Genomic DNA, 87,643 nt, shown 5'->3' on the forward strand with positions numbered 1-87,643 from the left:
CTCGTGGCCGGGGGCCGGCAGCCTCGTGGCTGAGCGCGCAGTTCCCCGCGACCCCTCAAGGGCGACAACCTGACGCCGTCGGATCCGCCCCAGGCGGGCCGGCGCCGTAGTGCCGCAGGCTCGTGGCCGGGGGCCGGCAGCCTCGTGGCTGAGCGCGCAGTTCCCCGCGACCCCTCAAGGGCGACAACCTGACGCCGTCGAATCCGCCCCAGGCCGGCGGGCGCCGTAGTGCCGCAGGCTCGTGGCCGGGGGCCGGCAGCGTCGTGGCTGAGCGCGCAGGTCCCCGCGACCCCTCAAGGGCGACGAAGGTGACCCCCGTCTTGCTGGGCACGGCAGTGGACGCCGGGGGCCGCTCCGGGGCCGCTCGTGGGGGGAAGGTCGTACGATGCCCAGCGTGACGCACGACGACGCTCCGCTGCTCGCGGACCTCATGCCGTGGTCCGTCGCACCGCCGCGGCTCGGCCGGGGGTGGCCGGCGGCCCCCGACGCGGCCTCCCTGAAGGCCCGTTGGGACGCTCTCGTGAAGGCCAAGGGCCCGGTCCGTGAGGCCCTGTTCGAGCCGACGCGCTCGCGCACCCTGTACTCGGCCGTCGGCCAGCTGCCCGGCCAGCCCAGCGGCACGGAGCGGCTGGCCCGGGTGGCCGGCCCGTGTCCGGAGCCGGTCCGGGTGCTGGCCGCGCCCTTCGACGAGCAGTGGCTGATCCCCGACCACCGGCTGATCGACGCGGCCCGTCCGGAGCTGTGGCGGGTGGCGGACGCGCACCAGGTGTTCGCCGTGGAGACGGCCGCGGAGGGGCTGGGCCCGGTGCTCCTGGCCACCTCACTGCTGCCGGCCCTGCGCCCCGGCCGGATCCGCCCGCTGTACCGGCGGCCGGGCGGCCGGGAGCCGAATCTGGCGCCCGGCCTGCTGGAGCACCTGGGCGCCCGGCTGGGACTGACCCCCACCCCCCTGGACGTGCTGGCCTGGATCCTGGCGGCGGCCCGGCCCGGCCCGGCGGTGCCGCTCACGCGGGATGCGGAACTGTGGTCGTGGGGCGTGCGGTTGGGCCACCGGCTGCTGTGGCTGATGCGCCGCGACGGTGAGCGCCCCAAGCTCCCCGGCGGCCGCCGCCCCTACGTCCGCGCCCCGCTTTCGCCGCGTCCCCTCGCCGTCCACTACGACCGCGACGAGGAGTGTCTGCACCTCGACGAGGGCCGCATCGCGCCGGTGCCGCCCGCGGCCTGGGACTTCGAGGTGGCCGGAGTCCGGGTGCTGGAGCAGTGGTTCACCGCACGGACGGCGCAGGCGGAGCCCGGCACCCTGGCGGCCGTCCGCCCCGCGGTCTGGCCGCAGTCCTGGACATCGGAGCTGCTCGAACTGATCACCGTCCTGGCCCTGCTCGCCGAACTGGGGCCCGAACAGGCCGAGCTGACCGTGGGCTCGCCGGTCACGGCCGAGGAACTGCGTGCGGCGGCCGTCCTTCCGCCCCCGGCGTCCTCCCGCCGTCCGGCCTCGGTCCTGGACCATCACGAGGAGGGCCCGGAGGGTCAGTTCGCGCTGCTCTGACGGCCCGTCCGCGCCGCTCTAGCGCGTCGTGGGCGGGGCGAAGGCGTCGAGGATGCGGTCCAGGGTCCGTTCGAAGAAGGCCTCCAGATCGGCCGGCCCGGGATCCTCCGTGAACGCCGCCGCCAGATGCGGATAGACGCCCGAGGCGAGCCGGCCGCCGAGATAGGCGATGCGGGCCGCGTTCTCCTGTTCCTCCGTCCAGGGCAGGGCGCGGGTGCGCTCGGCGGTCTCCAGCTCGTTCCTGACATACGTCGTCACGACACCGTTGAGCATCGCGAAGAGTTCCAGTTTCGTGCCGTAGGGCGCCTCCAGCGGCTCCAGGCAGGCGAGGCAGTGCTCGATGTAGCGCAGGGCGTTCGGGCTGAAGCCGTACACCGGTGACATCAGCCGCGGCAGCCACGGATGCCGGTGCATCAGGGCACGCGTCTGCCGCGCCACCCGGCCCATGTCCGCGCGCCAGTCCCCGCTCGGCTCCCACAGTTCGTGTTCGCCGCCGACCGCGTCCACCATCAGCTCGTACAGGTCCTCCTTGCGGGGGACGTAGTTGTACAGCGACATGGTGCCGCAGCCCAGTTCGGCCGCCACGCGCCGCATCGAGACCGCGTCGAGACCGTCGGCGTCGGCGATCCGCACGGCCGCCGCCGCGATGTCGGCGCGGGTGTACGCCGGCTTCGGACCGCGGCCCGTGCGCTCGGGACGGGCCCAGATCACTTCGGGGACGGCCGCTCGGCCTGCCATGGATCATCACCTCGCCCGCCATCCTAGTTCCGTACACCGTACGTAGTGCGCTATGGTCGACCCATGACTACTACGTACGCCGTACTTAGTGAAGGTCTGGAGAGGCGCTTCGGCGCCGTGCATGCCCTGCGCGGAGTGGATCTGGCCGTCGCGCAGGGCACGGTCTGCGGGCTGCTCGGCCCGAACGGGGCGGGGAAGACGACGGCGGTGCGGCTGCTCACCACGCTGCTGCGGCCCGACGCGGGCTCGGCCCGGGTCGCGGGATACGACCTGGTGCGGCAGGCCGCGGCCGTGCGGAGCCGGATCGCCGTCACCGGCCAGTACGCGTCGATCGACGGCGACCTCACCGGACGGCAGAACCTACGGCTTTTCGCCCGCCTGCACCGGGTCAGCGGCCCGGCCGAGCGGGCCGCTGACCTGCTGGAACGCTTCGGTCTCACGGAGGCCGCCGACCGGCGGGCGGCCACCTACTCGGGCGGTATGCGGCGCCGGCTGGACCTCGCGGCGAGCCTGGTGCGCCGCCCCGACGTGCTCTTCCTGGACGAGCCCAGCACCGGACTCGACCCGGTCGGCCGCAGCCGGATCCGGGACGCGGTGCGCGAACTGACGGCCGAGGGCACGACCGTGCTGCTGACCACCCAGTATCTGGAGGAGGCCGACCAACTCGCCGACGACATCGCCCTGCTGGACCGGGGCCGCGTCGCGCACACCGGATCGCCGGCCGGACTCAAGTCCCTCATCGGCTCCTACGCCGAGGCCGTCGTCGCCGACGCCGACGCACTGCCGCGGGCGGCCGGCGTCCTGGACCGGCTCACCGGCCGGGAACCGTCGTTCGACCACGACCGGCGGTCCGTCGGCGCGGTCACCACCGACCCCACCCTGACCCTGCCCCGCCTGGTGCGCGAACTCGACGCGGCGGGCGTGCCGTTGCTGGACGCGAGCCTGCGCCCGCCGACCCTCGACGACGTCTTCCTCCGGCTGACCGGCGTGGGCGCCGGTACCGGGACCGCCGGGGCCCCGGAGGGCGGCACCACCGACCCCAAGGAGGCTGCGGCATGAGTGTATGGGCGTACGACGGTGTGGCGATGGTGGGCCGGCAGCTGCGCAGGGTCCGCAACAGTCCGGGTATCACCGTCCTGAGCCAGATCATGCCGGTGAACATGCTGCTGTTCTTCGGATACGTGTTCGGCAGCGCCCTCGCGATGCCCGGCCAGGAGTACCGGTCCTTCCTGGTCCCCGGGCTGCTGGCGGCGACCGCGGCGGGCGGGATCATGACCGGGATGTTTCAGGCCGCCCAGGACGCGCACCGCGGCGTGATGGACCGGTTCCGCACGATGCCGGTGAGCCGGTCCGCCGTGCCGCTCGGCCAGGCCGCAGCGGACCTGGTCGTCTCCGCGCTCGGCACGGTGCCGTTGCTGCTGGTCGGCCTCGCCGTGGGCTGGCGCATCGAGGGGTCGGCGGCCGGGGCGCTCGGCGCGGTGGGCCTGTTGCTGCTGTTCCGCTTCGCCTGCACGAGCGTCGGGATCCTCCTCGGACTGCTCACCCGGAGCGAGGAGGCCGCGGGGCAGCTCGGCGCCTCGACCTTCGTACTGCCCCTGCTGTCGAACGCCTACATCCCGACCGACAACCTGCCCGGCTGGCTGCGCGTGCTCGCGGAATGGAACCCGATCAGCGCGGTCACCGCCGCGCTGCGCGACCTGTTCGGCAACGCCCCCGTACCGGAGGGCGCCGCCTGGCCGGTGGCGCACCCGGTGGCCGGGTCGCTGGCGTGGAGCGCCGCCCTGATCGCGGTGTCGCTGCCCCTCGCCGTGCGCCGGTACGCACACGGCGAGCGGTGAACAGTCAGGCCTGCGGGGCCGGTTCGGGGCCGAGGGAGCGCCACGTATGACAAACCTGTTACACAAAGCCACGCATCAAGGCGTGCGGTCGGCTCCGTGCTCTGTGGAGACATCGCCCTGGATCACCCGCCCGGCGCACCTCGGCGTCCACGGCGGGGTCGCGCAGCCCGTGCCAGGTTGACGAAGCCGTCGGACGCGAAGCCGCTGTGGAGATCGGCGGCCGGGTCGCCGGCGGCGGTCACCGGACGGTGGTCGCGGGACGGGTGCGGCCGGGCGCGACGCTCGGCCGGCTGAAGGCAGCGGCAGCCGGCGTCGGTCGGGGTGCGGGGTGAGCGGCGGGGGTGGGGAGTGAGGTGGCCGTCGGGACGGGGACGGCGTCGTCCCCCATCGGTGCCGGGCGGGGACGGGCGCGGATGGGGGACGGCGGGCGCTCGGGCGGCACACCGCGGCGCCGCTGCGTGCCGTGGGGATGACGGACGACCGGATCGCAGCATGCCGCCGGGACGGCAGGACCGCCCGAGCACGGGCCCTTCGGTCAGTGCCTGTTGCCGCCGAACAGCGAACGGCGCAGCCGACGCAGTGGCGCGAAGAGCGACACACGGCGCACCCGTGTGTCCCGGTCGCTGCGCTCGTGCCTGGTGTCACGCGCGGTCAGCTCGCGCATCAGCGATGTCGCCTCGACCGTCTTCTGCTGCGGTATGGCGGGACCCGCCAGCACCGAAAGATGGCGGTCGAGGCGCGAACTGGTCGCGCTGCTCCCGCAGGTGATCGCAGGGACCCTCGCCCTGCTGCGCACTGTTATCTGCTCCATGTCACTCCCCACCCGTAACGAGTCCACCCGGCGCGGGCAGAGTAACCCTATCGCCCCATCCGGGCACTCGGGTATCAGGCCCACAGGATTCACCTTCGCCGCAAGGAGGTTGACGATTACTCTCCGAATCCGACCGATTTCAGGGCGAGTTGCGCAATCGGCTGACTGGTGGGCTGGGCGGAGCCGCCCGCGGGCTCGACGGTGACGGCGAGTGACGTCGCGGACGTGCCGATCCCCGTCGCGATCAGAGGCGTGTCGCCGTCGAGGAGCCCGAGGGAGCGCGGTCGCACATCCGGGCGCATGAGCCACAGCTGGTGCACGCGCCCACCGGGCGCGGTGCCGTACCCGCTGAGGGTGACGACGGCCCGTCCCTCGGCCGCGGAGGCGATCACCGCGATACCGCGGCCACGGGCATCCTTGCTGCTGGTGGCCCGGGCGTCCGGGGCGGCGAGCACGTGCGCGATCTCACGCGCCTGGGCCCGCTCGGCGTCCAGCCGGTCCTGGGTCCGGCCCGCCTCGACCGCGAAGAGCCCGGCGACGACGAGCGCCGCCGCGGCGGTCGCCGTGGCGAGCGGAACGAACAGGGGGCGCATCCGGGGCGTACGGGTGCGTGCCGGCGGGGGCCGGGTGCCCCAGACGTGCGGCGGCAACTGCGGCGTGCGCTCGTGCCCGCGGGCCGGCTCCTGCGGGGTGGTGCGCACGGCGGCCAGCACCCGCGCGCGGAGCGCGACCGGCGCCGGTGCGGCCGTGGACCAGGCGAGCCGCACCGCGTCCTCGGACAGCGCCCGGACCTCGGTGGCGCAGCGCTCGCAGCCGCCGAGGTGCTTCTCGAAGCGGCGCCGCTCGCCCGGTTCCAGGGCGTCGAGCGCATAGGGGGCGGCCAGCGAGTGCAGGTCCTCGCGGCGCAGTACACGGCCGAGGGCGTTCATGCGGCACCTCCCAGGCACTCGCGCAGCCGGGTCAGTCCGTCGCGCATCCGCGTCTTCACCGTGCCCAGCGGCAACGAGAGCCGCTCGGCCACCTCACGGTAGGTGTAGCCGTCGTAGTAGGCGAGGGTGACGGACTGCCGCTGAAGGGCGGTGAGCCGGTCAAGGCAGCGCCGCACCCACTCGCGTTCCAGGCCCGCCTCCACCTCCTCGGACACGTGGTCGAAGGCCGGGTGGTGGGCGCGGCGGGCCTCGCGCTCCTCGCGTTCGCCGGCCGCGCGGGCGCTGCGCACCCGGTCCACGGCGCGCCGGTGGGCGAGGGTGAGGATCCAGGACAGGGCACTGCCCCGGGCGGGGTCGAAGCGCGCCGCGGAGCGCCACAGTTCGAGCAGCACCTCCTGGGCCACCTCCTCCGACTGGGCCGGGTCGCGCACCACGCGCCGCACCAGGCCGTACACGGGTCCGGACACCAGTCCGTACAGGGTCTCGAACGCCCGCTGGTCGCCGCCCGCCACGAGCACCAGAAGCTCGTCCGCCTCCACCGTGTCCTCCTCTCGCCGTCCGCAGCCGGACCGTCCCGTCACACCGGGTATTCGCACTGAACGCACCTCCGGACGGTGTTACGGATCAGCCGCCCGAAAACGCGGGTCGCGCAGGGGAGGAAAAAATTCACGGCCGACCAATCCGGCCCGGTGCCGTCTCCGAATCCCCGGACATCAGGCAAGTCGGCACGGAGGAACGGACGGCATGACTCCTCTCATCTCCAGGAGGGCCGCGGGACGTTCGGGTCTCGCCACCCTCATCTGTGGTGCGCTGGCCGCCGGGGGGCTCACAGCCGCCGGTGTGGCCATGCTGGAACCGGGGGCGGCCGCCGCCTCCTCCCACCGGGAGGCCCCGCTGATCTCGGGGGCCCCGCAGTACGACAACACGGACGTGTACGCGTTCGTCAGCCCGGACGCACCGGACTCGACCACGATCATCGCCAACTGGATCCCGTTCGAGGAGCCGGCCGGCGGACCGAACTTCTACACGTTCGCGGACGACGCCCAGTACGACCTCCACATCGACAACAACGGTGACGCGCAGGGCGAGCTGCTGTTCCGCTACACGTTCACCACGCACCGCAAGAACGGGGACACGTTCCTCTACAACACGGGCCCGGTCACCGGCCTCGACGACCCGGACCTGAACATCACGCAGACCTACGACATCGATCTGGTCCGGCTGAAGGACCAGCACGTGGTGTCGCGGACGAAGCTCGCGGACGACGTGCCGGTCGCGCCGTCCAACGTGGGCAAGGCCTCGATGCCGGACTACGGCACGCTGCGCGCGCAGGCGATCCACCGGACGGCGGGCGGCACCCGGACCTTCGCCGGGCAGGCGGACGACCCGTTCTTCCTGGACCTGCGCGTCTTCGACCTGCTGTACGGCGGGAACCTGTCCGAGGTCGGCCGGGACACCCTCAAGGGCTACAACGTCAACACGATCGCCCTCCAGGTGCCGAACGATCTGATCCGCGAGTCGGCGAAGCAGCCGGTCGTCGGGATCTGGTCGACGACACAGCGCAGGAACGCGCAGGGGTACTACACACAGGTGTCGCGGCTCGGCAACCCGCTCGTCAACGAGGTCGTCAACCCGCAGAAGGACAAGGACCGGTTCAACGCCTCCGCGCCCTGGGACGACGCGCAGTTCCTGAAGAACGTCACCAACCCGGAGCTGCCGAAGCTCATCGAGGCGATCTACAAGATCCCGGCGCCCGCCGAGCCACGCAACGATCTGGTCGACGTCTTCCTGAAGGGGGTCGAGGGGCTGAACCGGCCGCCGAACGTGCGCCCGGCGGAGGAACTGCGCCTGAACACCTCCGTCAAGCCGAGCGCACACCCCAAACGGCTGGGCGTGCTCGACGGCGACAACGCGGGGTTCCCGAACGGCCGTCGGCTGACCGACGACGTGATCGACGCCGCCCTCCAGGTGGTCGAGGGCGAACTGGTCGGCGCCAAGAACGACCTCGGCGACGCGGTGGACGCGAACGACAAGAAGTTCGAGGAGCACTTCCCGTACGTGGCCCAGCCGACGGCCGGTTCGCGCGGTGCGCTCGCCAAGGGCACCACCGAAGGCGCCGACGTCCGCAGCGGGCTCGGTGACGCGCTGCGCCCGGCCGGCTCGTCCGCCGGCTCCGGCGACAGGGTGCTGATCGCCGCCTCCGCGGCTTCGGGCGCGGCCGGGGTCCTGCTGATCGGCACCGCCCTGGCGTGGTGGCGCCGCCGGATGCAGCGCCCGTACTGACCCCGCCGGCGCACCCCACCGACCGGCGCGGCCCGCATCCCCGCATCCCCCACGGCGCGGGCCGCGCCACCCCACCGCAGGACCCCCCGCACAGGCGACACAGGAGAGGGCATGCCCCCGCAAACGCACGACGCCGAACCGGCCGGACAACCGCCGAACACCCCCGAGCAGAAGCCGGTACACACCCACCCCGCGAACGGAACCGAGCCGTGGGACAACCTCCCCGAGGACGGGCCGGGATCGGGGAACGAACTCGCCGAGGGCGGGTCGGAGGGGCCGGGAGTTGGCGGTGCCGCCCCGGCGGACGTCGCAGGCGACCGGGCGGGTTTGCGGCTGGAGCCGACCACGCCCCGTACAGCGCGGGAGGCGGGATCGACCCGCACCGCGGGCATGCCGAGCACGGCGGCAGGCGGCGCGCTCGCGCCGGGGGAGGAACCGTGCCCGCCCCGCGCCGGCACGCCGAGGTGCCGGGCAACCCCGTCCGGGGACGGGCCGGGCCCGGGGAGGCCGGCGCCGGTCGACGTCGTCGGTGAGGCCGCTGACGTTCCGCCGGATGTCGCCGGCGGCGAGCGGGGCGCCGCTGTGCGGCGGGGGGCGGGCGCCGGGCGGCGGTGGCGGCGGGCCCGGGCCGCCGGTTGCGCGGTGCTGCTGGCCGTCGCGCTCACCGGTGGTGCCGTCGCCGCGGGCGCCGCGCGGGACGGGGCATCCGCCCCGGCCGTGGTCTCCGCCGCCGCCGTCTCCCCCGGCCTGCTGAGCGGCGGCGACCTCGACGCGGGTGTCGCCGCCGTGCAGGCGCATCTGCGGGCGCAGCCGCGGGACTTCGCCGGCTGGGCCGTCCTCGGACTCGCGTATGTCGAACAGGCCCGCGTGCAGGGCGACCCGTCCCGGTACCCGCAGGCCGACCGGGCGCTGCGGCGCTCCCTGCGGCTGGCCCCCGACAACGACCAGGCGCTCGCGGGACGCGCCGCGCTCGCCGCCGCCCGGCACGACTTCACGGCCGCCCTCCGCCACGCGGACCGTGCGCTGGCGCGCAACCCGTACAGCGAGCGCGCCCTGTGCTCCCGTATCGACGCGCTGGTCGAACTCGGCCGGTACGAGGAGGCGTCCCGGGCGGCCGACACCGCCGACGAGCGGCGCCCCGGGGTGCCGGTCTTCACCCGGTACGCCTATGTGCGCGAGCTGCGCGGCGAGGTCGGCACGGCCCGGCGGGTGCTGGAGCGGGCGCTGGTCGGCGCCGTCGCGCCCGGGGACGTGGCGTACGTGGCCACCCAGCTCGGCCACCTCGCCTGGAACCAGGGCGACCACAAGACCGCCCTGGCCCACTACGCCCGCGCGCTCGCCGCCGACGAGACCTATCTGCCCGCCCTGGAGGGGCGGGCCCGCGCGCAGGCGGCGAGCGGGGACCGGGCCGCCGCCGTCCGGGGCCTGGAGGCCGTCGTCGCCCGCTCCCCGCTGCCCGGCCCGCTGGTCGAACTCGGCGAGCTGTACGAGGCGCGCGGCGCGCCGGGCGACGCGGCCAGGGCGCGTGACCAGTACGCCCTCGTCGGCGCGTGGACGGCCCTCGCCCGCGCGGGCGGTGTCGACGCCGACCTGGACACCGCGCTCGCCGCCGCCGACCACGGCGACCGCGCCGCCGCCCTGCGCGCGGCGCGCGCCGAGTGGACCCGTCGGCGCAGCGTGCACACCGCGGACGCCCTCGCCTGGGCCCTGCACGTCAACGGCCGGGACCGGGAGGCGCTGCCGTACGCCCGGCGGGCCACGGCCACCGGGTACCGCAACGCCTCCTTCCTCCATCACCGCGGGATGATCGAACTGGCCGTGGGAGACCGGCGGGCGGGCCGCGCCTCGCTCACCGCGGCCCTGCGGCTGAACCCCGGCTTCTCGCCGCTCGGCGCGGCCGGGGCCCGAGCGGCGCTGCGCGGTGCGGAGGCGGCCGAGTGAGGCTCCGTCATCCCTTCGCCGCCTTCGCGGCCGTGTTCACGGCGGCCTGTGCGGTCGTGCTGGTCCCGGCCACGAGTGCCGCGGCGCACCCGCTGGGCAACTTCACCGTCAACCGCTACGACGGTCTCGTCGCGGCTCCCGGGCTGCTCCGCGTCGACCACGTCGAGGACCTCGCCGAGATACCCGCCGCCCAGTCCCGGCGGGACATCGGGCGGCTGGGCATGGCCGGTTGGGCCCGCAGCCGGTGTGCCGACGCCGCCGAGGGCGGTGCGCTCACCGTGGCGGGCCGGCGGACCGCCCTGTCCGTCGAGCGCAGTCACGCGGTCAGGCGGCCGGGGCAGGCCGGGCTCGACACCCTGCGGGTGGAGTGCCGGTTCACCGCTCCGCTGCCCGAGGGCCGCTCCGTCGCGATCGGCTTCCGGGCCGCGGGCGCGGACGCCGGACCCGGCTGGCGGGAGATCACGGCGCGCGGCGACCGTACGACGCTCACGGCGACCGATGTGCCCGAGCGCTCGGTCTCGCACGAACTCACGAGTTATCCACAGGAGTTGCTGTCCTCCCCCGCCGACACCGGCGACGCCGCCGTACGGGTGCGGCCCGGCGGTCCCGCGCTCGCCGGGCCGCACCGGGACGCGCCCGCCGCGACCGTCCTGCCCCGCGGCGCCGACCGCTGGACCCGTGCCCTGGACGACCTCGTCGCCCGGCACCGGCCGACCGCCGGCTTCGTCCTCCTGGCGATGGTGGTCGCAGCCGGGCTCGGCGCGCTGCACGCCCTCGCCCCGGGCCACGGCAAGACGCTGATGGCCGCGGCGGCGGCCGCCCGCGGCGGCCGGGCCCGGCTGCGGGACGTGCTGCCGCTGGCGGCCTCGGTGACGGTCACTCACACCCTCGGCGTGGTCGCTCTCGGCCTGCTCGTCACGGCGGGCTCGGCGGCGGCGCCCTCGGTGATCGCCTGGCTGGGCATGGCGAGCGGCATCCTGGTGATGCTGGCGGGCACGAGCCTCGTACGCCGGACCTGGCGCGGCCGCCGGCACCCGGCCACGGACCCCCACCCCCACCCGCACCCGCCCGGTCGTCTCCGCCACCACGACCGCCACCACGACCACCGTCACACCGTCGAGAACGCCGTCGAGAACGCCGTCAGGCACACGCACGGCGGTTCCTCCCACACGCATCCCACCGCCCCCACGCTCCGCGGCACGATCCTGCTCGGCTTCGCGGGCGGACTCGTGCCGAGCCCGTCCGCGGTGGTGGTGCTCGTCGGCGCCGCCGCGCTCGGGCACGCATGGTTCGGGCTGCTCCTCGTCCTCGGGTATGGGACCGGACTGGCCCTGACGCTGACCGCGGCCGGCTTCGCCGTCGTCAGGCTGGGTACGGGAATGACCCGGGTGCTCGACGGACGGCCCCGCTGGACCACCCATCCGGTGGCCGCCCTGGTGCGCCGGACCGTGCCCCTGGCGTCCGCGCTCGGCGTCGTGGTCCTGGGCATCGGACTGGTGTTCAGGGGGACGGCATCCGCGTTCGGATGAGCTACTTTGTGCAGACATCACGCGAGAGGGCGTGAGGGGGCACCCGTGTCGGAAGAGCCGGGCAACGTATGTGTGATCGCGGGCCGTTACCGTCTGCTGTCCCCGCTCGGCGAGGGCGGCATGGGGACCGTGTGGCGGGCGCGCGACGAGGTGCTGCACCGCGAGGTGGCGGTCAAGGAGGTGCGGGCCCCGGCCGGGCTGCCGGACCCGGACGTGCAGCGGATGTACGCCCGCCTGGAGCGCGAGGCGTGGGCGGCGGCCCGGGTCGCGCACCGCAATGTGGTGACGGTGTACGACGTGGCGGTGGAGGGCGGCCGGCCGTGGATCGTCATGGAGTTGGTCCGGGGTCTGTCGCTCGCCGACCGGTTGGCGGCGAACGGCCCGCTGCCGCCGCAGCGCGGCGCGCACATCGGCGCCGAGGTGCTGGCCGCGCTGCGCGCCGCTCACCGGGCCGGGGTGCTGCACCGGGACGTGAAGCCGGGCAATGTGCTGCTGGGGAGCGAGGGCCGGGTGGTGCTCACCGACTTCGGCATCGCCACCGTGGAGGGCAGCTCCGCGCTGACCATGACCGGCGAGATGGTCGGCTCACCCGAATTCCTCGCCCCGGAGCGGGCGTTGGGGTGCACCCCGGGACCGGAGTCGGACCTGTGGTCCCTGGGTGTGCTGTTGTACGCGGCGGTCGAAGGCGTCTCGCCGTTCCGGCACGACACTCCGCTGAGCACCCTGCGCGCGGTGGTCGACGAGGAGGTTCCGGCGATGCGTCGCGCGGGTCCGCTGGCCCCGGTCGTCGAGGGGCTGCTGCGCAAGGATCCCGCCGAACGGCTGCCGGCCGACCTGGCCGAGCATGAGCTGCGGCTCGTCGCGGCGGGCGGCCCGCCGCGCCCCGGCACGGCGTACGCGCCGACGGCCACGACCCGGCAGGTCCGGCCGGACCCGAACGGGCCGGTGCCGGTCCGGTCCGAGGGTGCGCCGGGCCCGGCGGCGACGGCGGCGACCGCGGCGACCGCCCCGGAGCGCGGCCGGCGTGCCGTCGTCGTCCTGGTGGCGGGCCTGCTCGCCGTGGCGCTCGCGCTGGCCGGGCTGACGTACGCCCTGCTGAACGGCGACGACGGCAGGGGCGGCGGCGCCGCGAGCGGCAGCGGGCCAGAAAGCGGTCCGGGCTCCCCCGCGCCGGGCGGCGGCACCGGTTCCGGCACGCGGGAGACGCCGCCCGAGACCGGCGCCGGCCCGTCCGGCACCCGGCCGGCCCAGTCGGTGCGGGTCACCCTCGCCGGCGCCCATACGCGCTATTCCGGGGCCTGTCCGCCGCCGGCCGCGCACGCGCCCGCGTTCACGGCTGCGTTCACCGTGGGGCGGCTGCCCGCGCAGGTGGAGTACCGGTGGGTCGCGAGGAGCGGGTCCGTCTCCGACCCGGGGTGGCAGACCCTCACGTTCCCGGCGGACGGCGGGCGGACGCGGCGGGACACGGTGGTGGTGACCGCCTCTGCCGGGAGCGGGACGACCGAGAACGCGATCAGCGTTCAGGTACGGGCTCCGGTGCGCACGACGTCCGACGCCGTGCCGTTCTCGGTGACGTGCGCGGCGACGGAGACCCCGACGGACGGGGCCTCCGCTTCGCCTTCGGACTCGCCGTCCGACGCGCCCTGAGGGGTCAGGCGTTGTTGCTGAGCACGGGCAGGTAGCCGAGGGACTGGCCGCCCGCGGTGGGGTGGTACGACTCGCCGATGTCCAGCCAGTTCACACTGTGCAGCCAGGAGCTGCCGGAGCAGATCTCGTGGCCGGTGAACGTGGTGCGGACGTCGCCGAAGACGAAGCCGTAGGCGGCGACGCGCTGGGCGATGACGCTGTTCATGTAGTCGGACGCGTCGTTGATGGCGGACCGCTTGGTCTCGGAGAGGCCGACGCACGATGTGCCCAGCTTGTAGAAGCGGGGGTAGCCGATGACGACGACCCGGGCGGACGGGGCCTTGGACCTGATCGCCGAGTAGACGGTGTCGAGCTTGCCGGGCAGCGTCGAGGCGATGTAGGACCGGGCGGTGTTGATCCGGGACAGGCAGCCGCTGTCGTCGCTGAGCACACAGGTCGTCATGACGTCGGCGAAACCGGCGTCGTTGCCGCCGACGGTGATGGACACCAGGCCGGTGGCGGAGTTGAGGGAGCCGAGCTGGGTCGCGAGGACATCGTCCGTCGTGGCGCCGGAGCAGGCGTTGAAGGCGAACGACGAGGGGGAGTTGTAGGTGTTCCACAGGTAGGGGTAGGCCTTGGTGCTGCGGTCGCAGCTGCCGCTGGAGCTGATGTAACTGCCCGCGCCGACGCCGGAGGAGTAGGAGTCGCCGAGGGCCACATAGCCGCCGGCCGCCGCGGAAGAGGACGCCTGCGCCGTGGCGGCCCCGGTGAGGGCGAGGCCGACCGCGAGAAGTATCGAGGTCAGATACGCGGTAAGTCGGGAACGTCTCATGGAACCTCCCTTTAGCAGGATCTCTGCCTCAACTTTGGTACCAGCTACGCGTGTTGACTGGAAGTGTTCATGCCAATACATTTCAGGTCCGAACGAGATCGACTTCGCTCGTTACTGCCCGGTTGATTGCGTGTTCATGACATGCATGTTGACAGCCGGTCAACTCCCTTGATCTGCACCGGTAGCAGACCCACCCTTTACTCAGCCCCGGGATGGAACGCAACGTTCCAGGGCCGTGCGGGCGATCCCGCCCGCAGCCCCCACAGCAGCGCGCCGCACCCGGACGCGCTCCGCCAAGAGGAGGACCCCCTCGTAATGGCACAGCTGCGTAGCAAGAAGTTCCGCCTCGCCGCCCTCACCGGCGTGGCCGCCGCCGCCCTCGTGGGCGGGCTCACCGCGTTCCCGGCGCACGCCGCCCCCGTCACCGGCGCGGTGCTCGCCGTGGACTCCCCCACCGCGGTGAAGGGCAGTTACATCGTCACCCTGAAGAACTCCGCCGGTTTCAAGGCCTCGTCGAGCACCGGCAAGGGGCTGATCAAGGAGTACGGCGGCACGGTGAAGAAGACGTTCGGCGCGGCGCTGAACGGCTACACCGCGAACCTCTCGGCGGCCGAGGCCGCGAGACTCGCCGCCGACCCGGCGGTGGCCTCCGTGGAGCAGAACCAGACCGTCCGGCTGACCGACACCACGCAGTCCAACGCCCCTTGGGGCCTGGACCGCGTCGACCAGACCTCGCTCCCGCTGTCCGGCACCTACACCTACCCGGACACCGCGGGCAGCGGCGTGACCGCGTACGTCATCGACACCGGCGTACGCATCACGCACAGCCAGATCAGCGACCGCGCCTCCTACGGCTACGACGCGGTGGACGGCGACAGCACGGCCCAGGACGGCAACGGCCACGGCACCCATGTGGCCACCACCATCGCGGGCTCCACGTACGGCGTGGCCAAGAAGGCGAAGATCGTCGCCGTCCGCGTGCTCGACAACAGCGGCTCGGGCACCACCGCCGGCGTCATCGCGGGCATCGACTGGGTGACCGCCAACCACAGCGGGCCCTCGGTCGCCAACCTGTCGCTCGGCGGCGGCGCCTCGTCCACGCTGGACGCGGCCGTGCGCAACTCCATATCCAGCGGCGTCACCTACGCGGTCGCCGCGGGCAACAACGGGCTCAACGCCTCCTCGTACTCCCCCGCCCGGGTGAGCGAGGCGATCACGGTCGGCGCCACCACCAGCTCCGACGCCAAGGCCAGTTACTCCAACTACGGTTCGATACTGGACCTGTTCGCGCCCGGCTCCTCCATCACGGCGGGCTGGAACACCAGCGACACCGCCACCAACACCATCTCCGGCACGTCGATGGCCACCCCGCATGTCGCGGGTGCCGCGGCCGTCTACCTGGCGGGCCACACCTCGGCCACCCCGGCCCAGGTCGCCACCGCCCTGGTGAACGGCGCCACCTCCAACGTGCTCTCCAGCGTGGGCAGCGGCTCGCCGAACAAGCTCCTGAAGATCGTGCCGTAACACCGGTACGCACCCATCGGACCACCCGTTCCCCGGAGGCAGCCGGCGCCTCCGGGGAACCTGCGTAACCTGCGTTCCGGGGCCGGCCGGACGAGAGACCCGGCTTGGACAGCCGCATCCGGGTCGGCCCCATCGGGCCGTCCCCGCCCTCGGCCACCTCCGCCCTGGCAGGCCGGCCGAGTCGCACCCCGTAGGAGGCACAGGGAAAAACCGGAGGATCCTTCGCATGCCCGACACTCCGCGCCCACTTCGGAAACCGGGTGCGCACCGGGCCCGCGTGCCGGATCATGGCGGCATGTCTGCGAACCCACACGACGCGCTGCCGATCCGGCTCAACGTCGACGACTCCGACTCGCCGTCCGACGTCGTCGACGCGCTGTTCCTCGGCCGCTTCGCGACGGGCGAGCAGCCGTATTCGCACGCCGTCAACATCGACCGGGTCCGCTCCGGCGCGACCCTGCTGCCGCGGGACGCCCGGGTGCTGCGCGTCGCCCGGGACGAGGACCGCAGCGCGACCCTCGCCGAGGGCGACGGCTGGACCCTGCTGGTCTCGCGCTGGAACCGGGGCGCCGACGTCACGGTGACCGCGACCACCGCGGAGCTGGCGAAGGAGACCCTGGAGCGGGCCACGGACGGCGCGGCGGACGAGCCCGAGCCGCAGCCGGAGAACGTGACGATGGGCTTTTGGTACGTGTCCCCGAGGCGCGGCCCGCACCGCACCACCCGCCAGATCTCGGCGGGCACCTGGGAGGAGGTGCGGCCCAACTACACGGCGCCGGTGGCGGAGGCCATGGACCGGCTGATGAAGACGACCCCCGAGGACATCGCGGGCCGGCTGCTGCTGCTCCACGGCCCGCCGGGCACCGGCAAGACCTCCGCGCTGCGCACGCTGGCCCGCTCCTGGCGGGACTGGTGCCAGGTCGACTGCGTGCTGGACCCGGAGCGGCTGTTCGGCGACGTCGGCTATCTGATGGACATCGCCATCGGCGAGGAGGACGCGGCGGGCAAGGGCCGCTGGCGGCTGCTCCTGCTGGAAGACTGCGACGAGCTGATCCGCGGCGAGGCCAAGCACACGGCGGGGCAGGCGCTGTCGCGGCTGCTGAACCTGACCGACGGCCTGCTGGGCCAGGGCCGCAACGTGCTCGTCGGCGTCACCACCAATGAGGACCTGGAGCGGCTGCACCCCGCCGTGGTCCGTCCCGGCCGCTGTCTGGCCCGGATCGAAGTGGGCCCGCTGACCCGCGGGGAGGCGGTGGCCTGGCTGGGCGCGGAGCAGGGGGTCGGCCGCGACGGCGCGACACTGGCCGAACTGTACGCACTGCGCCGCGGCACGACCCCGACATCGGTACCGGGCGCCCGCGAGTCAACGGAAGCGGGCCTGTACCTGTAAGCCCCCCGGCTGAGTCCCCCCGGCCGTTCAGACCAGAGCCCAGCCACCGCCCAAGCCCCGCAGGCAGCCGCCGGCGCGGGTCTGCGGGCGGGTGGGGCAGGAAGGCTTGGGCGGGAGGGTGTTTTGATGGGGGTATGACCTTGTTCGTCGGTACGTCGGGGTGGCAGTACCGGGACTGGCGGGGCGTTCTGTACCCGGCCGACCGGCCGATGCGGCTGTGGCTGGAGGAGTACGCCGCGCGCTTCGCCACGGTGGAGATCAACAACGCGTTCTACCGGCTGCCGACGCGGGAGAACTTCGAGCGCTGGCGGGACCGCGTGCCCTCGGACTTCGTGGTCGCGGTGAAGGCCAGCCGCTATCTCACCCACATCAAACGGCTGCGCGACCCGCAGGAGCCGGTGGGGCGGCTGATGGGCAGCGCGGCGGGCCTCGGCGACCGCCTCGGCCCGGTCCTGCTCCAGCTCCCGCCGACCCTGCGCGCCGACCCGTACCTCCTGGACGCGTGCCTGGCATGCTTCCCCTCCGGCACCCGGGTCACGGTCGAGCCCCGCCACGACTCCTGGTGGACGCCGCAGACCCGTACGATCCTGGAGCGCCGCGGCGCCGCGCTGTGCTGGGCCGACGTCCTCGCCCACCCGGTCACCCCGTTGTGGCGCACCGCGGACTGGGGCTACGTCCGCTTCCACCAGGGCCGCGCCCGACCCTGGCCGCGCTACGGCCGACGCTCCCTGGAGACCTGGACCGACCGCGTCGCCACCACCTGGTCCGTCACGGAGGACGTCTACGCGTACTTCAACAACGACCCCGGCGGAGCCGCGGTGCAGGACGCGACGGCATTCGCGGCGACAGCAGCCAGGGCCGGCCTGCCGACCACCCGCACCCCGGCCCTGACGGCACACGGCTGAGCCCCGGCACACCCCCGCGCGTCCCGTCGGCGCGCCCCCAGGCCGCCCACTGGGCTCCGCCTCACTCCGCCCCGTAGGCCGCACGCAGTGCGTCTCGTACCGCGGTCAGGGCCGCCGCCTCGTCCAGGCCGAGGCGGCGGGCCCGTTCCGCGTAGGTCTGCGCGGCGGTCGCGGCCTCACGTGCCGCGGCCGAGCCGGCGGCCGCCACGAACGTCCCGTTGCGGCCCCGCGTCTCGATCACCCCGTCCGTCTCCAGCGCCCGGTACGCCTTGGCCACGGTGTTCGCCGCAAGCCCCAGCGACTCGGCCAGCCCGCGCACGGTCGGCAGCCGGTAGCCCACCGGCAGCACCCCGGATCGCGCCTGCTCCGAGATCTGGGCCCGCACCTGCTCGTACGGAGGTGCGCTGTCGTCGATGCGGATCTTCAAGGTCACGCCGCGATTCTCCCGCACCCGCCGGAAAATGAGGGGCACCCGGGTCCCGGTCCCCCGTAGCGTGCGGCCCCATGACTGTGCTCGTGCGCGATCTGCGCCCCGACGCGCGTGCGGACCTGGACGGCTTCATCCGGGTCCGGCACCGTGCCCTCCCGTTCATGCTGTTCACCCCGGAATCCGTCGCCCACGAGATCGCCCACACCCACCCGGACGCCCATCTGCGCAGGCTCGTCGCGGAGGAGGACGGCGAGATCATCGGCACCGCCCAGGTGGGCATCGCCTACGACAGCCCGGAGCCGGGCCAGGGCTATGTCAACGTGTACGTCGACCCGGAGCGGACCCGGCGCGGCGCCGGCGGGCTGCTGGTGCGCACCGCCGAGGAGCACCTGGCGGCCCGGGGCGCGCGCCGTCTGCTGACCTGGGTGCCTGACGAGCCGGGCAACCTCGCCTTCGCCGAACGGCACGGCTACCGGGCGGGCCGCTCCGCGCACTTCCTGCGGCTGGATCTGGCGCATGCGACGCTGCCCCCGTCGCAGGACCCGCCGCCGGGCGTCGAACTGCGCACGGGCTCGGACTTCGCCGACGACCCGCGCCCGCTGTTCCGGCTGGACGCGGAGACGATGGCGGACGAGCCCAGCGACTTGGACACCGAGTTCACGGACTACGGGGCCTGGCTCGACGAGACCTGGCGGCACCCCCTGTTCAGCCCCGAGCTGACCTCGGTGGCGCTGGTCGACGGGCGCCCCGCCGCGTTCAGCGCGGCCCGCACGGACGGCGGGCACCGCTACGGCACCGTGATGACGGGCACCGCGCGCGCCTTCCGGGGCCGCGGTCTGGCAAAGCTCGCCAAGAACGACTCCCTGCACCGTGCCCGCGCCGCCGGGTTGACGGAGGCGTTCACCGGCAACGACACCGGGAACGGCCCGATGCTCGCGATCAACACATGGTTCGGTTACCAGGTCTGTGCCACGGAGGTGCGCCATATCCGCGAACTCGGCTGACCCCGGCCGCCCGTTGGAGGTCGTCCTGGTCAAGGGCGGTCGTACGAAGATCCGTTACCCGGCCGAGCTGCTGCGGGACGACGGCACCCGGATCGTGGTGCGCGCCCCCTTCGCGGGCGGCACGGTCCGCGACTTCGGCTTCGTGCGCTTCGCACCGGGCGACATCTTCACCGAGTACTACTGGCGGGACCGCTGGTACGCGGTGATGGAGGTCCGCGACCCGGCGGGCGTGCTCAAGGGCTGGTACTGCGACATCGCCCGGCCGGCCGTGCTGTCCGGCACACAGCTGGTCGTGGAGGACCTCGACCTGGACCTGTGGCGCTCCGCGGACGGCACGGACGTACGACGGCTGGACGAGGACGAGTTCGCGCTGAGCGGGCTGGCCCGCACGGACCCCGCGGCCGCGGCCGCCGCCCTGGCCGCGCTCGACGAGTTGGAGGCGCTGGCCCGTACGGAACGCTTCGAGGCGCTGCTGGCCTGACCCGCGGCCGGCCGGGATCACACCGTCGCCACCACCGCGTACCGCTCGTCCGTCACGGGGCCGCCCCACAGCGCGGGCTCGTGGGACAGCGGATCCACGCGCACGTGGGAGGCGATCGGTTCCAGGAGTGCGGTCAGCCGGGCGGCGGGTATGCCGACCGGGGAGAGCGTCCCCCACACGCCCTCGACCAGTACGAGCCGCCCGCCCGGCCGCAGCAGCCCGCTCCAGTGCCGCAGCACGCGGGCGGGTCCGGGCAGCGTCCACAGCACGTGCCGGACGAGGACGGCGTCGAAGCGCCGCTCCCCCACCGGGGGCGTGGCCGCATCGCCGACCAGGAACACCGCGTGACGCCCGGCCGTCTTGGCGCGGGCCAGGTCCACCATCGCCGGGGACAGGTCGACGCCGGTGACGCGGTGTCCCCGCTCGGCGGCGAGGAGCGCCAGGCTGCCGGTGCCGCAGCCGAGGTCGAGCACATCGGCGGGACGCCCGGGCAGCCATGTGCCGAGTCTGGCGGCCCAGGCCGCGCGCACCTCGGGGTCGCGCAGCCCATGGTCCGGCTCGTCGTCGAAGGTCGCGGCGGCGGCGTCCCAGTCGACGCCCGCCGCCGTCCCGCGATTGCTCTCGTCCGTCATGCCCCCAGGGTGACACCCGCCACTGACAGTCCGGGGGTGACAGCCGCCACTGACAGACCACCGCCGATGAGTCACCCTCGCCGCAAGGGCCCGCCACCGCGGAAGCGCGGATTCCGGCAGGCGCCGAAGGAGGCAGCCATGCGCCGCGCAACCGTGCAGAAGCCCCTGAAGAGGACGGACACCCGCCGGGTCCGCGAGGAAGCCGAGGAGCGCCCCGCGGGGCGCCAGGAGGTCCGCAAGGACATCGCCTGCACCTGGTGGCCGGACGGCTGACCGTCCGCGATCACGGGATCGCCGGTGACGAACAGCTTCCCTGGGGGACGTTCGCCGCGTGGTCCGGGCTGCGGCACCACTTCGATGCGCTCGTTGTAAGGGCGGTAGGCGGCGTCGGTCATGGCGCGCACGGCACCTACCTGAGTGCAGTCTGAGCACCCCCTTAAGCGGACCATAAGGATCTCCCCCGACCGCCTCCAGCAGGCGATTTCCCGGTTCCTTCGGGCTAGTTTCTGATCGCCCCCCGCGGGATCGACCCCACCCCGAAGACCGTAGGAGTTCCCCCATGCCCGTACGCCGCCAGCCGCCCGCACGCCGTACGGCCGCGGCCGTCGCCGTCCTCGGCGCGGCACCGCTCGCCCTGACCGTGCTCGCCGCCGCGCCGGCCGCCGCGCACGGCTCGATGGGCGACCCCGTCAGCCGGGTATCGCAGTGCTACGCGGAAGGACCGGAGAGCCCCGACTCGGCGGCCTGCCGGGCGGCGGTCGCGGCCGGCGGCACCCAGGCGCTCTACGACTGGAACGGCATCCGGATCGGCGACGCGGCCGGCCGGCACCAGGAGCTGATCCCGGACGGCAAGCTGTGCAGCGCGAACAACGACGAGTTCAAGGGGCTCGACCTGGCCCGCGCCGACTGGCCCGCGACGAGCGTGAGCGGCGGCTCGTACACCTTCAAGTACCGGGTGACCGCCCCGCACAAGGGCACGTTCGCCGTCTACCTCACCAAGCCCGGCTACGATCCGGCCAAGCCGCTCGCCTGGGCCGACCTGGACCTGGCGCACCCGGTTGCGACGGTCACCGACCCGGTGGCCTCGGGCGGCTTCTACACCTTCTCCGGCACGCTCCCCGAGCGCTCCGGCCGGCAACTGCTGTACGCGATCTGGCAGCGTTCGGACAGCCCGGAGGCGTTCTACTCCTGCTCCGACGTCACCTTCGGCGGCAGCGGCGGGGGCGCGAACGACGGCGGCAGCGGCGGGAGTACGGGTGACGGCGGCGGCGAGGGTACGGGCGATGGTGGCAGCGGCTCGGGTACGGCCGCCCGTGGCAGCGGCGGTGCCGGCACTCCCGCGCCGAGCGCGTCCGCACCGTCCGAGGAGCAGATCGCGGCCGGTGCCGACAAGTCGACGGTCGAGCACCACGGCCACGGCGACGACGACGCGAGCACATCGGCGGAGCCGGTGACGGCCGCGGCCGGCACCTCGGCCAACGAGCCGAAGGCCGCCGGTGCCTCGGCGAACCTGGCCGAGACCGGGGCGAACGGCGGCACGCCGTATCTGGCGGCCGGGGGCGCGGCGGTGCTGTCGCTGGGCTCCGCGGCGCTGTTCCTGTCGGTGCGGCGGCGCGCGGCGGGCGGCCGGCACGGCCGCTGAACGGATCTCCGGGGCCCGACCGGCGGCTCAGGCCGGTCGGACCCCGGGCCCCGCCGTGCCCTCTCGGGCGGGGCAGCGAAGCTACCTGCCGTGGGGCGTCATGCCGTCGGCCGGGTGCGGCAGCGTCGTGGTTGAACGCGTGTGCCCTCCCGGGCGGGTCGGCCACACGCCGTGGGACGTCATGCCGTCAGCCGGGTGCGGCAGCGTCGTGGTTGAGCGCGTGTGCCCTCCCGGCCGGGTCGGCCGCACGCCGTGGGACGTCATGCCGTCACCGGGGGCGCGGCAGCGTCGTCGCTGAGCGCGCAGTTCCTCGCGCCCCTTCGGGGGCCGGCCATGCGCCGTGGGACGTCATGCCGTCAGCCGGGTGCGGCAGCGTTGTGGTTGAGCGCGCAGTTCCCCGCGCCCCCTCGGGGGCCGGCCTGCGGCAGCGTTGTGGTTGAGCGCGCAGTTTCCCGCGGCCCCTTGGGGCGCAAGTCGGTTGCTTTGTCAGGAGGCCAGTGTGGCGGGGAGTACTGCTTGTGGGCCGAACTTTGCTCGTGCCCGGTCTGCCACCTCCTCGATTCGGCGGACCTTCTCGTCCACGGCGTCGAAGGTGAGCTGCCAGGAGGCCTGTTCGGCCGGGGTGAGGCCCTCCGCGCGCAGGACGAGCGCGCGGACCCGGGCGCGTTGCAGACCCAGCGCCTCGTACATGCCGTACGCGGTCCGCGTCAGGGCCGGCGAGTGCGCGGTCGGCTCCTTGAGGGTGCGGCTGCGGGTGGTCGCGATGGGGGTCCCCCCGTTCGAGCCGGTTCGAGAGCGGGGGAGGTCGGCGTAGCGCACGGTGAGGGTCAGGGTGCGGCAGACCTTCTCCAGGCCGCGCAGCCGTGCGCCCAGTTCACCGGCGGCCGAGAGCAGCGCACGGCGGTGCCGGTCGGGGTCCAGTTCGTCGAGGGGGAAGGGGCGTTCGGCCACGAGGGAGCGGGAGACCGCGTTCGGGACGACCCGGCCGCGGTCGATGCCGTTCGCCTTCTCGTGCAGTTCGCGGCCCGCCTTCGCGCCGACCAGCCGCTGGAGCGTGGACAGCGGTGCGGCGGCGACCCGGCCCAGGGTGTCGAGTCCGTACCCGCACAGGGCGCGTGCGGTGGCCGCGCCGACCCCGGGGAGCGCGCCGACGGGCCGGTCGGCAAGGAACTCCGTGGCGCTGTCCGGGCCTTCGGGGACCGCCCGGGTCACTCCGGGCCGGGCGTCCCGCAGTGCCATGCGGGCCAGCAGCGGGCCCGGCCCGGCGCCGATCGCGCAGTCGATGCCGTACCGCGCGAGGGCCCGGACCCGGATCACGGCCGCCAGGTCGACGGCGCTTCGGCCGAAGTACCGCTCGGCGCCCCGCAGATCGGCCAGCGCCCCGTCCGGCGGCAGTGCCTCGACGACCGGGGTGAACTCCTCCAACAGCCCGAGCAGCCCCGGCAGGGCCGCCTCGTACATTGGAGGCAGCTGGAAACGTACGCAGAGAATGGTCATCCCGCACTCCCCGGACTCTGGTGCCACAACTTCTTTCCCCCCGCCGGGTCCTCGCCCGCGGGACGCAGATCGGCCCAGGGGTGCATCTCGTACCCCGTGGCCATGCGGATGGTCCGGCCCGGCACCGAAGGGGCCGCCTCCTCCCGCGGCGCGGGCTCCGCCAGCCGCGCCGCCACCTGGTCGAGCCCGCCCTCGGCGCGCAGTTCGACGAGTTCGGCGAGGTTCCAGGCGGCGGCGCCCACCACGCTGAGGCTGCGCGGGCCGCGCCGCTGCACCACCCCGCGCACCAGCAGCAGCCAGGAGTGGAAGACGGTGTGCGCGCAGGCGTCGTGGGAGTCGTCGAAGAAGGCGAGGTCGACCAGGCCCGTGCCGTCGTCCAGGGTGGTGAAGATGACGCGTTTGCCGGAGCGGATCGGCGGGGTCTGGGTGGCCGCCTTGGCGCCCGCGACCAGCACGGTCTCGCCGTGCGGTGTCTCCCGCAGCCGGCGCGCCGAGACCACGCCCAGCTCCCTGAGGAACTCCCGGTGGTCGTCCATCAGATTGCGCGAGGCGTCCATGGACAGCACGCCCAGTTCGGCGCTGAGCCGCTCCGCCGGGGTGAGGTCGGGCAGCCCGACGGAGGCGGTCTTCCGGCCGCCGGCCAGGGGGAGTTGGCCACCTCCGCCGCTGCGGGCACCCCGGTGCAGCTCGGCCAGATGGAGTTGCAGGTCCCGGCGGTTGGCGCCGAACGCGTCCAGCGCGCCCACCTGGGCGAGCCGCCCGGCCAGCGGCCGGCTGGGCCGGGCCCGCTCCCAGAAGTCCAGCAGGGAGGCGTAGGGCTGTCCGTCCGCGATCCGCGCCGCCTCGGCCTCGCTGATGCCGTGCACGTCGCGGAGGGCGAGCCGCAGCCCCCAACGCCCGGGGGAACCGGGGGACTCGGCCGGTTCGGGCGCGGCCGGCCCTGATTCAGACACCAGTTCGATGTGATGGGTGACCGCGGACCGGTTCACGTCCAACGGCAGGATCGGCACCCCGCGCCGCCGCGCGTCCGCCAGCAGCAGCCGCTTCGGGTACATCCCGGGGTCGTGGGTGAGCAGCCCGGCGTAGAAGGCGGCCGGGTGATGCGCCTTCAGCCACGCCGACTGGTACGTCGGTACGGCGAACGCCACCGCGTGCGCCTTGCAGAAGCCGTACGAGCCGAACGCCTCGACGATCTCCCAGGTCCGCCGGATCGTTTCCGCGTCGTATCCGCGCTCCGCCGCGTGCTGGGCGAACCACACCCGGATACGGCCCTGCATCTCCGGCTCGGACAGCCCGCGCCGCACCTGGTCCGCCACGCCCCGCCCGCAGCCGGTCATGATGGCGACGATGTCGATGATCTGCTCGTGGAAGACGACGACCCCGTAGGTGTCGCGCAGCGGCTTCTCCAGGTCCGGATGCGGGTAGCGGACCGGCGCCCGCCCGTGCCGCGCCTCGATGAACGGCCGTACCATGTCGGCGGCGACCGGGCCGGGCCGGAACAGCGATATGTCGACGACCAGGTCATGGAAGGTGGCCGGCTGGAGCCGCCCCACCAGGTCCCGCTGGCCCGGCGACTCGATCTGGAAGCAGCCCAGCGTCTCGGTGGAGCGGATGAGTCGATAAGTCGCCGGATCGCCTTCCGCGACCGCGTCCAGATCGATCCGCTTCCCCGTCGCCCGCTCCACCTCGGCGACCGCGTGCGCCATCGCCGACTGCATCCGCACGCCCAGCACATCCAGCTTGAGCAGCCCGAGGTCCTCCACGTCGTCCTTGTCGAACTGCGCCATCGGGAACCCCTCGCCACTGGTCGGCACGACCGGCGTACGGGAGAGCAGGGAGGCGTCGGACAGCAGCACCCCGCACGGGTGCATGGCGACCCCGCGGGGCAGGGCGTCGAGCGACTCGACCAGGTCCCACAGCCGGTCGTACCGCTCGGCGTCCTGCCGGGACTCCCCGGCCAGCCGCCTCAGTTCGGGCAGTTCCGCCAGGGCCGCGCGGGCGTCGCGGGCACGGATGTGCGGAAAGGACTTGGCGATGCGGTCGATGTCGGCCGGGTCCATGGACAGGGCCGCGCCCACGTCCCGGATCGCATGGCGGACGCGGTACGTCTCCGGCATGGCGACGGTCGCCACCCGCTCGGTGCCGAACCGGTCGATGATCGCGCGGTAGACCTCCAGGCGGCGTGCGGACTCCACGTCGATGTCGATGTCGGGCAGCGCGACCCGCTCCTTCGACAGGAAGCGCTCCATCAGCAGCCCGTGCTCGATCGGGTCGGCGTGTGCGATGCCGAGCAGATGGTTGACGAGGGAGCCCGCACCGGAGCCGCGCGCGGCGACCCGGACGCCCATCTTCCGTATGTCGTCGACGACCTGGGCGACCGTCAGGAAATAGGAGGCGAAGCCGTGGTGGGCGATGATGTCCAACTCGTGGTGCATCCGCTCCCAGTAGGCGCGCCTGCCGGTGTAGCCGCGCAGCACCATCCCCGCCGCCGCCCGGGAGGCCAGGGCCCGCTGGGCGGTGCGGCGGCCGGCGCCGACGAGGTGCGGCTCGGGGAAGTGGACGCTGCCGATACCGAGGTCGTCCTCGGGGTCGACCCGGCAGTCGGCGGCCGTGGCCCGTGTCTGCTCCAGCAGGCGGTGGGCGGTGTCACGGCGGTAGCCCGCGGCCGCCACGATCCGCTCGGCGACGGCCAGCATGGCGTCCGCGTCCTTCAGCCAGGCCTCGCCGGAGTCCAGTTCCTTCGTCGGGTCGATCGGGACCAGCCGGCGGGCCGCGTCCAGGACGTCGGCGACCGGGCCCTGCCCGGGGTCGGCGTACCGGACGGCGTTGCTGAGCACCGGCGATCCGCTGTTCGGCGGCGAAGCCGACGGTGCGGGCGGCCAGCCGCAGGGAACCGGGTCCGGTGCCCGTGCGGCCGTGCCAGACGACCTCCAGGCGCAGGGCGTCGCCGTAGATCTCGCGCCAGGGGCCGAGCAGCCGGGCGGCGCGGTCCGGGCGGCCCGCGGCAAGGGCGCGGCCGACGTCGGAGGCGGGGCCGAGCAGGACGGTCAGGCCGTCGCCGTGGTTGCCCGACCAGGGCAGCAGCGGGGCGCCCGCGGTCCGGTGCCCGTTCTGCCCGGACGGGGCCGGGTGCGTCGGGGAGTGGGCGGCGGTGACCAGTCGGCACAGATCGGCCCAGCCGCGGGCGCCGTCCCGGGCGAGGAAGGTCGCCCGGGGTGTCGACTCGTCGATGAAGGCACCGCCGCGCACCGGGGTGCGGCGGTGCGCCCGCCGTACCACCTCCGGCTCGCCCACCGCCAGCTCGACGCCGAACAGCGGCCGGACGCCCGCCCCGGCGCAGGCCTTGGCGAAGCGGACCGCGCCGGCGAGGGTGTCGCGGTCGGTGAGGGCGAGGGCGTCCATGCCCCGCTCGGCGGCGCGCTCGGCCAGCCGCTCCGGGTGCGAGGCGCCGTAACGCAGGGAGAACCCGGAGACGGTGTGCAGATGCGGGAAACCCGGCACACGCACCTCCCGCACTCGTGAGCCCCGACCGGCTCTCGAACATCAGTTCCCTACTCTCTCACCCCACCATACCCTCATTCCCGAACATCTGTACGACACCCACTCGGACGCCCCTCACCTGCGCAAACGCCGCGATCGGCTCCGCCGGTTTCGCCGGTGTGGGTGCCGAGCGTCTTTCTGTGTGCCCCCGGGGCACCGCCTCCCCGGACGGCCGGGGGCGTACGCGAAAGTCCCGCCCCTCGCGCGCGGGGCGGGACTTCGTGGCGGATGTGGCGCGGCTCAGCCGATCGCGGCGCCGGTCGCCGAAAGCGCCTCCGTGACCGGCTGGAAGAAGGTCACCCCGCCGGAGGTGCAGTCGCCGCTGCCGCCGGAGGTGAGCCCGATGGCGCTGCTCCCGGAGAACAGCGAGCCGCCGCTGTCACCGGGCTCGGCGCACACATCGGTCTCGATGAGACCGCTGACCGTGCCCTCCTGGTAGTTCACGGTGGCGTTCAGGCCGGTCACGGTGCCGGAGTGCACCTGGGTGGTCGAGCCGCTGCGGGTCACACTCATGCCCACGGTGGCCTCGGCCGCGCCGGTGATCTGCTGGGCGGATCCGTCGTAGAGGTCGACCTCGCTCGGGTGATCGACGTCCGCGGTGTACTTCACCAGACCGTAGTCGTTGCCCGGGAAGCTGGACTGCTCGTTCTGGCCGATCACGGTGCCGGACGAGTCCGACCAGGTGGAGATGGCCTCGGTGCAGTGCCCGGCGGTCAGGAAGTACGGCTGCCCGTCCTTGACCACGTTGAAGCCGAGCGAGCAGCGCCCGCCCGAGCCGGTGATGGCGTCGCCGCCCGCGATGAAGGGCTTGAACTCCTCCTTGGACCGCTGGAGTTCGGCCGTGCCGCCGAGCCCGTCGACCACCTTGGCGAGCTTGGCCCAGGCGGCCTTCGAGACGGTACGGTCGGCGGTGACGACAACCTTGTTGCCGACCGGGTCGACCGCCCACGAGGTACCGGGCACGGTCGCGTCCCGCTTCAGCGTCGCGCGGGCGCCGTCGAGTTCGGCGAGCGAGTTGGCGACGAGTCTGGCCTTGGCGCCGGCCGCCTCGACGACCCGGACCGCGCTCTCATCGAGCACGTTGACCACGAGGTGCTTGGCCTGCGCGTCGTAGTAGCTGCCCGCGCTGTCGCCGCCGAGGTCGCGTACGAGCGTGGAGGCGATCTTTCCGGCCGCCGAGGCCGACAGGGTCTGGGGCGCGGCGGTCTTCACCAGCTCGCTGGCGTTCGCAGTCTGGAAGGTGACACCCGCTGCGACCAGTGCGGCGATTCCCGCGCCCGTCACGGCGGCCCGCCGCCTGGGTATGCGTCGGTGCTTCAACTCACGTCCTCCTGTGGGGGGACGGCCCGATGAGGTTGTGGGGACCTCACGGGCCGGAAGGCTGGTTGACGGGCGCCTACTATTCCGAGCCCAACAGGGAGTACACAAGGTCGACTTCAGGACGCGCATACGACGGCCGCACACGCCCCCGTAAATCTTGACCGTGTACCGTCATCGCAGGAGATTCGCACTGCAAACACCACGTGCGAGTAGCTGTTCGGCGGACAGTGACCGTCAGCCCTGGCCGGAACTCGATCCTCCGGGCGCCTGGGGCAGTTGCTGCTGCGCCTTCTCCAGGAACCGCAGCAGCTCCACCGGGAAGGGCAGCACCAGCGTGGAGTTCTTCTCGGCTGCCACCGCCACCACCGTCTGCAGCAGCCGCAGTTGCAGCGCGGCAGGGGTGTCGGCCATCTGCTGCGCCGCCTCCGCCAGCTTCTTCGACGCCTGCAGTTCGGCGTCCGCGTTGATGACCCGGGCCCGCCGCTCGCGGTCCGCCTCGGCCTGCCGGGCCATGGACCGCTTCATGGTCTCGGGCAGCGACACGTCCTTGATCTCCACCCGGTCGATGCTGACACCCCACTCCACGGCCGGGCTGTCGATCATCAACTCCAGGCCCTGGTTGAGCTTTTCCCGGTTGGAGAGCAGATCGTCCAGCTCACTCTTGCCGATGATGGACCGCAGGGAGGTCTGCGCCATCTGCGAGACCGCGAACCGGTAGTCCTCGACCCGGACGACCGCGTCGGCCGGCGAGGTCACCTGGAAATAGACGACGGCGTCCACCCGTACGGTCACATTGTCGCGGGTGATGCCCTCCTGGCCGGGCACGGGCATCGTGACGATCTGCATGTTCACCTTGCGCAGCCTGTCCACGAACGGGACGACCAGGGTGAGTCCCGGTCCGCGGACCTCCGGGCGGAGCCGGCCGAGCCGGAAGACCACACCGCGCTCGTACTGTTTGACGACCCGCGCCGCCCCCATCAGGTACACCGCTCCGGCGGCCACGAGGGCCGCCCCCGCCGCCGCCAACTCCTCGACCATGCCGGCCCCCAGGGGTCCGAAGTGGGGTGCCGGGAGAGCACCCCGCCCTTCGAAGGTAACCCCGGCAAACGGCCAAGGGGGAGCCCCCGCACGCCGGTTGCGTGCGGGGGCCGATGCCGCGAAGGCCGTCGCGCGGGCCGACGTCAGAAGACGTGGACCCCGTAGGCGCTCAGGGCCTCGGTGACCGGCTGGAAGAAGGTCGTGCCGCCGGAGGAGCAGTTGCCGCTGCCGCCGGAGGTCAGACCGTAGGCGATGCCGCTGTTGGAGTACAGCGGACCGCCGGAGTCGCCGGGCTCGGCGCAGACCGTGGTCTGGATGAGACCGCTGACGATGTCTCCGCCGCCGTAGTTGACCGTCGCGTTGAGCCCGGTGACCTGGCCGCTGTGGGTGCCGGTGGTGGAGCCGCGACGGTAGACGGTGGTGCCGACGGACGGCGTGGCCGCGCTGGTGATGTCCACGCTGCCGACGGTGCCCGACTTGGTGACCGAGCTGTTGGTGTAGCGCACGATGCCGTAGTCGTTGCCGGGGAACGACGAGCCGGACGTGGTGCCCAGCGTGGTGGTGTGCCCGGAGTTCGACCACCAGGTACCCGCACCGTCGGTGCAGTGACCGGCGGTCAGGAAGTAGTAGTTGCCGCTGTTGTCCTGGACGTTGAAGCCCAGCGAGCAGCGCCAGCTACTCGCGTAGATGGCATCGCCGCCGGAGATCAGCTTGTTGAACTCGCCCGGGGTGCGCTTGACGGTCAGGGCACCGGCGTTGGCTCCCGCCTGCTCCTTGATCTCGGCGATCTCGGCCTGGGAGACGGTGCTGTCGACGGTGACGACGACGCGGTTGGTCTTGCTGTCGACCGCCCAGGCCGTGCCGGCTATGTCGGCCTTGAGGACGGAGTCGCTCGCTTTGGTGAGCTGGTTGGTGCTGAAGGTCTGGACGTCGCTCGCGCTGGCCGTGGGGGCGGCGAACGCTGCGGCGGCCACGAAGCCGGAGGCCAGGGCGATCAGTCGGGTCCGTCTCGCGATGCCGCTGCGGGGAGTGGTGCGCTTGTTCCTCACGTTTCGTTCCCTCCCAGGGGAAGTCGGGGGCCCGCGTGGGGTCGGGGCCCGTGAGGCGCAGTCAGCGGCACGGGCGACCGGATTGCGGATGCGGCATGCCCCTGACAAGCGCTGAGGGGGAGTATTCGGCCGAACGGCCGGTCGGCGCAAGGGTGCCTTTCGGCCGTCAGCCTTTGAACGGGCTTTGCGAGTTGTTGGCCCATCCATGCCCGCACCGCCCCGTTTCGCACCGCCCCGTTTCGGACCACCCCGTTTCGGACCACCCAGCTTCGGACCACCCCGTTTCGGACCACCCAGCTTCGGACCACCCAGCTTCGGACCACCCAGCTTCGGACCGGGTTCCGCTTCCCTCCGGTCCGGGCCCCGCTCCCTTCTCCGGCCGGATTCCTCCCCTTCAGGCCAGGTTCCGCTCCCCCGCCTCGATCGCGACGCCCAGTGTGTTCCCCGGCGGCGGGAAGGGGCAGATGAAGTGGTCGGCGAAGGCGCACGGCGGCAGTTGGGCGCGGTTGAAGTCGACCGTCGTACGGCCTTCGGTGTCGGGCGCCGCCGGGTACAGGAAGCGGAACCGGAAGCTGCCGTCCCCCCTGGTGGCGCCGGCGAACACCGCCCACAGCCGCCCGTCGGCCTGCCGCGCGACCTGGAGCGTCCGCTCCCGTCCGGCCAGGGTGAAGGCGAGTTCGCCGGCCAGACCGAGGCCGCGTTCGACCCCGTCGGCGGTGCCGACCCGCACCGTGCGCGCCGCCTCGTACGGGGTGAAGCGGCCGGGCACCGACCAGCGCGGATCGTACGGGGTGGCGTCGATGCCCCGGAACGCGCGGCGCGTCACGGCGTCCGGGTCGTAGTCCCGCACGCCCCAGATCCCGTCGCGGACCAGGACCACGAGCCGGCGAGCGCCGAGCGTGACGCGGGCCGCCGGTTCGGCGTCGGCGCCGAGCCTGACCTCACCGGCGAACGGCCGTCCGTCCAGGGTCAGTCCGTCGGCCTCGGCGGCGGTGAGCACCACCGCATCGCCGTGGGCCACCCACTTCCCGGGAATGTCCGGAAGTCGCCCCTCCGGATGGTCCTTGATCCAGTGCGTGCCGACCAGTGCGAGCGGCCCGTAGGGGGCCGACACCGTCTCCGTGCGCCGCTCGTGCCAGCGCTTCCACTCGTCGTTCGGGTCCGTGGTCATGGATGTCGTCAGTCCTTCCGTGCCGGGGCCCCGAGCCCCAGGTGTGAGCGGAGCGTGGCGCCCCGGTATTCCGTGCGGAACGCGCCGCGCTCCTGGAGCAGCGGCACCACCCGGTCCACGAACTCCTGAAGAGCACCGGGCACGACATGCGGTACGAGGACGAAGCCGTCCGCGGCGTCCCGCCGTACGTAGGCGTCGAGTTCGGCGGCGACCGCCTCCGGGGTGCCGACGAAGCACGGGCGTCGGCCCGCCTCGATCACGGTCCGTGCCCGGGTGGCGGTCCGCCCGTCGGCGGCCGTCCATGCCTCGTTGCCGGCCCAGGGGTCGGTCCATGCTCCGGGCTCGCTCCATGCGCCGGGCTCGCTCCATGCGTCGGGCTCGGCCCATGCGTCCGGGTCGGCCGGCGGCGGCACCGGTGGACCGATGAGTTCGGCGGCCCTCTCCCGGGCCTCGGCCGCGGTGTCGCCGAGGACGACGCCGACAGCGGGCATGACCTTCAGGTCGTCCGGTGCCCGGCCGTACCTGCGCAGCCGGCGCTTCACATCGGCGTAGAAGGCGCGGGCCGCCTCAAGCGGGCCGAGGCGGGCCCCGGGTCCGGCCGGCGGCCGGCCTGCGATGTTCCGGCCGCAGCAGACGACATCGGCCGTGGCCGCGGCGAACTCCCGGCCCTCGTCCGAGTCGCCCGTCTGGATGAGCACCGGGTGCCCCTGCGGCGGGCGCGGCACGGTGAACTCGCCGGCGATGTCGAAGTGCCGTCCCCGGTAGGCAACCGGCCCGGCCTCCCCCTGCGGGGTCCAGGAGTCCCACAACCGCCGTGCGGCTGCGGCGAATTCGGCGGTGCGCGGATACCGCTCGGCGCGGTCGAGGCCGCCGCCGCGGCGGAAGTTCCCGCCGGTCGTGGCGTCCGCGGAGGTCACCAGGTGCCAGGCGGCCCGGCCTTCGCTGAGGTGGTCGAGCGTGGCGAGCCGCCGGGCGACTTCGTACGGTTCGTTGCAGCTCGCGTCGACCGTGGCGGCGAGCCCCAGCCGCTCGGTCACCGCGGCGAGGGCGCTGAGCGCGGCGACCGGCTCGGGCCCCACCGGGTCCGCGTCGGGCACGCGGCCCTCGGGCTCGCGCGGGAACCGGCCGCCGGCGAGCAGAAGGAAGTCGAACAGCCCGCGTTCGGCGGTGCGAGCGACCCGTTCGTACGATTCATAGGATTCGTACGAGGGGAGCGCGAGCCGTGGCGTCCCGCCCGGACCGGACCGGCCCACCGGGCCGCCGCCGTCCGGGGCGAGCCCGTCCGCGCGGGGCCCCGCGTGGGGCAGCGCGGCGAGGTGGATCCGTTTCCGGGCGGGCCCGACCGCGGTCATGATCCGCTCCCGGCCGCCGCGTAACGGCTCGCGGGCCTGGCCAGGCCCAGGTGCTCCCGCAGTGTGCTACCCGGGTAGAAGGTGCGGAACAGACCGCGGTGCTGGAGCAGCACCACGGTGCCGTTGACCAGCCGCTCCAGATCGCGGTGCGGCTCGGCGGGAACCAGGTGGAAGCCGTCCACGGCCCCCTGCCCGTGCCAGGCGGCGATCAGTTCGGCCAGGTCGACGGGGCCCCCGCGGTACAGCGGCGGCCCCTGCGCGCCCCGCCGGGTGGCGCCGCGTCGCCCGTGTCCCCGGTCGGGCAGGAGGGACCCCCAGCCGGGCTCCGCGGTGGCCTCGCCGCCTGCGAGGTCGACGACGAGGCTCGCCAGGACCCGCAGCGTGTGCGGGTCCCGTCCGAACCGGGCCGCGGCCGACCGGAGTTCCTCGCGCACGGCGGCCGCCTGGGCGCAGCCGGCCGCCCGTACCAGCGCCACGTCGGCGTACCGGGCCGCCGTGGACCGGGCGGGCCCCTCGGTGGCGTCGACCACGCGTACGGGATGCCCCTGGGGCGGGCGCGGCACGGTCGATGGTCCCCGGACCGAGAAGGTCGAGCCGGTGAAGTCGACGGGGTGCCGCCCGCCCCGGTGGCCGGTCGCCGGGTCCCGCGCCCCGGCGTCCTCCGCCGTGCTGTCCCACAACCGCCCGGCCACGTCGGCGACTTCACCGGCCTCCCGCCACAGCGCGGCGGCGGATGCGGCGGGGCGGCGGCCGAAGAGGCGGGCCTCCCGCTCGCCGGCCGAGACGTCGAGCCGCCAGCCGGCCCGGCCCCGGCTGACCCAGTCGAGGGTGGCGACGGCCGCCTGGACGTGGAAGGGCTCGGTGTGCGTGGTGGTCACCGTGGGCACCAGTCCGATGCGCCGGGTCTCCGGTGCCACCCGGGCGAGGACGGCGAGCGCGTCGGGTCCGGGGCGCGCGAAGCCGTCCCTGAGCGTCACGAAGTCCAGCCCGCCGCGCTCGGCGAGCCGCGCCGGCTCGGTGTACGCGGCGGCGTCGTACGCCCCCGGCTGGTCGACGGCGGCGGCCAGGTGCAGCAGCCCCCGGCCGGACGATGGGGTCATGGGAGAAGAACCTTCCTGTGCCGGGCGGGCGGGCGCACGGCACCTCGCGGGACACGGCCCGCGTCCGCTCGTGCCGCGCGGTGCCCGGCACCCCGGCCGCCGAGCCGTCCGAAGCTCCTGGACCCGGGTCTGCTGTCGGCCGTGACGCTCATCGCGTGCATCCCTTGCTGAAGGCGGGGCGGAGGGGGCGGCCTACGCGGCGGCGCGACAGGCCGTCTCCCGCAGCAGGACGAGGGCCGCGCGGGCGGTGGCGTCGTTCTGCCGGAATGCCGGTCCGCCGGTGCGCGGCCGGGTGAAGGCGCCGGGGGTGCGGCCGTCGGTGTACGGCCCGAGCGCGAACCGGCGGGGGTGCGGCCGGTCGCCTGCGTCGAGGATCCGTCCGTCGGCGGGGTCCACCCGCAGCAGCCCGTCGGGGCTCTCGGCGGCGCCGTCGGCGTGCAGGGCGCGCAGCAGGCCGTCGCGGGCGCGCCCGACGGTGGGTTCGGGCAGCCGGGCCTCCACCAGGGCGCGCGCCTCGATCCGGAAGCCGGGCACGGTGGCGGAGGAGGCCCGGAACACCCCGTCCTCGGCGGTCACGGTCATGTCGGCGCCGACGAACCTGACCACACCCGCCCGGGACAGCGCGAGCAGCTGCCGCAGCCGGGGTCCGGGCGGCCCGGAGGCGAGGTAGCTGAAGAAGCCGTGCCACCAGGGGCCGACGTCGCCGAGCCGGATCAGCTGCCCGTAGACGGACAGCAGTGCGAGGAACACCGCCAGGTCCTGGCTGTGCCGCGGATCGTGACGGCGGTCCAGATCGGCCTCGACGTAGCGGCGCAGCCAGTCCTGGAACTCCTCGTGCGAGCCGAGGCGTACCCCGTCGAGGGGGCGGTCGAGCGCGCCGAGGTCGAGCCGGTCGGCGGGGTCGGGTACGGCGGCGGCGACCAGCGCGCGGATCTCGTCGGCGGTCTGGGCGGCCGCGTACTTCTCCTCGAAGTCGGCCCTGGCGACGGCCGTCCGCTCGGGGTGGGCGGTGTACAGCCGGTAGTAGTGGGCAAAGCCGAGTTCCTTCGCCACCAGCGGCCATACGTCCCGCCTGAAGTCGAAGCCCTCCGGCCGGGCGAGCAGCGCGTCGATCTCGGCGGGCCCGAAGAAGCGGGGCAGCGGGGGGCGTTCACCGGTCATGTCGTAACCGATCTTCGAGTGGTACGGCACTCCGCGCCGGGAGCCGACGTACAGCACCGGTTCACGCCCCGACGGTATGTACACATCGCCTTCGTACCGTCCGCCGCGGCCCTCGGTGAGCAGCACCATCAGGTCGACGAAGGCCAGTCCGAAGCCGCGGACCAGGACGGGTTCGCCGGCCCCGAGCGGAGACAGGTCGGTGTCGGCGGTGAAGTCGGGCGGCAGATGGAGCAGCCCGTGGGCGCCGGCGTACGCCGCCAAGTCGGCCTGTTCGTCGTCGAGTTCGGCGTCCAGGTGGCCGAGGGCGAGGACCACGGCATCGGCGAGCAGCGGGCGCGGGCGGCCCTCAAGCCACACCTGCTGGCGCCCGTCGCACGGGCCGCTGACCCGCAGGGCGCGCCGGGGGTGGTGGTGGACGACGACGTCCGCGGGCAGATCGGCGACGGCCCGCTCGTACACCCAGCGCAGATACCGGCCCTGGAGCTGCCGGTCGGCGAAGGTCCGGCCGTCGAGCCCCGCCCATTCGTGCAGGGTGGGGCCCTCCCGCACCGGGCCGGCCATCCGCACGGTCTCGTCGGTGAACATGGTGACGTCCTCGGCGTGCGAGTTCATCCACAGCAGCGGGGACTGCGCCGCGCGCCAGATGCGTCCGGCGCCCGGCGGGCAGGGGTCGACCAGATGGATGTCGAGGCCCTGACCGGCGTACAGCTCCGGGGCGTTGGCGGCGATGCGCTCCAGCAGACCGGTCCCCCGCGGCCCGGCCCCGACGATCACAAGACCGCGCCTCATCGGCGGGCCTCGGTGCCGGGCGGGCAGTGCCGCGTGGGTGCCGCGGGGAGTTGGCTGAGGGTGTCGGATGGCATGCGAAGGCTCCGTGACATAGCTGGGACACGGTGGGCGTCTTCACACGGGGCACCTCGCGGCGCCTACGGCCGAGCCCCTCAGCAGGGCCGTTCGCCGAGAGTACGCGGGCGTTTCCGCTCGCTGTCAAGGGTGTCCATACTGTGAGCGGTACGTCTCAGGTCGGTTGACGGGGAACCGGGGACCTGTTCCACTTGGCGCATGCATCCACAGCAGTGGCTGGTCACCCGCTCCCACATCGACTTCGGTCGCGTGTGGTCCTCTTCCTGTTGAGCTGACCCACTGCGCGCCCGCCCGCCGGCGGGCGCTCCGCGCGTTTCTTCCTCGCCTGTCGCCTTCACACGCGCTCCCCTCCCCTCGCGCCCCGCACCCTTCTGTTCAGGTCTGTTCAGGTCTGTTCACGTCTGTTCACACAGGACCGCCGCCCGACGCGCACACCCATGCGCGCCGGGCCTGTGGACTAGCAGTTGCAGCCGCAGTCGCAGCAGTCACAGCCGCAACTGTCCCCGCAGCAGTCACCACAGCCGCAGTCACAGTCGCATGTGTTGCACAGGCCCTCCCGCCGCTGCCGCGACCACGGCCCTTCGTATTCGTCGGCGCAGCACACCTTGCAGGTGCAGCACAGCCCGAGGGCCGCCGCGCATCCGGCCCACATCCCCCGCCGGTCCCGGTGCGGCGGCTCGCCGCCGAAGGGATCGCCTGGCGGTCCGTAGGGGCCGCCCGGCGGCTGCGGGACCTGCGGAGCCTGCGGGGGTCCGAAGGCGGCCTCGGGCGCGTGCCCGCAGGAGGCCGTCCCGAAGGCCCGGTCCACCGAGCGCCGCAACTCGTGCGCGAGCAGCAGATGCGCGAGCCCGCCGTCGACGAACTCCACCTCGCGCAGGGCGAGCCGGATGCCGTGCAGCGCGTCCTCGGCGAGGCGGCGGGCCTCGGTGAGCGGGGTACCGGTGGCGGCGAGCGGGTTCCAGGCACCTGACGCGGTGTCGGCCGCCCGGTCCTCCACGGCGTCCAGCAGATGCGCGAGCCGGCCGAAGAGCCGGCCGGCCTCCGCGAGCGGCGCGGCGTTTCCCGGCCGGCCGGCCAGCACGGCGGTGTGCGCGAAGGCCGCGGCGGTCGCGGTCTCGGTCGGTTCGGTGACGGTCAGGATCGGCGTGCCCACGCCCGCCAGGGCCTCGATGCCGGCCTGCCGGTCGACGGCGTCGACGAGGAGGTCGGTGTCGAAGCCGACCAGCGATCCGCCGCGGGCGCCCGCCCGGTCCCAGTGCGCGGCGACCCGGCGCGCGGCGAGCGCCACCGGACGGTGCGCCAGCAGCCCGTCTCCGTCGGCGACATGGTCGCGCACCTTGGCCGAGGCGAGCACCAGCGAGACGGCCGCCGCGAGCCGCGCGCCCTCGCCCCGGGCGACGGAGGCGGTGCGCATCCCGCGCAGCGGGCAGGGCCCCGCCGTGCGCCGCCGCGTTCCCGCCGGGCCGGTCTGAGCATCCGTCAGAACCGAGAGCAGCAGCCCGTCGTAGTTCGTCACGATGCGGGCGAACTGCCCGTGATCGCCGCGCAGCGCGAGACACAGCCCGCACAAGTGCGCCGTCCACTGGGCTCCGAAGCCCTCGCCGAGCCGATGCCGGCAGGGCCGTACCATCCCGAACACGACGTCCCCCCGTGTGCTGATACGACGTTGAACCGCCGCATCGTATCGGCCGACCGTCGGTCCGGATCGTCCGCTCGCTCACCCGGACGCACCACTTCTCACCCATACGCCGCGAAGAATCATATTTCACTCACAGTCAGCAGCCGTACGTGGCGGGACCCTTGGGGGGACCGGGCTCTCGACGTACGCGCCGTGCACCAGTAGCGTCACAAACCCCCCGCGCGGCGACTATCCACTTGGCGCGCCATCCGCATCATGGACGACCATAGGGATGCGGAAAGCAAGAAGGACCGCTGTGAGAGGAGGCGTCCATGGGATCGGTACGCAAGGCGAGTGCCTGGCTTGGCCTCGTCGACGACAACGATGACGAGCGCTACTACGACGACGACTACTCCGAAGGGACCGAGCAGCCCGGGGATGCCTGGGTCACCGACCCGCGGGTCAAGGTGGCCTCGGACACCGCCGAGGAGAAGGGCCGCCGGATCGGCACGGTCACCCCGGACAGCTTCCGGGACGCCCGTGCCATCGGCGAACTGTTCCGCGAGGGCGTCCCGGTCATCATGAACCTCACGGCCATGGAGGCCGCCGACGCCAAGCGCGTCGTCGACTTCGCGGCCGGGCTCATCTTCGGCCTGCGCGGCTCCATCGACCGCGTCTCCAACCGCGTCTTCCTGCTCACCCCCGCCGACACGGAGATCATCAGCGGCGAGCCGGCCGCGCACCGTTCGGACGGCTTCTTCAACCAGAGCTGAGGCAGGGCCGCTCACCGGCCCCGCCTCGGCCCCCGGGCCGGGTCAGCGGAAGGCGTCGAGTCCGGTGAGCGCCTTGCCCAGCACGAGCTGGTGCATCTCGACGGTGCCCTCGTAGGTGAGCACCGATTCGAGATTGGTCGCGTGCCGCATCACGGGGTATTCGAGGGAGATCCCGTTGGCACCGAGGACGGTCCGCGCGGTACGGCAGATCTCGATCGCCTCCCGTACGTTGTTGAGCTTGCCGAAGCTGACCTGTTCGGGGCGCAGCCGGCCGGCGTCCATGCGCCGCCCCAGATGGTGGGCGAGCAGCATCCCCTTGTGCAGTTCCACCGCCATGTCGGCGAGTTTGGCCTGGGTGAGCTGGAAGCCCCCGATCGGCCGGCCGAACTGCTCCCGACTCTTCGCGTAGTCGACGGCGGCCTCGAAACAGCTGCGGGCCGCACCCATGGCGCCCCACACGATGCCGTACCGGGCGTGCGAGAGACAGCTCAGCGGGCCGCGGAGGCCGACGACCCCGGGGAACACGGCGTCGGCGGGCAGCCGTACGTCGTCCATCACCAGTTCGCTGGTGACGCTGGCGCGCAGCGACCACTTGTGTCTGATCTCCGGGGCGGCGAAGCCGGGGGTGTCGGTCGGCACGGCGAAGCCCCGGATTCCGTCGTCGGTCTGCGCCCACACGACGGCGACGCCCGCGACGGAGCCGTTGGTGATCCACATCTTGCGGCCGCTGAGCACCCAGTCGTCGCCGTCGCGCTTGGCGTGGGTGCGCATCGAGGCGGGGTCGGAGCCGTGGTCCGGCTCGGTGAGCCCGAAGCAGCCGATCACCTCTCCGGATGCCATGCGGGGCAGCCAGTGCCGCTTCTGTTCCTCGCTGCCGAACCGGTGGATGGCATACATGGCGAGGGAGCCCTGCACGGAGACGAGCGAGCGGATGCCGGAGTCGGCGGCCTCCAGTTCGAGGCAGGCGAGGCCGTACTGCACCGCGGAGGCGCCGGCGCAGCCGTACCCGGTGAGGGACATGCCGAGGGCGCCGAGGGAACCGAGTTCGCGGGCCAGCTCCCGGATGCCGGGGAGTTCGCCGCTCTCGTACCACTCGGCGACGAACGGCAGCACGCGGTCCGCGGCCCAGGTCCGCACGGTGTCCCGGACGGCCAGGTCCTCCGGGTCCAGCAGGTCGTCGAGGCCGAGCGGGTCGGCCGGATCGAACGGGGGCAACGTCGAGGACGCGGACATGAAACACCCTCCGAGAGAAGACCGAGCGCTGAGCGGAACAGGCCGTGACACGCCGCGGTCGACTGCGGCGCCATCATGGCCGGCCGCGGGGCTTTCTTCGGGGCGCTGCCGGGCTCCGCCCGCTTAGCGCCGCCAGTCAGAACTTCCGCACCGACGCTACGGCGCGCCACCGGCCCCGTCCAGCCCACTCACCCGCCGACCCGCCCATCCCCCTCACGCCGCTCACGCCGAAACATGTGCCCGCTCGGCTCCGCGGGGGGCGGGCAGTTCCAGCGGGGCCGGGTCGCACTGCATCGCCCGGGGCAGCCGCAGCGCCATCGCCGCGCCGAGCAGCAGCAGCCCCGCGCTCACCAGCAGCGTCACATGCAGGCCGTGCACGAAGGAGTCCTCGGCCGCCCGGCGCAGGGCGGCTCCGGCCGGTCCGCCGAGCCGCCCGGCCACCTCGTACGCCTCCCCGAGCGAATGCCCGGCCGCCGCGGAGGCCGGTGCCGGCACCCCGGGCACGGACGTGAGGCCGGGCGCGTACGCCGCGTTCATCACGCTGCCGAGCAGCGCGATACCGATCCCGGCCCCCAGCTGGTAGGAGGTCTCCCCGATCGCCGCGGCCCCGCCCGCCTGCCGGGCCGGCGCCTCGCTGAGCATCGACTCGTACGCCCCGAAGAGGGTGGTCTCCAGACCGAAGCCCAGTAGGACGAAGCCGGCCAGCAGCAGCCCGGTGTTGTCGTGGCCGCCCATCGCGGTCAGCGTGAGCACGGCCACCGCGGTCAGACAGAAGCCGAAGCACACCATCCGCCGGGGCCCGAAGCGGCGCAGCATCCGCGCCCCGGCCAGCCCCGCGGCCATCGCGGCGATGGTCAGCGGCAGCAGCCGCAGTCCGGTCTGAAGCGGCGACAGCCCCAGCACCAGTTGCAGATACTGCGCGGCGATCAGCTCAAGACCCACCAGCGCGAGCATGGCCAGCACGATGCAGCCCACCGCGGTGCTGAACGCCGGCCGCGCGAACATCCGCAGGTCCACCAGCGGACACGGGCGCCGCCGCTGCCGGCGCACGAACGACACCAGCAGCAACAGGCCCGCGAACAGCGGCACCAGCGTGTAAGGGCTCGCCACCGGCTCCCCGCCGCCGAGCCGCTTCACGCCGAGCACAAGACCGAACAGTCCGGCCGCCGCCGTCAGCGCGCCGGTCACGTCCCAGGGCCCGTTGTGCTCACCCTTCGACTCGGGCAGCAGCAGCCGCCCGACCGGCAGGCTGACCAGCATCAGCGGGATGTTGACGAGGAACACCGAACCCCACCAGAAGTGCTCCAGGAGGAAGCCGCCGAGGAGCGGGCCGACCGCGGCGCCCACCGCGGCCACCGCGCTCCAGACGCCGATGGCCAGCGCGCGCTCGCGCCGGTCGGGGAAGACCTGGCGGAGGATCGACAGCGTCGCGGGCATGATCATGGCGCCGCCGACGCCGAGCAGCGCCCGCGCGAGGATCAGCACCTCGGCGCTGGACGCGGCGGCGGCCAGTGCGGAGGCGACGCCGAACAGGGCGTAGCCGAGCAGCAGGATCCGTCTGCGGCCCACCCGGTCGCCGAGCGTGCCGAACAGGATCAGCAGCGAGGCGCAGACGAGCGGATAGACGTCGACGATCCAGAGCAGTTCTATGGCGCCGGGCTTGAGGTCCTCGGTGACGGCGGGCACCGCGACGTGCAGCACGGTCGCGTCGAGGGCGACGAGCAGCAGGCTGACGCAGAGGACGACGAGGACGACCCAGCGGTTGGCACCGGCCCCGGCCGCCCGACGGCGCAGCCCAGCGGCGGCCGTGGTCGTCCCGGACATGTACGTACCTCCAAGAAGTTCCCTCGCGTACGGCGGACATCGGCGGGGTGGGGACGCCCCGTCGTACGGCCGGAGAGGAGCGGGGTCTCCGAGCGGCGCGCGATACGAACGCGAGTGACACGTCAGCGTACGCGTTTTCGCCGGGCTGGTACGTGGCGGACCTCTCACAGTCCGCGTCAACCCGTGTGGCGTACACCACTCTCCAAACCCTTGACCGCCTACCGGCCGGTCCGGTGGTCCCACGGCCGGTCGATAATCGAGCCCGTGACCGATCTGGAGACGCGCGTGACACCCGCTCGCGCCGCACCGCAGCGCCGGGCGGCCCCGGCGCTGCTCGGGTATGCCGCCGTCCGCGCCCTCGGCCTGGTCGTGCTCGCGGCGTGGAGCGCGGCGCGCGGCAAGGACGCCCACACGCTGCTGACCGCCCGCTGGGACGCACTGTGGTACACGCGGGTCGCCGAGCTGGGATACGGCTACGAGGTGCCGCTGCCGAACGGCGACGTCCACTCCAATCTCGCCTTCTTTCCGCTGCTGCCCTGGCTGGAGCGGCTGCTGCACGCGCTCCTGCCGCTGTCGTACGCGGACGCGGGTCTTGTCGTCGCCCTGCTCGCCTCGCTCGCCGCGGCCTGGGGGATCTTCGCGGTGGCCGACCATGTGTACGGCCGCCGGGCGGGGATCTGCGCCGTCCTGCTGTGGGCCGTGCTGCCCGTCGGGATCGTGCAGTCGATGGCGTACAGCGAGTCGTTGTTCACGGCGCTCGCCGCCTGGTCGCTGTACGCGGTGCTCACGGGGCGCTGGGTGAGCGCCGGGGCGCTCGCCGCGCTGGCCGGGCTGACCCGGCCGGTGGGGCTCGCCGTGGTCGCGGCGGTGTGGGTGGCGGGCCTTGCGCCGTTCGTGCGAGGTCGGCGCACCGCGACGTCGGACGGCGCGCGCGATGACGGATGCGCCCCTGATGCCGTAAGCGCCGCCCACGCCCGGCGCGTTCGGACCGAAACGGGCGCCCGCGGCGCAACACGCGCCCCTTGGGTCACTCAGGGCGCAGCTGTGTGGCGGCGCGCCCTCGGCCTGCTGATCGCTCCTCTCGGGGCGGCCGGTTATGTCCTGTGGGTGGGCCATCGCACCGGCAAGGGCCCCCTCGGGTACCTCGATGTGCAGGCGGGGTGGCGCAACGGCTTCGACGGCGGATACGCCTTCGCCCGTTTCACAGCCGACAAGTTCACGTCAATTCCATCCGCTCCCGCCGGGCTTGCGCTGATCATCGCCGTCGTCCTGCTGATCTGGCTGTATGCGGCCGGGATACGGCAGGGCCAGCCGCTCGCGCTGCTGGTGTACACCGGCGTCGTCACCGCGCTCGCCCTGTGCGCATCAAGCTACTTCGGCTCCAAGCCGCGTCTGCTGCTGCCCGCCTTCCCGCTGCTGCTGCCGCTCGCCCGGTCCCTGGCCCGGCTGCCCACGTCACGGTCGGTGCAGGTCACGGCCGGTGTCGCGGTGGTATCGGCGCTCTACGGAGCGTTCTGGCTGAACGGTTCCGGTCCGCCGTGAGCACACCGGCCGCCGGGTGAGCGGCAGGAGAATTCGGTCCGATGCCCCGGTGAACGAATTCATAAGCGCCGTAAAACGAACACCCGGCATGATCAAAGGAATTGCACCCGGCATCGACCGCGGATTGTGGAATCTTCTGGAATTGGCCACCAGTTGAGAGGTTTCCCACATCACATCGTCATCACAAAGCCGCTGATTCGTCCGGGCACCCAGCTCACTCGCTGTAACGTCCATTGGGTGCGTACCGAACGAAACCTCACCCGTCTGGACCGGGTGTTCGCCAGGCTGGACCGTGAGCCGGAACGACCGGCCCACATCGATGTGCCGAGGATGAGCCGGCACCGGGTCGTTCTGTTCTCCGCGACCCTGGCTTTCTACCTGGCGATCGTCTGGGCCGTGGTGACCACCTCGTGGTTGGTTCGGCTCGACTGGCAGGTCATGTTCTTCCGGCCCTACCAACAATGGCCGGAGATCCACGCCTTCCTCGACTACTACGTGGTGCTCGGCCAGCGCGGCCCCACCGCGGTGATGGTCTCGGCCTGGCTTGGCTGGCGCTCCTGGCGGCAGCACACGCTCCGTCCGCTGCTGACCCTCGGTGCCTCACTGCTGCTGCTGAACATCACGGTCGGCGCCGCGAAGATCGGCATGGGCCGGCTCGGACCGCACTACGCCACCGTGATCGGCTCGAACGAAATGGGCCTCGGCGGCGATATATTCCCCAGCGGCCACACCGCCAACGCGGTGGTCACCTGGGGAATCCTGGCGTATCTGGCCTCCACCCCGAGGGCGCGCCGCTGGCTGTCCGCGCTGTCGGCGGTGACCTCGCTCGGCGTCGGCCTCACCACCGTCTACCTCGGTACGCACTGGCTGAGCGACGTGTTGCTGGGCTGGGCCGCGGGACTGCTGATCCTGCTGGCGCTGCCGTGGGTCGAGCCGCTGATCGCCAAGGCCGAGACGGCCCTGTTCGACCTGCGCGACCGCTGGCGCGCCGGCCCTACCACCCCCGCACCCGCCGTCCCGGTCACGCCCGTGGTGCTCAAGCCGCGCACCACGCCCGCCGACGAGGTGCCCGCGGCCCGCGAGCCGGTCGCCTCGGTCCGCACGCCCCGGGCACCGATCCACCTGGCCCCGGGCCCGCACACCACGCGCGCCGAGCGCACCCCGGTCACCCCGGTGGGCAGCCGCCGCCCGCCGCACGCGGACCGCGTCCCGCGCGGCGGCGCCCAGGCGGCCCGCCCCATGACCGGGGGCTGACGGCACCACGGCGGCGGGTCCGGTACGCACCAACCACCCGCCGCCGCACCGTCTCAGCCCTTCCAGGCGCGCGCCACCCTGCCGTCCCGCACCTCGAAGTTCAGCCGCCCCACGCGGTACTCCATGGTGATGATCGCGCCGGGCGGCAGCGAGCGCACGGTCGACCATCCGCGTTCGCGTGCCCGCCGCTCGGCGGCCGTCGCGTCCAGGCCGACGTACCCTTCCGGACTGTCCTTGGGCTCCGCTGGCGGAGTGGGAATCGGTGCCATAACGCCACGCTAGGCGCTGTCCGGCCACCGGGGAAGCGGAACGGCTGCGGGCACCCGTACATACCTCTCCGGTCACGCTTCTGTCACAGGATCACGACATACGTTTCGGTCGAACTCCGTCACACGAACGGGCGGTTCCCCACGTCTTACCGACGCATTCGAACGGAATTACCGCGTGCGGCGGGGCCCCCTCGAAATACACCGAGGAAAGTGCCGGAGTGCTGCTCGTGGACGGCCACGGGGCTGCTTTCCCGGTCCAATCCGGGTGGCCCGCGGGAACTGACGACACATAGGAATTTCACCGCGCCGCCACAGACCCCCCGTAGGACCACCGCCCACCCCTCCGGGGGGCGGGCGGCACGGCCACGCGACCCCGGCGCGCGGAGCGAAGGGGCGAGCGATGGGTACCGGGACCGCGGCACCGCCGGTGCGCCCCGGGCCGGACCGGCGGCCTGGCTTGGCGGCCGTGGACTGGCTCACCACCACCGATCACAAGAGTCCGACCTGCGCCATCCCGACCGCACGGCCCTGGATGCCGACCGTCCCGCGTCGGCCCCCGAAAACACCTGAGCGGCCCCGGCGCCGAGCGCGGGCGCCCCGGCCGGTGGTGAACCGGACGGGGCGTCGCCGTCGCGCGGGCGGGTGCGGCTCAGAGCGCGAGGCGCTGGCCGGGCACGATCAGGTCGGGGTCCGCACCGATGACGGACCTGTTAGCGGCATAGATCCGCTGCCAGCCGGTTCCGCGCAGCGCAGCGATACCGCTGAGCGTGTCACCCTCGCGCACGGTGTAGTCACCACCGGCCACGGACCGGGCGGCGGCGTCCTGTTGCCGTGGCTGCTCGGGCCGGGTGGACTGCGCCGAGGCGCTCTGCCGACTCGTGCGGGCCGTCGCGCCTGGGGCCGGGCGGCTCGTGGTTCCGGCTCCGGCGGAGTACGCCGCGGGCGCGGCGCCGAACGCGCCGGCGCGGGCCGAACAGACCGGCCAGGCGCCCCAGCCCTGGGCGCCCTGGACCTTGCCGGCGACCGCGATCTGCTGGGTCCGGCTGGCCCCGTCGGCGGTCGGGGCGTACGCCGTGCCGCCGTAGGCGCGCCAGGTGCCGGCGGAGAACTGGAGCCCGCCGTAGTAGCCGTTGCCGGTGTTGATGTGCCAGTTGCCGCCGCTCTCGCACTGGGCGATGCGGTCCCACACTCCGCCGTCCGCCGCCGCGGCGTTGCCGGCCGCGGCCAGCACCCCGAGCGGGGCCAGCAGCGCCGCCCCGGCGAGGACCGCCGTCATCCGCGCCCGGCGGGCGCTGCCGCCCCGGGCGCCGTCCGCACGGACGTGGTCGCGAGTGGTATCGGCACATTCGGACATGTAATTCCCTCTCCGCAGACCCGGGGTCCCCCAAGCCGGGGCGCGGCCCCCGCGCAGGGACGCGGGGGCGCAGCGCTCCGGCCCGTCCGCCCGCGCCGGTGCCGCGGTGGTGCCGGACCGGCGCGGCGGCGGACGTACCCGAGTGGTGCTCGTTGCACACGGCGCAGGAATCTAGGCAGTCGCGCGGGCCGATTTCAACCAACTCCTCGTCATTCCAGGCCAGTTGGCCGTTACCCCGGGTATCGGCGATTTTCGGACACCCATTTCGTTCGCGGATTTCAGGATTTGTCGACCAGTCGCCCTGTCGACCTGTGACCCAGTTCACCACCCCAAGTGCCCCTGGCCCGCGCGGAGTTGACACGGCGTACACGAGCCGACACCAGGGGTTACGCGATGCGCCGGCCGGTGTGATTCCGTTCTCCCCGGAGCGTGACTCCCGCCACAGGTCGCCCGTTGTCTTCTTCATGAGCCCGGAACCCCGGGGCTCACGGGCCGGGAGCCACCCGGTCGCACCGCACCGCATCCCGAGGGAGCCACCGTGCCGCGCATGCTCGACGTCAGCGACGCCGTACGCGCCGAGATCGGCGACGAAGAAGCCGATCGGCTGCTCGCCGGAGAGAACGCCCCGGGCAGTTACGACTGCACCTCCTGCCGCACCCCGGGCGACTCCGAGCAGGAGCGCACCAGCACCGTCCTGTTCATCGGGGAGGAGACCGCCGTCCTCGCCTTCGCCCACGCCAGCTGCCTGCCCTCGCAGGTCGTCCAGGTCACCGAGGAGCAGTTGCGCGGGGCGGTCCGCTCCATCAGCGGCGACGCCGCCTCCGGTGGCGGCCCGGTGCAGGCGGTGCCCGAGCAGGCGGTGCTCGGGGTGACCAGCGGGCTGGTCCTGATCGCCGGGGAACTGCACCCCGCGCTCGTCGTGGAGCCGACCGCGCCGATCGTGCGCCCCGGCACGACCGGGACCGGGGACGACTTCCTGCCGCTGCTCATCGAGCAGGGGTTCATGCCGCTCACCGTGCTGAACGCGGTGCCGCCGGTGCTGCACGGCTGGTCCGTGCTGCTCGCGGTGGGTCAGCTGCACGCCGTGCTGCAGCCGGGCGGCAACGGCGGTCAGCCGGTCGCCTGGTGGCAGGCGCACCAGCCGCTCCAGGTGACCGACAGCTGGCGGGCCGCCGCCAACAAGCACCAGCAAGTGCTGATGTTCGCGGCACCCGTGGGTTCCATCGGGCGCCAGCCCCGCGAGGACCTGCTGCGGGACGCGCTGGACAAGGCCGCCGCGAACGGGAAGCTGGTCGCGGCCACGCTGCCGCTGGCCGGTACCTGACGGTTCCGCGCGTCCCCGAGGCGCGCGGGCTCCCCCAGCGGTCCTGAAAGGGACCGCGGGTGGTGCGCGGCTCGTGGCGCAGTTCCGCGCGCCCCAATGCCGCCCGCCCGGGGCCGCATCCCGAGCGGCCCCGGGTCGTTTGGAGATACGTGCACGCATATGACGTTCCTCCCCGCCGCTCCTCCTTCTCCCCCGTGCCGTCGGCCAGAGCAAGTCAGGACTCCTCCGGCAGCCACTCGGCCACGCCCATCTACGACTCGGTGTACACGGAGTGGCTCAAGAGCTTCCGGGCGCTGCCGGGTGACCGCAGCGGCGAGGAGGAGCTGAAGTTCACCGCCTTCGGCGCCCCGCACACCACCGGCGCGCACGGGCCGGGCACCTACGACACGGGGGCGTACGGCTCGCACGCGTACACCGCCTACAGCGCCGGGGCCTACAGCGCCCGCCACGGCACCGGGCAGCAGCAGGTGCAGTGGCAGCGGGTCGGGTCGCTGGGGCGGCACGAGAACGGGATGCATCATGTGCCGGCCGCGCTGCCGCCGGGGCCGCGCCGGGGAACATGACCGCGGAAGCAGTCGGAGGGGCCGCCCCATGGGGCGGCCCCTCCGACTGCTTCCGGGTCACTTCTTCTTCGCGCCGCGCTTCTCGCGCACCCGCACCGAGATATGGATCGGCGTCCCCTCGAAGCCGAACTCCTCGCGCAGCCGGCGCTCGATGAAGCGCCGGTAGCCCGCCTCGATGAAGCCGGACGCGAACAGGACGAACCGCGGGGGCCTGGTGCCTGCCTGGGTGCCGAACAGGATGCGCGGCTGCTTGCCGCCCCGGACCGGGTGCGGGTGGGCCGCGACCAGTTCACCGAGGAACGCGTTGAGGCGGCCGGTCGGCACGCGCGTCTCCCAGCCGGCGAGGGCCGTCTCGATCGCCGGAACCAGCTTCTCCATGTGCCGGCCGGTGCGCGCCGAGACATTGACCCGGGGCGCCCAGGCGACCTGGCCCAGCTCGGTCTCGATCTCCCGCTCCAGGTAGTAGCGGCGCTCCTCGTCGAGGGTGTCCCACTTGTTGTACGCGATCACCATCGCGCGGCCCGCCTCGACGGCCATCGTGACGATGCGCTGGTCCTGCACGGAGATGCTGTCGGTGGCGTCGATCAGGACGACGGCGACCTCCGCCTTCTCCACCGCGGCCGCGGTGCGCAGCGAGGCGTAGTAGTCGGCGCCCTGCTGGAGATGGACGCGCTTGCGGATGCCGGCCGTGTCGACGAACTTCCACGTCCGGCCGCCCAGTTCGATCAGCTCGTCGACCGGGTCACGGGTGGTGCCCGCGAGTTCGTCGACGACGACGCGCTCCTCGCCGGCCACCTTGTTCAGCAGTGACGACTTGCCGACATTGGGGCGGCCGATCAACGCGATGCGGCGGGGGCCGCCGATCGCCGTGCCGAAGGACTGCTCGGGCGCGTCCGGCAGCACCTCAAGGACGGCGTCCAGCATGTCGCCGGTGCCGCGGCCGTGCAGGGCGGAGACGGGGTGCGGCTCGCCGAGACCGAGCGACCACAGGTAGGCGGCGTCCGCCTCGCCGCTCGGACCGTCGACCTTGTTGGCGCACAGCACGACCGGCTTGCCGGCCTTGCGCAGCAGCCGTACCACCGCCTCGTCGGTGTCGGTGGCGCCGACCTTGGCGTCGACGACGAAGACGACCGCGTCGGCCGCCTCGATCGCGTACTCGGCCTGCGCGGCGACCGAGGCGTCGATGCCGAGGACGTCCTGCTCCCAGCCGCCGGTGTCGACGACCTTGAAGCGGCGGCCGGCCCATTCGGCCTCGTAGGTGACCCGGTCGCGGGTGACGCCGGGCTTGTCCTCGACGACCGCCTCACGACGGCCGATGATCCGGTTCACCAGGGTCGACTTGCCGACATTGGGGCGGCCGACGACGGCGAGCACGGGCAGCGGGCCGTGGCCCGCCGCCTCGATGGCGCCCTCGACGTCCTCGACGTCGAAGCCCTCCACGGCGGCGAGCTCCATGAACTGCGCGTACTCGGCGTCGCCGAGCGCCCCGTGCTCGTACTCGTGCTCGGCCGAGCCGTCGGGCTGGATCTGCTCGTTCATGAAGTCCGTACCTCGTTCATCGTGGTGATCGGTGGAACCCCGCGCTCACGGAGATCCACTACTCAAGGGGCCGCCCGGCGCCCGGTGAGGCGCCTGGCGTTCTCCAGGTGCGCGGTGAGCTGCTTCTGGATGTGCTCGGTGGCCTCGTCGAGGGCCTTGCGGGTGCGCCGCCCGCTTCTGTCGCCCACCTGAAAAGCATCGCCGAAGACGACGTCGACGCGGGAGCGCACCGGGGGCAGCGCCGCTATCAGCCGTCCTCGGCGGTCGGTGCTCCCCAGGACGGCGACCGGCACGATCGGTGCCCCGCTACGGACGGCGAAGTAGGCGAGCCCGGCGCGCAGCGCGGCGAAGTCGCCCTCGCCCCGGGTGCCCTCCGGGAAGATGCCCAGGACCCCGCCGTCCGCCAGCACGCCGAGCGCCTGGGTGATCGCCGTACGGTCGGCGGCGGCACGGTCCACCTTGAGCTGGCCGATGCCGGTCAGGAAGGCGCCGAGCGGGCCGATGAACGCCTCTTTCTTGATCAGGAAGTGCGTCGGCCGGGGCGCCACGCCCATGACCATCGGCCCGTCGACGTTGTGGGAGTGGTTGACGGCGAGGATCGCCGGACCGCTCGCGGGCACCTTCCAGGCGCCCAGCACCCGCGGTCGCCACAGCCCGTACATGATCCCGACGCCGATGCGCCGGCCGACCTCGGCGCCCCGGGCGGAGGGCGCACCGCTCGTGGGAGCTGCGGTCACTTCCCGGCCCGTTTCTCCTCGACGAGGGTGACGACACACTCGATGACCTGCGGCAGCGTGAGTTCCGTGGTGTCCACCTCGACCGCGTCGGCCGCCTTGGCGAGCGGCGAGGTCGGGCGGCTGGAGTCGGCCGCGTCCCGCTTGAGCAGCGCCTCGCGGGTCGAGTGCACGTCGACGCCCTTCAGCTCGCCGCTGCGCCGGGCGGCCCGCGCCGCCGGGGAGGCGGTCAGGAACACCTTCAGGTCGGCGTCTGGCAGCACGGTCGTGCCGATGTCGCGGCCCTCGACCACGATGCCGCGCGCCGCCGAACCGGCCAGCGAGCGCTGCAGCTCGGTGATCCGGGCGCGCACGTCGGGCACCGCGCTGACGGCGCTGACCTTGGCGGTGACCTCCTGGGTGCGGATCGGCCCGGACACGTCCACGCCGTCCACGGTGATCGTGGGATGGGCGGGGTCGGTGCCGGAGACGATCTCCGGCTTGCCGGCCACGGCGGCGATCGCCGAGGGGTCCTCCAGGTCGATGCCGTTGCTCACCATCCACCAGGTGATCGCCCGGTACTGGGCCCCGGTGTCCAGGTAGCTCAGTCCGAGCTGGGCGGCCACGGCCTTCGAGGTGCTCGACTTGCCCGTGCCGGAGGGGCCGTCGATCGCGACGACTACGGGCGGAGCGCTTTCCACGGTGAGGACGCCTTCCTGGTCCGGGGTGCGGGACGGGGCGTGAGACCGCCCCGGACAAGGTTACTGGGTGTTTGTCACTCGTCCGGCCGCCTACTGCCGGATCGACCAGCCCCGCTCCCGCAGGGCGGCCGTCAGCACGGGCGCCGCCTTCGGCTCCACCATCAGCTGCACCAGACCCGCCTGCTGACCGGTCGCGTGCTCGATCCGTACGTCCTCGATGTTGACGCCCGCCCGGCCCGCGTCAGCGAAGATGCGGGCCAGCTGGCCCGGCTGGTCGTCGATGAGCACGGCGACCGTCTCGTACACGCGCGGGGCGCTGCCGTGCTTGCCGGGCACCCGGATCTGTCCGGCGTTGCCGCGCCGCAGCACGTCCTCGACGCCCGCGGTGCCCTCGCGCCGCTTGGTCTCGTCCGAGGACTCCAGGGCGCGCAGGGCCCGCACGGTCTCGTCGAGGTCGGCGGAGACGTCGGCGAGCAGGTCGGCGACCGGCCCCGGGTTCGCGGACAGGATGTCGATCCACATCCCGGGCTCGGAGGCGGCGATCCGGGTCACGTCCCGGATGCCCTGTCCGCACAGCCGTACGGCGGCCTCCTCGGCGTGCTCCAGGCGGGCGGCCACCATGCTGGAGACCAGGTGGGGCATGTGGGAGACCAGCGCGACGGCCCGGTCGTGGGCGTCGGCGTCCATGACGACCGGCACCGCCCGGCAGTGCGAGACCAGTTCCAGGGCGAGGTTCAGCACCTCGGTGTCGGTGTCCCGGGTGGGGGTCAGCACCCAGGGGCGGCCCTCGAACAGGTCGCCCGTCGCCGCCAGCGGGCCGGACTTCTCACGGCCCGACATGGGGTGGGTGCCGATGTACCGGGACAGGGCGGCCCCGTCGAGGCCGAGGGCCTCCAGTTCGCGGCGCGGGCCGCCCTTGACGCTGGCCACGTCGAGGTAGCCGCGGGCGACGCCGCGGCGCATGGCGTCCGCGAGCACGGCGGCCACATGGGCCGGCGGGGCGGCGACGATCGCCAGGTCGACGGGGCCGTCGGGGGCCTCGTCGGTGCCGGCGCCGAGCGCGGCGGCCGTGCGTGCCTGCCCGGCGTCGTGATCGACGAGGTGGACGACGACGCCCCGCTGGGACAGGGCGAGCGCGGCGGAGGTGCCGATGAGCCCGGTGCCGATGACGAGTGCGGTCCTCACTGGGCGATGTCCTTGCGCAGGGCGGCGGCGGCACCGAGGTAGACATGGGCGAGGTCGGCGCGGGGCCGCTCGGACTCGATGTGCGCGAGGACCCGGACCACCCGGGGCATGGCGCCCTCGACGTCCAGCTCCTGGGCGCAGATCAGCGGTACGTCCACGATGCCGAGCTTGCGGGCGGCGGCGGCCGGGAAGTCGCTGTGCAGGTCGGGCGTGGCCGTGAACCAGATGCTGATCAGGTCGTCGGCGGTCAGCCCGTTCCGCGACAGGAGGGCGGTGAGCAGGGCCCCGACCCGCTCGTCCATGTGGCCGGCCTCGTCCCGCTCCAGCTGGACGGCCCCCCGGACCGCTCGTACCGCCACGGCGCTGCTCCTTGCTGCGATGAGTCGCGTATCGGCTCTTGGGCCGTCCAGCCTAGTCAGCCGCCGTCCGCCGGGTGCTCGCCGCCCGCCCGCTGAGACGGGCTATCCCGCCTGCCCCGTCGGCGGGCGGCTCCGGGGGCGGGGCGGACGGCGCGGACGGCCCCGATCTGGCGAGCACGTCGAGCAGGCCGCACAGCGGATGGGCTCCGCCGCCGTTCTGGGCCTGGCCGACGGCGGACAGCAGGGCGCCGAGGACCCGGCCGGTGGAGGCGTCGCCGCCGTCCTGGCCGAGGAGTCCGCCGAGCAGGCTGCCGGGATCGTGCGCGGCCATGATCACACCTTTCGTCGATGGCCGGGCGCCGGTGCGTGCCCGACCTCCAGACCGCCAATGTCACGTGGATCGGTCATGCGCGCTACTCGGGGTGACGTGCCGGGTGCCCGCCGTTACGAGTTGGGCTATCAGGTGAATGAAATGCGTCTTTTACCGTCCTCCATCCTGAATTGCGTCTTCAGGGGTGCCTTCGGTGCCAAGATGCTGCTGCTCCGCTCGGAGCGAGTCCCCCACGGCCCGGCCGCTGCCCTGGCCCTCCCGCACATTCGGAGTGACGACATGACGCACGGAGCGACGACATGACCCACGACTCGACGCGGCGCACGGTGCTGGCGACGGGCACGGCGGCGATCGCCGCGACCGCGGTCGGCTGCGGCGGCGGGGGCGGATCGTCCTCGGCCACGACCCCCGCCACGACCGCCACGCCCCCCACCACGGCCGCCACCACCGGTACCGGCGGCCCCACGGGCACTCCCACGCCCGCAGGCACCCCGGGACAGGAGCTGGCGCGCACGAGCGACATCCCGGTCGGCGGCGGCAAGGTCTTCGCCCGGCAGAAGATCGTGGTCACCCAGCCGACGCGGAACGACTTCAAGGCCTTCTCGGCGATCTGCACCCACCAGGGCTGCACGGTCGGCAAGGTGGCCGACGGCACCATCGACTGCCCCTGCCACGGCAGCAGGTTCCACATCGCCGACGGCTCGGTGGCCCACGGCCCGGCGATCCGGCCGCTGCCCGCCGAAAGCATCACGGTGAAGGGAAATTCGATCCACCTGGCCTGACCGGACGCGTACCCTCCCGGCCATGCAGCCCCTGGATCTGGTACGCGACCACACGATCTACGCCTGTGTGATGGGTTCCCGTGCCTTCGGCCTCGCGACCGACGCCAGTGACACCGACCGGCGCGGTGTGTTCCTGGCGCCCACTCCCCTGTTCTGGCGGTTCACCAAGCCGCCGACGCATGTGGCGGGGCCCGAGCCGGAGCAGTTCAGCTGGGAGCTGGAGCGCTTCTGCGAGCTGGCGCTGCGCGCGAACCCGAACATCCTGGAGTGTCTGCACTCGCCGCTGGTCGAGCACCTGGACGACACGGGTCGCGAACTGCTGGCATTGCGTGGGGCGTTCCTCTCCCGCCGGGTGTACGACAGCTTCACGCGGTACGCCCTCGGCCAGCGCAGGAAGCTCGAAGCCGACCTGCGCGGGCGCGGTGCACCACGCTGGAAGCACGCGATGCATCTGCTGCGGCTGCTCATGACCGCCCGCGATCTGCTGCGCACGGGTGTGCTGACGGTGGAGGTGGGCGACGGGCGGGAGTCCCTGCTGGCGGTGCGGCGCGGCGAGGTCCCGTGGCCGGAGGTGGAGGCCCGGATGAACCGCCTGGCCGCGGAGGCCGAGCGGGCCGTGCTCGGCACCCCGCTGCCGGCCGAGCCGGACCGCCGCCCGGTGGCGGACTTCCTGTTCCGGGTCCGCCGCGCCTCAGCCCTGCGCGCCGACGCCGTCGAGCCGGACGCGCACCACGAAGTCGTGCAGGGCGTCGTACGCGGTGGGGGCGTCGGGCAGGGCTGAGGCGGTCTGCGCCTCGTCGAGCACGGCGTGCAGCCGCTCCACGTCGGCCGCCACGCGCGCGTCGTCGACATCGGCCACGCCGTGCTCGCGTTGCGCCTTCGCGGCGATCAGGTCGGACAGATAGGCGGGCGCCGCACCGTCCGACTCCCCGACGAGCGTGGGCAGATGGGCCTGCACCGCACCGCTGCGCATCAGGTGGATGCCGGTGAGCAGCACGCGGAAGGTGTACAGCAGCGGCTTGAGTTCGCCGGTCTTCTCGAACAGCCGCCACTGGGTCACCGCGAACCCCCGGTAGTGGTAGGCGTGGTGACGGGTCAGGACGCCGGGGGCGAGCGCGGCCAGCTCCCGGTGCGTGTCACCGGTGTGCACGACGAGCGGCGAGAGCAACTGCTCCAGCACATAGCCGTTGCGGCGCAGCATCAGCCGGACGAACTTGCGCAGGTCGTGGGTGACGAGGTCCAGCTCGACGCCCTGCCGGTCCCAGGTCCTCGACCGGGTCTCCGCGGGGTCGTGCAGCCCCACCAGGGCGGCGGCCGGCAGCAGATGCACCCCTCGCAGGTCCAGGTCGGAGTCCTCGGAGGGGAAGCCGTAGAGGTGCGCGCCGGAGACCGTGGCGAACAGCAGGGGGTCGGGCTGTTCGTCGACCACGGAGGTCAGGTCCATGCCGAGGGTGTCGATCATGGGCTAATCGTCCCAGAGCGCTCCGAGGGTGAACAGGGCGTCTCGGTACTCGATGCGGTCCGTCCAGTCGGCCGGCCAGGCGTCCGCGCCCAGCCGGGCACCCGCGAAGGCGCCGGTGAGGCAGGCGATGGAGTCGGAGTCGCCGCTGGAGCAGGCTGCGCGGCGCAGGGCGGTGACCGGTTCCTCGGGGAAGAGCAGGAAGCACAGCAGGCCGGTCGCCAGTGCCTCCTCGGCGATCCAGCCCGCCCCGGTGGCCAGGCACGGGTCGGTCTCCGGCGCGGGCGTGCGCAGGGCGTCCGCGAGGCGGTCCAGGACCGCGAGGCACTCGTCCCAGCCGCGCGCGACGAAGTGCTCGGGCGTGGGGTCCTGCGCGCGGGTCCACAGGTCGCCGAGCCAGGCGTGGTGGTAGCTGGTGCGGTTGTCGTGGGCGTACGCGCGCAGTTCGCCGACCAATCCGGCGGGCTCGGCGCCCTGGGCGAGCAGCCGTACGGCGCGGGCGGTGAGATCGGAGGCGGCCAGCGCCGTGGGGTGCCCGTGAGTGAGCGCGGACTGCAACTGGGCGGCGCCCGCCCGCTGTTCGTCGCTCAGCGCGGGGGCGAGCCCGACGGGCGCCACCCGCATGTTGGCGCCGCAGCCCTTGGAGCCGATCTGGGCGGCCTCCTGCCAGGCGCGCCCCTCGTCCTCCAGCAGGCTGCACGCGGTCAGACAGGTGCGGCCCGGGGCCCGGTTGTTCTCCGGTGACCGGTACCACTCGACGAACTCCTCCCGCAGCGGCCGCTCCAGGCGCTTCGGCCCGAGCACCCCGCGGTCCATGGCCGTGCGCAGCCCGCGCCCCAGCGCGATCGTCATCTGCGTGTCGTCGGAGACGAAGGCGCGCCGCGGCAGCTCCATCTCCCGCCAGGGGCCGCACTTGGCGAGGATCGAGGGGACGTCGTCGAACTCGGTGGGGAAGCCGAGCGCGTCCCCGAGGGCGAGGCCCAGCAGGGATCCGGTGGCGGCGCGCCGGGAGACGGTGCCGGTCATGCGGGACGTCCTTCCCTGGACGGTCGGAGCAGGGGCGGGTGCAGGGTGGTGGCGCCGCCCGCGCGGTAGAGGGCGGCCGGCTTGCCGCGCCCGCCGGTGAGCCGGGCGGCTCCGGCGGCCGGTGTGACGAAGCCGGGCGTGGCGAGCACCTTGCGGCGGAAGTTGGGGCGGTCGAGCGTGGCGCCCCAGACCGCCTCGTAGACCTGTTGCAGCTCGCCGAGGGTGAAGACGGCCGGGCAGAAGGCGGTGGCGGCACAGGTGTGTTCGAGCCGGGCGCCGACCCGGTCGCGGGCGTCGGCGAGGATCCGGCCGTGGTCGAAGGCGAGCGGCGGGGCCGCGTCGTACGGCAGCCAGCGGGCCTGGGCGGCGTCGCCGCCGCCGCGGGGTTCGGGCGCGTCGGGCAGCAGCGCGGTGAAGGCGACCGAGACGACCCGCATCCGCGGGTCGCGGCCGGGTTCGCTGTAGGCGCGCAGTTGCTCCAGGTGCAGCCCGGTGACGTCGCCGAGCCCGGTCTCCTCGGCCAGTTCGCGAGCGGCGGCGGTCTCCGCCGACTCATCGGGCAGCAGGAATCCGCCGGGCAGCGCCCAGTAGCCGGCGTACGGCTGCTGCCCGCGCTCGACCAGCAGCACGTGCAGGGCGCCGTCGCGGACGGTGAGGACCGCCAGGTCGACGGTGACGGCGAAGGGTTCGTACGCGTGCCTGTCGTAGCCCCGCACCGGCATCCCCTCCCCTCCCTTTAATGGTCACGACGACTATAAAGAGAGGGGTGGCCGGCGCACAAGCCGTCAGATCCCCGGATGCTCAGGCCCTCAGAGGTCGACTTCCTTCATCAGCATCCCGACCTCGGTGTTCGACAGGCGGCGCAGCCAGCCCGACTTCTGGTCGCCGAGGGTGATGGGTCCGAAGGCGGTGCGCACCAGCTTCTCCACCGGGAAGCCGGCCTCGGCGAGCATGCGGCGCACGATGTGCTTGCGGCCCTCGTGCAGGGTCACCTCGACCAGGTAGTTCTTGCCGGTCTGCTCGACCACCCGGAAGTGGTCCGCGCGCGCGTACCCGTCCTCCAACTGGATGCCGTCCTTGAGCCGCTTGCCCAGGTCGCGCGGGATGGGGCCGACGATCGCGGCGAGGTAGGTCTTCTTCACGCCGTACCTGGGGTGGGTCAGCCGGTGCGCCAGCTCGCCGTGGTTGGTGAGCAGGATGACGCCCTCGGTCTCCGTGTCGAGCCGGCCGACGTGGAAGAGCCTGGTCTCCCGGTTGGTGACGTAGTCGCCGAGGCACTGACGGCCGTCGGGGTCCTCCATGGTGGACACGACACCGGCGGGCTTGTTGAGCGAGAAGAACTGGTACGACTGCGTCGCGACGGTCAGCCCGTCGACCTTGACCTCGTCCTTCTCCGGGTCGACGCGCTTGCCCTGCTCGGTGACGATCTCCCCGTTGACCTCGACGCGGGCCTGGTCGATCAGCTCCTCGCAGGCCCGGCGGGAGCCGTAGCCCGCGCGCGCGAGGACCTTCTGAAGCCGCTCGCCCTCCTGCTCGGCGCCCGGGAAGGTCTTGGGCAGCCTGACGTCTGCCTTGTCCGTGTACCGCTCGCGGTTGCGCTCCTCCGCGCGTGCGTCGTACTCCCGGGAGCGCCCCGGGTCCGTACGCCCGCCGCGCTGCTGGCCCTGCTTGGGCCCGCCCTTGGCGCCACCGCGCGCGGCGCCCCCGCGTCCGGACCGGGGGCCTTCCTTGGTCGCGCCGGGGCCGACGTCGTAGCGGCGCTCCTCGGGGCGGGGCTTGCGGGGACGGCCCTGCCCCTGCCGCTCGTCCCTGTTGTTGCCGGCACCGCGGTGGTTGCCGCGCCCGCCGTTCCTGCCGCTGCCGCTGCTTCGCATCAAAATTCCGTCTTAGTCGTCTGCGTCCTGACCGCCGGGCGCGTCGGGTGCGTCCGGGTCGAACGACGGCACGCCCTCCTGGGTCTCGGCCTCGATCGCCTCCGCCTCGGGGAGGAAGGGCGCGAGTTCCGGGAGCTCGTCCAGGCCGCGCAGGCCCATCCGCTCCAGGAAGTAGTTCGTCGTCCTGTACAGGATCGCACCTGTTTCGGGTTCCGCGCCCGCCTCCTCGACCAGTCCGCGCTGCAGGAGGGTGCGCATCACACCGTCGCAGTTGACCCCGCGTACGGCCGAGACGCGGCTGCGGCTGACGGGCTGGCGGTAGGCGACCACGGCCAGGGTCTCCAGCGCGGCCTGGGTGAGCCGGGCCTGCTGGCCGTCCAGGACGAAGCCCTCGACGGCGGCGGCGTACTCGGGGCGGGTGTAGAAGCGCCAGCCCCCGGCCACGAGCCGCAGTTCGAAGCCGCGGCCCTGCACGGTGTACTCGTCGGCCAGCGCCCGCAGCGCGTCCCCGATCTGCCGCCTGGGCCGTTGCAGGATCTTGGCGAGGTGCTCCTCGGTCGCGGGCTCGTCCACGACCATGAGCACCGCCTCCAGGGCGGGCCTGAGGTCGAGGTCCGCGACGGTGGGCGCGCCCGCCGGGAGCCCGCTGATGTCCTCGCTCACGCCTTCTTCTCCTCCTTGGGCTCCTCGGGCGGCCGGTCGAACTCGTCCGTCACGGTCGGTGTCTCGTCACCGTCGCCGCCGGTCCAGCGCACCATCAGCTCGCCGAGGGCGGTCTCCTGGTCGAGGGCCACGGCCTTCTCGCGGTACAGCTCCAGCAGGGCGAGGAAGCGGGCGACCACGGTCAGGGTGTCCTCGGTGTCCTCGACGAGGGCCCGGAAGCTGGCCTCGCCCAGTTCCCTGAGCCGGGCGACCACGATGCCCGCCTGCTCGCGCACGCTGACGAGCGGCGCGTGGATGTGGTCGACGTACACCTGGGGCTTCGGCTTGGGCTGCATCGCCTTGACGGCGAGCCGGGCGAAGCCCTCGGGGCCGATGCTGATGACGACCTCGGGCAGCAGGTCGGCGTGGTGCGGTTCGAGGCCCACGGTACGGGGGTAACGCCGGGCCTCCTCGTCGAGCCGGCGGTTGAAGATGTCGGCGATCTGTTTGTACGCGCGGTACTGGAGCAGCCGGGCGAACAGCAGGTCGCGGGCCTCCAGCAGGGCGAGGTCCGCCTCGTCCTCGACCTCGGCGGCGGGCAGCAGCCGGGCCGCCTTCAGGTCGAGCAGGGTGGCGGCCACGACCAGGAACTCGGTCGTCTGATCCAGGTCCCAGTCCGGCCCCATCGCCCGGATGTGCGCCATGAACTCGTCGGTGACCTTGGAGAGCGCCACCTCGGTGACGTCGAGCTTGTGCTTCGAGATCAGCTGAAGCAACAGGTCAAAGGGCCCCTCAAAGTTGGCGAGCCGCACGGTGAAGACCCCATCACCGGACTCGTCCCCGCCTTCCCCGACACCAGCCGCAGCAACCTCCGCCCCCAACTCAGACCCGGCAACCTCCGCCTCCGGCTCGGACTCGGCAGCCTCCGCCTCCGGCTCGGACTCGGCAGCCTCCGCCTCCGGTTCGGCGACCTCCGCCCCGGCGGCGACGGCCTCCGGCTCGGGATCCGCGGCCTCCGGTTCGGCGGCATCGACCGCGTCGGCCTGCGGCGGCCCGGCACCCGGCCCCCGCCCCAGCGCACGCCTACGGCCGGCGGATACACCGCGGGCAAAAGACTCATTAGAGGCCATGACCCCCGCAGGCTACCTCCAACGGCTCTGACGACGCGCCCCATAGGGGCGCGGGGCTGTATCGATATGCGGCTCCGCCGCGCGGGCGCGACAAGCCACAACGAACCCGCAGCCGAACCACAACGCATAACGGCCCAAGCCGAGCGCTCAGCGCCCCCGCAACCGACGTACCAGAATGCTCGCGTCCCCCCGGGACTCCAGATCGGCCAGCACCACGGCGACCGCCTCCCGCACGATGCGCCCGCGGTCGACGGCCAGCCCGTGCTCACCCCGCAGGACCAGGCGCGCATGCTCCAGGTCCATCAGTTCCTCCGCGGACACATACACGGTGATCTTCTCGTCGTGCCGCTCGCGCCCACTGGGCCGCCGTGCCGCGGCACGTCCCCGCTTGCGCGGCTGCTGGCCGGCGGCAGAAGCGGCAGAGGCGGAGGCGGCAGAAGAACCTTCCTGCACCCCCTGACGCCGCGCGGAGCGCTCCGCGGCGGAGCGGCTGCGGGACTCGCCGGTGTCGGCGGGCTCCGCCTCCGCCGCCACATGCTCCGCGCCGTCGCCGTCGCCGCCCTGCGCGGGCACGGACTGCGGCGCGTCCTCGGCGGCGGCCGGGTCACTCTCCCCCGCGGGGGCCGGCACCCGGGCCTCGCCGTTGGCCTGGCGCCGGGGAGTGGACGCCTGGAGCGCCATCCCCCCTGTCGTACGGAACAGTTCGTCGGCTCCGGGCAGACTCACTCGGCGTGACACCGGGCGAGCACCTCCCTGGCGAGTTGGCGGTAGGCGGCGGCACCGACGGAGTTGGAGGCGTAGGTGGTGATGGGCTCACCGGCGACCGTGGTCTCCGGGAAGCGGACCGTGCGGCCGATGACCGTGTGGTAGACGTGGTCGTCGAACGCCTCGACGACACGCGCGAGCACCTCACGGCTGTGCACCGTGCGCGAGTCGTACATCGTGGCGAGGATCCCGTCGAGTTCCAGCTCCGGGTTGAGCCGCTCCTGGACCTTCTCGATGGTCTCGGTGAGCAGCGCCACCCCGCGCAGGGCGAAGAACTCGCACTCCAGCGGCACGATGACCTTGTGCGCGGCCGTCAGGGCGTTGACGGTGAGCAGGCCGAGCGAGGGCTGGCAGTCGATCACGATGTAGTCGTAGTCGGGCAGCAGCGGCTTCAGGGCGCGCTGGAGCGTCGACTCGCGGGCGACCTCGGAGACCAGCTGGACCTCGGCGGCGGACAGGTCGATGTTGCTCGGGAGCAGGTCCATGTTGGGGACCGCGGTCTTCAGCAGGACCTCGTCCGCGGACATGCCCCGCTCCATGAGCAGGTTGTAGACGGTGAGGTCGAGCTCCATCGGGTTGACGCCGAGTCCGACCGACAGCGCGCCCTGCGGGTCGAAGTCCACGAGCAGTACGCGCCGGCCGTACTCCGCGAGCGCGGCACCCAGGTTGATGGTCGACGTGGTCTTGCCGACGCCGCCCTTCTGGTTGCACATCGCGATGATCTTCGCGGGTCCGTGGTCGGTCAGCGGGCCCGGGATCGGGAAGTACGGCAGCGGGCGCCCGGTCGGGCCGATGCGCTCGCGACGCTGGCGGGCGGCGTCGGGCGCGAGCGTGGCCGCGTACTCGGGGTCGGGCTCGTACTCGGCGTCAGGGTCGTAGAAATGCCCCTCGGGCAGTTCGTCGTAGTCGGCGAAGTGGTTGTGGGGCGCGCCACTTCCGTCGCCGGCCATGGCGTTCACGTGATGGCCATCCATGCTCGGGTGTGCTGGCTGAGTCACCCCGGGATTCGGGTGACTCTGGTGGGCTGCGAAGGTGCGCACAGCTACGGAGCCGACAGCCTCGAACCCCGCGGGACCCTGGTCCCGTACCGGCATTCCTGGTTGACCACCCCCGGGAGAAAATGTCGACTCATTCACAAGTCGTCTTACCTCCTTGGTGACCAGGGAACTTCTAGACAGGTCAGCGTGGCACCATGCCGACGGTTGGCGACTCTATGGCGTGTCGGCGGTCCGCAGCAACACAATCCGCCGGACCCGGCAGGATGTGTCGGCAATGGAACATCCCTCTGTCAAGGGCGTACGGCCGTCGCACAGCAGGTTTCACCGGTGTACGAATCGGTCGAAGGGTTACGTTCGAGGCGAGTTGACCGAGAGCCGCAAAGTGACCATACACACATCCGGCCGGACCTTGCGGGACAAGGTCCGGCCGGATGCGTGCGATTGACGCGGCAAGTTGACGTATCGCCTTTACGCAATGGTGACTTAGCCGAGCAGGCTCTCCAGCGCCACGTGCTCCAGGCCGTGCGCCTCGGCGACCTCTCGGTAAACCACCTTGCCGTCATGGGTGTTGAGGCCCTTGGCCAGCGCGGGGTCGCGGCGCAGCGCCTCGACCCAGCCGTTGTTCGCGAGGGACACGATGTACGGCAGGGTGGCGTTGGTCAGCGCGTAGGTGGAGGTGTTGGGCACCGCGCCCGGCATGTTGGCGACGCAGTAGAAGACCGAGTCGTGGACCGGGAAGGTCGGCTCGGCGTGTGTGGTGGGGCGGGAGTCCTCGAAGCAGCCGCCCTGGTCGATCGCGATGTCGACAAGGACACTTCCCGCCTTCATCCGGGAGACCAGCTCGTTGGTGACCAGCTTCGGGGCCTTGGCGCCCGGGACGAGGACGGCGCCGATGACGAGGTCGGCCTCCAGGCATGCCTTCTCCAGTTCGAAGGCGTTGGAGACGACGGTCTGGACCTTCGTACCGAAGACCTTGTCGGCCTCCTTGAGCTTGTTGATGTCCTTGTCGAGCAGGGTCACCTGGAAGCCCATGCCGATGGCGATCTGCGCGGCGTTCCAGCCGGAGACGCCGCCACCGATGACGACGGCCTTGGCGGCCAGCACACCCGGCACCCCGCCGGGCAGCACCCCGCGTCCGCCGCTCGCGCGCATCAGGTGGTAGGCGCCGACCTGCGGGGCCAGCCGGCCCGCGACCTCGGACATCGGGGCGAGCAGCGGCAGGGCCCGGTTGGGCAGTTCGACGGTCTCGTACGCGATCGCCGTGGTGCCGGACTCCAGCAGGGCGTCGGTGCACTCCTTGGAGGCGGCCAGGTGCAGGTAGGTGAAGAGGGTCTGGTCCTTGCGGAGCCGGTGGTACTCCTCCACGACCGGCTCCTTGACCTTGAGCAGCAGGTCGGCGGCGGCCCACACCTCGTCGGCCGTCTCCAGGATCTCGGCACCGGCGGCGACGTACTCGTCGTCCGGGATCGAGGAGCCGACGCCGGCGGCACGCTCGACGACGACCTGGTGACCGTGGCGCACCAGCTCATGCACGCCGGCGGGGGTGATGGCCACCCGGAACTCGTTGTTCTTGACCTCGCGGGGGATGCCGACCTTCACGTCGATCACGGTCCTTGGCTCAGAGGGTGTGGGGGCATTGCAAGATATTCCGGGCATGCGCGGGCACACCGGGAGACACCGCAGGAGAAGGTGCGGCAGAGCCAGTTTAATGAAGGTGTTCCGGCTGTCTAGCCTTTCATTGCATCAATCTTCGTCGGGTGTACTGCGGATTTCGCAGGTGTTAGCGCCGTGTTCCGGGTCTGACCCGCTCAAGCGGCCCTCCTGGAGGTCCCGCCCCTCCTCACCCAGCATGCGCTCGGCGGCACTGCGGTGCAGTCGGGCGGCGGCGCTGTCGCCGAGGCGCTCCAGGGTGTCGGCGAGCCGCAGCTGGAGGGCTGCCTGCAGCCGCACGTCCTCGGCGCGGCGCGCCCACTCCACCGCCTCCTGGCAGGTGCGCAGCGACTCCGCGGGCCGTCCGGCGTACTCCTGGACCCGCGCCAGTTCGCTCAACGCCCGTGCCTGCGCTGAGACATCGCCCGTCTTGCGGTAGCCGGCGACGGCCGCGCGCCAGCCCCTGAGCGCCTCGCCGTAGCGGCCCGCGTAGGTGTGGGCGGCGGCGATGCGGCCGTAGAGCCGGGCGGCGTCCGCACGCTCGCCGCGGGCCAGGCGCTGGGCGAGGGCCCGCCCGAACCAGTCGGCGGCCCGGTCGTGGTCCCCCAGTTCCTGGTGCGCACCGCCTACGGATTCCATCGCTCGGCCGGTCGCATACGGGTCGTCGGCCTGCCGTCCGGCGTCCAGCGCGGCCCGGTAACGCGCCAGCGCCTCGGCCGTGCGGCCGGTCCGGGCGTCCAGGTCGCCGAGGTTCAGCAGCGCGGCGGCCCGCTCCCTGGGCAGGTTGCGGCGTTCGGCGACATCGAGGACGAGGCCGTGGATGCCGTAGAGATCGGCGGCGGCCGCCTGGGTGCCGAAGTGCGCCACCATGGCCCTGACCAGCTGGGACATCAGCCGACGGGCCAGTGTGTCCAGTTCCCCGTCGGCGACCGCGAGCCGTGCGGCGGCCAGCAGCGCGGGCCGGCGGATGCGCAGCCAGTCGGCGGCGGCCCGGGGCGTCGGGAAGCGCAGGGTGCGGGGCAGGCCCTGGAGCCTCGCGCGGATCTCGGGGTTGTCCGTCTCGGTGATCGCCCGGCAGGAGTGGAGCAGGCGCACGGTCCGCTCCAGCATCCGGGCCCGGGCCAGTTGCAGCTCGCCTGGCCGGTCCTGGGCGTCGGCGAGGGCGCGCAGCAGGGGGTGGAGGCAGCCGGGGACCTCGTACTGCGGCAGCGGGGAGGCCACCACCCGCAGCAGGCCGAGGCCGACGAAGTCGTCCAGGGTGGTGTGGGCGGCGCCCACCGAGCAGCCGGCCAGGGCGGAGGCGGTGTGCGGGTCGACCAGGCCCGCCGGGGCCAGGCAGAGCAGTCGCAGTATCCGGGCGGCGGGCCCGGGCAGGGTCTCGTGGACGAGCCGGAACACCCGGCCGAGCGGGCCCTGCTCGTCACTCTCCGCGTTCAGGCGCTTGGCCAGGTCGGCGACGGCCGCCTTGGGGCGGGCGGCGAGCCAGCCGCCGGCCAGGGCGAGGGCGGCGGGCTGGGCCTGGCACGCCTCGACCAGGTCTTCGGCGGCGCGCGGGTCGACGGTGATGCGCACCGAGCCGGTGAACCGGGTCAGCAGTTCCAGGGCCGACTTGGTGTCCAGCCCGCCCACGGTGCACGGGCGGACGTCCGCGATACCGGTCAGCGGGCCCTCGGACACGGCGACGACCAGGCAGTCGGGGCTGTCCGGAAGGAGTGCGTCGACCTGCTCGGCGCCGCTCGCGTCGTCCAGCAGGAGCAGCACCCGGCGCCCGGACAGGGCGTCGCGCAGATCGGCGGCCAGATCGTCCTCGGCGGCTCCGGCCGGGGTGGGCAGTCCGAGGGCGGTCAGCAGGTCGCGGGCGGCGTGCTCGACCGGGACGGTGGTGCCGTCGGGCTCGCCGAGCGAGGTGCGCAGCACGCCGTCGGGGTAGCGGTCGGCGACCTGCCGGGCCAGTTCACCGGCGAGGGCGGTGCGGCCCGAGCCGGGCCGGCCCGCGACGAGGAGCACCCGGGCGCGGGGGGCCTTGCGGCCGGCGATGGTGTCGAGCCCCGCGCGCTCGATGTCGGCGCGCAGTTCCTTCAACTCCCTTGTACGGCCCAGGAACTGGCCTTCCACGGTCGGGGGTCCGGACAGCTGCACGCCGCCTGTGTCCACCGCCTGGTCCGTCACGGGCCACACTCCCGTCCCACCGCACGCGCGGCCGGCCGGGACTCCGGCCCGGGCGCCGCGCCTTGTCTTCGGCTCATTCGCGAGGAGCCTAGTTCACGCTCTGCGACGTTCCGGGAGGAGCGCGGCGGGCGGGTCGCTCGATCGGATCAGGCGATCGTCACACCGGGGGTGGGGCGGGCGGGCTCAGCAGGCGAAGGGGCGCGCGGGCCAGGGCGCCTCGGCCGGGCGCAGGGCGTCGAGACCGTCGCCCGCCCGGGCGGCGACCAGCGAAAGGACGCCCACCACGAGGCAGTTGTTGTGCAGTTCCCCGGCCAGCACGCCGCGCACCAGTTCGTCGACGGGCACGCGCGCGTACTCCAGGTCGCTCTCCTCGTCCTCGACGGCGAAGCGCTCGCCGTCCGCCTCGGACAGGTTCCGGGCCAGGAAGACCCGTACGGCCTCGTCACAGCCGCCCGGAGTGGTGTACACGTCGGTCAGCACGCGCCAGTCCTCGGCCTTGACGTGCGCCTCCTCGTACAGCTCGCGCTGGGCCGCGTGCAGCGGGTTCTCACCGGGCACATCGAGCAGTCCGGCCGGGATCTCCCACAGCTTCTGCCGGACCGGGTGGCGGTACTGGCGGATCAGCAGGACCCGGTCCTCCTCGTCGAGGGCGAGCACGCCCACCGAGCCGGGGTGCACCTGGTAGTCGCGGCGGACCACCGCGCCGTCGGGCATGACCACCTCGTCCGTGCGGACGGAGGTCTTGTTCCCCACGAAGGGAGTCTCGGTCGCCCGGATCTCCCACTCCTCCGGGCTGTCCTTGATCGTCATGCCCTGTCCTTCCGCGTGCACACGAGAAACCGGGGCGCCCACCGTGCGAGGCGCACCCCGGCCACCGTACCGCCGGTGTGTTACTCGGAATCGCGTTCCGCACCGTTGCTCGGAATCGTGCTCCGCCGCACCGCCGCCTGCACGAGACCGGCGAACAGCGGGTGCGGCCGGGTCGGGCGCGAGCGCAGCTCCGGGTGCGCCTGCGTGGCGACCAGGTAAGGGTGCACTTCGCGCGGGTACTCGACGTACTCGACGAGCTTGCCGTCCGGCGATGTCCCGGAGAACACGATGCCCGCCTTCTTCTCCAGCTCCGCGCGGTAGGCGTTGTTGACCTCGTAGCGGTGGCGGTGGCGCTCCTCGACGTACTCCTTGCCGTCGTAGACCTCGCGCACGATCGAGCCCTCGGCCAGCTTCGCCGGGTACATGCCCAGCCGCATGGTGCCGCCCATGTCGCCGTCGCCGGCGACGATGTCGAGCTGTTCGGCCATGGTGGAGATGACCGGGTGTCCGGTGGCGGAGTCGAACTCGGTGGAGTTGGCGTCCGGGATGCCGGCCAGGTTGCGCGCGGCCTCGATCACGATGCACTGCAGGCCCAGGCACAGGCCGAGCAGCGGGATCCGGTTCTCGCGGGCGTAGCGGATCGCGCCGACCTTGCCGAGCACGCCGCGGTCGCCGAAGCCGCCCGGGATGCAGATGCCGTCGACGTCGGCGAGCTGGGCCTGCGCGCCGGCCGGGGTCTTGCAGTCGTCCGAGGTGACCCACTTGATCTTCACCCGGGCCCGGTTGGCGAAGCCGCCCGCGCGCAGCGCCTCGGTGACCGACAGGTAGGCGTCGGGCAGGTCGATGTACTTGCCGACCAGGGCGAGGGTGACCTCGTGCTCGGGCTTGTGGACGCGGTCGAGCAGGTCGTCCCAGGTCGTCCAGTCCACGTCACGGAAGGGCAGGTCCAGCTTGCGGACGACGTAGGCGTCCAGGCCCTCGGTGTGCACGACCTTCGGGATGTCGTAGATCGAGCGGGCGTCGGGGCAGGCGACCACGGCGGCCTCGTCGACATCGCACATCAGCGAGATCTTGCGCTTGATCGCGGTGGGCACCTCGCGGTCACAGCGCAGGACAATGGCATCAGGCTGGATACCGATGTTCCGGAGGGCCGCGACCGAGTGCTGGGTCGGCTTGGTCTTCAGCTCACCGGAGGGTCCGATGTAGGGGAGCAGCGAGATGTGTACGACGAAGACGTTGTCCCGGCCCACCTCGTGCCGTACCTGGCGGACGGTCTCCAGGAACGGCAGCGACTCGATGTCGCCGACGGTGCCGCCGACCTCGGTGATCACGACGTCCACCTCGTCGGTGGCCATGCGCCGGATGCGGTGCTTGATCTCGTTGGTGATGTGCGGGATGACCTGCACCGTGTCGCCCAGGTACTCGCCGCGGCGCTCCTTGGCGATCACGGTCGAGTAGACCTGGCCCGTGGTGACATTGGCGCTGCCGTCCAGGTCGCGGTCGAGGAAGCGCTCGTAGTGTCCGATGTCCAGGTCGGTCTCGGCGCCGTCGTTGGTGACGAACACCTCACCGTGCTGGAAGGGGTTCATCGTGCCCGGGTCGACGTTCAGGTACGGGTCGAGCTTCTGCATCACGACGCGCAGCCCCCGGGCCTTGAGCAGCATGCCGAGGCTGGAGGCGGTGAGGCCCTTGCCGAGCGAGGAGGCGACACCCCCGGTGACGAAGATGTGCTTGGTCGTCGTGGCTGTGTTGGTCCTGAAAGCAGCGTGCGGCATGGCCAAGAGGGGGCTCCCGTGGTCGCGGTCTGAGGTGCGGTGCGGCTCCGGTCCGGAGACTTCCGGGGTGCCGTCGCTGCGGTTCGGGGGACCCCTTGCCTTCGTAATCTTCGTATTTCCGTCGGGGGTGCCCACCGGTCCACGGGCTACCAGGGTATCAGCGCCGTGGGGACATGACTCCCGGCCACGCTCCGCGCACACGTCGACACGGGCACGCACCGCTTACCCGGTTCTCACCCATTGCTCACTCGTTCGGCTCATACAGGTTGCCCGGAGCGGCACGCAGATCATCTACGTGCGTCGTATCCTGCTCGGACACTCGCTGCCGAGCCCGGCCGGCAACACGGCACACCCCCGCCCGTATCCACCGGAACAACGAGAGCTCGTCAGTTCGTTGAGTTGTGATTGTCGTTTTGCCTCAGGGCCGGGCGGCTGATTTGCTTCAAAGCTCAACGACGCATAACAACACCCCTTGACCGCAATTAGCGACAACCCCGTTCCGGGGTGACGTGGCCGTTCGACTGGAGTTGCACGTGGCCGGGCGCATCGAAGATTACGCACTCATCGGAGACATGCAGACAGCGGCGCTGGTCTGCCGGGACGGCACGGTGGACTGGTTGTGCCTGCCCCGCTTCGACTCGCATGCCATCTTCGCCGGCCTGCTCGGCACCGAGGAGCACGGATTCTGGCGGCTCGGCCCCGCCCACGCCGCCGACGCCCAGCCGCCCACGGCCGCCCGGCGCACCTACCGCGGCGACTCGCTGATCCTGGAGTCGGAGTGGGACACCCCGCGCGGCACCGTCCGTGTGACGGATTTCATGCCCCCGCGTGACGGCGCCCCGCAGCTGATCAGGATCGTCGAGGGCGTCACCGGCCGGGTGCCCATGCGCTCCGCCCTGCGGATGCGCTTCTCCTACGGCAGGGTCGTGCCCTGGGTGCACAAGCACGAGGGGCGCACGGTCGCGGTCGCCGGACCGGACTCGGTGTGGTTCGACACCGCCGCGGAGACCTACGGCAAGTCGCTCACGACGTACGCCGACTTCACGGTCGCCCCCGGCGACCGGATCGCGTTCACCATCTCCTGGCAGCCCTCGCACCGGGAACCGCCCGGGCTGCCCGAGCCGGAGCAGTCGCTGGCGGCGACCGAGGAGTTCTGGCGCGAGTGGGTCGAGCACTGCACCTACCACGGGCCCTACCGGGAGGCGGTGATCCGCTCCCTGATCACGTTGAAGGCCCTGACGTACGCCCCGACGGGCGGCGTCGTCGCCGCGCCCACGACGTCGCTGCCCGAGGACATCGGCGGCGTGCGCAACTGGGACTACCGCTACACCTGGCTGCGGGACGCGGCGATCACCCTGTCCTCGCTGCTGCGCACCGGCTACCGCGAGGAGGCCCGCGCCTGGCGCGAGTGGCTGCTGCGGGCGGTGGCAGGCGACCCGGAGAACCTGCAGATCATGTACGGCATCGCGGGCGAGCGCGAGCTGGGCGAGGCGGAACTGGACTGGCTGCCCGGCTACGAGAAGTCCGCCCCGGTCCGGGTCGGCAACGGCGCCGCACACCAGCTCCAGCTCGACGTGTACGGCGAGGTCACCGAGGCCCTGCACCTGGCCCATATGACGGGCCTGGCCCGCAACGACTACGCCTCGCTGCTCCAGCTGAAGCTGATCCGCTACCTGGAGGACCACTGGGACGAGCCGGACGAGGGCATCTGGGAGGTGCGCGGCCCGCGCCGCCACTTCGTGCACTCCAAGGTGATGGCCTGGGTCGCGGTGGACCGCACCATCAAGCTGATCGAGTCCGGTGACGCGGACGGCCCGCTGGAGCGCTGGCGCGAACTGCGCGACGACATCCACCGGGACGTGTGCGAGCGGGGCTACGACAAGGAACGCAACACCTTCACACAGTCCTACGGCTCCAAGGAGCTGGACGCCTCCCTGCTGCTGATCCCGCAGATGGGCTTCCTGCCGCCGGACGACAAGCGGGTCATCGGCACCATCGAGGCGATCCAGCGGGAGCTGTCCACTCCGGACGGCTTCATCCTGCGCTACCCCACCGAGGGCGAGCACAAGGGCGTCGACGGCCTCCCGGGCGACGAGGGCGCCTTCCTCGCCTGCTCGTTCTGGATGGCGGACGACCTCGCGATGATCGGACGCGTGGACGAGGCACGCAAGCTGTTCGAGAAGCTGCTGTCGCTGCGCAACGACCTCGGTCTGCTCGCCGAGGAGTGGGACCCGACCCGCAAGCGCCAGGTCGGCAACTTCCCGCAGGCCTTCAGCCACGTCCCGCTGATCGACACGGCCCTGCGCCTGACGGCCTCGGGCGCCTACGGCGGCTGACCCCGACCGGACGACGCGCCCGCCCTAGGCTGGAAGCGGAGCCTGCCCTGCTCGGGAAGGGGGCGGCCATGGGTTTCCGCTCGACGGCGGGCGCCGCCCTCGCCGCACTGCGCACGGATCTCGCCGGTGACGTGTTCGCCCCGGGCGACGCCGGCTACGACGCGGCCCGTGCCGTGTTCAACGCCGCCGTCGACCGGCGGCCCGCGGTGATCGCGCGATGCGCGGACGCCGCGGACGTCGTCCGTGCCGTGCGCTTCGGCCGGGACCTGGACCTGCACATCGCGGTGCGCGGCGGCGGGCACGCGGTGGCGGGCACGGCCCTGGGCGATGGGGCGCTCGTGGTCGATCTGCGGCGCATGCGCGGGGTGACCGTGCGCCCCGCGGCGGCGACGGCGCGTGTCGAGGGCGGGGCCACCCTGCGCGATCTGGACCGGGCCGCCGGGCGGCACGGGCTGGCGAGCAGCGGCGGGTGCGCCCCCGGCATCGGCGTCGCGGGCTTCGTGCTGGGCGGCGGCACCGGCCGGCTGGACCGCGCCTTCGGGCCCGCCGTCGACGACCTGCTCGGCGTGGAGCTGGTCACGGCCGACGCCGAGCGGGTGCGGGCGAGCACCGACGAGAACCCCGAGCTGTTCTGGGCGCTGCACGGCGGCGGCGGCAACTTCGGCATCGCCACCGCGCTCACCCTGGGCCTGCACGCCCTGCCCGAGTTCTCCCTCGCCCTGGTCGTGGGCCGGCCGGAGCACGGCCGGGACCTGGTGCGCGCCTACCGCGAGGTCATCGCCGCCGGCCCCGACGAGGCGGGCGGCGCCGTCCTGTACGCCACCGGCACACCCGCGCCCTTCCTGCCGGAGCGCCTGGCCGGGCGGCCGGTGTGCGCGGCACTGCTGACGTACGCGGGCGGCCCGACGGGGCTGCGCCGGCTCGCCGCGCCGCTGCTCGCGCTTCCCCACGAGGCGGACTTCGCCGGGCCGGTGCCGTACGCCGCCGCCCCGTATCCGCCCGCCGTGCCGCCGGGGTTGCGCCACCACTGGTCGGCGGAGTGCCTTACGGATCTGCCCGACGACCTGGTGGACGTCTTCTGCGCCCGCGCACGGAGCATGCCTGCGGCGACCGGCAGCCGGTATCTGCTCGTCGCGCGGGGCGGCGCCTGCGCCGCGGGACCCGCCGACCTCCCGGTGGCCCACCGGCGCGCGCCCTGGCTGGTGCACCCCTGCGCGATGTGGGCGGACCCGGCCGGCGACGAGCGGGCCGCGGCCTGGGTCCGCGGCGCCCGCGCCGACGTCGGGCCGTGGCGGACCGGGGCCGTCTGCCTCACCCTCATCGGCGACGAGGGGCCCGAGCGGGTGCGGGCGGGGCTGGGCGCCGGGAACACCCTGCGCCTGGCCAAGGTCAAGCGCCGCTACGACCCGGACAACGTGTTCCGGTTCAACCCCAACATCCGGCCGGTGTAGCCGGGACCGAAGATGTCCAGAACGGGTTCGCGCAGGTAGCGTCCGCTGCATGGACAGCCGTACGGACAGCAGAGCGGACAGCGGATTCGACACGCAGGGCGCCGGGATCACCGTTCAGCGGGCGCTCGAACTGCCCGGGCTGCGCAGCGGGCTCCCGGAGATCCTGGCGGGCGCCGACCGGCTGGGGAGTACGGTCCGCTGGGTGCACGCGGGCGAGGTGCCCAACATCGCCTCCCTGCTCAAGGGCGGCGAGCTGCTGCTCACCACGGGCTATGGCCTGGGCACCCGCCCCGCCGAGCAGCGCGCGTTCGTACGCACCCTCGCCGAGCGTGGCATCGCCGCCCTCGTGGTGGAGCTGGGCCCGCGGTTCACCCGGCTGCCCGCCGCCCTGGTGGACAGCGCCCGCGGCGCCGGGCTGCCGCTTGTGCAGCTGCACCGCGAGGTGCCGTTCGTGGCGGTCACCGAGGAGATCCACACCGAGATCGTCAACGGCCACTACGCGCTGCTCCAGCGCGCGGAGGAGGTGCACCGGCGCTGCACCGAGGCGCTGCTGGGCGGCGGCGGGGTGCCGCAGGTGCTGGAGATCCTGGCCGGCTTCAGCGGCAACCCGGTCTTCCTGGAGACCGCGGACGGCCGGCTGCTGTACGCGGCCGGGGCCGGGCCCGAGGGCGCGGACCCGCTCCAGGTGTGGGAGGGGCTGCGCGGCCAGCACCAGGACGCCCCGCCGCCCGCCGGTGCGGTGCTGGTGGATGTGCCGGGGGGCGGCCCGGGTCCGGGGTCGGTGCGCGCCCGGCTCGTGCTGCTCCCGGTCCGCGCCCCGCTCGCGCCCGTGCACCGCATGGCCGCCGAGCAGGCCGCGGGCATCCTGGCCGTGGTGCTGATGCAGGCACGCCAGGAGGAGGAGCTGGCGGCGCGCGGCCGGGGCGACTTCCTCAGCGACCTCGCGGAGGGCCGCATCGCCGCCGAGGACGCGCCCGCGCAGGCCCGGGTGCTGGGCTTCAAGCCCGGCAGCAGCCCGCTGCTGCCGGTCGTGATGCGGCTCGGCGAGGCCCTGGCGCCGGGCGGAGGCACCGCCCGTACCGGCGGGTCCGCAGGCGGCGGCTGGGCCGTCCTGGCCCGCGCGGTCGCGGAGGAGCTGGCCGCGCTGGGCATGCCGGTGCTGCTGGGCGTGCGGCCGGTCGAGGGCCGGGTTCCGCTGCTGCTGGGGCTGCGCTCGGAGGCGGAGCGGCCGGCGGTCGCGGACCGGGTCGCCGTGGCGCTGCGGGCCGGGGTGGAGCGGGCGGGCCTGCACCGGCCCGGCGCCCGGCCGCCCGTGGTGGTGGTCGGGGTGGCCGGCGGCTGGGCGTCCGCGTCGGCCGGGCTGCGGCACGCGGCGGAGACGGCGACGGCGGCGCAGGGCCTCGCGGACCGCCCCTGGTACGACGCGCGCCGGCTGGACATCGACCTCCTGCTGTGGCGGCTGCGCGGCCACCCGGACCTGGCGGCCTTCGTGGACCGGGCGATCGGCCCGCTGCGCGACCACGACCGCCGGTCCAAGCCGCCGTTGCTGCCCACGCTGGAGACCTATCTGGCGCATGCGGGCCGCAAGGCCGAGACCGCCCGCGAGCTGCATCTGAACCGGCAGACCCTGTACAACCGGCTCGCCCGCATCGGGGAGTTGCTGGGCACCGACCTGGACGACCCGCAGACCGTACTGGCCCTGAGCCTGGCCCTGCGGGCACGCCGGCACGTGTCCTGACGGCTGCTCAGGCCATCGGCTGGGGCTGGGTCAACTCGTCGTAGACGCTGAGGACCTGAGCGACCGTCTCGTCCTCGGTGGGCCAGCAGGCGGCCTGTCGTACGCCCTTGTCCTTGAGCCGCTCGCGGCGTTCGGGGTCGCCGAGCAGCCGGACGACGGCGTCGGCGAGCGCCTCGGGGTCGCCGTACGGGACGAGTTCGGCCGCCTCGCCGACCAGGTCGGGGATGCCGCCGACGGCGGTCGCGACGAGCGGCACCCGCGCGTGCAGTGCCTCCTGGGCGAGCACCGGGCGGGACTCCCACCTGCTGCACAGCAGCGCGATGTCGGCGGCGGCGAGCAGTCCGTCGGCGTCCTCGCTGCGGCCGATGAGCCGGACCGGCAGTTCCTCGTCCTCGATGCGGCGCGTCAACTCGCCGCGCAGCGGGCCCTCGCCCGCGATGACGAGCAGCGGCACCGGGTCGAGGCCGCGCCAGGCGCGCGCCGCGTCCAGCAGCACGTCGTATCCGCGGTACCGGTCGAGGGAGCCGACGGCGACCAGCAACGGGCGGCCGGTGGCGCCGAGTTCGGCCCGCACCTTGGGGGACGGCGGGTCCGGTTCTGCGGGCTCGGCGGGCCGGCTCGGCCGGGCCAGGGATACCCCGGCGAGCCGGGCGTCCCGGGCGCCGGTCCTGCGGGCCACGTCCACCAGGTCCGAGGAGGTGCCGAGCACCACGGTGGCGGCCCGTGCCACCCGGCGCTCCAGCAGCCGCAGCAGATGCGCGCGGGCGCCCTCGGCCCGCACCCGGTCGTGCCAGGTGACCACGAACGGGGTGCGGCGTCCGCTGAGCGCCAGCACGGCGCGGAAGGAGGCGTGCAGCCCGTGGGCGTGCACCAGGTCGGCGCCGGTGCAGGCGGCGCGCAGCGCGGCCACGGACGCCGGGTCGCTGCTGCGCGGGACGTGGACGTGGTCGGCGCCGACACCGCTGAAGTCGTAGGCGCGATCGGCCTCGACGGGGGCGCACACCGTGACCCGCACGCCCCGCGCGACCAGCCCCGCGGCCAGCGAACGCACATGCGCGCTGCTGCCGGCGTTGCCCCCGCCCAGCACTTGGACGGTGCGCAGCGGCGACTGTCCGTGCGGTGCGGTACTGCTCACGGGGGTCACGTGGCCGGGGCTCCTGATTCGGCGTGGGGCGAGTACGAAGAAACGTACAGAAGGTATCGGGTGGCGGGGGTGTTCCGCGCGCGCCTCCCGCGCGCACCGCGTTCCCTGCCAAGGATGCCAGCTCAGACGGGTGTTGGGGGAATTCGGGGCAGGCGTAGGGCGCGAACCACCGGAGCAGTGCGCCGGAGCGCATCACCCACACGAGCGACCCTCCGAAGACCCGACCGAACCCCCACCCGCCCACCTCGCACCGCCCAGCAGGACGGACCGCCCGGCCGGCTCGGAGCGCCCAGCGGGCCCGGCCCGAGCGAACCGGCCAGTTCTGAACCGGCCAGTGCTGACCGGCCTGCCGGCTCGGGCCATCCTGCCGACTCGGACCGCCCCGTCGCTCGGAGCGTCCCGTCAGCTGCCGTCACCCGGCCGGCTCCGGCCGGGGCCGGTGGCGTGGGCCCAGGTGGTGATGCCGGCCTCGTGCACGGCCGCTGCCAGGACGGCGACGGCGTGCGCCGTCGGTCCCGCACGGCCGCGTCCGCGACGACCGCGGCGGCAGGGACGAGGGATCCGCCGACCGGCCACGTGTGATCACCGGTGTGCCCCCGGCGCCCCGCCGCTATCCGTCGGCCCGGGCCGCGGCCAGCAGTTCCTCCGCGTGCGCCCGCGCCGTCTCGGAGTCCTCCTGACCGGCCAGCATCCGGGACAGCTCGCGAATGCGGTCCTCGCCCTCCAGCACCTTCACACCGGACCGGGTCACCGAGCCGTCGTTGGTCTTCTCGACGAGCAACTGCCGGTCGGCAAAGGCGGCCACCTGCGGCAGGTGGGTGACGACCACGACCTGCGCCGTCTTGGCGAGCCGGGCCAGCCGGCGCCCGATCTCCACCGCCGCCTTGCCGCCGACACCGGCGTCGACCTCGTCGAACAGATACGTCGGCACCGGGTCCGTGCCCGCGAAGACGACCTCCACCGCGAGCATCACCCGCGACAGCTCACCGCCGGACGCCCCCTTGGCGATGGGCCGGGGCGGCGCGCCCGGGTGCGGGGCGAGCAGCAGCTCCACCTCGTCCACGCCCGACGGTCCGTAGGCGACCGCGCGCCCGCCTACCTCGACGCCTTCCGGGTCCTCGGTCTGCCGGATGGCGAAGGAGACGCGCGCGTGCGGCATGGCGAGCGAGGCCAGCTCGGCGGTCACTGCGGCCGCGAACCGTTCGGCGGCCTCCGTGCGCGCGTCCGTCAACGCCTGGGCGAGACCGCCCAGTTCGCTGCGCAGCGCGTCCCGCTCCGCGGTCAGCTCGTCGATCCGCTCGTCGTCGCCGTCGAGTTCGGTCAGCCGCGCGGCACCCTGCTCGGCCCAGCCGAGCACGGAGGTGATGTCGTCGCCGTACTTGCGCGTCAGGGCGCCCAGCGCGGCCCTGCGCTCCTCCACGGCCGCGAGCCGCAGCGGATCGGCGTCCAGGTCGTCGGCGTACCCGGCCAGCTCACCCGCCACGTCACCCAGCAGGATCCCGATCTCGCCGATCCGATCGGCGAGCGCGGCCAGCGCCGGGTCGTGGGAGCGTACCGCCTCCAGGGCGCGGTGCGCGCCCGCGACCAGGGTGGACGCGTCGATGCCCTCGGGGTCCTCGGGGTTGCCCGCGAGAGCGGCGTGCGCGGCGGTCGCGGCCGAGGACAGCGCCTCGGCGTGCCCGAGCCGTTCCGCCTCCTCCGCGAGTTCCACGTCCTCGCCGGGCCGGGGCTCGACGCCGGCGATCTCGTCGAGCCCGTAGCGCAGCATGTCGGCTTCCTGGGCGCGCTCACGCGCGCGTGTGACGATCTCCTCCAGTTCGGTCGCGACCGCCCGCAGCCTCCGGTACGCCTCCGTGTACTTGGCGAGCGGCCCGGCGACCGCGCCGCCCGCGTACCGGTCCAGGGCCTGCCGCTGCCGGGACAGCTTCAGCAGCCCCTGCTGGTCGGTCTGCCCGTGCACGGCGACCAGTTCGTCGGCCAGCTCGGCCAGCACCCCGACGGGTACGCTGCGCCCGCCGAGGTGGGCCCGCGAGCGTCCCTCGGCGGAGACGGTACGGCTGATGAGCAGCGCCCCGTCGTCCAGCTCGGCCCCGGCCTCCTCCGCGCGCACGGCGGCGGACGCGTCCGCGGGGACGGTCACCCGCCCCTCGACCACGGCCTTCTCGGCCCCGATCCGCACGAGCGCCGGATCGGCGCGCCCGCCCAGCAGCAATCCCAGGCTGGTGACCACCATGGTCTTGCCGGCACCCGTCTCACCGGTGACAGCGGTGAACCCGGGCGACAGCTCGACCACGGCGTCGTCGATGACTCCGAGCGACCGTATCCGCATCTCCTCCAACACGGACACGACCATACGAGGTCCAAGCGAAGAAGTGCGACGGCCCCCGCCCCTATCGTGTGAAGGCGCAGATGACGATTACGCATCGCCACCACCCACACACCCCGGGCCCGATAAGCGCCCCGAAGGGGCGCGGGGAACTGCGCGACCAGCCACAACGCCGCCGCAGACAAACAACAACGCGACACCGCCCCACCCAGTGGAGCGCCTAGTGCGGGGCCCCCCGCCATCCGGAGACCGGCAGCGCGAACTTCGCCACCAGCCGGTCGGTGAACGACGCGTGGTGCAACCGCGCCAGCCGCACCGGCACCGCACCCCGGCGCACCTCGACCCGCGCCCCGGGCGGCAGTTCGATGGTGCGCCGCCCGTCGCACCACAGCACCCCCGGCTGGATGTGCGGCAGCACCTCCACCGCGAGCACCGAATCCGGCGAGGTCACCAGCGGCTTCGCGAACAGTGCGTGCGCGGAGATCGGCACCATGAGCAGCGCCTCCACCTCGGGCCACACCACGGGCCCGCCGGCCGAGAAGGCGTACGCGGTCGACCCGGTCGGCGTCGACAGCACGATCCCGTCGCAGCCGAAGCCGGTCACGGGCCGCCCGTCGATCTCCAGCACGACCTCCAGCAGCTTCTCGGCCGACATCTTCTGCACGGCGGCCTCGTTCAGCGCCCAGTCCGTGTGCACGATGTCACCGTTGCGCAGCACCACGACGTCGACGGTCATCCGCTCCTCGACCTCGTACGCCCTGCTCACCACCCGGTCGACGACCTTGTCGAGGTCGTCCCGCTCGGCCTCCGCGAGGAAGCCGACCCGCCCGAGGTTGACGCCGAGCATCGGCACTCCGGAGGCCCGCGCGAACTCGGCCCCGCGCAGCAGCGTCCCGTCCCCGCCGAGGACGATCAGCAGCTCGCAGCCGTCGAGGCACTGCGGTGTGGCCTCCTTGACCAGCCCCACCTCCTCCGGCAGCGGCAGATCGACCGCCTCGTGCTCCAGCACGCGTACCCCGATGCCGGACCGCAGCAGCCCCTTGACCACCAGTTCGGCGCTGCGGATCGCCGCGGGGCGCCCGGTGTGGGCGAGCAGGAAAACAGTACGAGCGTGGTTGTGTGTCAACGCGGCCCCTCCGCCACTGCACGGTCAACATCGGCCGGGTCCAGTTCCGGTGCCCCGGCCCGCAGCCAGAGAAAGTACTCGACATTGCCGGACGGCCCGGGCAGCGGACTTGCGGTGACCCCGTGGGCCCCGAGTCCCAGCTCCCACGCCTTGGCGGCCACTGCGCGCACGGTCTCGGCCCGCAGCTGCGGGCTGCGCACGACTCCCCCGCTGCCCAGCCGCTCCTTGCCCACCTCGAACTGCGGCTTGACCATCATCACCAGGTCGGCGTCCGGCGTCGCACACCGCTTCAGGGCGGGCAGCACCAGCCCGAGCGGAATGAAGGACAGATCCCCCACGACAAGATCCACAGGCTCCCCATCGATCGCTTCAAGCGTCAACTCGCGTACGTTCGTACGGTCCTTGACGGTGACGCGTTCATCGTTGCGGAGGGACCAGGCGAGTTGTCCGTATCCGACGTCGACGGCGACGACGTGCGCGGCACCCGCGCGCAGCAGGACATCGGTGAAGCCGCCGGTGGACGCGCCGGCGTCCAGCGCCCGCCGGCCCTTGACGACGAGCCCTCGCGGCACAAAGGCCGCAAGTGCCCCGGCGAGCTTGTGGCCGCCCCGGGAGACATATTCCGGGTCGCCGTCGTCGGCGGCGACGACGATCGCCGCGGCGGTCTCGACCTGGGTGGCGGGCTTGGTCGCGACGGTCTTGCCGACCGACACGCGGCCGGCGGCGATCAGCTGGCTCGCGTGCTCGCGCGAGCGCGCGAGCCTGCGGCGGACCAGTTCCGCATCGAGACGGCGGCGTGCGACTCCTGCCACGTTCGGTTCAGCTCCTGACTTCGTACGGCCTCGGGGGCGCCGGCGGACCCGGGCGGGCGTCGAGCGCGGTGAGCGCGTCGCGCAGCCCCCTGTGTACATCCTCGTACACCTCGATGTGTCCGTCCGTGGCGAGGTGGTCGGCGTCCGCCAGCCGCTCCAGCCCGGCGTCGACGTCGGCGGTGCCGGTCGGGGTGCGCGGGACGTTCAGCGGTGCCGGGGCGGCCGGATCGGGCTCCGGGCCGTCGTCGGTGCCGGACCCGGGCCTGTACCCGTCTGCTGGCTCGTACCCGGGCCCGGACCCGTCCTCGGGCCGGTACTCGTCCTCTGGCCCGTACGGGGTCTCGTACGAGGTCTTGTGCGGGGTCTCGTACGGGATCTTGTGCGGGGTCTCGTACGGGATCTTGTGCGGGGTCTCGTTCCCGGTCCGGACCGGGGGCCGCGGATCCGGAACCGTCGCGTCCGCCCGGGGCCCGGTCTCGGGCGCAGTGTCGCTCATGCCCAGACGCTACCCCGAAGCGCTGGGGTACCGTCGGTCGCGATGGCCACGATCGAGGAGTGCCGCGCCGCACTCGAAAAACTTTCGGACACCATGCAGTCGGCCGAGGGCGATGTCCGTGACGCCGCGTCCCTGGACCGTTCGGTGAGCTGTCACATCACCGACCTGGACGTCACCTTCACCGGCCGGATGACCGGCGGCCGGATCAAGATCGACGAGACCCGCCAGGGGCCACCGGTCTCGAAGGCGCAGATCAGACTCGCCATGGCCGGCGAGGACCTGGTGGCCCTGGTCGACGGCGAGCTGCACTTCGCCAAGGCCTGGGGCTCGGGCCGGGTGAAGCTGGAGGCGAACCTGCTCGACCTGTTCCGGCTGCGCAAGCTCCTCTAGACCCGGCCCGCGGAACCCCGCCGGAACCCCCGTTCCAGACCCCGCTCGGCGACCGGCCCCCGGCGGGGGCTCAGAGGGCGTCGCCGGCCGTCACGCGTGCGCGTGCCTTGCGGGCCGCCGGAACCACCAGCGGGGTGCCCGTCTCCGGGTCGTCGATGACCTGGCAGCGCAGTCCGAAGACCTCCTCCACCAGTTCGGCGGTGACCACGTCGTCCGGCGCGCCCTCGGCGATGACCCGGCCGGCCCGCAGGGCGATGAGATGGGTGGCGTACCGGGCCGCGTGGTTGAGGTCGTGCAGCACCGCGACCAGGGTGCGGCCCTGCTGCTCGTGGAGTTCGGCGCACAGGTCGAGGACGTCGATCTGGTGCTGGATGTCCAGATAGGTGGTCGGCTCGTCGAGCAGCAGCAGCGGGGTCTGCTGGGCGAGCGCCATGGCAATCCACACCCGCTGCCGCTGACCGCCGGACAGCTCGTCGACATAGCGGTCGGCCAGTTCGGCGACGCCGGTCTGGGTCATGGACTCCCGCACCACCCGCTCGTCCTCGGCCGACCACTGGCGCAGGATCCCCTGGTGCGGATACCGGCCGCGGCCCACCAGGTCGCCCACGGTGATCCCGTCGGGGGCGATGGACGACTGGGGCAGCAGGCCCAGGGTGCGTGCGACCTGCTTCGCGGGCATCGACTGGATGACCTGCCCGTCCAGGAGCACCCGGCCCGTGGCCGGCTTCAGCATCCGTGACAGCGCCCGCAGCAGGGTCGACTTGCCGCACGCGTTCGGGCCGACGATCACCGTGAAGGAGTTGTCGGGGATCTCCACCGACAACTGCTCGGCGATGACGCGCTGGTCGTAGGCGAGGGTGACATTCTCGGCGGACAGGCGGTTCACGGTGCTCCTTCGGGTGTTCTCGTGCGGTGCGCCGCCGGGTTCGTGGACGCCGCTCATATCCGGCCCGCCCTGCGCTCGGTGACCAGCAGCCACAGCAGATAGCCGCCGCCGAGGACGCCGGTGACCACGCCGACGGGCAACTGGTCGGCGCCGAACACGCGCTGCGCGGCCCAGTCGGCGGTGACCAGCAGGGTGGCGCCCATGCACAGGGCGGGCACCAGGTTGGGGCCCGGCGAGCGGGTCAGGCGCCGGGCGAGTTGTGGCGCGGTGAGCGCCACAAAACTGACGGGCCCCGCGGCGGCGGTCGCGCCCGCGGTGAGCAGCACGGCCGCCACCAGCATCAGCATCCGTACCCGCTCGACACGGACTCCGAGGGCGTACGAGACGTCGTCGCCCATCTCCGTCATCCGCAGCCCCCGCGCGTTGACGAGGACGACCGGTACGAGGACGGCGCACAGTCCGAGCAGCGGCCAGACCTGGCTCCAGTCACGGCCGTTGAGGGACCCCGTCATCCACACGACGGCGCGGGCGGCGTCGACCAGGTCGGCCTTGGTGAGCAGATAGCCGTTGACGGCGGTGACGACCGCGTTGACGCCGATGCCGACCAGGACCAGCCGGTATCCGTGCACGCCCCGCTTCCAGGCGAGCAGATAGATGGCGAGCCCGGTGAGCAGACCGCCGGCCAGCGCGCCGACGGTGACCGAGGCGGCTGACCCGGACATCAGCACGATCACGACGAGCGCGCCCGCCGTGGAGCCCTGCGAGAGGCCCAGCACGTCCGGGCTGCCCAGCGGGTTGCGCGACACGGACTGGAACAGGGCGCCGCCGAGGCCGAGCGAGGCGCCGACCAGCAGGCCGACCAGGACGCGCGGCAACCGCAGTTCGTTGACGATGAACTCCTGGAACGGGGTGCCGTCCCCGGCCAGCGTGCGCAGGACGTCGCCGGCCGGGATCGCGGCGTCGCCGGTGCCGATCAGCATCACGCTCGCGGCGCCGGCGGCGACGAGCAGCAGGACGACGACGATCAGGGCGCGCGGATCCAGCCGCAGGGACAGCCCTCCCGGGGTGCGCACGGCGCGGCCCGCGCGGCTCACGCGGCTCGTCTGATGGGTCTTCACAGCTGCGCCGTCCTCCGCCGTCGTACGAGAAAGATGAAGACCGGGCCGCCGATGATCGCGGTGACGATGCCCACCTGGAGTTCCGAGGGGCGCGCGACGACCCGTCCGAGGACATCCGCGCCGAGCAGCAGCACGGGCGACAGGACGGTCGCGTACGGCAGGATCCAGCGCAGGTCGGGGCCGGTGAAGGAGCGCACGGCATGCGGCACCATCAGGCCGACGAACACGATGGGCCCGCAGGCCGCGGTCGCGGCGCCGCACAGCACGGTCGCGGCGAGCATGGCCAGCGCGCGGGTGCGGTTGAGGTTGGCGCCGAGGGCGCGGGCGGTGTCGTCGCCCATCGCGACGGCGTTCAGCGGCCGGGCGAGCAGCAGCGCGAGGATGGTGCCGGAGGCGAGGAACGGCAGGACCTGCACGATGGTCGAGTCGGTGGCCGAGGCCAGCGAACCCACCGTCCAGAAGCGCATCTTGCCCAGCGCCGCGTCGTCCGTGATCATCACGGCCTGGAGATAGCCGTAGAGGGCGGCGCTGATCGCCGTACCGGCGAGCGCGAGCCGCACGGGGGTGGCGCCCCGGCTGCCGCCGAGGAACCACACGAGCGCACCGACGGCGGCGGCACCCGCGAACGCGAACCACACGTAGCCGTTCAGGCTGGTGACGCCGAAGAAGGTCATGGCCGTGACGACCGCGGCGGACGCGCCCGCGTTGATGCCGAGCAGTCCGGGGTCCGCCAGCGGGTTGCGGGTGAGCGCCTGCAGCACCGCCCCGGACAGGCCGAGCGCGGCGCCGACGAGCAGTCCGAGGACGGTGCGGGACAGCCGCTGGTCCACGACCACGTCGCCGTACGTGCCCGCATCGTGGAACAACCCGTGCCAGACCTGCTCCAGCGACAGCTCTTTCGCCCCGATCGCGATGCTCGCCAAAGCGACGAGCAGCAGGATCGCGACGGCGACCAGGAGCCCAAGGGCCCGCGCCGTACGGCGGGTTGGGGGCGCGGAGGCATGCTCCGAGCGCTCTTCGGGAGGACTGTCGACCAACACGTGGTTAGGTTAGCCTACCCTCGCATCACTTCTCGATGCCGAGTCCCCGCCCCGGCCGCCCGCCTCAGAGCGCGAGCCGCGCCAGCGCCTTACCCCCGTCCAGCTCGCAGGAACCCCCGCCGGCCGCCGTCCAGGCCGCCGCGCACAGGGCGCGCAGCCCGTCCACCGCCGCGCCGTCGCCCGTCAGCTCCAGCCGGCCGTCGGTGGCCGTCGCCGTCCAGCCCGCGCAGCAAAAGCCCGCACCGTCCTCGGCGACCTCGGGCTGTTCCGTGAGCAGACCGCGCAGGTCGGCGTCCACATAGGTGGGCCGGTGCCGCGGCGGCGCGGCGAGCAGCTGCGCCGCGTCGGTGACGCCCGTCAGCACGAGCAGCGAGTCGACAACGCCGTTGAACGCACCCTCGATGTCCGTGTCCAGCCGGTCCCCGACGACCAGCGGCCGCACCGCTCCGGTCCGCAGGATCGTCTCCCGGTGCATGGGCGGCAGCGGCTTGCCGGCCACCTGCGGCTCGGCGCCCGTCGCGATCCGTACCACCTCCACCGCCGCACCGTTGCCCGGAGCGATCCCGCGTCCGCTCGGAATCGTCAGATCCGTGTTGGAGGCGAACCACGGCACGCCGCGCGCGACGGCGTAGCACGCCTCCGCGAAACGGCCCCAGGGCAGGTCAGGACCGCCGTACCCCTGCGCGACCGCCGCCGGGTCGTCGTCCGCGGACTCCACCGGTCGCAGTCCGCGCTCGCGCAGCGCCGACCGCAGCCCCTCACCGCCGATCACCAGCACCCGCGCGCCCGGCGGCACCTGCTCGCCGATCAGCCGCGCCACCGCCTGCGCCGAGGTGATGACGTCCCCGGCCCCCGTCGGGATGCCCAGCTCGGTCAGGTGCACGGCCACGGTGTCCGGCGTGCGCAGCGCGTTGTTCGTGACGTACGCCAGATGCATTCCGCCCGTGCGGGCCGCCGCCAGTGACTCGACCGCGTGCACGATGGCGTTCCCACCCGCGTACACCACCCCGTCCAGATCGAGCAGCGCCGTGTCGTACGCCTCGTTCAGGGGCCGCCCACTGCCCTCGGGCCTCGTCCTGACGCCCTGGCTCATTCCGCATCGCTCCTCGCTGCGCCGTTTTCCTCCGATCATCCCGCATGGCACCGACGCACGTACGATGCCGGGATGAAGACAGCAGGTCACCCGGAAGCAAAGACGCGCCGCGGCCTGGAACTCACCCCGTTCCGCGGCCTGCGCTACGACCCCGAACGGGTCGGAAGTCTGGCCGCCGTGACGTCCCCTCCGTACGACGTCGTGGTCCGCCCGGACGGCGTGCGACACCTCCAGTCGGCCGATCCCCACAACATCGTCCGGCTGATTCTTCCGCAGGCGGACACGCCCACCGAAAGCAACAAACAGGCGGCCGAAACCCTGCACCACTGGCTGGCCGAGGGCGTGCTGACCCCCGACCCCGCACCGGGGCTGTACATCTACGAGCAGCGCGACGGCGACGGCATGCTCCAGCGCGGCATCATCGGCGCCCTGCGCCTGTCGGAACCGGCCGAGGGCGTCGTCCTGCCGCACGAGGAGGTCATGCCGCCCGTCGTCGCGGACCGCGCCGCCCTGATGCGCGCCACCTGCGCCAACCTCGAACCGCTGCTGCTGACCTACCACGGCAACGGCTCCGCGGCCGATGTCGTGGAACGCACCGCCCTGCGCGCCCCGCTGCTCGCCACCACCACCGAGGACGGCTTCCGCCACCTCCTCTGGTCGGTCACCGACCCCGACGACATGGCCCGCGTGCAGACGGACCTCGCCCACCACCAGGCCCTGATCGCCGACGGCCACCACCGCTGGGCCACCTGTCTGCGGCTCCGCGCGGAGCATCCGTCGCCCAGCCCCTGGGACTACGGACTGGTCCTCCTGGTCGACACGGCCCGCTATCCGCTGCGCGTCCGCGCCATCCACCGACTGCTGCACGGGCTGCCGGTGGCGAACGCGCTGTCCGCCCTGGACGGACTCTTCCGGGTACGCCACCTGACGACGCCGCTGCCGGACGCGCTGGCGGCCCTGGCCGAGGCGGCGGGCGCCGGCAACGCCTTCCTGCTCGCGGGCGACGGCGCCTTCCACCTCGTCGACCGCCCGGACCCCGGCCTGCTGGCCCGTACGGTGCCCGCCGACCGCCCCGCCGCCTGGCGCGGCCTCGACGCCACGGTCCTGCACGCCACGCTCCTCGCCCACGTCTGGCGCATCCCCGAGGACTCACCGGCGCACATCGCCTACATCCATGACACGGCCGCCACCGTCGCGAAGGCGGAGCGCGACGGCGGTACGGCGGTCCTGATGCACCCGGTCCACGAGGACGTCGTACGCGACCTGGCCCGACAGGGCGTGACGATGCCCCACAAATCGACATCGTTCGGCCCGAAGCCGGCATCGGGCCTGGTCCTACGGGTGCTGGACCTCTGAGCCACCGAGGCCCACGGGCGAAAGGGGCCGGTGCGGCCCCCTTTCGGCCGTGGGCCTGTGTCGACGGCGTACGTCAGTCCTTGTCGCCGTCGCCTTCCGGCGCGTCCTTCGCCGCGGCACCGCGCGGTCCCTCGGCACCGGCGGCGTCCTCGACGCCCTCGGCGCCCACCTGGTCGTCCAGCGCGTCGACGAACTCCACGCCGTCCAGCTCAGCCAGCCGGTCGGAGGCGTCCGTGCTGCCGTCCCGGTCGGCCTCGACGGCCTTGCCGAACCACTCGCGGGCCTGGTCCTCCCGCCCGGCGGCGAGCAGCGCGTCCGCGTAGGCATACCGCAGGCGCGCGGTCCACGGCTGTACCGAATGGGAGGCCAGCTCGGGGCTCTGCAGCGTCACGATGGCCGCCTCCAACTGGCCCATATCGCGCCGGGCACCGGCCGCGACGAGCCGCATCTCGACCTGCCCCGCCTTGTCCAGCTTGTGCACCTCGGGGGCACCGGCCATGTCGAGCGTCTTCTCCGGCCGCCCCAGCCCGCGCTCGCAGTCGGCCATCACGGGCCACAGATCCACGTTCCCCGTCATCCGCCGCGCGGCCCGGAACTCGGCGAGCGCCTCCGCGTACTTCTGGTTGGCGTACGCCGCGAACCCGGCCGCCTCCCGTACGGCGGCGACGCGCGACGCCAGGCGCAGGGCCACCTTGGAGTAGCCGTACGCGCCCTCGGGGTCCTCGTCGATCAGCCGGGCCACCATCACCAGGTTCCTGGCGACGTCATCGGCGAGCGTCTTGGGCAGGCTCTGCAGTTCCTGCCGTACGTCCTTGTCGATCTCGTCGCCCGTGACGTCCTCGGGGATCGGCAGCCGCTTGATCGGCTCACGGTCCCGGTCACGTTCACGGTCCTCACGGAAGCGGCTCCCGCCACCGCGCCGGTCGTCCCGACCACGGAACCCACCACCGGGACGGCCACCACGATCATCCCGACGGAAACCACGCCCCCGGTCGTCACGCCGGTCATCCCGCCGGTCGTCACGGCGGTCGTCCCGCCGGTCGTCACGTCGGTCGTCCCGAGCACGGAACCCACCGCGCTCACCACGGTCACCCCGGTCGTCACGCCGATCATCCCGCCGGTCGTCCCGAGCACGGAACCCACCGCGCTCACCACGGTCACCGCGGTCGTCACGCCGGAACTCACGCCGATCGTCGCGACGGTCGTCACGCCCGCGGAATCCGCCACGGTCACCACGCTCACCGCGGTCATCACGCCGGAAGCCACGGTCACGGTCGTCACGGCGGTCATCCCGACGGTCATCGCGGCGGAAGTCGGGGCGTTCTCCACCGCGCCGGTCGTCGCGACGATCGTCCCGCCGGAAGCCACGGTCACGGTCGTCACGGCGATCGTCACGGCGGTCATCCCGCCGGAAGCCACGGTCACGGTCGTCACGGCGATCGTCACGGCGGTCATCGCGGCGGAAGTCGGGGCGTTCTCCACCGCGCCGGTCGTCGCGACGATCGTCCCGCCGGAAGCCTCGGTCGCGGTCGTCCCGGCCACGGAAACCTCCGCGGTCACCCCGGTCGCCCCGGTAGTCGCCCCGCTGCTCACCGCGGCTGTCATCACGCCGGAAACCACCACGGTCGCCGCGGTCGTCCCGCCGGAAACCACGGTCGCGGTCATCACGGCCATGCTGACCACCACGGTCGTCGCGGCGGCCGTACCCGCCGTATCCGCCACGCTGGCCACGATCGTCGTCGCGGCGGTAGCGACGGTCGTCGTCGCGCCGCTCGCCCCGGTCACCTCGGTCGGCGCGCTCGCCTCGGTCGGCGCGCTCGCCTCGGTCGGCGCGCTCGCCTCGGTCGGCACGGTGGTCGCGGTCGTCACGGCGATACGACGGCCGATCCCCGTCGCGCCGGAAACCACGGCCGCGGTCGCCGCCGCGATCGTCTCGGCGGCCGTAACCGCCCCGCTCACCACGGTCGTTGCCACGCTGCGGGCCACCTCGGTAGCCGCCACGGTCACCGCGGTCACCACTGTCCCGTCGCCGCGGGTCGCGCTCCGGTCGCTCGTCGGGAGAGTTGGTGGACATGGTGACTCCTGTCTTCGGTACGCAAGCATTGTAAAAACAAAAGGACCCCTGGTCCCAGCTGAACGCTGGTGACCAGGGGTCCTCAAAGATTGTTCGGCGGTGTCCTACTCTCCCACAGGGTCCCCCCTGCAGTACCATCGGCGCTGTAAGGCTTAGCTTCCGGGTTCGAAATGTAACCGGGCGTTTCCCTCACGCTATGACCACCGAAACCCTAATGGTTTCGAGCGAACAAGCACACTCTTCAATTGTCTGTTCTACGGCTGTTCTACTCGAAGCCGGCAAACCGTTCGTTGCCTCAGAACTGACACAGTGGACGCGAGCCTCTATGGACAAGCCCTCGGCCTATTAGTACCGGTCACCTCCACCAGTTACCTGGCTTCCAGATCCGGCCTATCAACCCAGTCGTCTACTGGGAGCCTTAC

General features: G+C 73.1%; 75 protein-coding genes, 2 rRNA genes and 1 pseudogene. 27 read left to right on the forward strand and 51 right to left on the reverse strand.

Going from position 1 to position 87,643, the window contains the following annotated elements:
- Positions 1 to 385: 385 nt before the first annotated feature.
- A complete protein-coding gene (locus ACFYTE_RS10120; RefSeq protein ID WP_388707400.1) occupies positions 386 to 1,546 on the forward strand; it encodes a type ISP restriction/modification enzyme in 1,161 nt (386 codons plus the stop codon).
- 18 nt (positions 1,547 to 1,564) lie between these two features.
- Here ACFYTE_RS10120 and ACFYTE_RS10125 read toward each other — a convergent pair whose 3' ends face one another.
- Complete coding sequence (locus tag ACFYTE_RS10125; protein ID WP_388707403.1) at positions 1,565 to 2,284, reverse strand: TetR/AcrR family transcriptional regulator C-terminal domain-containing protein; 720 nt, start codon at positions 2,282 to 2,284, stop codon at positions 1,565 to 1,567.
- Positions 2,285 to 2,347: 63 nt separating this feature from the next.
- On the opposite strand from ACFYTE_RS10125, the gene ACFYTE_RS10130 reads away from it, so the two are divergent.
- Both ACFYTE_RS10130 and ACFYTE_RS10135 read left to right on the forward strand, forming a co-directional pair.
- A complete protein-coding gene (locus ACFYTE_RS10130) occupies positions 2,348 to 3,343 on the forward strand; it encodes an ATP-binding cassette domain-containing protein (protein ID WP_388707406.1) in 996 nt (331 codons plus the stop codon).
- Positions 3,340 to 4,122 carry an ABC transporter permease gene (locus ACFYTE_RS10135; RefSeq protein ID WP_388707408.1) on the forward strand — a complete coding sequence of 261 codons (783 nt, stop codon included), beginning with the start codon at positions 3,340 to 3,342 and terminating at the stop codon, positions 4,120 to 4,122. The genes ACFYTE_RS10130 and ACFYTE_RS10135 overlap by 4 nt, the downstream gene beginning before the upstream one ends.
- A gap of 535 nt (positions 4,123 to 4,657) precedes the next feature.
- Here the strand turns inward: ACFYTE_RS10135 and ACFYTE_RS10140 are convergent.
- The 3 genes from ACFYTE_RS10140 to ACFYTE_RS10150 form a co-directional block, all read right to left on the reverse strand.
- Entirely contained in the window at positions 4,658 to 4,933 is a 276-nt protein-coding gene (locus ACFYTE_RS10140; protein ID WP_388707410.1) for a hypothetical protein, read from the reverse strand.
- Between the two features lie 116 nt (positions 4,934 to 5,049).
- Positions 5,050 to 5,862: an anti-sigma factor domain-containing protein gene (locus ACFYTE_RS10145; RefSeq protein WP_388707412.1), complete on the reverse strand. Its 813-nt coding sequence runs from the start codon at positions 5,860 to 5,862 to the stop codon at positions 5,050 to 5,052.
- Positions 5,859 to 6,443, reverse strand: coding sequence for a sigma-70 family RNA polymerase sigma factor (locus tag ACFYTE_RS10150; protein WP_388707608.1), 585 nt, complete (start codon positions 6,441 to 6,443; stop codon positions 5,859 to 5,861). Before ACFYTE_RS10150 ends, ACFYTE_RS10145 begins: the two co-directional genes overlap by 4 nt.
- A 163-nt stretch (positions 6,444 to 6,606) precedes the next feature.
- Between ACFYTE_RS10150 and ACFYTE_RS10155 the strand changes: the two genes are divergently transcribed.
- The 4 genes from ACFYTE_RS10155 (at position 6,607) to ACFYTE_RS10170 (ending at position 13,262) form a co-directional block, all read left to right on the forward strand.
- Positions 6,607 to 8,145, forward strand: coding sequence for a DUF4331 domain-containing protein (locus tag ACFYTE_RS10155; RefSeq protein ID WP_388707415.1), 1,539 nt, complete (start codon positions 6,607 to 6,609; stop codon positions 8,143 to 8,145).
- A gap of 111 nt (positions 8,146 to 8,256) precedes the next feature.
- The gene (locus ACFYTE_RS10160; RefSeq protein WP_388707418.1) at positions 8,257 to 10,086 is read left to right on the forward strand and encodes a tetratricopeptide repeat protein; all 1,830 of its coding nucleotides are present in this window, start codon (positions 8,257 to 8,259) and stop codon (positions 10,084 to 10,086) included.
- On the forward strand, positions 10,083 to 11,615 hold the full coding sequence (locus ACFYTE_RS10165; protein ID WP_388707421.1) for a nickel transporter: 1,533 nt from the start codon (positions 10,083 to 10,085) through the stop codon (positions 11,613 to 11,615). Before ACFYTE_RS10160 ends, ACFYTE_RS10165 begins: the two co-directional genes overlap by 4 nt.
- A 45-nt stretch (positions 11,616 to 11,660) precedes the next feature.
- Positions 11,661 to 13,262, forward strand: a complete 1,602-nt coding sequence (locus ACFYTE_RS10170; protein ID WP_388707424.1) for a serine/threonine-protein kinase — start codon at positions 11,661 to 11,663, stop codon at positions 13,260 to 13,262.
- Positions 13,263 to 13,266: 4 nt separating this feature from the next.
- Here the strand turns inward: ACFYTE_RS10170 and ACFYTE_RS10175 are convergent, their stop codons facing one another.
- Positions 13,267 to 14,073 carry an SGNH/GDSL hydrolase family protein gene (locus tag ACFYTE_RS10175; RefSeq protein WP_388707427.1) on the reverse strand — a complete coding sequence of 269 codons (807 nt, stop codon included), beginning with the start codon at positions 14,071 to 14,073 and terminating at the stop codon, positions 13,267 to 13,269.
- Between the two features lie 315 nt (positions 14,074 to 14,388).
- Here ACFYTE_RS10175 and ACFYTE_RS10180 point away from each other — a divergent pair, with 315 nt between their 5' ends.
- The 3 genes from ACFYTE_RS10180 to ACFYTE_RS10190 all read left to right on the forward strand — a co-directional run bounded on the left by ACFYTE_RS10180 (position 14,389) and on the right by ACFYTE_RS10190 (position 17,892).
- Positions 14,389 to 15,597: a S8 family serine peptidase gene (locus ACFYTE_RS10180; RefSeq protein ID WP_388707429.1), complete on the forward strand. Its 1,209-nt coding sequence runs from the start codon at positions 14,389 to 14,391 to the stop codon at positions 15,595 to 15,597.
- A gap of 295 nt (positions 15,598 to 15,892) precedes the next feature.
- Positions 15,893 to 16,987 (forward strand): DUF5925 domain-containing protein, encoded by a 1,095-nt coding sequence (locus tag ACFYTE_RS10185; protein WP_388707432.1) that lies wholly within the window; start codon positions 15,893 to 15,895, stop codon positions 16,985 to 16,987.
- Between the two features lie 134 nt (positions 16,988 to 17,121).
- Positions 17,122 to 17,892: a DUF72 domain-containing protein gene (locus ACFYTE_RS10190; RefSeq protein ID WP_388707435.1), complete on the forward strand. Its 771-nt coding sequence runs from the start codon at positions 17,122 to 17,124 to the stop codon at positions 17,890 to 17,892.
- Positions 17,893 to 17,953: 61 nt separating this feature from the next.
- On the opposite strand, the gene ACFYTE_RS10195 is transcribed toward ACFYTE_RS10190, so the two are convergent.
- Positions 17,954 to 18,325 (reverse strand): GntR family transcriptional regulator, encoded by a 372-nt coding sequence (locus ACFYTE_RS10195; RefSeq protein WP_388707438.1) that lies wholly within the window; start codon positions 18,323 to 18,325, stop codon positions 17,954 to 17,956.
- A gap of 71 nt (positions 18,326 to 18,396) precedes the next feature.
- Between ACFYTE_RS10195 and ACFYTE_RS10200 the strand changes: the two genes are divergently transcribed.
- Together ACFYTE_RS10200 and ACFYTE_RS10205 are read left to right on the forward strand one after the other, a co-directional pair.
- Positions 18,397 to 19,326, forward strand: coding sequence for a GNAT family N-acetyltransferase (locus tag ACFYTE_RS10200; protein WP_388707441.1), 930 nt, complete (start codon positions 18,397 to 18,399; stop codon positions 19,324 to 19,326).
- The gene (locus ACFYTE_RS10205; RefSeq protein ID WP_388707610.1) at positions 19,307 to 19,807 is read left to right on the forward strand and encodes a DUF402 domain-containing protein; all 501 of its coding nucleotides are present in this window, start codon (positions 19,307 to 19,309) and stop codon (positions 19,805 to 19,807) included. The genes ACFYTE_RS10200 and ACFYTE_RS10205 overlap by 20 nt, the downstream gene beginning before the upstream one ends.
- 17 nt (positions 19,808 to 19,824) lie before the next feature.
- On the opposite strand, the gene ACFYTE_RS10210 is transcribed toward ACFYTE_RS10205, so the two are convergent.
- Positions 19,825 to 20,439, reverse strand: coding sequence for a class I SAM-dependent methyltransferase (locus ACFYTE_RS10210; RefSeq protein ID WP_388707444.1), 615 nt, complete (start codon positions 20,437 to 20,439; stop codon positions 19,825 to 19,827).
- Between the two features lie 138 nt (positions 20,440 to 20,577).
- On the opposite strand from ACFYTE_RS10210, the gene ACFYTE_RS10215 reads away from it, so the two are divergent.
- Positions 20,578 to 20,712 (forward strand): hypothetical protein, encoded by a 135-nt coding sequence (locus tag ACFYTE_RS10215; protein ID WP_388707447.1) that lies wholly within the window; start codon positions 20,578 to 20,580, stop codon positions 20,710 to 20,712.
- A gap of 286 nt (positions 20,713 to 20,998) precedes the next feature.
- Positions 20,999 to 22,081 carry a lytic polysaccharide monooxygenase gene (locus ACFYTE_RS10220; protein WP_388707450.1) on the forward strand — a complete coding sequence of 361 codons (1,083 nt, stop codon included), beginning with the start codon at positions 20,999 to 21,001 and terminating at the stop codon, positions 22,079 to 22,081.
- Positions 22,082 to 22,567: 486 nt separating this feature from the next.
- Here ACFYTE_RS10220 and ACFYTE_RS10225 read toward each other — a convergent pair whose 3' ends face one another.
- The 10 genes and pseudogenes from ACFYTE_RS10225 to ACFYTE_RS10270 all read right to left on the reverse strand — a co-directional run bounded on the left by ACFYTE_RS10225 (position 22,568) and on the right by ACFYTE_RS10270 (position 37,812).
- Positions 22,568 to 23,578, reverse strand: a complete 1,011-nt coding sequence (locus tag ACFYTE_RS10225) for a hypothetical protein (RefSeq protein ID WP_388707452.1) — start codon at positions 23,576 to 23,578, stop codon at positions 22,568 to 22,570.
- A pseudogene (locus ACFYTE_RS10230) lies at positions 23,575 to 27,079 on the reverse strand (DNA polymerase III subunit alpha). The gene ACFYTE_RS10225 and the pseudogene ACFYTE_RS10230 overlap by 4 nt, the downstream one beginning before the upstream one ends.
- A gap of 279 nt (positions 27,080 to 27,358) precedes the next feature.
- Positions 27,359 to 28,438 carry a S1 family peptidase gene (locus ACFYTE_RS10235; protein ID WP_388707455.1) on the reverse strand — a complete coding sequence of 360 codons (1,080 nt, stop codon included), beginning with the start codon at positions 28,436 to 28,438 and terminating at the stop codon, positions 27,359 to 27,361.
- Between the two features lie 234 nt (positions 28,439 to 28,672).
- Positions 28,673 to 29,476, reverse strand: a complete 804-nt coding sequence (locus ACFYTE_RS10240; protein ID WP_388707458.1) for a slipin family protein — start codon at positions 29,474 to 29,476, stop codon at positions 28,673 to 28,675.
- Between the two features lie 143 nt (positions 29,477 to 29,619).
- Positions 29,620 to 30,525 (reverse strand): S1 family peptidase, encoded by a 906-nt coding sequence (locus tag ACFYTE_RS10245; protein ID WP_388707460.1) that lies wholly within the window; start codon positions 30,523 to 30,525, stop codon positions 29,620 to 29,622.
- A 394-nt stretch (positions 30,526 to 30,919) separates the two neighbouring features.
- Complete coding sequence (locus ACFYTE_RS10250; protein ID WP_388707461.1) at positions 30,920 to 31,696, reverse strand: DUF1684 domain-containing protein; 777 nt, start codon at positions 31,694 to 31,696, stop codon at positions 30,920 to 30,922.
- Positions 31,697 to 31,704: 8 nt separating this feature from the next.
- Entirely contained in the window at positions 31,705 to 33,048 is a 1,344-nt protein-coding gene (locus ACFYTE_RS10255; protein ID WP_388707464.1) for an LLM class flavin-dependent oxidoreductase, read from the reverse strand.
- Entirely contained in the window at positions 33,045 to 34,148 is a 1,104-nt protein-coding gene (locus tag ACFYTE_RS10260; RefSeq protein ID WP_388707467.1) for an LLM class flavin-dependent oxidoreductase, read from the reverse strand. Before ACFYTE_RS10260 ends, ACFYTE_RS10255 begins: the two co-directional genes overlap by 4 nt.
- 192 nt (positions 34,149 to 34,340) lie before the next feature.
- On the reverse strand, positions 34,341 to 36,098 hold the full coding sequence (locus ACFYTE_RS10265; protein WP_388707469.1) for an FAD/NAD(P)-binding protein: 1,758 nt from the start codon (positions 36,096 to 36,098) through the stop codon (positions 34,341 to 34,343).
- A gap of 532 nt (positions 36,099 to 36,630) precedes the next feature.
- On the reverse strand, positions 36,631 to 37,812 hold the full coding sequence (locus ACFYTE_RS10270; RefSeq protein ID WP_388707471.1) for a DUF5685 family protein: 1,182 nt from the start codon (positions 37,810 to 37,812) through the stop codon (positions 36,631 to 36,633).
- Between the two features lie 311 nt (positions 37,813 to 38,123).
- Here ACFYTE_RS10270 and ACFYTE_RS10275 point away from each other — a divergent pair, with 311 nt between their 5' ends.
- Entirely contained in the window at positions 38,124 to 38,564 is a 441-nt protein-coding gene (locus tag ACFYTE_RS10275) for a cell division protein SepF (protein WP_351729755.1), read from the forward strand.
- Between the two features lie 42 nt (positions 38,565 to 38,606).
- Here ACFYTE_RS10275 and ACFYTE_RS10280 read toward each other — a convergent pair whose 3' ends face one another.
- Both ACFYTE_RS10280 and ACFYTE_RS10285 read right to left on the reverse strand, forming a co-directional pair.
- The gene (locus tag ACFYTE_RS10280) at positions 38,607 to 39,797 is read right to left on the reverse strand and encodes an acyl-CoA dehydrogenase family protein (RefSeq protein WP_388707474.1); all 1,191 of its coding nucleotides are present in this window, start codon (positions 39,795 to 39,797) and stop codon (positions 38,607 to 38,609) included.
- A gap of 222 nt (positions 39,798 to 40,019) precedes the next feature.
- Positions 40,020 to 41,621: an MFS transporter gene (locus ACFYTE_RS10285; protein WP_388707476.1), complete on the reverse strand. Its 1,602-nt coding sequence runs from the start codon at positions 41,619 to 41,621 to the stop codon at positions 40,020 to 40,022.
- A 264-nt stretch (positions 41,622 to 41,885) separates the two neighbouring features.
- On the opposite strand from ACFYTE_RS10285, the gene ACFYTE_RS10290 reads away from it, so the two are divergent.
- Together ACFYTE_RS10290 and ACFYTE_RS10295 are read left to right on the forward strand one after the other, a co-directional pair.
- Entirely contained in the window at positions 41,886 to 43,163 is a 1,278-nt protein-coding gene (locus tag ACFYTE_RS10290; protein ID WP_388707479.1) for a mannosyltransferase family protein, read from the forward strand.
- Positions 43,164 to 43,400: 237 nt separating this feature from the next.
- Entirely contained in the window at positions 43,401 to 44,417 is a 1,017-nt protein-coding gene (locus tag ACFYTE_RS10295; RefSeq protein WP_388707481.1) for a phosphatase PAP2 family protein, read from the forward strand.
- 53 nt (positions 44,418 to 44,470) lie between these two features.
- On the opposite strand, the gene ACFYTE_RS10300 is transcribed toward ACFYTE_RS10295, so the two are convergent.
- Both ACFYTE_RS10300 and ACFYTE_RS10305 read right to left on the reverse strand, forming a co-directional pair.
- Positions 44,471 to 44,686 (reverse strand): I78 family peptidase inhibitor, encoded by a 216-nt coding sequence (locus tag ACFYTE_RS10300; protein WP_351729740.1) that lies wholly within the window; start codon positions 44,684 to 44,686, stop codon positions 44,471 to 44,473.
- A gap of 649 nt (positions 44,687 to 45,335) precedes the next feature.
- On the reverse strand, positions 45,336 to 46,040 hold the full coding sequence (locus ACFYTE_RS10305; RefSeq protein ID WP_388707483.1) for a transglycosylase family protein: 705 nt from the start codon (positions 46,038 to 46,040) through the stop codon (positions 45,336 to 45,338).
- A 538-nt stretch (positions 46,041 to 46,578) separates the two neighbouring features.
- Here ACFYTE_RS10305 and ACFYTE_RS10310 point away from each other — a divergent pair.
- On the forward strand, positions 46,579 to 47,364 hold the full coding sequence (locus ACFYTE_RS10310; RefSeq protein ID WP_388707485.1) for a hypothetical protein: 786 nt from the start codon (positions 46,579 to 46,581) through the stop codon (positions 47,362 to 47,364).
- 149 nt (positions 47,365 to 47,513) lie between these two features.
- Complete coding sequence (locus ACFYTE_RS10315; protein ID WP_388707487.1) at positions 47,514 to 47,927, forward strand: hypothetical protein; 414 nt, start codon at positions 47,514 to 47,516, stop codon at positions 47,925 to 47,927.
- Between the two features lie 57 nt (positions 47,928 to 47,984).
- On the opposite strand, the gene der is transcribed toward ACFYTE_RS10315, so the two are convergent.
- The 6 genes from der to ACFYTE_RS10345 form a co-directional block, all read right to left on the reverse strand.
- On the reverse strand, positions 47,985 to 49,466 hold the full coding sequence (gene der, locus ACFYTE_RS10320; RefSeq protein ID WP_388707490.1) for a ribosome biogenesis GTPase Der: 1,482 nt from the start codon (positions 49,464 to 49,466) through the stop codon (positions 47,985 to 47,987).
- Between the two features lie 62 nt (positions 49,467 to 49,528).
- Positions 49,529 to 50,128 (reverse strand): lysophospholipid acyltransferase family protein, encoded by a 600-nt coding sequence (locus tag ACFYTE_RS10325; RefSeq protein ID WP_388707613.1) that lies wholly within the window; start codon positions 50,126 to 50,128, stop codon positions 49,529 to 49,531.
- A 71-nt stretch (positions 50,129 to 50,199) separates the two neighbouring features.
- A complete protein-coding gene (gene cmk, locus ACFYTE_RS10330) occupies positions 50,200 to 50,880 on the reverse strand; it encodes a (d)CMP kinase (protein ID WP_388707493.1) in 681 nt (226 codons plus the stop codon).
- Between the two features lie 90 nt (positions 50,881 to 50,970).
- Positions 50,971 to 52,065: a prephenate dehydrogenase gene (locus tag ACFYTE_RS10335; RefSeq protein ID WP_388707496.1), complete on the reverse strand. Its 1,095-nt coding sequence runs from the start codon at positions 52,063 to 52,065 to the stop codon at positions 50,971 to 50,973.
- Positions 52,062 to 52,424: a chorismate mutase gene (aroH, locus tag ACFYTE_RS10340; RefSeq protein ID WP_388707499.1), complete on the reverse strand. Its 363-nt coding sequence runs from the start codon at positions 52,422 to 52,424 to the stop codon at positions 52,062 to 52,064. The genes ACFYTE_RS10335 and aroH overlap by 4 nt, the downstream gene beginning before the upstream one ends.
- Before the next feature lie 52 nt (positions 52,425 to 52,476).
- Complete coding sequence (locus ACFYTE_RS10345) at positions 52,477 to 52,755, reverse strand: hypothetical protein (RefSeq protein WP_388707502.1); 279 nt, start codon at positions 52,753 to 52,755, stop codon at positions 52,477 to 52,479.
- 75 nt (positions 52,756 to 52,830) lie between these two features.
- Here ACFYTE_RS10345 and ACFYTE_RS10350 point away from each other — a divergent pair, with 75 nt between their 5' ends.
- The 3 genes from ACFYTE_RS10350 to ACFYTE_RS10360 are packed head-to-tail and all read left to right on the forward strand — an operon-like array spanning position 52,831 to position 54,318.
- Entirely contained in the window at positions 52,831 to 53,058 is a 228-nt protein-coding gene (locus ACFYTE_RS10350) for a DUF6529 family protein (RefSeq protein ID WP_388707505.1), read from the forward strand.
- Entirely contained in the window at positions 53,055 to 53,537 is a 483-nt protein-coding gene (locus ACFYTE_RS10355) for a Rieske (2Fe-2S) protein (protein WP_388707507.1), read from the forward strand. Before ACFYTE_RS10350 ends, ACFYTE_RS10355 begins: the two co-directional genes overlap by 4 nt.
- A gap of 22 nt (positions 53,538 to 53,559) precedes the next feature.
- Positions 53,560 to 54,318 carry a DNA polymerase beta superfamily protein gene (locus tag ACFYTE_RS10360; RefSeq protein ID WP_388707509.1) on the forward strand — a complete coding sequence of 253 codons (759 nt, stop codon included), beginning with the start codon at positions 53,560 to 53,562 and terminating at the stop codon, positions 54,316 to 54,318.
- Here the strand turns inward: ACFYTE_RS10360 and ACFYTE_RS10365 are convergent.
- The 12 genes from ACFYTE_RS10365 to ACFYTE_RS10420 form a co-directional block, all read right to left on the reverse strand.
- Positions 54,229 to 54,999, reverse strand: a complete 771-nt coding sequence (locus ACFYTE_RS10365) for a DNA polymerase beta superfamily protein (RefSeq protein ID WP_388707512.1) — start codon at positions 54,997 to 54,999, stop codon at positions 54,229 to 54,231. The two genes, ACFYTE_RS10360 and ACFYTE_RS10365, sit on opposite strands and share 90 nt — an antisense overlap.
- A 3-nt stretch (positions 55,000 to 55,002) precedes the next feature.
- Positions 55,003 to 56,022 carry an ADP-ribosylglycohydrolase family protein gene (locus tag ACFYTE_RS10370; protein WP_388707515.1) on the reverse strand — a complete coding sequence of 340 codons (1,020 nt, stop codon included), beginning with the start codon at positions 56,020 to 56,022 and terminating at the stop codon, positions 55,003 to 55,005.
- Positions 56,019 to 56,744, reverse strand: a complete 726-nt coding sequence (locus ACFYTE_RS10375) for an NUDIX domain-containing protein (RefSeq protein WP_388707517.1) — start codon at positions 56,742 to 56,744, stop codon at positions 56,019 to 56,021. The genes ACFYTE_RS10370 and ACFYTE_RS10375 overlap by 4 nt, the downstream gene beginning before the upstream one ends.
- Positions 56,745 to 56,831: 87 nt before the next feature.
- A complete protein-coding gene (locus ACFYTE_RS10380) occupies positions 56,832 to 57,896 on the reverse strand; it encodes a pseudouridine synthase (RefSeq protein WP_388707519.1) in 1,065 nt (354 codons plus the stop codon).
- 12 nt (positions 57,897 to 57,908) lie between these two features.
- Positions 57,909 to 58,559, reverse strand: coding sequence for an SMC-Scp complex subunit ScpB (gene scpB / locus ACFYTE_RS10385; RefSeq protein ID WP_388707522.1), 651 nt, complete (start codon positions 58,557 to 58,559; stop codon positions 57,909 to 57,911).
- The gene (locus ACFYTE_RS10390) at positions 58,556 to 59,668 is read right to left on the reverse strand and encodes a segregation and condensation protein A (protein WP_388707524.1); all 1,113 of its coding nucleotides are present in this window, start codon (positions 59,666 to 59,668) and stop codon (positions 58,556 to 58,558) included. Before ACFYTE_RS10390 ends, scpB begins: the two co-directional genes overlap by 4 nt.
- 147 nt (positions 59,669 to 59,815) lie before the next feature.
- Positions 59,816 to 60,406, reverse strand: a complete 591-nt coding sequence (locus tag ACFYTE_RS10395) for a hypothetical protein (protein ID WP_388707527.1) — start codon at positions 60,404 to 60,406, stop codon at positions 59,816 to 59,818.
- Positions 60,391 to 61,527, reverse strand: coding sequence for a ParA family protein (locus ACFYTE_RS10400; protein WP_388707528.1), 1,137 nt, complete (start codon positions 61,525 to 61,527; stop codon positions 60,391 to 60,393). Before ACFYTE_RS10400 ends, ACFYTE_RS10395 begins: the two co-directional genes overlap by 16 nt.
- Positions 61,528 to 61,914: 387 nt before the next feature.
- Complete coding sequence (gene ald, locus ACFYTE_RS10405; protein WP_388707530.1) at positions 61,915 to 63,039, reverse strand: alanine dehydrogenase; 1,125 nt, start codon at positions 63,037 to 63,039, stop codon at positions 61,915 to 61,917.
- 135 nt (positions 63,040 to 63,174) lie between these two features.
- Positions 63,175 to 65,250 carry a tetratricopeptide repeat protein gene (locus ACFYTE_RS10410; protein WP_388707532.1) on the reverse strand — a complete coding sequence of 692 codons (2,076 nt, stop codon included), beginning with the start codon at positions 65,248 to 65,250 and terminating at the stop codon, positions 63,175 to 63,177.
- A 183-nt stretch (positions 65,251 to 65,433) separates the two neighbouring features.
- Positions 65,434 to 66,060 (reverse strand): NUDIX domain-containing protein, encoded by a 627-nt coding sequence (locus ACFYTE_RS10415; protein ID WP_388707535.1) that lies wholly within the window; start codon positions 66,058 to 66,060, stop codon positions 65,434 to 65,436.
- Between the two features lie 80 nt (positions 66,061 to 66,140).
- Positions 66,141 to 67,835 (reverse strand): CTP synthase, encoded by a 1,695-nt coding sequence (locus ACFYTE_RS10420; protein ID WP_388707538.1) that lies wholly within the window; start codon positions 67,833 to 67,835, stop codon positions 66,141 to 66,143.
- A 509-nt stretch (positions 67,836 to 68,344) separates the two neighbouring features.
- Between ACFYTE_RS10420 and ACFYTE_RS10425 the strand changes: the two genes are divergently transcribed.
- The 3 genes from ACFYTE_RS10425 (at position 68,345) to ACFYTE_RS10435 (ending at position 73,360) form a co-directional block, all read left to right on the forward strand.
- Complete coding sequence (locus ACFYTE_RS10425) at positions 68,345 to 70,171, forward strand: glycoside hydrolase family 15 protein (protein ID WP_388707540.1); 1,827 nt, start codon at positions 68,345 to 68,347, stop codon at positions 70,169 to 70,171.
- Between the two features lie 68 nt (positions 70,172 to 70,239).
- Positions 70,240 to 71,622 carry an FAD-binding oxidoreductase gene (locus ACFYTE_RS10430; protein ID WP_388707543.1) on the forward strand — a complete coding sequence of 461 codons (1,383 nt, stop codon included), beginning with the start codon at positions 70,240 to 70,242 and terminating at the stop codon, positions 71,620 to 71,622.
- A 49-nt stretch (positions 71,623 to 71,671) separates the two neighbouring features.
- A complete protein-coding gene (locus tag ACFYTE_RS10435; RefSeq protein WP_388707545.1) occupies positions 71,672 to 73,360 on the forward strand; it encodes a PucR family transcriptional regulator in 1,689 nt (562 codons plus the stop codon).
- Positions 73,361 to 73,367: 7 nt separating this feature from the next.
- Here the strand turns inward: ACFYTE_RS10435 and ACFYTE_RS10440 are convergent, their stop codons facing one another.
- From ACFYTE_RS10440 to ACFYTE_RS10460, 5 genes are all read right to left on the reverse strand, one after another.
- On the reverse strand, positions 73,368 to 74,504 hold the full coding sequence (locus ACFYTE_RS10440) for a glycosyltransferase family 4 protein (protein ID WP_388707547.1): 1,137 nt from the start codon (positions 74,502 to 74,504) through the stop codon (positions 73,368 to 73,370).
- Between the two features lie 610 nt (positions 74,505 to 75,114).
- Positions 75,115 to 76,857: a DNA repair protein RecN gene (gene recN / locus ACFYTE_RS10445; protein WP_388707550.1), complete on the reverse strand. Its 1,743-nt coding sequence runs from the start codon at positions 76,855 to 76,857 to the stop codon at positions 75,115 to 75,117.
- 193 nt (positions 76,858 to 77,050) lie between these two features.
- On the reverse strand, positions 77,051 to 77,956 hold the full coding sequence (locus ACFYTE_RS10450; protein ID WP_388707552.1) for an NAD kinase: 906 nt from the start codon (positions 77,954 to 77,956) through the stop codon (positions 77,051 to 77,053).
- Positions 77,953 to 78,768, reverse strand: coding sequence for a TlyA family RNA methyltransferase (locus tag ACFYTE_RS10455; protein WP_388707555.1), 816 nt, complete (start codon positions 78,766 to 78,768; stop codon positions 77,953 to 77,955). Before ACFYTE_RS10455 ends, ACFYTE_RS10450 begins: the two co-directional genes overlap by 4 nt.
- A gap of 7 nt (positions 78,769 to 78,775) precedes the next feature.
- Positions 78,776 to 79,144 (reverse strand): hypothetical protein, encoded by a 369-nt coding sequence (locus ACFYTE_RS10460; RefSeq protein WP_388707615.1) that lies wholly within the window; start codon positions 79,142 to 79,144, stop codon positions 78,776 to 78,778.
- A 162-nt stretch (positions 79,145 to 79,306) separates the two neighbouring features.
- Here ACFYTE_RS10460 and ACFYTE_RS10465 point away from each other — a divergent pair, with 162 nt between their 5' ends.
- Positions 79,307 to 79,654 carry an SCP2 sterol-binding domain-containing protein gene (locus tag ACFYTE_RS10465; RefSeq protein WP_388707556.1) on the forward strand — a complete coding sequence of 116 codons (348 nt, stop codon included), beginning with the start codon at positions 79,307 to 79,309 and terminating at the stop codon, positions 79,652 to 79,654.
- Positions 79,655 to 79,724: 70 nt separating this feature from the next.
- Here ACFYTE_RS10465 and ACFYTE_RS10470 read toward each other — a convergent pair whose 3' ends face one another.
- The 4 genes from ACFYTE_RS10470 to ACFYTE_RS10485 all read right to left on the reverse strand — a co-directional run bounded on the left by ACFYTE_RS10470 (position 79,725) and on the right by ACFYTE_RS10485 (position 83,791).
- Positions 79,725 to 80,597 (reverse strand): ABC transporter ATP-binding protein, encoded by an 873-nt coding sequence (locus ACFYTE_RS10470; protein ID WP_388707558.1) that lies wholly within the window; start codon positions 80,595 to 80,597, stop codon positions 79,725 to 79,727.
- On the reverse strand, positions 80,594 to 81,658 hold the full coding sequence (locus ACFYTE_RS10475) for a FecCD family ABC transporter permease (protein WP_388707561.1): 1,065 nt from the start codon (positions 81,656 to 81,658) through the stop codon (positions 80,594 to 80,596). The genes ACFYTE_RS10470 and ACFYTE_RS10475 overlap by 4 nt, the downstream gene beginning before the upstream one ends.
- Entirely contained in the window at positions 81,655 to 82,698 is a 1,044-nt protein-coding gene (locus tag ACFYTE_RS10480; protein WP_388707563.1) for a FecCD family ABC transporter permease, read from the reverse strand. The genes ACFYTE_RS10475 and ACFYTE_RS10480 overlap by 4 nt, the downstream gene beginning before the upstream one ends.
- A 64-nt stretch (positions 82,699 to 82,762) precedes the next feature.
- On the reverse strand, positions 82,763 to 83,791 hold the full coding sequence (locus ACFYTE_RS10485) for an HAD hydrolase-like protein (protein ID WP_388707566.1): 1,029 nt from the start codon (positions 83,789 to 83,791) through the stop codon (positions 82,763 to 82,765).
- Between the two features lie 72 nt (positions 83,792 to 83,863).
- Between ACFYTE_RS10485 and ACFYTE_RS10490 the strand changes: the two genes are divergently transcribed.
- Entirely contained in the window at positions 83,864 to 85,147 is a 1,284-nt protein-coding gene (locus tag ACFYTE_RS10490; protein ID WP_388707569.1) for a DUF1015 family protein, read from the forward strand.
- 73 nt (positions 85,148 to 85,220) lie between these two features.
- On the opposite strand, the gene ACFYTE_RS10495 is transcribed toward ACFYTE_RS10490, so the two are convergent.
- The 3 genes from ACFYTE_RS10495 to ACFYTE_RS10505 form a co-directional block, all read right to left on the reverse strand.
- Positions 85,221 to 86,000, reverse strand: a complete 780-nt coding sequence (locus tag ACFYTE_RS10495) for a tetratricopeptide repeat protein (protein ID WP_388707618.1) — start codon at positions 85,998 to 86,000, stop codon at positions 85,221 to 85,223.
- A gap of 1,312 nt (positions 86,001 to 87,312) precedes the next feature.
- A 5S ribosomal RNA gene (rrf, locus tag ACFYTE_RS10500) occupies positions 87,313 to 87,429 on the reverse strand.
- A 117-nt stretch (positions 87,430 to 87,546) separates the two neighbouring features.
- Positions 87,547 to 87,643 (reverse strand): 23S ribosomal RNA (locus ACFYTE_RS10505); the annotation flags it as partial.

The sequence above is a fragment of the Streptomyces sp. NPDC004629 genome (assembly GCF_042873595.1).
Lineage (GTDB): Bacteria > Actinomycetota > Actinomycetes > Streptomycetales > Streptomycetaceae > Streptomyces.

Bases quoted from the DNA above. Each gene is read 5' to 3' on its own strand.
- der (WP_388707490.1), bottom strand. From the start codon at position 49,466: ATGAACGAGCAGATCCAGCCCGACGGCTCGGCCGAGCACGAGTACGAG.
- ACFYTE_RS10155 (WP_388707415.1), top strand. From the start codon at position 6,607: ATGACTCCTCTCATCTCCAGGAGGGCCGCGGGACGTTCGGGTCTCGCC.
- ACFYTE_RS10120 (WP_388707400.1), top strand. From the start codon at position 386: ATGCCCAGCGTGACGCACGACGACGCTCCGCTGCTCGCGGACCTCATG.
- ACFYTE_RS10135 (WP_388707408.1), top strand. From the start codon at position 3,340: ATGAGTGTATGGGCGTACGACGGTGTGGCGATGGTGGGCCGGCAGCTG.
- ACFYTE_RS10240 (WP_388707458.1), bottom strand. From the start codon at position 29,476: ATGGTCGAGGAGTTGGCGGCGGCGGGGGCGGCCCTCGTGGCCGCCGGA.
- ACFYTE_RS10260 (WP_388707467.1), bottom strand. From the start codon at position 34,148: ATGACCCCATCGTCCGGCCGGGGGCTGCTGCACCTGGCCGCCGCCGTC.
- ACFYTE_RS10415 (WP_388707535.1), bottom strand. From the start codon at position 66,060: ATGACGATCAAGGACAGCCCGGAGGAGTGGGAGATCCGGGCGACCGAG.
- ACFYTE_RS10210 (WP_388707444.1), bottom strand. From the start codon at position 20,439: ATGACGGACGAGAGCAATCGCGGGACGGCGGCGGGCGTCGACTGGGAC.
- ACFYTE_RS10375 (WP_388707517.1), bottom strand. From the start codon at position 56,744: ATGCCGGTGCGGGGCTACGACAGGCACGCGTACGAACCCTTCGCCGTC.
- ACFYTE_RS10190 (WP_388707435.1), top strand. From the start codon at position 17,122: ATGACCTTGTTCGTCGGTACGTCGGGGTGGCAGTACCGGGACTGGCGG.
- ACFYTE_RS10275 (WP_351729755.1), top strand. From the start codon at position 38,124: ATGGGATCGGTACGCAAGGCGAGTGCCTGGCTTGGCCTCGTCGACGAC.
- ACFYTE_RS10485 (WP_388707566.1), bottom strand. From the start codon at position 83,791: ATGAGCCAGGGCGTCAGGACGAGGCCCGAGGGCAGTGGGCGGCCCCTG.
- ACFYTE_RS10220 (WP_388707450.1), top strand. From the start codon at position 20,999: ATGCCCGTACGCCGCCAGCCGCCCGCACGCCGTACGGCCGCGGCCGTC.
- ACFYTE_RS10420 (WP_388707538.1), bottom strand. From the start codon at position 67,835: ATGCCGCACGCTGCTTTCAGGACCAACACAGCCACGACGACCAAGCAC.
- ACFYTE_RS10465 (WP_388707556.1), top strand. From the start codon at position 79,307: ATGGCCACGATCGAGGAGTGCCGCGCCGCACTCGAAAAACTTTCGGAC.
- ACFYTE_RS10265 (WP_388707469.1), bottom strand. From the start codon at position 36,098: ATGAGGCGCGGTCTTGTGATCGTCGGGGCCGGGCCGCGGGGGACCGGT.
- ACFYTE_RS10350 (WP_388707505.1), top strand. From the start codon at position 52,831: ATGCGCGCTACTCGGGGTGACGTGCCGGGTGCCCGCCGTTACGAGTTG.
- ACFYTE_RS10430 (WP_388707543.1), top strand. From the start codon at position 70,240: ATGGGTTTCCGCTCGACGGCGGGCGCCGCCCTCGCCGCACTGCGCACG.
- ACFYTE_RS10215 (WP_388707447.1), top strand. From the start codon at position 20,578: ATGCGCCGCGCAACCGTGCAGAAGCCCCTGAAGAGGACGGACACCCGC.
- ACFYTE_RS10180 (WP_388707429.1), top strand. From the start codon at position 14,389: ATGGCACAGCTGCGTAGCAAGAAGTTCCGCCTCGCCGCCCTCACCGGC.
- ACFYTE_RS10345 (WP_388707502.1), bottom strand. From the start codon at position 52,755: ATGGCCGCGCACGATCCCGGCAGCCTGCTCGGCGGACTCCTCGGCCAG.
- ACFYTE_RS10470 (WP_388707558.1), bottom strand. From the start codon at position 80,597: ATGAGCGGCGTCCACGAACCCGGCGGCGCACCGCACGAGAACACCCGA.
- ACFYTE_RS10365 (WP_388707512.1), bottom strand. From the start codon at position 54,999: ATGATCGACACCCTCGGCATGGACCTGACCTCCGTGGTCGACGAACAG.
- ACFYTE_RS10175 (WP_388707427.1), bottom strand. From the start codon at position 14,073: ATGAGACGTTCCCGACTTACCGCGTATCTGACCTCGATACTTCTCGCG.
- ACFYTE_RS10280 (WP_388707474.1), bottom strand. From the start codon at position 39,797: ATGTCCGCGTCCTCGACGTTGCCCCCGTTCGATCCGGCCGACCCGCTC.
- ACFYTE_RS10185 (WP_388707432.1), top strand. From the start codon at position 15,893: ATGTCTGCGAACCCACACGACGCGCTGCCGATCCGGCTCAACGTCGAC.
- ACFYTE_RS10140 (WP_388707410.1), bottom strand. From the start codon at position 4,933: ATGGAGCAGATAACAGTGCGCAGCAGGGCGAGGGTCCCTGCGATCACC.
- ACFYTE_RS10285 (WP_388707476.1), bottom strand. From the start codon at position 41,621: ATGTCCGGGACGACCACGGCCGCCGCTGGGCTGCGCCGTCGGGCGGCC.
- ACFYTE_RS10360 (WP_388707509.1), top strand. From the start codon at position 53,560: ATGCAGCCCCTGGATCTGGTACGCGACCACACGATCTACGCCTGTGTG.
- ACFYTE_RS10160 (WP_388707418.1), top strand. From the start codon at position 8,257: ATGCCCCCGCAAACGCACGACGCCGAACCGGCCGGACAACCGCCGAAC.
- ACFYTE_RS10355 (WP_388707507.1), top strand. From the start codon at position 53,055: ATGACCCACGACTCGACGCGGCGCACGGTGCTGGCGACGGGCACGGCG.
- ACFYTE_RS10225 (WP_388707452.1), bottom strand. From the start codon at position 23,578: ATGACCATTCTCTGCGTACGTTTCCAGCTGCCTCCAATGTACGAGGCG.
- ACFYTE_RS10125 (WP_388707403.1), bottom strand. From the start codon at position 2,284: ATGGCAGGCCGAGCGGCCGTCCCCGAAGTGATCTGGGCCCGTCCCGAG.
- ACFYTE_RS10390 (WP_388707524.1), bottom strand. From the start codon at position 59,668: ATGGCCTCTAATGAGTCTTTTGCCCGCGGTGTATCCGCCGGCCGTAGG.
- ACFYTE_RS10255 (WP_388707464.1), bottom strand. From the start codon at position 33,048: ATGACCGCGGTCGGGCCCGCCCGGAAACGGATCCACCTCGCCGCGCTG.
- ACFYTE_RS10380 (WP_388707519.1), bottom strand. From the start codon at position 57,896: ATGCGAAGCAGCGGCAGCGGCAGGAACGGCGGGCGCGGCAACCACCGC.
- ACFYTE_RS10300 (WP_351729740.1), bottom strand. From the start codon at position 44,686: ATGGCACCGATTCCCACTCCGCCAGCGGAGCCCAAGGACAGTCCGGAA.
- ACFYTE_RS10305 (WP_388707483.1), bottom strand. From the start codon at position 46,040: ATGTCCGAATGTGCCGATACCACTCGCGACCACGTCCGTGCGGACGGC.
- ACFYTE_RS10250 (WP_388707461.1), bottom strand. From the start codon at position 31,696: ATGACCACGGACCCGAACGACGAGTGGAAGCGCTGGCACGAGCGGCGC.
- ACFYTE_RS10490 (WP_388707569.1), top strand. From the start codon at position 83,864: ATGAAGACAGCAGGTCACCCGGAAGCAAAGACGCGCCGCGGCCTGGAA.
- ACFYTE_RS10200 (WP_388707441.1), top strand. From the start codon at position 18,397: ATGACTGTGCTCGTGCGCGATCTGCGCCCCGACGCGCGTGCGGACCTG.
- ACFYTE_RS10325 (WP_388707613.1), bottom strand. From the start codon at position 50,128: ATGTACGGGCTGTGGCGACCGCGGGTGCTGGGCGCCTGGAAGGTGCCC.
- ACFYTE_RS10370 (WP_388707515.1), bottom strand. From the start codon at position 56,022: ATGACCGGCACCGTCTCCCGGCGCGCCGCCACCGGATCCCTGCTGGGC.
- ACFYTE_RS10435 (WP_388707545.1), top strand. From the start codon at position 71,672: ATGGACAGCCGTACGGACAGCAGAGCGGACAGCGGATTCGACACGCAG.
- ACFYTE_RS10145 (WP_388707412.1), bottom strand. From the start codon at position 5,862: ATGAACGCCCTCGGCCGTGTACTGCGCCGCGAGGACCTGCACTCGCTG.
- ACFYTE_RS10400 (WP_388707528.1), bottom strand. From the start codon at position 61,527: ATGCCGGTACGGGACCAGGGTCCCGCGGGGTTCGAGGCTGTCGGCTCC.
- recN (WP_388707550.1), bottom strand. From the start codon at position 76,857: ATGGTCGTGTCCGTGTTGGAGGAGATGCGGATACGGTCGCTCGGAGTC.
- ACFYTE_RS10130 (WP_388707406.1), top strand. From the start codon at position 2,348: ATGACTACTACGTACGCCGTACTTAGTGAAGGTCTGGAGAGGCGCTTC.